This window comes from Sphingomonas radiodurans (assembly GCF_020866845.1).
In the GTDB taxonomy this organism is placed as follows: Bacteria; Pseudomonadota; Alphaproteobacteria; order Sphingomonadales; family Sphingomonadaceae; genus Sphingomonas; species Sphingomonas radiodurans.
The window spans coordinates 3,442,277-3,553,731 of sequence record NZ_CP086594.1; the positions used below are offsets into that span (position 1 = coordinate 3,442,277).

Annotated in this window: 117 protein-coding genes, 3 tRNA genes and 1 pseudogene; 62 read left to right on the forward strand and 59 right to left on the reverse strand. The window is 65.2% G+C overall.

All coding sequences use genetic code 11. The annotated features are described in order from the left end of the window. Positions 1-119 precede the first annotated feature (119 nt). From LLW23_RS16255 to aroQ, 4 genes are read right to left on the reverse strand one after another with little or no spacing between them, the layout of a single operon-like run. On the reverse strand, positions 120-809 hold the full coding sequence (locus LLW23_RS16255) for a hypothetical protein (RefSeq protein WP_228946527.1): 690 nt from the start codon (positions 807-809) through the stop codon (positions 120-122). A gap of 49 nt (positions 810-858) precedes the next feature. Further along, entirely contained in the window at positions 859-2,208 is a 1,350-nt protein-coding gene (accC, locus tag LLW23_RS16260) for an acetyl-CoA carboxylase biotin carboxylase subunit (protein ID WP_228946528.1), read from the reverse strand. A 4-nt stretch (positions 2,209-2,212) separates the two neighbouring features. Beyond that, a complete protein-coding gene (gene accB, locus LLW23_RS16265; protein ID WP_228946529.1) occupies positions 2,213-2,707 on the reverse strand; it encodes an acetyl-CoA carboxylase biotin carboxyl carrier protein in 495 nt (164 codons plus the stop codon). A 37-nt stretch (positions 2,708-2,744) separates the two neighbouring features. Beyond that, complete coding sequence (gene aroQ / locus LLW23_RS16270) at positions 2,745-3,203, reverse strand: type II 3-dehydroquinate dehydratase (protein WP_228946530.1); 459 nt, start codon at positions 3,201-3,203, stop codon at positions 2,745-2,747. A gap of 91 nt (positions 3,204-3,294) precedes the next feature. Between aroQ and thiS the strand changes: the two genes are divergently transcribed. Further along, positions 3,295-4,302 carry a sulfur carrier protein ThiS gene (gene thiS / locus LLW23_RS16280; RefSeq protein ID WP_270049242.1) on the forward strand — a complete coding sequence of 336 codons (1,008 nt, stop codon included), beginning with the start codon at positions 3,295-3,297 and terminating at the stop codon, positions 4,300-4,302. A gap of 4 nt (positions 4,303-4,306) precedes the next feature. Here the strand turns inward: thiS and LLW23_RS16285 are convergent, their stop codons facing one another. Genes LLW23_RS16285 through rsmI form a run of 4 tightly spaced genes read right to left on the reverse strand, consistent with a single transcriptional unit; the run spans position 4,307 to position 7,138 of the window. Continuing rightward, on the reverse strand, positions 4,307-4,915 hold the full coding sequence (locus LLW23_RS16285) for a DedA family protein (RefSeq protein ID WP_228946531.1): 609 nt from the start codon (positions 4,913-4,915) through the stop codon (positions 4,307-4,309). Between the two features lie 19 nt (positions 4,916-4,934). Then, positions 4,935-5,894, reverse strand: coding sequence for a glutathione synthase (gene gshB / locus LLW23_RS16290; protein ID WP_228946532.1), 960 nt, complete (start codon positions 5,892-5,894; stop codon positions 4,935-4,937). 52 nt (positions 5,895-5,946) lie between these two features. Further along, positions 5,947-6,300 carry a YraN family protein gene (locus tag LLW23_RS16295; protein WP_228946533.1) on the reverse strand — a complete coding sequence of 118 codons (354 nt, stop codon included), beginning with the start codon at positions 6,298-6,300 and terminating at the stop codon, positions 5,947-5,949. Next, positions 6,293-7,138 carry a 16S rRNA (cytidine(1402)-2'-O)-methyltransferase gene (gene rsmI / locus LLW23_RS16300; RefSeq protein ID WP_228946534.1) on the reverse strand — a complete coding sequence of 282 codons (846 nt, stop codon included), beginning with the start codon at positions 7,136-7,138 and terminating at the stop codon, positions 6,293-6,295. Before rsmI ends, LLW23_RS16295 begins: the two co-directional genes overlap by 8 nt. Between rsmI and LLW23_RS16305 the strand changes: the two genes are divergently transcribed. From LLW23_RS16305 to LLW23_RS16325, 5 genes are all read left to right on the forward strand, one after another. Continuing rightward, positions 7,137-8,366, forward strand: a complete 1,230-nt coding sequence (locus LLW23_RS16305; protein ID WP_228946535.1) for a penicillin-binding protein activator — start codon at positions 7,137-7,139, stop codon at positions 8,364-8,366. The two genes, rsmI and LLW23_RS16305, sit on opposite strands and share 2 nt — an antisense overlap. A gap of 31 nt (positions 8,367-8,397) precedes the next feature. Then, the gene (locus tag LLW23_RS16310; protein WP_228946536.1) at positions 8,398-9,048 is read left to right on the forward strand and encodes a DUF47 domain-containing protein; all 651 of its coding nucleotides are present in this window, start codon (positions 8,398-8,400) and stop codon (positions 9,046-9,048) included. Positions 9,049-9,062: 14 nt separating this feature from the next. After that, positions 9,063-10,076, forward strand: a complete 1,014-nt coding sequence (locus tag LLW23_RS16315) for an inorganic phosphate transporter (RefSeq protein WP_228946537.1) — start codon at positions 9,063-9,065, stop codon at positions 10,074-10,076. A gap of 173 nt (positions 10,077-10,249) precedes the next feature. Further along, a complete protein-coding gene (locus LLW23_RS16320; RefSeq protein WP_228946538.1) occupies positions 10,250-10,522 on the forward strand; it encodes a winged helix-turn-helix domain-containing protein in 273 nt (90 codons plus the stop codon). A 295-nt stretch (positions 10,523-10,817) separates the two neighbouring features. Next, positions 10,818-11,078, forward strand: coding sequence for a hypothetical protein (locus tag LLW23_RS16325; RefSeq protein ID WP_228946539.1), 261 nt, complete (start codon positions 10,818-10,820; stop codon positions 11,076-11,078). Between the two features lie 67 nt (positions 11,079-11,145). Here the strand turns inward: LLW23_RS16325 and LLW23_RS16330 are convergent, their stop codons facing one another. After that, the gene (locus tag LLW23_RS16330) at positions 11,146-11,448 is read right to left on the reverse strand and encodes a polyhydroxyalkanoic acid system family protein (RefSeq protein WP_228946540.1); all 303 of its coding nucleotides are present in this window, start codon (positions 11,446-11,448) and stop codon (positions 11,146-11,148) included. Continuing rightward, positions 11,445-11,876 carry a VOC family protein gene (locus LLW23_RS16335; RefSeq protein ID WP_228946542.1) on the reverse strand — a complete coding sequence of 144 codons (432 nt, stop codon included), beginning with the start codon at positions 11,874-11,876 and terminating at the stop codon, positions 11,445-11,447. Before LLW23_RS16335 ends, LLW23_RS16330 begins: the two co-directional genes overlap by 4 nt. 379 nt (positions 11,877-12,255) lie before the next feature. On the opposite strand from LLW23_RS16335, the gene lnt reads away from it, so the two are divergent. Both lnt and metK read left to right on the forward strand, forming a co-directional pair. Next, the gene (lnt, locus tag LLW23_RS16340; RefSeq protein WP_228948615.1) at positions 12,256-13,800 is read left to right on the forward strand and encodes an apolipoprotein N-acyltransferase; all 1,545 of its coding nucleotides are present in this window, start codon (positions 12,256-12,258) and stop codon (positions 13,798-13,800) included. Positions 13,801-13,851: 51 nt separating this feature from the next. Further along, the gene (gene metK / locus LLW23_RS16345; RefSeq protein ID WP_228946544.1) at positions 13,852-15,060 is read left to right on the forward strand and encodes a methionine adenosyltransferase; all 1,209 of its coding nucleotides are present in this window, start codon (positions 13,852-13,854) and stop codon (positions 15,058-15,060) included. A 55-nt stretch (positions 15,061-15,115) separates the two neighbouring features. Here the strand turns inward: metK and LLW23_RS16350 are convergent, their stop codons facing one another. Next, on the reverse strand, positions 15,116-15,652 hold the full coding sequence (locus LLW23_RS16350) for a phosphatase PAP2 family protein (RefSeq protein WP_228946546.1): 537 nt from the start codon (positions 15,650-15,652) through the stop codon (positions 15,116-15,118). A 167-nt stretch (positions 15,653-15,819) separates the two neighbouring features. Between LLW23_RS16350 and trmB the strand changes: the two genes are divergently transcribed. From trmB to LLW23_RS16390, 9 genes and pseudogenes are all read left to right on the forward strand, one after another. Then, entirely contained in the window at positions 15,820-16,500 is a 681-nt protein-coding gene (gene trmB / locus LLW23_RS16355; protein ID WP_228946547.1) for a tRNA (guanine(46)-N(7))-methyltransferase TrmB, read from the forward strand. A 168-nt stretch (positions 16,501-16,668) separates the two neighbouring features. Further along, entirely contained in the window at positions 16,669-17,247 is a 579-nt protein-coding gene (locus LLW23_RS16360; protein ID WP_228946548.1) for a polysaccharide biosynthesis/export family protein, read from the forward strand. Between the two features lie 90 nt (positions 17,248-17,337). Further along, the gene (locus LLW23_RS17565) at positions 17,338-17,853 is read left to right on the forward strand and encodes an outer membrane beta-barrel protein (protein WP_270049243.1); all 516 of its coding nucleotides are present in this window, start codon (positions 17,338-17,340) and stop codon (positions 17,851-17,853) included. A 59-nt stretch (positions 17,854-17,912) separates the two neighbouring features. After that, positions 17,913-18,638 carry an outer membrane beta-barrel protein gene (locus tag LLW23_RS17570; protein ID WP_270049258.1) on the forward strand — a complete coding sequence of 242 codons (726 nt, stop codon included), beginning with the start codon at positions 17,913-17,915 and terminating at the stop codon, positions 18,636-18,638. A gap of 48 nt (positions 18,639-18,686) precedes the next feature. Continuing rightward, positions 18,687-19,466, forward strand: a complete 780-nt coding sequence (locus tag LLW23_RS16370; protein ID WP_228946549.1) for a Wzz/FepE/Etk N-terminal domain-containing protein — start codon at positions 18,687-18,689, stop codon at positions 19,464-19,466. Positions 19,467-19,512: 46 nt separating this feature from the next. Beyond that, positions 19,513-20,820, forward strand: a complete 1,308-nt coding sequence (locus LLW23_RS16375; RefSeq protein ID WP_228946550.1) for an AAA family ATPase — start codon at positions 19,513-19,515, stop codon at positions 20,818-20,820. Positions 20,821-21,114: 294 nt separating this feature from the next. Next, positions 21,115-21,282 (forward strand): annotated as a pseudogene (locus LLW23_RS16380) (transposase); the annotation flags it as partial. A 251-nt stretch (positions 21,283-21,533) separates the two neighbouring features. Beyond that, positions 21,534-21,863 (forward strand): hypothetical protein, encoded by a 330-nt coding sequence (locus tag LLW23_RS16385; protein WP_228946551.1) that lies wholly within the window; start codon positions 21,534-21,536, stop codon positions 21,861-21,863. A gap of 32 nt (positions 21,864-21,895) precedes the next feature. Then, positions 21,896-22,891, forward strand: coding sequence for a class I SAM-dependent methyltransferase (locus tag LLW23_RS16390; protein WP_228946552.1), 996 nt, complete (start codon positions 21,896-21,898; stop codon positions 22,889-22,891). Between the two features lie 15 nt (positions 22,892-22,906). Here the strand turns inward: LLW23_RS16390 and LLW23_RS16395 are convergent, their stop codons facing one another. The 10 genes from LLW23_RS16395 to LLW23_RS16440 all read right to left on the reverse strand — a co-directional run bounded on the left by LLW23_RS16395 (position 22,907) and on the right by LLW23_RS16440 (position 26,439). After that, on the reverse strand, positions 22,907-23,323 hold the full coding sequence (locus LLW23_RS16395) for a SufE family protein (protein WP_228946553.1): 417 nt from the start codon (positions 23,321-23,323) through the stop codon (positions 22,907-22,909). 47 nt (positions 23,324-23,370) lie between these two features. After that, positions 23,371-23,610 (reverse strand): hypothetical protein, encoded by a 240-nt coding sequence (locus LLW23_RS16400; RefSeq protein ID WP_228946554.1) that lies wholly within the window; start codon positions 23,608-23,610, stop codon positions 23,371-23,373. Between the two features lie 14 nt (positions 23,611-23,624). Then, positions 23,625-23,852 carry a hypothetical protein gene (locus LLW23_RS16405; protein ID WP_228946555.1) on the reverse strand — a complete coding sequence of 76 codons (228 nt, stop codon included), beginning with the start codon at positions 23,850-23,852 and terminating at the stop codon, positions 23,625-23,627. 45 nt (positions 23,853-23,897) lie between these two features. Then, complete coding sequence (locus LLW23_RS16410; protein ID WP_228946557.1) at positions 23,898-24,185, reverse strand: hypothetical protein; 288 nt, start codon at positions 24,183-24,185, stop codon at positions 23,898-23,900. Between the two features lie 13 nt (positions 24,186-24,198). Continuing rightward, positions 24,199-24,528, reverse strand: coding sequence for a hypothetical protein (locus LLW23_RS16415; protein WP_228946559.1), 330 nt, complete (start codon positions 24,526-24,528; stop codon positions 24,199-24,201). A 14-nt stretch (positions 24,529-24,542) separates the two neighbouring features. Further along, positions 24,543-24,839, reverse strand: a complete 297-nt coding sequence (locus LLW23_RS16420; RefSeq protein ID WP_228948616.1) for a hypothetical protein — start codon at positions 24,837-24,839, stop codon at positions 24,543-24,545. A gap of 26 nt (positions 24,840-24,865) precedes the next feature. Further along, complete coding sequence (pspC, locus tag LLW23_RS16425; protein WP_228946560.1) at positions 24,866-25,249, reverse strand: envelope stress response membrane protein PspC; 384 nt, start codon at positions 25,247-25,249, stop codon at positions 24,866-24,868. Next, the gene (gene pspB / locus LLW23_RS16430) at positions 25,249-25,536 is read right to left on the reverse strand and encodes an envelope stress response membrane protein PspB (protein ID WP_228946561.1); all 288 of its coding nucleotides are present in this window, start codon (positions 25,534-25,536) and stop codon (positions 25,249-25,251) included. The genes pspC and pspB overlap by 1 nt, the downstream gene beginning before the upstream one ends. Before the next feature lies 1 nt (position 25,537). Beyond that, positions 25,538-26,218 carry a phage shock protein PspA gene (gene pspA / locus LLW23_RS16435; protein ID WP_228946563.1) on the reverse strand — a complete coding sequence of 227 codons (681 nt, stop codon included), beginning with the start codon at positions 26,216-26,218 and terminating at the stop codon, positions 25,538-25,540. 83 nt (positions 26,219-26,301) lie between these two features. Then, positions 26,302-26,439, reverse strand: coding sequence for a hypothetical protein (locus LLW23_RS16440; RefSeq protein ID WP_228946565.1), 138 nt, complete (start codon positions 26,437-26,439; stop codon positions 26,302-26,304). Between the two features lie 262 nt (positions 26,440-26,701). Between LLW23_RS16440 and pspF the strand changes: the two genes are divergently transcribed. The 3 genes from pspF to LLW23_RS16455 all read left to right on the forward strand — a co-directional run bounded on the left by pspF (position 26,702) and on the right by LLW23_RS16455 (position 28,608). Next, positions 26,702-27,754 (forward strand): phage shock protein operon transcriptional activator, encoded by a 1,053-nt coding sequence (pspF, locus tag LLW23_RS16445; RefSeq protein WP_228946566.1) that lies wholly within the window; start codon positions 26,702-26,704, stop codon positions 27,752-27,754. 64 nt (positions 27,755-27,818) lie between these two features. Further along, positions 27,819-28,424: a superoxide dismutase gene (locus LLW23_RS16450; RefSeq protein WP_228946567.1), complete on the forward strand. Its 606-nt coding sequence runs from the start codon at positions 27,819-27,821 to the stop codon at positions 28,422-28,424. 109 nt (positions 28,425-28,533) lie between these two features. Continuing rightward, positions 28,534-28,608 (forward strand) — tRNA-Asn (locus LLW23_RS16455). A 53-nt stretch (positions 28,609-28,661) separates the two neighbouring features. On the opposite strand, the gene LLW23_RS16460 is transcribed toward LLW23_RS16455, so the two are convergent. Both LLW23_RS16460 and moaA read right to left on the reverse strand, forming a co-directional pair. After that, entirely contained in the window at positions 28,662-29,441 is a 780-nt protein-coding gene (locus tag LLW23_RS16460) for an NAD kinase (protein ID WP_228946568.1), read from the reverse strand. Further along, on the reverse strand, positions 29,438-30,448 hold the full coding sequence (gene moaA / locus LLW23_RS16465) for a GTP 3',8-cyclase MoaA (protein ID WP_408641984.1): 1,011 nt from the start codon (positions 30,446-30,448) through the stop codon (positions 29,438-29,440). Before moaA ends, LLW23_RS16460 begins: the two co-directional genes overlap by 4 nt. Positions 30,449-30,532: 84 nt before the next feature. Between moaA and LLW23_RS16470 the strand changes: the two genes are divergently transcribed. The 3 genes from LLW23_RS16470 to LLW23_RS16480 are packed head-to-tail and all read left to right on the forward strand — an operon-like array spanning position 30,533 to position 32,960. Further along, positions 30,533-32,116 (forward strand): putative bifunctional diguanylate cyclase/phosphodiesterase, encoded by a 1,584-nt coding sequence (locus LLW23_RS16470; RefSeq protein ID WP_228946570.1) that lies wholly within the window; start codon positions 30,533-30,535, stop codon positions 32,114-32,116. Further along, on the forward strand, positions 32,113-32,526 hold the full coding sequence (locus tag LLW23_RS16475) for a YybH family protein (RefSeq protein ID WP_228946572.1): 414 nt from the start codon (positions 32,113-32,115) through the stop codon (positions 32,524-32,526). Before LLW23_RS16470 ends, LLW23_RS16475 begins: the two co-directional genes overlap by 4 nt. 38 nt (positions 32,527-32,564) lie before the next feature. Next, a complete protein-coding gene (locus tag LLW23_RS16480) occupies positions 32,565-32,960 on the forward strand; it encodes a DUF488 domain-containing protein (protein WP_228948617.1) in 396 nt (131 codons plus the stop codon). A 19-nt stretch (positions 32,961-32,979) separates the two neighbouring features. Here LLW23_RS16480 and LLW23_RS16485 read toward each other — a convergent pair whose 3' ends face one another. Further along, the gene (locus LLW23_RS16485; RefSeq protein ID WP_228948618.1) at positions 32,980-33,285 is read right to left on the reverse strand and encodes a DUF952 domain-containing protein; all 306 of its coding nucleotides are present in this window, start codon (positions 33,283-33,285) and stop codon (positions 32,980-32,982) included. A gap of 41 nt (positions 33,286-33,326) precedes the next feature. Continuing rightward, entirely contained in the window at positions 33,327-36,095 is a 2,769-nt protein-coding gene (gene gyrA / locus LLW23_RS16490) for a DNA gyrase subunit A (RefSeq protein WP_228946573.1), read from the reverse strand. Positions 36,096-36,711: 616 nt separating this feature from the next. Between gyrA and LLW23_RS16495 the strand changes: the two genes are divergently transcribed. Then, the gene (locus LLW23_RS16495; protein WP_228946574.1) at positions 36,712-37,491 is read left to right on the forward strand and encodes a hypothetical protein; all 780 of its coding nucleotides are present in this window, start codon (positions 36,712-36,714) and stop codon (positions 37,489-37,491) included. 13 nt (positions 37,492-37,504) lie between these two features. Here the strand turns inward: LLW23_RS16495 and LLW23_RS16500 are convergent, their stop codons facing one another. Further along, entirely contained in the window at positions 37,505-38,161 is a 657-nt protein-coding gene (locus tag LLW23_RS16500) for an SDR family NAD(P)-dependent oxidoreductase (RefSeq protein WP_228946576.1), read from the reverse strand. Positions 38,162-38,284: 123 nt separating this feature from the next. Here LLW23_RS16500 and LLW23_RS16505 point away from each other — a divergent pair, with 123 nt between their 5' ends. Further along, positions 38,285-39,580: a hypothetical protein gene (locus LLW23_RS16505; protein WP_228946577.1), complete on the forward strand. Its 1,296-nt coding sequence runs from the start codon at positions 38,285-38,287 to the stop codon at positions 39,578-39,580. Between the two features lie 58 nt (positions 39,581-39,638). On the opposite strand, the gene LLW23_RS16510 is transcribed toward LLW23_RS16505, so the two are convergent. Next, entirely contained in the window at positions 39,639-40,112 is a 474-nt protein-coding gene (locus tag LLW23_RS16510; protein WP_228946579.1) for an Lrp/AsnC family transcriptional regulator, read from the reverse strand. A 181-nt stretch (positions 40,113-40,293) separates the two neighbouring features. Between LLW23_RS16510 and LLW23_RS16515 the strand changes: the two genes are divergently transcribed. Both LLW23_RS16515 and LLW23_RS16520 read left to right on the forward strand, forming a co-directional pair. Then, a complete protein-coding gene (locus LLW23_RS16515) occupies positions 40,294-41,985 on the forward strand; it encodes a histidine kinase (RefSeq protein ID WP_228946580.1) in 1,692 nt (563 codons plus the stop codon). A 2-nt stretch (positions 41,986-41,987) separates the two neighbouring features. Then, on the forward strand, positions 41,988-43,004 hold the full coding sequence (locus LLW23_RS16520; RefSeq protein WP_228946581.1) for a polysaccharide deacetylase family protein: 1,017 nt from the start codon (positions 41,988-41,990) through the stop codon (positions 43,002-43,004). 16 nt (positions 43,005-43,020) lie between these two features. Here LLW23_RS16520 and LLW23_RS16525 read toward each other — a convergent pair. The 4 genes from LLW23_RS16525 to LLW23_RS16540 form a co-directional block, all read right to left on the reverse strand. Beyond that, positions 43,021-43,097: transfer RNA gene (locus LLW23_RS16525), tRNA-Pro, on the reverse strand. Between the two features lie 55 nt (positions 43,098-43,152). Then, positions 43,153-43,226, reverse strand: a tRNA-Ile gene (locus LLW23_RS16530). 152 nt (positions 43,227-43,378) lie between these two features. Then, positions 43,379-43,645: a hypothetical protein gene (locus tag LLW23_RS16535; protein ID WP_228946583.1), complete on the reverse strand. Its 267-nt coding sequence runs from the start codon at positions 43,643-43,645 to the stop codon at positions 43,379-43,381. Between the two features lie 127 nt (positions 43,646-43,772). Further along, complete coding sequence (locus LLW23_RS16540; RefSeq protein ID WP_228946585.1) at positions 43,773-45,170, reverse strand: M20/M25/M40 family metallo-hydrolase; 1,398 nt, start codon at positions 45,168-45,170, stop codon at positions 43,773-43,775. A 104-nt stretch (positions 45,171-45,274) separates the two neighbouring features. Between LLW23_RS16540 and ettA the strand changes: the two genes are divergently transcribed. Next, entirely contained in the window at positions 45,275-46,954 is a 1,680-nt protein-coding gene (ettA, locus tag LLW23_RS16545; protein WP_228946586.1) for an energy-dependent translational throttle protein EttA, read from the forward strand. Positions 46,955-47,033: 79 nt separating this feature from the next. Here the strand turns inward: ettA and LLW23_RS16550 are convergent, their stop codons facing one another. The 4 genes from LLW23_RS16550 to LLW23_RS16565 all read right to left on the reverse strand — a co-directional run bounded on the left by LLW23_RS16550 (position 47,034) and on the right by LLW23_RS16565 (position 52,026). Then, positions 47,034-48,662, reverse strand: coding sequence for a M20/M25/M40 family metallo-hydrolase (locus LLW23_RS16550; RefSeq protein ID WP_228946588.1), 1,629 nt, complete (start codon positions 48,660-48,662; stop codon positions 47,034-47,036). A 1-nt stretch (position 48,663) separates the two neighbouring features. Beyond that, positions 48,664-49,446 (reverse strand): NYN domain-containing protein, encoded by a 783-nt coding sequence (locus LLW23_RS16555; protein ID WP_228946589.1) that lies wholly within the window; start codon positions 49,444-49,446, stop codon positions 48,664-48,666. A gap of 35 nt (positions 49,447-49,481) precedes the next feature. Further along, a complete protein-coding gene (greB, locus tag LLW23_RS16560; RefSeq protein WP_228946590.1) occupies positions 49,482-49,964 on the reverse strand; it encodes a transcription elongation factor GreB in 483 nt (160 codons plus the stop codon). A 79-nt stretch (positions 49,965-50,043) separates the two neighbouring features. Further along, complete coding sequence (locus LLW23_RS16565; RefSeq protein WP_228946591.1) at positions 50,044-52,026, reverse strand: lytic transglycosylase domain-containing protein; 1,983 nt, start codon at positions 52,024-52,026, stop codon at positions 50,044-50,046. A gap of 112 nt (positions 52,027-52,138) precedes the next feature. On the opposite strand from LLW23_RS16565, the gene dapA reads away from it, so the two are divergent. The 7 genes from dapA (at position 52,139) to LLW23_RS16600 (ending at position 59,487) form a co-directional block, all read left to right on the forward strand. After that, positions 52,139-53,011, forward strand: coding sequence for a 4-hydroxy-tetrahydrodipicolinate synthase (gene dapA, locus LLW23_RS16570; RefSeq protein ID WP_228946592.1), 873 nt, complete (start codon positions 52,139-52,141; stop codon positions 53,009-53,011). Positions 53,012-53,066: 55 nt separating this feature from the next. After that, the gene (locus LLW23_RS16575; protein WP_228946593.1) at positions 53,067-53,381 is read left to right on the forward strand and encodes a hypothetical protein; all 315 of its coding nucleotides are present in this window, start codon (positions 53,067-53,069) and stop codon (positions 53,379-53,381) included. 48 nt (positions 53,382-53,429) lie between these two features. Then, complete coding sequence (gene smpB / locus LLW23_RS16580) at positions 53,430-53,912, forward strand: SsrA-binding protein SmpB (RefSeq protein ID WP_228946594.1); 483 nt, start codon at positions 53,430-53,432, stop codon at positions 53,910-53,912. After that, complete coding sequence (locus tag LLW23_RS16585; protein ID WP_228946596.1) at positions 53,912-54,496, forward strand: DUF2062 domain-containing protein; 585 nt, start codon at positions 53,912-53,914, stop codon at positions 54,494-54,496. The genes smpB and LLW23_RS16585 overlap by 1 nt, the downstream gene beginning before the upstream one ends. A 43-nt stretch (positions 54,497-54,539) precedes the next feature. Then, entirely contained in the window at positions 54,540-56,621 is a 2,082-nt protein-coding gene (locus LLW23_RS16590) for a M13 family metallopeptidase (protein WP_228946597.1), read from the forward strand. Positions 56,622-56,679: 58 nt separating this feature from the next. Continuing rightward, a complete protein-coding gene (locus tag LLW23_RS16595) occupies positions 56,680-59,073 on the forward strand; it encodes a hybrid sensor histidine kinase/response regulator (RefSeq protein WP_228946598.1) in 2,394 nt (797 codons plus the stop codon). Between the two features lie 69 nt (positions 59,074-59,142). Then, positions 59,143-59,487, forward strand: coding sequence for a response regulator (locus tag LLW23_RS16600; protein ID WP_228946600.1), 345 nt, complete (start codon positions 59,143-59,145; stop codon positions 59,485-59,487). A gap of 9 nt (positions 59,488-59,496) precedes the next feature. Here the strand turns inward: LLW23_RS16600 and LLW23_RS16605 are convergent, their stop codons facing one another. Together LLW23_RS16605 and LLW23_RS16610 are read right to left on the reverse strand one after the other, a co-directional pair. Next, positions 59,497-60,537, reverse strand: coding sequence for a GSCFA domain-containing protein (locus LLW23_RS16605; RefSeq protein ID WP_228946601.1), 1,041 nt, complete (start codon positions 60,535-60,537; stop codon positions 59,497-59,499). Further along, positions 60,534-61,307, reverse strand: a complete 774-nt coding sequence (locus LLW23_RS16610; RefSeq protein WP_228946602.1) for an SGNH/GDSL hydrolase family protein — start codon at positions 61,305-61,307, stop codon at positions 60,534-60,536. Before LLW23_RS16610 ends, LLW23_RS16605 begins: the two co-directional genes overlap by 4 nt. Positions 61,308-61,401: 94 nt before the next feature. Between LLW23_RS16610 and ilvD the strand changes: the two genes are divergently transcribed. From ilvD to LLW23_RS16630, 4 genes are read left to right on the forward strand one after another with little or no spacing between them, the layout of a single operon-like run. After that, a complete protein-coding gene (gene ilvD / locus LLW23_RS16615; RefSeq protein WP_228946604.1) occupies positions 61,402-63,123 on the forward strand; it encodes a dihydroxy-acid dehydratase in 1,722 nt (573 codons plus the stop codon). Between the two features lie 7 nt (positions 63,124-63,130). Continuing rightward, positions 63,131-63,496 (forward strand): hypothetical protein, encoded by a 366-nt coding sequence (locus LLW23_RS16620; RefSeq protein ID WP_228946605.1) that lies wholly within the window; start codon positions 63,131-63,133, stop codon positions 63,494-63,496. Next, positions 63,493-64,863 carry an NAD(P)H-hydrate dehydratase gene (locus tag LLW23_RS16625; RefSeq protein WP_228946606.1) on the forward strand — a complete coding sequence of 457 codons (1,371 nt, stop codon included), beginning with the start codon at positions 63,493-63,495 and terminating at the stop codon, positions 64,861-64,863. The genes LLW23_RS16620 and LLW23_RS16625 overlap by 4 nt, the downstream gene beginning before the upstream one ends. Before the next feature lie 11 nt (positions 64,864-64,874). Continuing rightward, positions 64,875-66,038, forward strand: a complete 1,164-nt coding sequence (locus LLW23_RS16630) for a class I SAM-dependent RNA methyltransferase (RefSeq protein WP_228946607.1) — start codon at positions 64,875-64,877, stop codon at positions 66,036-66,038. 7 nt (positions 66,039-66,045) lie between these two features. On the opposite strand, the gene truA is transcribed toward LLW23_RS16630, so the two are convergent. Together truA and fmt are read right to left on the reverse strand one after the other, a co-directional pair. After that, positions 66,046-66,789 (reverse strand): tRNA pseudouridine(38-40) synthase TruA, encoded by a 744-nt coding sequence (gene truA, locus LLW23_RS16635; protein ID WP_228946608.1) that lies wholly within the window; start codon positions 66,787-66,789, stop codon positions 66,046-66,048. Then, a complete protein-coding gene (fmt, locus tag LLW23_RS16640; RefSeq protein WP_228946609.1) occupies positions 66,786-67,688 on the reverse strand; it encodes a methionyl-tRNA formyltransferase in 903 nt (300 codons plus the stop codon). The genes truA and fmt overlap by 4 nt, the downstream gene beginning before the upstream one ends. Positions 67,689-67,744: 56 nt before the next feature. Here fmt and recR point away from each other — a divergent pair, with 56 nt between their 5' ends. The 3 genes from recR to rmuC all read left to right on the forward strand — a co-directional run bounded on the left by recR (position 67,745) and on the right by rmuC (position 70,355). Continuing rightward, positions 67,745-68,341: a recombination mediator RecR gene (gene recR / locus LLW23_RS16645; RefSeq protein ID WP_228946610.1), complete on the forward strand. Its 597-nt coding sequence runs from the start codon at positions 67,745-67,747 to the stop codon at positions 68,339-68,341. A 31-nt stretch (positions 68,342-68,372) separates the two neighbouring features. After that, positions 68,373-68,918, forward strand: a complete 546-nt coding sequence (gene def, locus LLW23_RS16650) for a peptide deformylase (protein ID WP_228946611.1) — start codon at positions 68,373-68,375, stop codon at positions 68,916-68,918. Positions 68,919-68,981: 63 nt separating this feature from the next. Further along, positions 68,982-70,355, forward strand: a complete 1,374-nt coding sequence (gene rmuC / locus LLW23_RS16655) for a DNA recombination protein RmuC (RefSeq protein WP_228946613.1) — start codon at positions 68,982-68,984, stop codon at positions 70,353-70,355. A 4-nt stretch (positions 70,356-70,359) separates the two neighbouring features. Here the strand turns inward: rmuC and eda are convergent, their stop codons facing one another. The 9 genes from eda to LLW23_RS16700 form a co-directional block, all read right to left on the reverse strand. Beyond that, complete coding sequence (gene eda / locus LLW23_RS16660; protein WP_228946614.1) at positions 70,360-70,965, reverse strand: bifunctional 4-hydroxy-2-oxoglutarate aldolase/2-dehydro-3-deoxy-phosphogluconate aldolase; 606 nt, start codon at positions 70,963-70,965, stop codon at positions 70,360-70,362. Next, positions 70,962-71,930, reverse strand: coding sequence for a glucokinase (glk, locus tag LLW23_RS16665; protein WP_228946616.1), 969 nt, complete (start codon positions 71,928-71,930; stop codon positions 70,962-70,964). Before glk ends, eda begins: the two co-directional genes overlap by 4 nt. Positions 71,931-72,046: 116 nt before the next feature. Then, positions 72,047-73,882, reverse strand: coding sequence for a phosphogluconate dehydratase (edd, locus tag LLW23_RS16670; protein WP_228946617.1), 1,836 nt, complete (start codon positions 73,880-73,882; stop codon positions 72,047-72,049). A gap of 129 nt (positions 73,883-74,011) precedes the next feature. Continuing rightward, positions 74,012-74,719: a 6-phosphogluconolactonase gene (gene pgl, locus LLW23_RS16675; RefSeq protein ID WP_228946618.1), complete on the reverse strand. Its 708-nt coding sequence runs from the start codon at positions 74,717-74,719 to the stop codon at positions 74,012-74,014. 141 nt (positions 74,720-74,860) lie between these two features. Continuing rightward, positions 74,861-76,324 (reverse strand): glucose-6-phosphate dehydrogenase, encoded by a 1,464-nt coding sequence (zwf, locus tag LLW23_RS16680; RefSeq protein ID WP_228946620.1) that lies wholly within the window; start codon positions 76,322-76,324, stop codon positions 74,861-74,863. Between the two features lie 84 nt (positions 76,325-76,408). Then, positions 76,409-77,014, reverse strand: a complete 606-nt coding sequence (locus tag LLW23_RS16685; RefSeq protein ID WP_228946622.1) for a hypothetical protein — start codon at positions 77,012-77,014, stop codon at positions 76,409-76,411. A 69-nt stretch (positions 77,015-77,083) separates the two neighbouring features. Beyond that, positions 77,084-77,998 carry an N-acetyl-gamma-glutamyl-phosphate reductase gene (gene argC / locus LLW23_RS16690; RefSeq protein ID WP_228946623.1) on the reverse strand — a complete coding sequence of 305 codons (915 nt, stop codon included), beginning with the start codon at positions 77,996-77,998 and terminating at the stop codon, positions 77,084-77,086. Continuing rightward, positions 77,995-78,345 (reverse strand): SH3 domain-containing protein, encoded by a 351-nt coding sequence (locus tag LLW23_RS16695; RefSeq protein WP_228946624.1) that lies wholly within the window; start codon positions 78,343-78,345, stop codon positions 77,995-77,997. Before LLW23_RS16695 ends, argC begins: the two co-directional genes overlap by 4 nt. After that, positions 78,305-78,625 carry a MarR family transcriptional regulator gene (locus LLW23_RS16700; RefSeq protein WP_228946626.1) on the reverse strand — a complete coding sequence of 107 codons (321 nt, stop codon included), beginning with the start codon at positions 78,623-78,625 and terminating at the stop codon, positions 78,305-78,307. The genes LLW23_RS16695 and LLW23_RS16700 overlap by 41 nt, the downstream gene beginning before the upstream one ends. 208 nt (positions 78,626-78,833) lie before the next feature. Here LLW23_RS16700 and secG point away from each other — a divergent pair, with 208 nt between their 5' ends. The 3 genes from secG to LLW23_RS16715 all read left to right on the forward strand — a co-directional run bounded on the left by secG (position 78,834) and on the right by LLW23_RS16715 (position 81,505). Then, the gene (gene secG, locus LLW23_RS16705; RefSeq protein WP_228946628.1) at positions 78,834-79,223 is read left to right on the forward strand and encodes a preprotein translocase subunit SecG; all 390 of its coding nucleotides are present in this window, start codon (positions 78,834-78,836) and stop codon (positions 79,221-79,223) included. Between the two features lie 85 nt (positions 79,224-79,308). Then, positions 79,309-80,943, forward strand: a complete 1,635-nt coding sequence (locus LLW23_RS16710) for a CTP synthase (RefSeq protein ID WP_228946629.1) — start codon at positions 79,309-79,311, stop codon at positions 80,941-80,943. Beyond that, positions 80,936-81,505 carry an NUDIX hydrolase gene (locus tag LLW23_RS16715; RefSeq protein WP_228946630.1) on the forward strand — a complete coding sequence of 190 codons (570 nt, stop codon included), beginning with the start codon at positions 80,936-80,938 and terminating at the stop codon, positions 81,503-81,505. The genes LLW23_RS16710 and LLW23_RS16715 overlap by 8 nt, the downstream gene beginning before the upstream one ends. Before the next feature lie 85 nt (positions 81,506-81,590). Here the strand turns inward: LLW23_RS16715 and LLW23_RS16720 are convergent, their stop codons facing one another. Beyond that, positions 81,591-82,061: an Hsp20 family protein gene (locus LLW23_RS16720; protein ID WP_228946631.1), complete on the reverse strand. Its 471-nt coding sequence runs from the start codon at positions 82,059-82,061 to the stop codon at positions 81,591-81,593. Positions 82,062-82,273: 212 nt separating this feature from the next. Here LLW23_RS16720 and LLW23_RS16725 point away from each other — a divergent pair, with 212 nt between their 5' ends. From LLW23_RS16725 to LLW23_RS16755, 7 genes are all read left to right on the forward strand, one after another. Next, complete coding sequence (locus LLW23_RS16725; protein ID WP_228948619.1) at positions 82,274-84,760, forward strand: TonB-dependent receptor; 2,487 nt, start codon at positions 82,274-82,276, stop codon at positions 84,758-84,760. A gap of 416 nt (positions 84,761-85,176) precedes the next feature. After that, entirely contained in the window at positions 85,177-86,427 is a 1,251-nt protein-coding gene (locus LLW23_RS16730) for a lipoprotein-releasing ABC transporter permease subunit (protein WP_228946632.1), read from the forward strand. A gap of 153 nt (positions 86,428-86,580) precedes the next feature. Then, positions 86,581-87,252: an ABC transporter ATP-binding protein gene (locus LLW23_RS16735; RefSeq protein ID WP_228946633.1), complete on the forward strand. Its 672-nt coding sequence runs from the start codon at positions 86,581-86,583 to the stop codon at positions 87,250-87,252. Further along, a complete protein-coding gene (locus LLW23_RS16740) occupies positions 87,249-87,845 on the forward strand; it encodes a GNAT family N-acetyltransferase (RefSeq protein ID WP_228946634.1) in 597 nt (198 codons plus the stop codon). The genes LLW23_RS16735 and LLW23_RS16740 overlap by 4 nt, the downstream gene beginning before the upstream one ends. After that, on the forward strand, positions 87,842-88,321 hold the full coding sequence (locus tag LLW23_RS16745; protein ID WP_228946635.1) for a glutathione peroxidase: 480 nt from the start codon (positions 87,842-87,844) through the stop codon (positions 88,319-88,321). The genes LLW23_RS16740 and LLW23_RS16745 overlap by 4 nt, the downstream gene beginning before the upstream one ends. Before the next feature lie 70 nt (positions 88,322-88,391). Further along, positions 88,392-91,886 carry a DNA polymerase III subunit alpha gene (gene dnaE / locus LLW23_RS16750; RefSeq protein WP_228946636.1) on the forward strand — a complete coding sequence of 1,165 codons (3,495 nt, stop codon included), beginning with the start codon at positions 88,392-88,394 and terminating at the stop codon, positions 91,884-91,886. Between the two features lie 43 nt (positions 91,887-91,929). After that, entirely contained in the window at positions 91,930-92,757 is an 828-nt protein-coding gene (locus LLW23_RS16755; protein WP_228946637.1) for a transporter, read from the forward strand. A gap of 35 nt (positions 92,758-92,792) precedes the next feature. On the opposite strand, the gene LLW23_RS16760 is transcribed toward LLW23_RS16755, so the two are convergent. From LLW23_RS16760 to LLW23_RS16785, 6 genes are all read right to left on the reverse strand, one after another. Further along, positions 92,793-93,104, reverse strand: a complete 312-nt coding sequence (locus LLW23_RS16760; RefSeq protein WP_228946638.1) for a DUF1905 domain-containing protein — start codon at positions 93,102-93,104, stop codon at positions 92,793-92,795. Beyond that, positions 93,104-94,186, reverse strand: coding sequence for a PA0069 family radical SAM protein (locus tag LLW23_RS16765; RefSeq protein ID WP_228946639.1), 1,083 nt, complete (start codon positions 94,184-94,186; stop codon positions 93,104-93,106). The genes LLW23_RS16760 and LLW23_RS16765 overlap by 1 nt, the downstream gene beginning before the upstream one ends. 33 nt (positions 94,187-94,219) lie before the next feature. Beyond that, positions 94,220-94,426: a DUF2842 domain-containing protein gene (locus LLW23_RS16770; RefSeq protein WP_228946640.1), complete on the reverse strand. Its 207-nt coding sequence runs from the start codon at positions 94,424-94,426 to the stop codon at positions 94,220-94,222. Next, positions 94,423-94,959: a 5-formyltetrahydrofolate cyclo-ligase gene (locus LLW23_RS16775; protein WP_228946641.1), complete on the reverse strand. Its 537-nt coding sequence runs from the start codon at positions 94,957-94,959 to the stop codon at positions 94,423-94,425. Before LLW23_RS16775 ends, LLW23_RS16770 begins: the two co-directional genes overlap by 4 nt. A 185-nt stretch (positions 94,960-95,144) precedes the next feature. Beyond that, positions 95,145-95,447 carry a cell division protein ZapA gene (locus LLW23_RS16780; protein ID WP_228946642.1) on the reverse strand — a complete coding sequence of 101 codons (303 nt, stop codon included), beginning with the start codon at positions 95,445-95,447 and terminating at the stop codon, positions 95,145-95,147. Then, a complete protein-coding gene (locus LLW23_RS16785; RefSeq protein ID WP_228946643.1) occupies positions 95,447-95,641 on the reverse strand; it encodes an FtsB/FtsL family cell division protein in 195 nt (64 codons plus the stop codon). Before LLW23_RS16785 ends, LLW23_RS16780 begins: the two co-directional genes overlap by 1 nt. Before the next feature lie 123 nt (positions 95,642-95,764). On the opposite strand from LLW23_RS16785, the gene gap reads away from it, so the two are divergent. Genes gap through LLW23_RS16800 form a run of 3 tightly spaced genes read left to right on the forward strand, consistent with a single transcriptional unit; the run spans position 95,765 to position 98,423 of the window. Continuing rightward, positions 95,765-96,766 (forward strand): type I glyceraldehyde-3-phosphate dehydrogenase, encoded by a 1,002-nt coding sequence (gene gap / locus LLW23_RS16790; protein WP_228946644.1) that lies wholly within the window; start codon positions 95,765-95,767, stop codon positions 96,764-96,766. Continuing rightward, positions 96,763-97,308 (forward strand): MOSC domain-containing protein, encoded by a 546-nt coding sequence (locus LLW23_RS16795; RefSeq protein ID WP_228946645.1) that lies wholly within the window; start codon positions 96,763-96,765, stop codon positions 97,306-97,308. The genes gap and LLW23_RS16795 overlap by 4 nt, the downstream gene beginning before the upstream one ends. After that, positions 97,221-98,423 carry a phosphoglycerate kinase gene (locus LLW23_RS16800; protein WP_228946646.1) on the forward strand — a complete coding sequence of 401 codons (1,203 nt, stop codon included), beginning with the start codon at positions 97,221-97,223 and terminating at the stop codon, positions 98,421-98,423. Before LLW23_RS16795 ends, LLW23_RS16800 begins: the two co-directional genes overlap by 88 nt. A 103-nt stretch (positions 98,424-98,526) precedes the next feature. Here LLW23_RS16800 and LLW23_RS16805 read toward each other — a convergent pair whose 3' ends face one another. From LLW23_RS16805 to LLW23_RS16815, 3 genes are read right to left on the reverse strand one after another with little or no spacing between them, the layout of a single operon-like run. Beyond that, positions 98,527-100,143 (reverse strand): choline dehydrogenase, encoded by a 1,617-nt coding sequence (locus LLW23_RS16805; protein WP_228946647.1) that lies wholly within the window; start codon positions 100,141-100,143, stop codon positions 98,527-98,529. 37 nt (positions 100,144-100,180) lie between these two features. Continuing rightward, positions 100,181-101,140 carry an NADPH:quinone oxidoreductase family protein gene (locus tag LLW23_RS16810; protein ID WP_228946648.1) on the reverse strand — a complete coding sequence of 320 codons (960 nt, stop codon included), beginning with the start codon at positions 101,138-101,140 and terminating at the stop codon, positions 100,181-100,183. Further along, a complete protein-coding gene (locus tag LLW23_RS16815) occupies positions 101,137-101,727 on the reverse strand; it encodes a TetR/AcrR family transcriptional regulator (protein ID WP_228946649.1) in 591 nt (196 codons plus the stop codon). The genes LLW23_RS16810 and LLW23_RS16815 overlap by 4 nt, the downstream gene beginning before the upstream one ends. Positions 101,728-101,813: 86 nt before the next feature. Here LLW23_RS16815 and LLW23_RS16820 point away from each other — a divergent pair, with 86 nt between their 5' ends. The 4 genes from LLW23_RS16820 to LLW23_RS16835 all read left to right on the forward strand — a co-directional run bounded on the left by LLW23_RS16820 (position 101,814) and on the right by LLW23_RS16835 (position 107,417). Next, on the forward strand, positions 101,814-103,073 hold the full coding sequence (locus LLW23_RS16820) for an acetyl-CoA C-acetyltransferase (RefSeq protein WP_228946650.1): 1,260 nt from the start codon (positions 101,814-101,816) through the stop codon (positions 103,071-103,073). 54 nt (positions 103,074-103,127) lie between these two features. Continuing rightward, positions 103,128-104,717, forward strand: coding sequence for an acyl-CoA synthetase (locus LLW23_RS16825; RefSeq protein ID WP_228946651.1), 1,590 nt, complete (start codon positions 103,128-103,130; stop codon positions 104,715-104,717). Next, positions 104,714-106,306: an AMP-binding protein gene (locus LLW23_RS16830; RefSeq protein WP_228946652.1), complete on the forward strand. Its 1,593-nt coding sequence runs from the start codon at positions 104,714-104,716 to the stop codon at positions 106,304-106,306. The genes LLW23_RS16825 and LLW23_RS16830 overlap by 4 nt, the downstream gene beginning before the upstream one ends. 136 nt (positions 106,307-106,442) lie before the next feature. Then, positions 106,443-107,417, forward strand: coding sequence for an RcnB family protein (locus tag LLW23_RS16835; RefSeq protein ID WP_228946653.1), 975 nt, complete (start codon positions 106,443-106,445; stop codon positions 107,415-107,417). A gap of 49 nt (positions 107,418-107,466) precedes the next feature. Here the strand turns inward: LLW23_RS16835 and LLW23_RS16840 are convergent, their stop codons facing one another. Next, positions 107,467-108,255: an SDR family oxidoreductase gene (locus tag LLW23_RS16840; RefSeq protein WP_228948620.1), complete on the reverse strand. Its 789-nt coding sequence runs from the start codon at positions 108,253-108,255 to the stop codon at positions 107,467-107,469. A 143-nt stretch (positions 108,256-108,398) separates the two neighbouring features. On the opposite strand from LLW23_RS16840, the gene LLW23_RS16845 reads away from it, so the two are divergent. The 3 genes from LLW23_RS16845 to LLW23_RS16855 all read left to right on the forward strand — a co-directional run bounded on the left by LLW23_RS16845 (position 108,399) and on the right by LLW23_RS16855 (position 111,445). After that, entirely contained in the window at positions 108,399-109,226 is an 828-nt protein-coding gene (locus LLW23_RS16845) for an SDR family NAD(P)-dependent oxidoreductase (RefSeq protein ID WP_228946654.1), read from the forward strand. Next, a complete protein-coding gene (locus LLW23_RS16850) occupies positions 109,223-110,731 on the forward strand; it encodes an MFS transporter (RefSeq protein ID WP_333473779.1) in 1,509 nt (502 codons plus the stop codon). Before LLW23_RS16845 ends, LLW23_RS16850 begins: the two co-directional genes overlap by 4 nt. 147 nt (positions 110,732-110,878) lie before the next feature. Beyond that, entirely contained in the window at positions 110,879-111,445 is a 567-nt protein-coding gene (locus tag LLW23_RS16855; protein ID WP_228946655.1) for a CHAP domain-containing protein, read from the forward strand. The last annotated feature ends 10 nt before the right edge of the window (positions 111,446-111,455 follow it).

Genomic DNA, 111,455 nt, shown 5'->3' on the forward strand with positions numbered 1-111,455 from the left:
CTGGTTCGAATAGTCGATCGCGGTCACGCACGTCCCCGAATGTTCGAGCGATGCAAGCGCCTGGCGCGGCTTGGAGCAGCGTTGTTGTGCCAGGTCGTCCGCAATCATCGGCGCGCTGTCTAGAGCGTCCGCACGCGTGGTCCAACCCTCGGCGTTCGCGTTCTTGCGACCCATGTCGCCAGTAAGGCGAGCACTACATACGCCGTCAGTGCCGTCAGCGGCTGCGACATCGGAACCGGGTCGACGGTCGTCGCCGGTTGCGGTTCCAGCCAATTGATCGCTTGTACAGCGGCCAGAGCCAGCGCGAGTGTGAGTGGTGAGACCCGGCCAGCCATCGTGCGCGAGGAGGTACGCGTCAGATAATAGGCGAAGGCGCCCGCAGTGATCGCTGTCTCGAGCGGCATCTCGATCACCGGATGATTCCATAGCCCCAAGCCATACCGCTCGCCGTCGCCCGCCAGCGTCAGATCAGGCGCGTGGACCAGAAGATCGAGGAACCAGTGCGATAACACGACGCCAGCGCCGATCGCCGCCGCCGGCCAGCCATGCCGCGTCACTCGGGCGACGAACGCCCATGCCGCGGCGAACGCGATGCTGCCGAGCAGACTGTGCGTGTAGGGCATGTCATAAAGGTCCATCGCGTTCATCACCGTTGTGCCCGGAACGGCGCGAAGATGCTCGATGTCGAGCAGAACGAAACCGAAAAACGCGAGATCGACCAGTTGCGCTGCCACGAACAGCACGCCGAGACGCGGCGCTTGCTGATAGGCGGCGGCGATCAGCGCTGGCGCGTAATGGCCGATGAACATCGCTCGTCCATTCGCTATCGGGAAGAGCAGGATCGACGCGCCACGAGCCTCAATCCTGCCGCGCGAGCCACTCCTCAAGCCACTTGATCGTATATTGCCCCTCCTGAAACTCGGGCTCGTCAAGCAGCGCCTGATGCAGCGGAATCGTGGTCGTCACCCCCTCGATCACGAACTCCTCCAGCGCGCGACGCAACCGGCGAAGCGCGCCTTGGCGCGTCGTGCCGTAGACGATCAGCTTCGCGATCATGCTGTCGTAGTATGGCGGCACCCTGTAGCCGGCATACAGCCCCGAATCGACACGCACATTCATGCCGCCCGGCGCGTGATACAGCTTCACCAGGCCTGGCGAGGGCGCGAAAGTGCGGGGATCCTCGGCGTTAATGCGACACTCGATGGCATGGCCGCGGAACGTCACGTCCTCCTGCCGAAGCGTCAGCGGATGCCCCTCGGCGATCCGGATCTGCTCGCGGACAAGGTCGAGCCCGGTAATCGCTTCGGTCACCGGATGTTCTACCTGCAGGCGGGTGTTCATTTCGATGAAAAAGAACTCGCCATTCTCCCACAGGAACTCGATCGTGCCCGCGCCGCGATAGCCCATGTCGGCCATCGCGCGCGCGACGATCCCGCCCATGCGCTCGCGCTCTTCGTCGGTGATGACGGGCGAAGGGGCTTCCTCGAGCACCTTCTGGTGGCGGCGCTGCAGCGAGCAATCGCGCTCGCCGAGGTGGATCGCATTGCCCTCGCCGTCGCCGAAGATCTGGAATTCGATGTGCCGCGGATTGCCGAGGTATTTTTCCATGTAGACCGTGGCATCGCCGAACGCGGCCTTCGCCTCGCTGCCGGCCTGCGACATCAGCGTGTCCATCTGGTCCTCGGACTGGACCACCTTCATGCCGCGCCCGCCGCCGCCCGAGGCTGCCTTGATCAGCACTGGGTAACCGATGTCGCGCGCCAGTCGCTTCGCCTCGGTCGAATCGGACAAAGCGCCATCCGAGCCCGGCACCAGCGGCAGGCCGAGCGCGCCGGCGGTGCGCTTGGCCTCCACCTTGTCGCCCATGATGCGGATATGCTCTGGCTTCGGCCCGACGAAGATCAGTTCGTGCGCCTCGACGATCTCGGCGAATTTGGCATTTTCGCTGAGGAAGCCGTAGCCGGGATGGATAGCGTCCGCGCCGGAGATTTCTGCCGCCGAGATGATGTTGGCGATGTTGAGATAGCTCTCGCTCGCCGCCGGCGGCCCGATGCAAATTGCCTGATCAGCCAGCCGCACGTGCATCGCGTCGGTATCGGCGGTCGAATGAACCGCGACCGTCTTGATGCCCATTTCATGGCACGCGCGATGGATGCGCAGCGCGATTTCGCCACGGTTGGCGATCAGCAGCTTCTTGATTTCGGGCACTGACTTACTCGACGACGACGAGTGGCTGGTCGAATTCGACCGGCTGGCCGTTCTCGACCATGATCGCCTTGACCGTCCCGGCGTTCGGCGCAGTGATCGGGTTCATCACCTTCATCGCCTCGACGATCAGCAACGTGTCGCCGGCCTGAACTTGCTTACCGACAGAAACAAACGGCGGCGCGCTTGGCTCAGCGGACAGATAGGCCGTGCCGACCATCGGCGAGCGCACGGCATTCGCCAGCGTCGGTGCAGCGGCCGGCTCGATCGTCGGCAGGGCCGCGACCGCGGTTGCTGCGGCAGGTGCGGGCGGCGGTGCCGGTGTATAATGGACATTGGCGGGGTTGCTGGCAGCCTTGCGCGCGACGCGGATCCGGCGATCACCGTCCTCGACTTCGATTTCGGTGAGCTGCGTCGTGTCGAGCAATTCGGCAAGCTGCCGGACCAGGCCAACATCGACCTTCATCGGGCCATTCCCGGCGCCTTTTTCGTTATCGGCCATGCGACCTTCCCCCCCGTTTAATAGGGCACGCGCTGTGTCAGATGCGCGCCGCCGCTTCAAGCGCCAGCCTATACGACAGCGCGCCGAACCCGGCAATCGTTCCACGTGCGGCACGGCCAACGAACGATGTGTGGCGAAATTTCTCACGCGCGTGCGGATTGGACAGGTGGACTTCGATCACTGGCGTGCGGATAGACTTGATCGCGTCATGCACCGCAATCGACGTGTGCGTGAAGGCGCCCGCGTTGATGATCACCGCCTTCGCATCCTGCGCCTGCGCCTCGTGAAGCCAGTCGACCAGATGCCCTTCGTGGTTCGACTGGCGCATGTCGATCTCCAGCCCAAGCTCACGCGCACGATCCTCCAGCTGTCCGGCGATATCGTCGAGCGTGTCATGGCCGTAGATCTCCGGCTCGCGCGTGCCGAGCAAATTCAAATTCGGGCCGTTGAGGACGTAGACGATCGGTGCGGCGGGTGGTGCGGCGGGCGAGGGCATGGGCGGCTCCTTCCTTGAACGGGGTCTGCGCCAGCCCTAGGTGGAACGCCAGCCTGAACCAAGCGGGGTGAACGCCCCTGCAAAGGACAAGATGCCCCATACCGACGGAACCGTATCGATCACCGTGAACGGCGAGCACCGCCGTGTCGTCGCCGGGATGACGCTCGCCCAATTGGCGAGCGAGCTCGGCCTTATTCCCGAGAAGGTCGCGGTCGAGCGTAACCTGGAAGTCGTGCCGCGCTCGACGCTGGCGCAGGTGCAGGTCGAGGACGGGGACGATCTCGAGATCGTGCATTTCGTTGGCGGCGGCGATCATGCGGCGGCGGTCGACACCGATAGCTGGTCGGTCGCAGGCCACACCTTCCGCTCGCGACTGATCGTGGGCACGGGCAAGTACAAGGACTTTGCTCAGAATGCCGCCGCGCTAGAGGCGTCGGGTGCGGAGATCGTCACGGTAGCAGTGCGCCGCGTCAACGTCAGTGACCGCAACGCGCCGATGCTGACCGACTTCATCGATCCCAAGCGCTTCACCTATCTTCCCAATACTGCCGGCTGTTTCACCGCCGACGATGCGATCCGTACGCTCCGGCTGGCGCGCGAAGCGGGCGGCTGGGATCTGGTGAAGCTCGAAGTGCTCGGCGAGGCGCGCACGCTCTATCCCGACATGCGCGAGACGCTGAAGGCGACCGACGTGCTGGTGCGCGAGGGCTTCAAGCCGATGGTCTATTGTGTGGACGATCCAATCGCCGCGAAGCAGCTAGAAGAGGCCGGTGCGGTCGCGATCATGCCGCTCGGCGCCCCGATCGGCTCGGGCCTGGGTATCCAGAACCGTGTGACGATCCGGTTGATCGTTGAGGGCGCCAAGGTGCCCGTGCTGGTCGACGCCGGCGTCGGCACCGCCTCAGACGCGGCGGTGGCGATGGAGCTTGGCTGCGACGGCGTGCTGATGAACACGGCCATCGCCGAGGCGAAAGACCCGATCATGATGGCCGCCGCAATGAAATCCGCGGTAGAGGCGGGGCGCCTGTCGTATCGCGCCGGTCGCATGGGCATCCGCCGCTACGCCGATCCATCCTCGCCGCTCGCGGGGTTAATCTGAAGCGTCAGGCGCGCTTCGCTCGTGGCTTCCACGTCAATACGCGATAGCCGTACGCCAATAGGATCAACGCGGTTGAGCCGATCGCCACCGGTCCGACGTACTTGTCGAGTTCCGCAAAGCGCGACCCGAGATACAATCCGGCGCCCGCGAGGATCGTGTTCCAAATCGCGCTGCCGACGAAGGTAAATGTGAGAAACTTCCACATCGGCATCTTCGCCATGCCGGCGGGCAGCGAGATGATCGTCCGGAACGTCGGCATGAAACGGAACACGAAGATCACCCAGTGACCATGTTTGTGGAAGAAGCCGTCGAGCCGCTCGACGTCTTCCCACTCCATCGTCAGCCACCGGCCATGCCGCTCGACGAACGGGCGAAAGCGCGCGACGCCCATGCGGCGCCCGATCTCGTACCAGAACAGATTACCGATCGTCGTCCCCGCCGTACCCCACAGGATCAGCGGCACCAGCGCCATATGCCCGCGCGCCACAGACATCCCGCCGAGCCCCATGATCACCTCGGACGGAATCGGTGGAATGACGTTCTCGAGCGCCATCAGCAGGAAAATGCCGAAATAGCCGCCCCAGGCGATCCAATCGATGATGAACTCGGTCATGTCCGCGCCAACGGCGGGATCAGCCTGCGCGTTCCGTGAGGCGGCGCTCGATCGCGTCCCAGATCAGGCCGGCGACATCCGTCCCGTCGAATCGCGCGATCGCAACGATCCCGGTCGGGGAGGTGACGTTGATCTCCGTGAGCCACTCGCCGCCGATCACGTCGATGCCGACGAAGATCAGGCCGCGCGCCTTCAACTCCGGCCCCAGCACTGCGCAGATCTCGCGCTCCTTTTCCGTCAGCTCGGTCTTTTCGGCCGAGCCACCGACCGCGAGGTTGCTGCGAAATTCGCCCTCGCCGGGCAACCGGTTGATCGCACCCGCCACCTCGCCGTCAACCAGCACGATGCGCTTGTCGCCCTTCGCCACGTCGGGAAGAAACGCCTGCACCATGTGCGGCTCCCGCCACGTCTGGTTAAACACCTCGATCAGCGCGGAAAGGTTCTCGCCGTCGGGCCCGACGCGAAAGATCGCCTTGCCGCCGTTGCCGTGCAGCGGCTTGACCACGATCGCACCATGCTGCTTCAGGAACGCCCGCGCCTCGTCGAGCGAACGGGTGACCAGCGTCGGCGGCATAAACCGCGCGTAATCGAGCACGAACACCTTCTCGGGCGCGTTACGAACGCTCACTGGATCGTTCACGACAAGCGCCTTGTCGGCGATCCGCTCGAGCAAATGCGTCGCCGTGATATATCCGAGGTCGAACGGCGGATCCTGCCGCATCAGCACGACATCGGCCTCGTCGCCAAGGTCGAGGCGCACCGCATCGCCGGCATGGAAATGGCCGCCGACGACATCCTGCACCGTCACCGGCCGCGCCTTCGTCCACAGGTGGCCGTCAGACCAGTTGAGGTCTTCCGCATCGTAGTGGAACAGTTTGTGCCCGCGCTTCTGCGCCGCGAGCATCAGCGCAAAGCTCGAATCGCCCGCGATATTGATCGTTTCGAGCGGGTCCATCTGGACGGCAACGGTGAGGGGCAATTCTTCCTCCAGGCATGGTGCGAGCGGGAGGTAGGCGCGGGGAGGGGGATTGTCACCCGATCCAGGCATTCTCGATATGCCGCGGCCGCACGCCCGGCGCGAGGAGGATCACGTCGACGCGGATATCCTCGCCGTTGGTGGCGTACCGCGGCATCAGATATTCCGCCGCCGCCGCCACCCGCACCAGCCGCCGCTCGTCGATCGCGAAATCGAGTTCCGCCGCACTCGATCGCGTCTTGACCTCGACGAATGCGATCAGCGCACCGCGCTTCGCCACCAGATCGACCTCACCCGCCGGCGTCCGCACCCGCCGGTCGAGGATTTGCCATCCCTTCAGCCGCAACCACCACCCCGCCAGTCGTTCGCCTCGCCGGCCTGCGGCCTCGGCCACACGGCGATCACGCATCCTTCAGTGCCAGCGCGCGCGCATACAGCGCCTTCCGGTCGAGCCCGAGCCGCTTCGCGACCTCACCGGCAGCCTTCGCGGCGGGGAGGCGGGTGAGCGCTTCCGCAAGCGCCGTATCGCCATCTTCCTCGCTCGCCGGTGGCGCGTCCCCCGGCGGCGCGACTACGATGACGATCTCGCCCTTCGGCGGCGCATCGGCGTACCGCGCCGCTAGTGTCGGCAGCGTGCCCGTCACCGCTTCCTCGAAGCGCTTGGAAATCTCGCGCGTCACCGCCGCCTCCCGCTCTCCTAACGCATCAGCTAATGCCGCCAGCGTCGCGCCCAACCGCGGCCCACTCTCGTACAGCACCAGCGTTGCTCGGATCGCGCCAAGCTCCGCAATCGCCTCACCGCGCGCCTTCACCTTCGAGGGCAGGAAGCCGGCGAACAGGAAGCGGTCGGTCGGCAGACCGGCCAGCGTCAGCGCGGCAATCGCCGCACACGGCCCGGGGATCGTGACGACCAGATGGCCCGCCGCATGCGCATCACGCACCAGTTTGTAGCCGGGATCGGAGATCAACGGCGTGCCCGCATCCGATACCAGCGCCACCGCTTCGGTCGCCATCCGCGCGATCAGCTGCGGTCGGACATGGTCGGCATTGTGATCGTGATACGGCGTCATCGGCCGCTTGGTGCCGATGTGCCTCAGTAATTTGGCTGTAACACGCGTGTCTTCTGCCGCGATTACCGCCGCTCGCGAAAGGACGTCCGCAGCGCGCGGGGACAGGTCACCGAGATTGCCGATCGGTGTAGCGACGATGTAGAGGCCGGGGCTTAGTATTTCCACGAGGGGTGTCATGGCAGAGGCCGCAACCGTACCGCAACGGGCGAAGACGATCGTCCGGCGTTTTGGCGTCCGCCGATTGGGTGTCCGCGCAATTTTCACCGCCGCGACCTTGCTCGTGTCGGCGTGCTCCACCGTCGTGCCGCGTGGCCCGGCGCCGCCGCCGCGCCCGGTGCAAGCCCCGCCGCCGGTGGCGCGACCAGATGTAGGTGTCGAGAACGGCATCCCGCGCGACGCCGCGCGCAATCGCGTCGCCCTGCTGGTGCCGCTCTCGGGCGCAAATGCCGGCGTCGGCAAGAGCCTCGCCAACGCGACGCAGCTCGCGCTGCTCGACACGGGCAGCGAGAAGGTCCGCATTACCAATTACGATACGGCCTATGGCGCCGCGGCCGCCGCCCAGCGCGCGGTCGCCGAGGGCGCGCAGCTGATCCTCGGCCCGCTGCTGGCCGAAGACGTCCGCGCGGTCGGCCCGATCGCGCGCCGTGCCGGCGTACCCGTGATTGCCTTCTCCAACGATGCCAGCGTGGCAGGCGACGGCGTTTATTTGATGGGATATTCCCCGACGCAATCGATCGAGCGCGTCGTCGATTACGCCCGCAGCCGCGGCGTCAGCAACTTCGGCGGGCTCGTGCCCAACGCGCTCTACGGCACCCGCGCGTCCACCGTCTTCCTTCGCGCGGTCGAATCCGCAGGCGGACGGGTCGTCGCGCTGCAGACCTATGATCGGTCCGCCGGCGCGATCGGCGCGGCGGTGACGCGGATGGCGAAGGACGCGCCGTTCGATGGCGTACTGATCGCCGATTCGGGCGCGGCAGCCGCCAGCGCGGTGCCGCTGCTGCGCCGGTCGAGCCCCGGCACGCGCATCATCGGCACCGAATTGTGGAACAGCGACAACGGCATCGCTGCCCGCCCGGCACTGAACGGCGCATGGTTCGCGAGCGTGTCGAACAGCCTGTACCGGCAGTACGGCGCCAAATATCGCTCGCGCTTCGGCACGTCGCCCTATCGCCTGTCGAGCCTCGGCTATGACGCGGTGTTGTTGACCGCCCGCATCTCGCGCGACTGGCGCATCGGCTCGCCCTTCCCCGAAGCACGTCTCCGCTCGGGCGAAGGCTATGCCGGGATCGATGGCGCGTTCCGCTTCGGTCGTGACGGCGTCGCCGAGCGCGCGCTCGAGGTTCAGGAAATCCGCAGCGGGACGACGACCGTCGTCTCGCCTGCACCGGCCAGCTTTGGTCGCTGACGTCACATGAAACGCATCTAAGGATCATCCGATGTTCGCCTGGTTCCAGCGCCTCCTCCCGAAGCGCGGCAATTTCTTCGAGCTCTTCGATGCACACGCGGCGATCACGCTACGCGCCGCCGAAGCGACCACGCGTCTGTTCGCCGGCGAGGCGGACGCCGCGGCGCTGGTCGCCGAAGTCAAGGATCTGGAGCATCAGGCCGACGACGTCACCCGAACCGTGCTGCAGACGGTGCGCGTAACGTTCCTCACCCCGTTCGATCGCAGCGCCATCAGCGGCCTCATTAATCGGATGGACGATGCGATCGACGCGATGGACGCTGCGATCACCGCCGTCAGCCTGTATGACGTACGCACCTTCGCCCCCGACATGCACGAGATGGCCAAGCTGATGCTCGAAGCGGCGCGCATCACCGCCGAGGCAGTGCCCTTGCTTGCCGACGTCGCGCGCAATGCCCCGCGCCTCCACGGCATGACCGAACGCCTCGTCCACCTGGAAGGGGAAGTCGACGACCTGCACGAGCAAGGGCTCAAGCGGCTGTTCCAGAAACATCATCATGAGGGCGGAGACCCGATGCGCTTCGTGGTCGATCGCGAAATCTACAAGCATCTTGAGCATATCTCCGACGCGTTCGAGGATGTCGCGAACGAAATTGACGGCATCGTCATCGATCACGCCTGAGCGATCGACAGACCATGTATGAGCTCGCGCTTCCGCTGCTGATCGGCCTCATCGCCCTCGCGCTCGCGTTCGATTTCCTCAACGGCCTGCACGATGCGGCCAACTCCATCGCAACGGTCGTTGCAACGCGGTTGCTGTCACCGGTTCAGGCGGTGCTGTTCGCCGCCTTCTTCAACTTCGCCGCCTATTTCCTGACGCTCGCCTTCCCGAGCCTGCACGCGGTGGCGGAAACGATCGGCAAGGGGCTGATCGATCAGGAAGTCGTGACGCCCGCAGTGATCTTCGGCGCGCTCGGCGGCGCGATGTTTTGGAACATCGTCACTTGGCAGAAGGGCATTCCGTCATCGTCGAGCCACGCGCTGGTCGGCGGGCTGGTTGGCGCCGGCATCACCCATGCGGGCGTCAACAGCGTGCAGATCGGCGGACTGACCAAGACCTTGCTCGCAATCGTCATCTCGCCGACGCTCGGCATGATCCTCGCCATGCTCGTCATGCTGGCAAGCAGCTGGGCGCTCAACCGCGCCACCGCAAACCAGGCCGAACGCAGCTTTCGGTCGCTACACCTCGTCTCGTCCGCGGCCTATTCGCTCAGCCATGGGTTGAACGACGCGCAGAAGACGATGGGGATCATCACCGTCCTGCTCTATTCGACCGGCTATCTCAGCGGCGAATTCGAAGTGCCGCACTGGGTGGCGATCAGCTGCTATGTGGCGATCTCGCTCGGCACGCTGTCGGGCGGGTGGAAGATCATCGAGACGATGGGCTCGAAGATCACCAGATTGTCGCAGCACCAAGGCTTTGCGGCCTCGAGCGGCGGATCGATCGTGCTGTTCACGGCCTCGGCGCTCGGCATCCCGGTGTCGACGACGCACACGATCACCGGCGCGATCATCGGCGCCGGCGTCGCGCGCCGCACCTCAGCGGTACGATGGACCACAGCGAGTGGTGTCGTGATCGCGTGGATCATCACGATCCCATGCTCGGCCGCTGTGGGCGCAATGTTCTACGCGCTCACGTTGCTGTTTTAGATCGCGGAAATCATAGGCGGATGACTGCTAACGCCCAATAGCGGAATCAAGCTGGTCATTAGGGCCTTGGGTTTCGCCAGTAGAAACGTCGCCAATTTTCACCAGTAGAACGAGGTCTCTGTCGAGTCAGGCGGGAAGGTTCTTTAGTCGCCATTCCAACAAGGAGACGACTAATGGTTGAGTTGCCGGGATATAATGCGGTGAAGGAAGCGCTTCACGCTCACCTGATTGATATTGGTAGTGCCACCGTCCCCGTCGAAGCCTATTGGTCGTTGGCCGAAACGCTCAAGCTGACCGCTGAGCAACTGGCGCTAAAGCGCCGAGACGCCCGAGGGTCAGCATGGGAGAATCGGGTTCAGTGGGCCAAGCGGAAGCTCGTCGAAGAAGGCATTATGGATCAGGGCTGGCATGGTGTCTGGTGCCTGAGGCCTAACCACGCTGGGTAGTTGCTCCGGCACTGCAAAGTTGCCGGAAACACGTCCCAATAGGGAAGGAATGGCTGCCGCGTCCCGCGCGGCGCGGCAGCTTTCCGCCACCTTCAGACATTTGCGGCCGGGCGGGAAGTAAGTCGGCAGCGCACAGCGATCATCACGCAGCCCTTCGCTAACTCTATTCCGTAGCCAGCCCCCACCTCCACCTCGACCGGCCGGTCCAAAAGCGGTCCCCGCGCAGCCGATGATTTCTGCTTCGTTAGCCACGCAGCAGGAGCAATCTCTCACCGGGTATGCTTAGGGCGCTCGGATGGGTGAAATCGAACGCAGCGTGCCGGCGGGTACGATCGAGCAGTGGGTGATGCATTTGCGTCGGCAACGGTCGCGCGCGTCCGATCAAATTTGGCTGATCGAGCAGGGCTATACGGTGCACGACGGGCGCAACGGTATTCCGACCCGCGATGCCACGCTCCGCGTGCTGGGCGAGCAGAAGGCCGTCGTAGAGGAGGTCACTGCACTTTTGCGGCTGTACGACGATCTCAACTTGCCGGGCGTCAACGTCGAGTTCTGAGCCGCATGGCGCGCACGGGGGCGCTGACGCGCGATGACGCCCGGCCTTCCCACGGTCCAGCGAACCACTACTCCAGCAGCTTCGGCGCCTCGCGTTGCAGCTTCGCCCGGATCGTGTCGGCGAACATCGCCAGGAACGCCGGCAGCTCGAACGTGGCGTGGACATTCGCCTCCGCCACATCGAGCCGCACCCCGACGCGCTGCCCCATGCCCTCGACGGTGAAGTGCAGCGTGTCGCCGGCCCAGCGGTGCTCCGTCACCACCCCGCCGGGCACGAAATCGGCAAGCTTCCCGAAGCTGCTGCCGATCCGCTCCTTGGCCTGCACCGTGCCGAGCTTGTGCGGGATATCGACCTCGATCGGGGCGGTCATGCGGCAAACTCCGTGGCGAATAATTGGGCGTCGTCGGCAAACGCCTTGAACTCCAGCGCGTTGCCCGAGGGGTCACGGAAGAACATCGTCGCCTGCTCGCCCGGCTGGTCCTTGAAGCGGATGTGCGGCGCGATCCCGAACGTCACCCCGGCGGCCTCGACCCGCGCCGCAAGCGCCTGCCAGTCGGCCATGGTCAGTACGACGCCGAAATGCGGCACCGGCACGTCATGGCCGTCGACGGGGTTGCTGGTCTCTACAGGTCGCGCCGCCTCGTCGAGATGCGCGACGAGCTGGTGCCCGCCAAGATCGAAGTCGATCCAGCGCTCGCTCGAGCGTCCTTCGCGACAGCCGAGCACGCCGCCGTAGAAGGCCCGCGCGGCGGCAAGGTCGTGAACGGGAAATGCGAGGTGAAAGGGTCGAAGTGTCATATGGCGATGATACACAGTTCTCGTCGTTACGGGAGAGGCTAGCACGTTCGGAAATCGATTGAGTGCCTTGCTGGGCGTTGCAGGGCTCGTCGCGAACCCGCCGAACCATCGGGTCCCGAACCGGCCACGCCACAAGGCGTCCGCTCGGCCGTCTGTCCTACGACCCCGTCAAAGAGGTAAGCTCCCGATCATGCTCGCTCCCGGCTCATCCGCGAATGTTGAGGAATGTTGGAGAAATATGCGCGATCGCCTCAACTTCCTCAACATTCGCGGCGGTGCAACATGGGCGCCGGCGCTTGTGACGATGTCGTCGCACCCCTTATCGCCGGCAAACGGCCCCTCTCCCCGCGCGCGGGAGGAACTGATACGGCGCGCGGCGATGGTCTCCGCTTTCCTCGAAAAACGCTCTGTCGTGCTCGCGCTCCTGCTCGGGGTCGCCGCCGCATGCGGTTTCGCGCCGCTGGATCTATGGCCGCTCACGATCGCGGCGATCGCCGGCTGGATGCTGCTGGTCCATCGCGCGCCGACCATGAAGGCCGCGTTGTGGCGTGGCTGGGCGTTCGGTGTCGGCCACTTCACGATCAACAATAACTGGTTCCAGCACGCGTTCGATTTTCAGGACAAGATGCCGCCGGTGCTCGGCTATGCCGCGCCGCTGCTGCTGGCGCTGTACCTTGCGGTTTACCCGGCGCTCGCCGCGGGCGCGGCATGGCGCGTGCGGCGCGAGCGCATCGATGCCGGCTATGTCCTGAGCTTCGCCGCGGCCTGGATCGTCACCGAATGGCTGCGCAGCGTGATGTTCACCGGCTATGCTTGGGATCCGCTCGGCGTGATCTGGGTGCCGGTCCAGCCAGTCGCGACGCTTGCCGCTTGGGTCGGCACCTATGCGCTGTCCGGGCTGACCGTGCTGCTCGCCGGCACACTGCTCCTCCTGCCGCGACGACCGGCGCCGATTGCGGCTGCGGTTGCCGTGCTTGCCGGCCTCATCGGCGCGCAGTTTTTGAGCTATCGAACGGTGGATGCTCCAGCCCGAGCGGGCGTAACCCGCATCCGCGTCGTCCAGCCGAATGTCCCGCAGGATGCGCGCGGCGAAAGCGATGGCGAGATGATGCTGGCCAAGCTCTCGGCGCTGTCCGGCAAGCCAGGCGCCGCACCTCGGCTGATCGTCTGGCCCGAAGGCGTGGTGCGCGACTATTTCGAGGATGGTTACCCCGATTACGCCTACACCGCCGATCCGTTCTGGATTCGCTGGCGCATGGCGCGGCTGCTCGGCCCGCGCGACATGCTGTTGACGGGGGGAACGGCGCTGCAATTCGATCGCGCGGGCAACGCGATCTCCGCGACGAACTCGGTGTTCGCCGTTGATCCGCGTGCCCGCATCAAGGCGCGATACGACAAGGCGCATCTGGTGCCCTACGGCGAATATCTGCCGATGCCCTGGCTGCTGAAGCCGTTCGGCCTTGCCCGTTTGGTGCCGGGATCGATGGATTTCGTAGAAGGCCCGGGGCCGCGCGCGCTCGACGTGCCGGGGATCGGCGCGGTCGGAATCCAGCTATGCTACGAAATCATCTTCTCAGGCGAAGTGATCGATCCGGCACGTCGTCCGCGCGTGCTGTTCAACCCCTCGAACGATGCGTGGTTCGGCACCTGGGGCCCGCCGCAGCATCTGGCGCAAGCCAGAATGCGCGCGATCGAAGAGGGGCTTCCGATCATCCGCGCGACTCCGAACGGCATCTCAGCGGTGATCGCCGCCGACGGTCGGCTGCTCGCCACTGTTCCTCACGAGCAGGCAGGCGCGATCGAGGTTCCGCTGCCCGAGGCACTGCCGCCGACCTTCTTTTCGCGCGTCGGAAACTGGCTTGCCGGCGCGGTCGCCTTGCTGCTGGCGGCCGCAGCCATTGCAATCCGCCGGCGCCGCGGATAAGCGATATAAAGTTATCTTTATATCGTTATCTCACCATTGGGCGGAGTGAATATGCGCCAGTCTTACCTCTTCACCAGCGAATCGGTCAGCGAAGGCCATCCTGACAAGGTCGCGGATCAGATCTCCGACGCGATCGTCGATCTGTTCCTGTCGAAGGATCCCGAAGCGCGAATCGCGTGCGAGACGATGACGACTACTCAGCTCGTCGTTCTCGCCGGCGAGATCCGCTGCAAGGGCGTCTACGAGGATGGCGCCTGGGCTGCTGGTGCGCAGGAAGAGATCGAGGCGACCGTCCGCAACACGGTGAAGCGCATCGGCTACGAGCAGGAGGGCTTCCATTGGGAGACCTTCCGCTTCGAAAATAATCTGCACGCCCAGTCGGCGCACATTGCGCAAGGCGTCGACGCCAGCGGCAACAAGGACGAGGGTGCCGGCGATCAGGGCATCATGTTCGGTTTCGCTTGCGACGAGACCCCCGACTTGATGCCGGCAACGCTGTATTACAGCCACCGCATCCTGCATCGTATGGCGCAGGACCGTCACTCAGGTGCGGCCCCGTTCCTTGAGCCCGACGCGAAGAGCCAGGTAACGCTCCGCTTCGACTATGGCGTGCCGGTAGCTTGCACCGCGATCGTCGTGTCGACGCAGCACGCGAAAGGCTACGATGCGGGCGAAAAGGAAGCCGAACTTCACGCTTACGTGAAGTCGGTCGTAGCGGATTTGCTGCCCGCCGAGCTGCTTTCCGACGACACCGTCTACCACATCAACCCGACCGGCAGCTTCGAGATTGGTGGGCCTGACGGTGACGCCGGCCTGACGGGACGCAAGATCATCGTCGATACGTACGGCGGCGCGAGCCCGCACGGTGGTGGCGCATTCAGCGGCAAGGATCCGACCAAGGTCGATCGCTCCGCAGCCTACATCACGCGCTATCTGGCGAAGAATATCGTCGCGGCGGGTCTCGCCAAGCGCTGCACGATCCAGCTCGCCTATGCGATCGGCGTCGCTAAGCCATTGTCGCTCTACGTCGACACCCACGGCACCGGAACAGTCGGCGACGACAAGATCGAAGCGGCGATCGGTGAGATCGCAAAGCTCGGCGAGCTGACGCCGCGCGGGATCCGTACCCATCTCGGATTGAACAAGCCGATCTACGAACAGACGGCCGCATACGGCCACTTCGGCCGCAACCCAGATGGCGACGCTTTCCCCTGGGAAAAGCTCGATCTGGTTGACGATCTCAAGGCTGCATTATTTTGACTTGGTCTCGCCACCTCGGCTTGAACTCCGGGGTGGCGACCGCCTTCACAGCATCTCAGCTCGGGTGAGCTTCGGCCTCCGCAAGTGCCAATCGGTCAGCGCGCCGCGCGACGAACCGACCGATCTTTCGATCCCCAGCATCAACCAGCGCTCCAGCAACTTTGTCGGCTCCCCAGCCGAGCAAAGCGCCGACGGCGATGTCGCTTGGATAATGCTTGCCGCTCGGCAACAACATCGCCGCAATGGCCGCCGCACCGGCCCGAGCAGGGACTGCTAGTTCCGGCTTCGTGGCGGCGACTGCCTGCGCCACACTGACGATTCCTGCGGTGTGCCCCGACGGAAACGAGCTCAAGTCGCCGTCTTTGTCGCCCGATCCCGGTCCGGCGCGATGCTGACCATCCTTCAACGCCTGTGCCGGTCTCGTTCGGTCGATCGATCGTTTGATGACCGTCTTGGCGGCCGTCGCAAGTGCGTGCGCAATCAGCATGCGCATGCCAGTCCGCGCAAGATCGCGACGGCGGCGCAACGCCCCCACGGCGATCGTCGCCAGCGACAACGCGACGAGCGGCGGCTGATCTGCGACATCGCTCATGAAACCGAGTGCCGCCACGGGCGCGCGATCACGGTTCTTCGCTACTTTCCCAACCAAGCGATGTTCGGCATCGGCGGCACGCGCGACATGTTTTGCTTTTCCCATCGTTTCAGAACGATGCCACGATGGCTTTGCTCCCATGCAAAGCCCCGCTATCGCCCGCGCCGATGAACGATCCAGCCACCATTCGCCGCCTCTACGGTCGCCGTCAGGGTCACAAGCTGCGGGAAGGGCAGGCGGCCCTTGTCGAGGAATTGCTTCCGAAAGTCGAGGTGCCGGCCGACGGTGCGCTCGATGCGCATCGACTGTTTGGAGATGATCGGCCGCTACGGCTTGAGATCGGCTTTGGTGCTGGCGAGCACCTCGCTGCCCAAGCCACTACCGCGCCCGAGGTGGGGTTCATCGGCTGCGAGCCTTTCCTTAACGGGGTCGTCGGCGCACTGGGCCACGTGCGCGAGAAAGCGTTGGCTAACGTTCGCCTGCATATGGGGGATGCGCTGACTGTGATCGAGCGCTTACCCGATGCAGCGCTAGATGCCGTGTATCTGCTCCATCCCGATCCCTGGCGGAAGGCGCGGCACGCCAAGCGCCGGATGGTCAACCACGGTCCGCTGGACCTGATCGCCGCCAAGCTGAAGCCCGGCGCCGAATTCCGGCTCGGCACGGACGACCCGACCTACTGCCGCTGGGCGATGATGGTGATGGCTCGGCGCCACGACTTTACATGGATCGCTCGTCATCCTGGCGACTTCCTCGGCCGCCCGGCAGATTGGCCGGAGACCCGCTACGAACGTAAGGCGCGGCGACACGGACATGAGGTGTGGTACTTCCGATATCTACGCGGCTGATTCCTTATCGTCGCCGCCTTTAGTTGATTTCAAGAAACGGGAACGGCAAGCCCACTTTTCTTTGTCATGCCGCATCATCAACCTAGGTTACGCGCGTTGCCTCACCCGCGTCGCTATGCGAGACACGCCGGGCAATAATCTGAACTCATCTTAGCATTTCGAGGCTCCATGCTCCACCGGTTGGCGATCATTTTGGGCATCTTCCTGATGTTATCAGCTTGTGCGGAAAAGGGTGATGGGCCTGTCCTCTCATCTGGCGATCGTTACGTAGCCTCGACTGACGTGGTCAGCGACTATCGACTTGGCGTTGGCGATCGGGTGAAGCTCACCGTGTTCAACGAGCCCAATCTGGCCGGTGAGTTTTGGGTCAATCCGGACGGCTTCGTCTCGCTACCGCTGATCGGAAACGTGCAGGCCAGCGGCAAGGCCGTCTCGCAGATCGCGGCAGACGCAAAGATGCGATTCGCCGACGGGTATTTGCGAGATCCGAGGGTCTCGATGGAAGTGACAGTATTTCGGCCGTTCTACATTCTCGGGGAGGTATCGCAGCCTGGGCAGTATCCCTATGCGATCGGCCTTACGGCCTTGAATGCTGTTGCGACCGCGAAGGGCTTTACGCCCCGCGCAAACCGCGACGTCGTTCGTATCCGGCGTCAGGGTGAGCCTGGCGAGGTAAATTACCGGCTTAGCCCGGAGCTGATGATCTACCCGGGTGATACGATTCGCGTCGGCGAGCGGTTCTTCTGATCGGCGTGCTTCGTCGATATCGCAGAATCGCGCCTCGCACGCGCCCTTAAAAGGCGACAGAACCGGCTTGTCTATGGGGGGCAACCTGCATTGAAGCTGCGGTCTGCAGCATTTGCTACTGCTGCGTTGGTTGTCGGCGTGGCGGCATCGCCGATCGCAGCGGCGCAGGACGGACTGATTTTTCAGTCCGTGATACCGCAGGGCTTCGACCGGGACCGTAACATCAGCGTACTCGGTCGCTCGCGCCCTTCTTACAATCCGATCGGCGTCAGCGTGGGCGGCCTGCTTTTCTTTCCACGGGTTGAAACCGGCGCGGGTGTGACGAGCAACGCGTACCTCACCGAGCAGAACGAAACAGCGGCTGCGTACGCTTCGATCGAGCCATCTCTACGCGTGGCCTCGATCTGGTCGCGTCATTCGTTGGAGGTGAATGGCGCGACGTTGCTACGTAACTACATCGGCCAATCTCGGCGTAACGAGCGCACATGGAATTTGGGCGCCCGAAGCGAGATTGAACTTGGCCGTGCGTTTACGATTTCTGCCGAGGCCAATGCATCGCAAAACATTGAAAACCTGTTCTCGGCGAGGTCGCAACCGCCATTGTAGCACTGTCTCGTTTTCGCCGAGACTTCACGGCACTTCGGGGTGAGTATACGTCGGGACGAATACGAGCCTTCGCAGTTGTCGACTATACGGACTTTCGCTTCGGGCGCGTTCGCCTTGCCGACGGCACGGATCGGAACCAGGAGATCCGAAATCGAAACATTTCGCGAGTCACCGGGCAGTTTGAATACGCCCGCACGCCGAGCGCGTCGGTGTTTGCGCAGTTCGGCTATGTCGACACCAAGTTTGATGGACAAGTCGCTGGAGCATCTCGTCTGAGCTCTAAGGCCGCTCGTCTTCTCGCTGGCGCGAACATTGACCTCGCCGGGCGCGCACGCGGTTCGCTTGGGGTAGGTTACAACATTCGCGATTATCAAGCCGAAGGCTTCAGAACGGTTCGCGGTTTTGTTGCCGAGGGGCGGATCGAGTTGTTTCCGACTGAGCTACTAACCATCACGACGGGCGCACGCCGGAGTATCGAGGATGCGACCTTTGGCAATACAGAACCCCAGCCGTTCTACGACAATCGCTTCACGCTTCGCGGCGACTATGAGCTACTAAGCAATCTCATCGTTTCCGGAGGTGGCGAGTATGGCGTGCAAACCTTTGTCGGCCAGGAACGACGAAATTCAACATATCGCGTATCTACCGATGCTCGCTTCCTTGTGTCGCGACGGCTCACGCTGGAAGGTTCGATGAGCTATACGCAACGTCGATCGATTGGCGCGCAATCGGGCAATGAACCTGGGGAGGGTCGCATCGAAGCGGGCCTCTCCTTCCATTTATAACTCAAGCATCCGAGCCGGTCTCCGGCTCTAGATCGAGGCCAGGCGAGCATGGAAGTCAGACACGAAGCCGACGAATACGAAGCGCGTCTGGCCGACGTCATCAGCATCGTTCGTGATACGATCCGGCGGCGCTGGAAAATTATGGCGGCTGTAATTGCAGGCGTGTTCATTGCCGGCGTGGTCTTGGTGTCACTAATGACGCCGCTTTATTCGTCGACTGCGAAAATCCGGCTCGATCCCTCGCGCAATCCGCTTGCAACCAACGCGAACGCGACGCGGGCGGAATTGACTCCGGAAGCGATTGAAACGGAAGTCACGGCGATTCGCTCGCTCGATCTCGCGCGGTCTATCGTGCGCGCCTATGGCTTGGCCGCCGACCCAGAATTTACGAGCAAGCTTAGCAGCGAGCAGAGCGCGAACGTAACGACCAGTGAAGCACGGGAAATTGCGCTCGCCGCTGCAGTACTTTCGGGCCTCTCGGTTGATCGGGAAAAACTGACGTATGTTCTCAACGTCAGGTTCGCGTCGAAAGATTCGCTGAAGGCCGCGAAGCTCGCAAACGCTTTTGCGGACGGGTATATCGAGACGCGTACGACCAACAAGCTCGGTACGGCAGAGCGACAGAGCGAGTGGTTTCAGCAGCGCCTGGAGGAACTCGGCAAGGAGGCGCAGCAAGCTGAAGGGCGCGTCGCGGATTACCGCGCGCGCTGGGATCGTTCAAAGCAGCGCGGCGAACAGCGCGATGGGGACGATCGCGGATCAGCAGGTTGCCCCACTTGCGGGCAGCCTAGCAGCCGCGGAGTCGGACGCCGCCGCTGCTCGGTCTAACCTCGCTGCTGCACGCGCCCAGGTCGCCCGGGGGGGGCTGGATGCAGTGTCCGAAGTGCTCGGCTCCACCGTGATCGCCGAATTGCGCCGTCAGCGAGCCGATGCGCTCCGCATTCGTGGCGAAGTCGAAGCCCGTTACGGTGAACGTCACCCAGAAAGCCTTCGCGTTCGTGACCAGATCGCTTCGCTAGACGGCCAAATTCAGGCCGAAGCGCGGCGCGTGGTCGGGTCGCTCCAGGCAACTGCCGCCTCGGCAGAAGCTCGTGCGGACAGCTTACGTACTTCGCTTGCCGGGCTCGAAAGCAAGCGCGAGCGCACGACGCGCGATTCCGTCGCTGCCGAGGGCCTCGAGCGCGAGGCGGCCGCTAAGCGCGCGCTGTATGAAAAGATGTCGCAGATGTCGCTTGAAAGCATGCAAGCGGCCCGCCTTTCGATCGCACAGGCGGAAGTGGTCGACCGCGCCGAGCCGCAGCCGCGTCCGTCGTCACCCAACAAGCCGCTGCTCTATGTCCTATCCATGTTGGCGGCGATTGCAGCGGGTGCGGGCACGATCGCAGTGATGGAGATGACGAGCGGTGGCTTCCGTTCGGTTGAGGATGTGCAGGAGCAACTCGGGATTGCGGTACTTGCGATCGTTCCCAAGGTGCCAAAGACGCAGAACCCGGCCGATCTGATGCTGGAACGACCAACGTCGATGTTTGCCGAGTCCTTCCGCATTGCGCGGGCCGCAATCCTTGGCGTGAAAGGGACGCGGGCGCGAAAGGTTATTGCGATCACTTCGTCGCTGCCGGCCGAGGGCAAAACCACGTCCGCCGTTGCATTCGCTCGGACGCTCGCCACGGCCAATGCCAAGACGCTTCTGTTGGAATGTGACATCCGTCGCGCGGCCGTGCGCCAGATTGTCCGTACGCCTGCGCCGACTGTCGGGCTCATTGAGGTGCTACATGGCGAGGCAAGCCTCGACGAAGCGATCCATCCGGGTGACGTGCCAAACCTTGATCAGTTGCTTGTCTTGAGTCCTTACTTCTCAGCGGAGAACCTTTTCGGCGAAGGCCGAATGGAACAGCTCCTCTCTACGCTGCGCGAGCGATACGATCACATCGTCCTGGATCTACCGCCGCTGATGGGCCTTGCTGACGGTCGATACCTTGCGGTGCTTGCGGATGCGACGGCAGTTGTCGTGAAATGGGGAAGCACGCCCGTTTCCGCCGCGACCTCGGCGATCAACTGGTTACGCAGTGACGGCAGCAATCCGGTCGGCGTGATCTACACGCAGGTCGATCCGTCGGCGCACTCTGTCGGTGGCCTCTATTACTACTCGAAGCAATATTCGGATTATTATCAAGCGAACTGATTGCCTTAGCGACGTTGCCGGAGCCAGCGGCCCGGCCACGCTGCCAGTGCGCTGACGGAAAGTCGGCTTTGCTTCACATCGATGAGAGTAACGGGCCCTGCTGCCGACAGGGTATGACAACCTGCTGTGAACGGCGCAGCGGAACGCGGCGCGACGATGTCGCCAACGAACGAGCATGTTGCCTGGGTGGGAGAGAGTTTGTCGAACCGAGAGGTGGCTCGGGGGATCTGAACATCGGGGATAAGTGGATTGCCGATCTGACAGCGGCCGTGCTGGCCGCGAGAAGGAGGCAAGATGAGCAAACGACCCCGCTGGAACCACAGCCCGGCATTCAAGGCCAAGGTGGCGTTGGCTGCCGTGAAAGGCGAGAAGACGCTGGCCGAACTGGCGCAGCAGTATGATGTGCATCCGAACCTCATCAACCAGTGGCGGTCGCGGCTGCTGGAGGGCGCGGCGGACGTGTCCAGACAAACCGAGCAACCTCTATAGTGGCTGGTGCGGCAGCAGTCGCACCGCTCGCGGCCACCGCACTGCTGTTTCGACCAATCAACGTCGTTCAGAATGCGCTTGGAGATTTCGAGCGATCGCAGATCGCACGGTTGATCGCTGATGGGGCGTTTCCAGAGATACAGCGCACCAAACGATTATTCTTGGCTGTCTTGCTGGCTGCGTGGGCGGCTTCGGTTGCAGTAGCGACAAGCATCGTTCTGTTCATGCCGTCCTTCGTATTCTCGCAGGACTATGATCTCACCGTCATCGAGATCGCCACCTTCTCATGGGTGCTGGTGACGCTGCTAATCCTGCTGCAGATGCCGGCGAATGTCATGCTTCAGGCGACGGGCGATTTCGAACGACTGGCACGCGCGACGATCTGGTCATCGCTGGTCAACGTGATTGCAGTGGTCGTAGTGCTCCTGTTGTTCGAGCCGGTATGGACGATCGCTGTGATGGCGGTTGGGTGGCTTGTCGATCTGCTACTGGTGCGGCGGGCGGCAGCCCATCGTTGGCGTTTGCTTGACACGGGAGCAGCGTCGCGGCTGTAGCGAAGCGTCGTTGCAAGGAGCCTGCGCCAGAGATGCCACCTTCGTTGCAAGCGCCCGGCTTTTATCCGCGCACGTCGTGTCCCGTATGCGAAAGCACGGCGACGGCTCGTATCTATACCGCACGCTACGACGAGGATCCGGTCCGCGCGCTCGTCGATTCCAACTTCTCGCGCCAAGGCGTCATCGATTGGGATCTACTCGAAGGTATCGCGTTCGAAGTCGATAAATGCGCGACGTGCGACCTGATCTTCCAGGTGCAAACGCCGAACGAGGCGATGCTGGAGGTGATCTACACCCGGATGATCACCGCCCGCTTCCTTGATGAGTATGAGCGCGGCCTGCTAACTCTCGACCAGTTTCATCGCATCGCCGGCGAATTCACCGTGCTGTTCGAGGCAATCGGAAAGCATCCCGCTGACATCACCGTACTCGACTTCGGCGTGGGGCAGGGGCGTTGGGCGCGGGTTGCGCGCGGCATGGGTGCGACCGTCTACGTCACAGAGATCGGCGACGACAAGAAGCGGCTCGCGCGCACGCTCGGGCTGGAGGTGATCGAGGATGACGATATCGACACGATGACGTTCGATCTCGTCCATACCGAGCAGGTGCTCGAACATTTGGTGCATCCTGGCCGCGATTTCGCCCGGCTTGCCCGTGCCGTTGCGCCGGGTGGCTTGTTCAAAGCGGCGATTCCCTATCGCGGCAAGCTGGAGCAATTGCTGACGACGAAGGGGTTGCCCACGACCGCCATGTTCGCTTCGGGCGGCGCCAAAGCAATCCCGGGCGAGGTGGAGGCATTTGCCTCGATCCAGCCACTCGAGCATCTCAACGCTTTTTCGGATACGACAATGGAATGGCTGTCGGCGAAGAACGGCCTAAAACCGGTTAGCCAGGTGCGCCGGCGTAGCGTCTCGTTCGATACGGGCGGTCCGCGCGCCCTGATCGGTGGAGCAAAAAAGGTGGGCGTCGAACTCGCCAAGGCAGTGATGCGTCCGAAGATCGGTTATCACCTGCTGCGTCGGTCGTAACGAGCACGGTCGCAGTTATCGATAGCGTCCAGCAGTTGCCCGTATCAGCGCGATCATGTTCGGAATGCCTTGGGTGCGGTTCGAACTGAGCTGGTTCTTGAGATCGAACGGCTCCAGCGCGCCCTCGATATCGGTTTCAGCGATATCAGCCGGCAGACGATCCTGAACCGTCTTCAGTACCAGGGCGATGATCCCCTTGGTGATAGCCGCGTTGCTGTCGGCGAGAAAATGCAGCGTGCCGCCCTCAGCGTTCGTCGGATATACCCACACCGAGGCCGAACAGCCACGCACCAGCGTCGCATCGGTTTTCAGCGCGTCGGGCATCGGCTCCAGCGCACGCCCAAGGTCGATCAATAGGCGGTAGCGATCATCCGGATCGAGAAACTCATATTCGTCGCGGATGTCGGCCAGATCTGAAGGAAGGTCAGCCATCGCGGCGGCGCGTACGCGTTCGCGCCAAATGCGGCAACTGTGCAGGGCTAAAGGTCGACGCCCGCGGCAATTGCCTCCAGCCGACGAATTCGCTCTTTGAGATCGGCGATCTCAATCCGTGCCGTGGCGTTGCCTGGGGCAGGCGCCCTTGCGTCGGCATCCTGGCGCAGTTCCTGCTGCTTCAACTGAAGCCACCCACGCCAGCCCGTGAGTGCCGCGAAGATCAGCATGGCCAGCCCGGCAAGCGCCGCCGACGCCATCGTTACGTAGAAGCCGGGGTCGGTCATGGTTTTGTGCTCCCTTAGCGGTCGCGCAGCTCGTCGATCTGACGGCTCAGATCGGCGCTGCCATGATTGTCGGTGATGAGCCGTTCGAGAACCGCGATGCGCTCCTTGAGCTGGCGGACTTCTTCACGGCTCGCGATCGCCTCGGCCGGCATCGCGTGGTCGTTGCCGGTGCGGCCGATCGCGCGATATTTCTCCTTCTGGATGCGGGCGATGGTGGTGATCAGCACGATCGCGATGACCATGAAGGCAATGGACCAAGGCATGGTTGAATTCCTCTCGTTAATCGCTCAGTTCGGGCGTTCGGCGTGGTCCGGCAGGCTGCGCAGTTGCTCGATCTCCGCGGCGACTGCGGTCCCCCTGTCGGTCGCGATCCGCTCCAGCACGCGGACCCGCTGCTCCAGCCGCTCGGTGTGCGCGGCATATTGCGCCGCCTTTTCCGCCGTCTGGGCGTTTAGCGCCTCTGCCATCTTCTCCTTGTGTTTCAGCCACCGCTTGAACGCATCTCCGCCCACGCCGAAGATGACGGGCAAGCCAACCACGATCATGAAGAAGGTAAGAAAAACCCAAGGTTGCATGACGTGACGCTCCTCAGTTCGCGCGGTCGCGAAGTTGCTCGATCTCTTGGCTCAGCAGATGGCCGCTGTCGGTGACGATGCGTTCGACGTTCTGCAGCCGGTCCTTCATCGCGCCGAGCTCGGCGCGCAGTTGGCCGTTTTCCTGCGTCAGCAGCTTCACGCGCTCGATCGTCTCGTCGTCTCGCTTGGGATAAAGCGCCTGGCCCCACTGGCCGTCGAGCGGGTAGCCATTGCGGATACGCATCCAGGTCGTGACAACCCAGCCCACCGTCCCGGCGATCCCAATGAGGGCGACGACCGGAGCAAGGGCAGAAAACAGCTGGATCTTTTCGGCGGCGGTCATGGCGTCATTCCCCCTTAGCGGTTGCGAAGCTGCTCGATTTCTTGCGCCGTGCGGACGGCGGGGTCGGTGGCGATGCGTTCGAGCACCGCGATCCGCTCTTCCAGCCGGGTCACCATGCCGGTCAGCCGGGCATTTTCGTTGGTGAGCAGATCGACCTTCCGGCCCGCCTCGGGCATTTCCTTGCCGATGTTGCGGCCCCAATCGTCACTGATCGAATAACCGTGCTTGGCGCGGATCCAGTTGTTGATCAGCCAAGCGCCGCAGGAGATCGCGACGATCGCAATCACGAAAAACGGTCCACCGAAATGCATCATCGGTCTCCTTGTCGCCGCCGCGCTCAGCGCAGGCGTTCGATCTCGTCGGCGAGCTGCGTGTTGCGGCTCGTATAGTGAGTCTCGATGTCGGCGAGGCGCCGGTCGAGCTCGCGGAATTTGGAGCGGACCTCGGCTGTGGTGCGCTTAGGGTTCGAGCGCACGCCCTGCCAGAACTTGGCGTCCTCGGGCGATCCGTAGAGGCCGGCGGGTTTGTCCTCGGCCATCCAGTTGATCAGTAGATAGGCGACCAACGTCCACGGAAAGCCCCCGGCAAGCGTCAGCAGGATCATCGCGATGCGAACCCAGAGCACTTCGATCCCGGTATAGTCCGCGATCCCGGCACACACGCCCTTCCACTTGCGGTCCTGCCGATTGAGGTAGAATTTGGTACGGCGATTGTCGGCCATCAGTTCCTCCTCTGGTGCCGGTCTTCGAGCCGGTAGTCGGGATCAGATCGGTAATCGGAGACGCCCGGGCGGAAATCGGGATTGTCGGCGGCAACGATCCGCTCGACGGTGTTCACCCGGTCTTCGAGCCGGCGTGCCAGCGAGTGCAACTCGTCGAGCAGCGCTTCGTCCTCGCCGGTCATCGAACCGGGCGTCTGCTTCCACTTCGTGACGTAATGCAGGATCAGCCACGGCATCCCGATAAAGATCGACGGAATGACGATCAGCGGGACCAATACATCGTCCATGTCAGTTCCCCTGGTTCGAACGGTTGTTCAGACGAGCCTTGAGTTCGGCGAGCTCCGCATCGACGCGGTCGGACGCCTTCAGCTCGGCGATCTCGTCGTCGAGACTCCTGGGCAGCGCGCCTAGGCCCATCGCATCGGCGCGGCCCTCGGCTTCGTCCACCTTGCGCTCGAGCATATCGAAACGACTGAACGCCTCGTGCGTCCGCGGGCCGTTCCACATCTCACGCAGCTTGCCGCGGTTGTTGGCGCTCTCCAGCCGAGTCGCGATGCTGTTCTGCTTCGTCCGCGCTTCGCGCAGCTTGTTCTGCAGCTTGGCGATGTCTTCTTCCGATCCGCGAAGGCTGTCGTCGAGCACGCCGATCTCGGCGCGCAGCTGCACGATCATGTCGCTCGCCTTCTGGCGCTCCATCAGCGCTGCCTTGGCAAGATCCTCGCGGTTCTTCGACAGCGCCAGCTCGGCCTTCTCGGTCCAGTTCGCCTCAATGTCGGAGAGCTTGACCACATGGCGCCGCATCTCCTTGATATCGGCGATCGTCCGGGCGGCGGAGGCGCGCACTTCGACGAGCGTTTCCTCCATCTCGAGGATGATCATGCGGATCATCTTGGCGGGATCTTCTGCCTTTTCGAGCAGCTCCGCCATATTGGCGGCTACGATGTCGCGGGTACGGGAAAAGATGCCCATCAACGAAACTCCTGGGTGGTGCCCTTTTATAGGCTTGCCGCCGGGGCGGGGCGAGGGATCAATGCCCGCCCCGGCGGCATCGTTCACGCGATGGCGCGAACGATTGGGTTGGCCGATCCCGTCTGCGCCGGGCCGACCGCGCCGAGCACCATCGCGGTGCTGAGAACGATGGCGCAGGCTGCTGCTGCGAGCGTGCGGCCGATATTTGCGAACTGGGTCATGGCGAAGTCTCCTCTTGAGCCTGGTGTGTTTCCCCGTTTGCCGGGGTTGCCCAGTGCTTTGCAGGGGCTGTGCCAATTTGCAGATGCAACGATGTAAGAACCGCCTGGACGAGGGAGAGCGAGGAAAAGTCGCTAGTAAACAACGCTCTAATTGGATGGCGTCCGCGCGCTCTGCATCATTTCTCTGTTTTACTTTTGTCGCACACGGCTTGCCAAGCATTGGTGTGATGCGCCAAGGCTTGGTCGAAGAGGGCGGGGCGAGATGGCGGAGCGCGCAAGTCAGGTAATCGGCGAAGCAGGAGCGTTCCTCGACGCGCTCGAACGCGCAAGTCGCGCCGCCGCGCTCGACCGTCCGGTGCTGGTCATTGGCGAGCGCGGCACGGGTAAGGAGCTGGTTGCCGAGCGCCTGCATCGCCTCAGCCCACGGTGGGATCAACCACTCGTCGTGATGAACTGCGCCGCCTTGCCCGAGACGCTGATTGAGGCCGAGCTGTTCGGTCACGAAGCGGGCGCGTTCACTGGCGCCACCAAGGCGCGCGTCGGCCGCTTCGAGGAGGCCAATCACGGCACTCTGTTCCTCGACGAACTCGGCACGCTGTCGATGGGCGCGCAGGAGCGTTTGTTGCGTGCGGTGGAATATGGCGAGGTGACGCGGATCGGCTCGTCACGTCCGATGCGCGTGGACGTGCGGATCGTCGCCGCGACCAACGAACATTTGCCCGACAAGGTCGACCGGCACGAATTTCGCGCCGATCTGCTCGATCGTCTGTCGTTCGAGGTCGTGACGCTTCCGCCGCTGCGCGCGCGTAAGAGCGACATCATCATCCTGGCCGACCATTTCGGGCGCCGCATGGCGGCCGAGATGCAGTGGGACCGCTGGCACGGCTTTACACCCGAAGCGCAGGAGGCGCTGCGTGACTATCGCTGGCCGGGCAACGTGCGCGAGCTTCGCAACGTCGTTGAGCGCGCAGTCTACCGTTGGGATCGCGAAGGGCCGATCGAAGCGATCGAGTTTGACCCCTTTCAATCCCCATATCGCCCCGGCAGCAGCGGCGCGCCGGTGTCGCTACAGCCACCAATGCCTCCGCCACGCGCGCCATCTACCCCGCCCAGCGCCGGCGACGAGGTCGCCGCGTGCGATGTCGGGCCGTCGGACTTTAAGAGCCGCGTGGCGTTGTTCGAGAAGGATTTGCTGTCGCGTGCGCTCGCCGAAAATCGCTTCAATCAACGCGCAACCGCCGATTCGCTAGGGCTCAGCTACGATCAGCTGCGCCACGCACTGCGCCGCCACGACATGATCGGAGCGGTTGCGTAACGAGCGGACCGGAGCCATTTGGACGGCGTCGCGTTCCCAATCGCGAACCCCAAAGGAGGATCCCATGGCATTCGAACTCCCCCCGCTCCCATATGACTACGACGCGCTGGAGCCGGTCATCTCGAAGGAGACGATGACCTTCCACCACGACAAGCACCACGCCGCGTACACCGCGAAGCTGAACGAGGGCGTCGCCGCCGATCCGAAGCTGGAAGGCAAGTCGATCGAAGACATTCTCGGCATGATCTCAACCCTCCCCCCCCTCGTCCGCAACAATGGCGGTGGATTTTGGAACCATGACTTTTTTTGGAGGATCATGGGGCCAAAGGGCGCGACCCAGCCTTCCGGAGCGCTAGCCGAGGCGATCGAGGCTTACGGTGGGCTCGACAAGCTCAAGGAAGATTTCAACGGCAAGGGCGCGGGCCAGTTCGGCTCGGGCTGGGCTTGGGTGATCAAGGATTCCTCGGGCGCTCTGAAGGTCACTTCGACGCCCAATCAGGATAATCCCCTGATGGACGATGCCAAGGAGCCGGGCACGCCGATCCTGGGCAATGACGTGTGGGAACACGCCTATTATCTCACCTACATGAACGACCGGCCGGGATATCTGAAGGCGTGGTGGGACGTGGTGAACTGGGACAAGGCAGGCGAGCTGTTCGACGCCGCCTGAACCGCGACGGCAACCTGACAGGAGAGGGGGCGGCTGCGGCGGCCCCCTTTTCGCTTCGGGGGCTTGCTCCCGGAAAAATGCCAGCTATAGACGCGCCTCCGCACGATGTTCCCTGATAGCTCAGCGGTAGAGCTCTCGACTGTTAATCGAGTGGCCGTAGGTTCGAATCCTACTCAGGGAGCCAGCGGTTCCGACCTTCTCGGCACTTAGCCCCACTCAAGCTAAGGGGAGGAGCCGCTAAGAAACGAACTGCTCCATCGTGATGCGGTCGTCCAGGGCATGCTCCGGGTCGAATAGCAGCGTCAGCTCGCGTGCCCGATCGATCGCAATCGTAACCTCAGCCACTTCACGGATCTCTCGCTGATCGGCCACTGCAGAAACCGGCCTTTTGTCTGGATCGAGAACCCGCAGCTTCACGCGCGCCTTGTCTGGCAAGATAGCGCCGCGCCAACGGCGAGGTCGGAAGGCGCTGATCGGGGTAAGTGCGATCATCGCAGAGCCGAGTGGCAGGATGGGGCCGTGCGCTGAGAGGTTATAGGCAGTGGACCCGGCCGGCGTAGCCGCGAGGATACCGTCGCAGGCAAGTTCCTCAAGCACCACGCGATCGTTGACACTTACTTCGAGCTTCGCGGTTTGCCGCGTTTCGCGCAATAGCGACACTTCGTTGATTGCGGGTATTGTATGGACCCGGCCATCGATACCAGTCGCGGTCATCAGCAACGGGGTCACCTTGAAGGCGCGCGCCTTTGACAAGCGCTCGTCAAGGTCGTGCTGCCGCCATTCATTCATCAGAAAGCCGACCGTGCCGAGGTTCATGCCGAACACCGGTACCGCCGATCGACGCGCATCAAGCAAGGTGTGGAGCGTTTGCAGCATGAAGCCATCGCCACCCAACGCAATGACAACATCGGCGTCGTCGACGCTGCACCAATCCCACGCGTCGGACAGCGCGGCGCGCGCGGCCTGCGCAGGAGCGGTCGGCGAGGCGACCAGCGCCCGCCGCAGATACTCCGTCATCCGCCAGTGACGCTCATATGCCGCGCTACTGCCGGCGCGGAGCCGCGTTCAATGCGAAAGTCGTGGCGCGCAGGCTTGCCAGCAATCGCGAGCCGAATCGCGTCATCCAGCGCAGCGACCCCGCCCTCGCGCAGCGCCATTTTCAGATCGACCTGATCATCATGCCCCAGGCAGCTATAAAGCTTGCCCTCCGTCGTGAGCCGGACGCGATTGCACCCGTCACAGAAATTAACGGTGAGCGGTGAGATGAGCCCAAGTCGGGTCGCGCTTTCATCCACGCGCCAATAGCGCGCTGGCCCGCCCGTACCTGCTACGTCGCGCTGAAGATCGAACTGATCGCCCAGCCGCTCGAAAACAGCGGTGAGCGGGACGAACCTGTCGGTACGATCCTCGTCGATCGCCCCCATCGGCATCGTTTCGATCAGGGTGAGATCATGACCCTCGGCGACGCACCAATCGAGCATTGGCGCTATCTCGGCCTCGTTTAGATCCTTTAGCGCGACCATGTTGATCTTTACCGCGAGCCCCGCCGTCTTGGCTGCCGTGATCCCACCCAGCACCTGCGTCAGATCGCCATGCCGCGTAATGTAACGGAAATTGACGGGATCAAGGCTGTCGAGACTGACGTTCACACGTCGCATGCCTGCGTCGAACAGCGCTTCGGCGTGTTCGGCCAGTCGCGTGCCGTTGGTGGTCATTGTAAGCTCGTCGAGCGTGTCGCCGACGTGCCCGCCAAGCCTCCGCGTCAACTCAATGACGTCGCGCCGCACAAGCGGCTCTCCGCCCGACAGTCGGATCTTGCGCACGCCAAGCCCGATGAAACGCTCGGCGATAATCGCGATTTCCTCAAGCGCGAGAAGCCGATTGCGCGGCAGGAAGGTCATCTTCTCCGCCATGCAATATCGGCAGCGCAGGTCGCAGCGATCCGTAACTGAGATGCGCAAATAGCGGATCGTCCGGCCGAACCCATCGATCAGGTCCGGCGACATGGCTTGCGCAACTCCCATAACGAAACAGCTAGGGGCTGCGAGGCGGGGCGACAAGGGCAAGCCCCCGTTGCTGTGCCCCGACACGCGGCCTACGGATCAGGCGTGGGCAATCAAGAACATGACAGGGGTCAGGTGGTGCTGGGCGCCGGAGCGGATGCGTTCGCTCCCCTCGTCGTGGCTGCCGGGTGGAGCATCGGTGGGGGAGCGGCCGAGATCCGGCTGGTCGATGCGCGTGACGGCGTCAGTGGGGTGTCACGGGAAGACGCATCTGCCGTCACGAACCACGCTGCCTTATTGGCAATCGTGCGCGATGCTGATGGTGCAGCCCGCGCATACGACGCCGGGGCAACCCACGTGTTGGTCGAACCGATCGACGCCGCGTCGCTGACGTTGGCATTGCGGTTCGCCGGCCGCCATGCGCGCCGTCTGCATAGCAAGGCTAGGGCACGGCGGGCAGGCGAAGCGGGCGAGGGCGCTGTCCAGCGTTTCCTTGCGGCGCGCGGCAGTGACACGGCATCAACGGTGGCAATGATCGCGATGACTCGCTTCGACACCGTCAATGCGGCGTTTGGGCGCGACGCCGGGGACCTGCTGTTAAACGAGGCCGGCGCGCGGATTGCTGCCGCACTGCCACCGGCGGCCGTGATCGAACGTGACGAAGGTGCGCAATTCGTCATAGCAATCGACGAATGTGGCGAAGCGGCCAGCGCGCGAATTGCCTTAATCGAGGCGGCGCTGGCGCGACGCTTTACGCTGGACGCTAGCGAGGCGAGCCTTGGCGTGCGCATTGGCGTGGCGCATCGCGCGCCTGGCGAAGCGTGGGAGGCGCTCGTGGGGCGCGCAAAAGAGGCGCTTGATCATGCGCTCACTAGCGATGGCGCGAGCGTTCGTGTCGCTCCGTTGACCCATGCCGCGCACGGCATCCGCCTCGCTGCCGACCTGCACCGCGCGATCGAGCGCGACGAAATCGACATCCTCTTCCAGCCGCAGGTCGTTTTAGCGGACGGCGCGATCGTCGGTGTCGAGGCACTGGCGCGGTGGGAGCATCCCGAACATGGCGTGCTCGGCGCAGAAACGCTGTTCGCCGCGGCGGAGCGCGCTGGCCTGGGTCTTGCATTGTCCGAACATATCCAGGCGCTTGCGATGACGATGGCGAGCCGCTGGACTGCACCGCTCGCCGGTTTGCGTGTCGCGATCAACGTCACCGCGGCGGATCTCGCGCGGAGCGATTTCGTGGACAGCTTCCTCGCCATCGTACGCCGCAGTACGATCGATCCGGGACGGGTGACGGTGGAAGTGACCGAGAGTGGCTTTGTCACCGATCTCGCCGAAGCCTCTGCCAGGCTCGAACGGCTGCGCGAGGTGGGTCTGCGCGTGGCAATCGACGATTTCGGCACCGGCTATTCCAGCCTCGCCTACCTTAAAGCTCTTCCGCTCGATTATCTCAAGATCGATCGCAGCCTGACGCAGGATATTGCCGGCGGGCATCGCGGACGCGTGGTGGTGCGTGGGATCATCGCGATCGCCAATGGCCTCGGCCTGACGACGATCGCCGAGGGAGTCGAGGACGACGAGCAACACGATCTGCTGGCAGCGGAAGGCTGCGATCTGTACCAGGGTTTCCTCTGCGCCGGGCCGCTCGACGAAGTGGCGCTGGCGGCGCTGATCGGGAGGGCGGAGGCATGATGCTGACATTGCTGGCGCCGGTGGTGCTCGTGGCGACGGCAGCGGCAAGTCCGCAGGCGGAGATCGAAAGCGCGCTGACGACCAGCGCTGCGGGATGGGACGATGGCAACCTCGAGCGCTTCGTCGCGATCTATGCCGACGATGCCGTTTTTGTGTCTGGCGGGAAGATCGCACGCGGACGAGCCGAGATCGCGAAGAACTACGCCAAGAGCTTCACCGGCGCCGCGAACGTACGCGACCGCCTGTCGATCCAGCCCGTCGCCTGGCGCACCCTAAGCAAGGTCCACGTGCTTTTCGTCGGGCGGTGGACGTTGGCGCCGGCGGGTGCGGCGCCGCAGACCGGGTTGACGACATTGCTGTTCGAACGGCGCAAAGCAGGTTGGCAGATCATCTCGGACCATAGTTCTTGACCTCGACGATCTACACCATCGGCTATGAAGCGACGACGATGGCTGACTTTCTGGCGGCGCTGACGGCGGTGAAGGTTGAGCTCGTCATTGACGTGCGCGCTTTGCCGCTGTCGCGTCGGCCCGGGTTCTCGAAGTCGAGCCTTGCCGCTTCGCTGCGGGAAGCCGGCATCGACTATGTTCACCTCAAGGCGCTCGGCACGCCCAAGCGCGGGCGGGACGCGGCTAAGAAGGGCGACGTCGTGACGTTGCGTGCGGTGTACGACGATCAGCTCGCACTCCCCGAAGCGCAGGCTGCTGCTGCGCGGATGCGGGAGCTTGCGGCCGAGAAGCGGTCAGCCTTGCTCTGCTACGAGCGCGATCCGTGCCACTGCCACCGCACTTTGTTGCTGCAAGCGGAAGGCGAGGGGGCGGAGGTGGTGGATCTGTTCACATAGTTGTGCACCGGAGCAAACTTCAGCCCGCCACCGGCAACCGCACGGCGCCGTCTTTCCCCCGCTTCAGCGGTCCGTAAGCGAAGACCGCATCGAGCGTCAGTACACCATAAAGATGCGGGAACGCTTGCCCGCCGCGGCTTTCCTCCCAGCGGATCTGCTCGCCCAGCGCTTCCAGATCCACCGCCGCGACGTGCAGATCGTCCTGCCCGGCGAAATGTTTGTCGACCGTTTCGGTCAGTTGGGTGGCGGTCGACAAATGGATGTAGCCATCCGCCACGTCGACCGGTGCCCCGGCGAACGTGCCGTCACGTTCCAGCGCCGCCATCTGTTCGCCGGTCAACACCTTGTACGCCGTCGTCGGGCGGCTCACTGGCCGTCCTCCGGCCCTGCGGCGGCATCATCGCCGATCGTGCCGCCGTCATCGGGTGCGATCTCCGGCGGCGTCAGTGCGGCCGCGACGGCTTCCTCGGCGGCGTTCTCCGGCTCGGGTTCCTCGTCGATGCGTGCACAGCCGACGACATGCTCAGCGTCGCCAACATTGAACAGCCGCACGCCGGCCGAATTCCGGCCGATCACGCGCAGCGAATCGAGCGGCATGCGGATCAGCTTCGCCTGATCGGTCACCAACATCAGATGATCGTTGCGGCTTGCCGCGAAGCTCGCGACGACCGGACCGTTACGGGCGATGTTGTCGATGTTGGTGATGCCTTGGCCGCCACGACCCGTGCGGCGATACTCATACGCGGACGACAATTTGCCGTAGCCGTTGGCGCAGATCGTCAGGATGAACTGCTCGTTGGCGCGGAGATGCTCGAACCGCTGGAGATCGATCGAGCGCTCACCCTCGCGCTCCGCCTTCCATGGCGCGAAGCGGACATAATCCTCGCGCTCCTCAGGCGTCGCCCCGACCCGGTGCAGGATCGACAGCGAGATCACCTCGTCGCCCGCCGCCAGCCGCATCCCGCGAACACCGGTCGAGTTGCGGCTCTGGAACGCCCGCACCTCATCGCCGGCGAAGCGAATCGCCTTGCCCTGCCGTGTTGCGAGCAGGACGTCGTCCTCTTCCTCCAGCAGCGCGACGCCGATCAGCCGATCGTCGGCATCCTCGCCTTCGAACTTCATCGCGATCTTGCCGTTCGACGGCACGTTGGTGAACGCGTCCATCGAATTGCGCCGGACATTGCCCTTCACGGTCGCGAACATGACGTGGAGCTTGCCCCACTCCGCCTCATCCTCCGGCAGCGGGAGCACGGTCGAGATCGTCTCGCCCGCCTGCAACGGCAGCAGATTGACCATCGGCCGCCCGCGGGTGTTGGCGCCGCCCTCGGGCAGGCGCCACACCTTCATGCGATAGACTTTGCCGAGTGTGGAGAAGAACAGCACCGGCGTGTGCGTCGAGGTGACGAACAGGCTGGTGACGGCATCCTCGTCCTTCGTCGCCATCCCGCTGCGGCCCTTGCCGCCGCGCGCCTGCGCACGAAACGTCTCGAGCGGGGTGCGTTTGATGTAGCCCTGCATGGTGACGGTGACGACCATGTCCTCACGCTCGATCAGATCCTCATCCTCGATCCCGTCGGCGGCGGCGGCGATCTCGGTGCGGCGCGGCGTGGCGAAGAGCGCGCGGATCTCGGTGAACTCGTCGCGCATCACCGCGTAGAGCTTCACCCGGTCGGCGAGGATCGCGAGCAGTTCGGCGATCGAATCGGCGAGGGTCTTGAGCTCGCCGCCGATTTCGTCGCGGCCAAGCGCGGTGAGGCGGTGAAGGCGCAGATCGAGGATCGCGCGGACCTGGATTTCGGACAGGCGGTAGGTGTCGCCAGTGATCTCGGCCTCGACCGCCTCAACGAGCGCGATGTACGCGGCGATCTCCGCGATCGGCCATTCGCGCGCCATCAACTTGGCGCGGGCTTCTGCGGGCGAAGACGAACCGCGGATGATCTTCACCACCTCGTCGAGGTTCGTCACCGCGATGACGAGGCCGAGCAAGATGTGCGCCCGGTCGCGCGCCTTGGCGAGCTCGAACTTCGCGCGCCGCGTGATGACGATCTCGCGGAACTGGACGAAGGCGGCAATGATATCACGCAGCGGCAGCAACTCGGGCCGGCCGCCGCGGATCGCGAGCATGTTGGCGGGGAAGCTGCCCTGCGCCGGGGTGTGCCGCCAGAGCTGGTTGAGCACTACCTCGGTCGTGGCGTCGCGCTTCAGCTCGATGACCACGCGCACGCCGTCGCGGTTCGATTCGTCGCGGACATCGCCGATGCCCTCGATCCGCTTGTCCTTCGCGGCCTCAGCGATCTTCTCGACCAGCGCGTTCTTGCCCTGCTGGAACGGAATTTCGGTGAGCACGATCGAACGACGCTCGCCGCGACCTTCCTCGATCTTGTAGCGCGAGCGAACGATGATCGAGCCGCGCCCGGTTTCGTACGCGGACCGGGCGCCGGAGCGGCCGAGGATGATCGCGCCGGTCGGGAAATCCGGCCCCGGCACGATCGCCATCAGCTCTTCGGTCGTGATCGCGCCATTATCGAGGTACGCGAGGCAAGCGTCGATCACTTCGCCGAGGTTATGCGGCGGGATATTGGTCGCCATGCCGACTGCGATGCCGCCGGCGCCGTTGACGAGCAGGTTGGGGAAGCGCGCCGGGAGAACCTGCGGCTCGCTTTCGGAGCCGTCGTAGTTCGGCTGGAAATCGACCGTGTCCTTGTCGAGATCGTCGAGCAGGTAATCGGCAATCCGCGCCAGCCGCGCTTCGGTATAACGCATCGCGGCGGGCGGATCGGGATCCATCGAGCCGAAGTTGCCCTGGCCGTCGATCAGCGGCGCGCGCATCGCCCAATCCTGCGTCATGCGCGCCAAGGCGTCGTAGATCGAGGTGTCGCCGTGCGGATGGTACTTACCGATCACGTCGCCGACGATGCGGGCGGACTTGCGATACGGCCGGTTGTACGTGAAGCCGCTCTCGTTCGCCGAATACAGGATGCGGCGATGCACCGGCTTCAGCCCGTCGCGAACATCGGGCAACGCACGCGCGACGATCACGCTCATCGCGTAATCGAGGTAGCTGGTCTTCATCTCCTCGACGATCGAGATCGGGGCAATGTCCGATGGGTCGGCGAGGATGGTCTCGTCGGTCAAAACGTCACTTTCGGTTCAGGGATTGCTGCCGTCACGGTTTAGAAGACCGCAACGGAATTGTCACGCATGCGTACGCGGGCGCGCGGGTCACGCGGCTTGCTAAGCGCGCTATTGGCGGCGTGCGCGATCATGCTGCATCGCCGCGAATGTTGAGGAAGTTGAGGCGATCGCGCGTATTTCTCCAACGAGCCTCAACATTCGCGAATGGGCTGGGTGTGGGCATGATCTGGAGTGTACCGCACGAGGCGGGGCGTAGGACAGGCGGCGATGGCGGTGTCTCGTGGCGCTGCGACTAACGCCCTCCGACAGAGCTTTCATACGCGCGCAACAAAAGTGTCGTTCCGTCGTGCTGGGCGACGCTCGCGCAGGGGGATGGCGGATGAACCGGCAGGTGATAGCGCTTGCGTCAATGTTGGCCATCGGCGGATGCGGCGACGATTCTTCCGGTTCTTCGCCACCGAACGCTGTCGCGCCCGCACCAGCCCCTAGTCCGGCGCCGAGCCCTACGCCCACGCCAAGCCCGTCCCCGACACCCAGTCCGACCCCGTCGCCGACGCCAACCCCCACGCCGACATCCGCCGGTTACCTGACGTTTTCGGACATTTACATCTTGCGGATGGGCACCGGCATCACCTTGCCCAGCGCCTGCAGCGGCTTTGCCCTGCAAGGCCAGCCACCCGCTGTTTTGCCGGCGACGCCATTTGGCCAAGGGCTCTCGTTCCGCTTCGTACTGACGCCGCAGGTATGGGCGATCGGCGGCGCGCTGGCCGTGGGCTTCGACGGTCGTGATGCGCAGCCGCTGGCCGATCCGGTGGAGGTGGCGCTGGCAAAGACGCTCGGCACGGACGCTTACAGCTTCTCGATCACGCGACCGACGTTCGGCGACAAGGGACTGGAATATGTTCGGCTCGGGCGGGTGTCCGGGCCAGTCCAGGGCGTCACCCGGCAATATCAATGTGCCCTCGGCATACCGACGCTCGTCGATGACCTTGCCACCGCGACCGCGGTGGACTTCCGCCGAAGCGTTCTGCTTGCGACGGCGCAGGTGCGCGAGGGGGCGGGCGTGCGCGCCTATTCGCTTGGTCGCAGCGAGATTACGATCGCCGGTGACCCGCCAGCGCGACGCGTGACCCTGTCGATCCGGCTGATCGGCACCCCGAGCACAGGCGCGGATGTGTACCTCGGCACGATCGCGGCCTCGGCGCCGATCGATCCCGCTACCGGCAATTTCGTCGCGGCTCTAACCAGCCCCGACCGCACCGTGACCGGATCGATCAGCGGCCGCTTCTTCGGTCCACAGGCGGTGGAGATCGGCGTCGCGTTCGGCGCGTCGGTGGCGGAGACTGCGACGGCGCCGGCCTATTCTGTGGCTGGCGGAGTGTTCGCCGTTCGGTGATCGACCCGTGCCGCTACGGCGCGATTTCCGTCCCGTCCCACGCGAACAATTTGCCGCTATCCTGCGGTTTTAGCTCGTCGATCACGTCGAGCAATTGCACGGCCGCCCGATCAGGCTTGAACAGGTCGCGGCCCGATTGCTGGAACGGCTGGCTCAGCTTCGTGTCGACCGTGCCGGGGTGGAGCGCGACGACGATGCCGCGTTCGTTGCGGCGCTTGTCTTCGATCGCAAGGCTGCGGACGAACTGGTTGAGCGCGGCCTTCGACGCGCGATAGCCGTACCAGCCACCCAGGCGATTGTCCGAGATGCTGCCGACGCGCGCCGATAGAACCGCGAACACTGATCGGCCGGAGCGCGGCATCAGCGGTAGGAAGTGCTTTGCGACAAGCGCCGGGCCGATCGCGTTGACGGCATATTGTCGGGCAAGCCACGCCGGATCGAGATCGCGCAGCGCCTTTTCCGGGCCGCGTTCGCCGTCGTGCAGCAGTCCGGTTGCGACGATTACCAGTTCAGGCGCGTCGATGCTGCTTGCCGCGGCGGCGATCGAGGCTTCGTCGGCCAGATCGAGCTCGGGCCGCGACAGGCGCCGCACGCTGCCGCCTTCCTCCTCCAGCGCGTCCGCCAACGCTTTGCCGATGCCGCCCGACGCCCCAATGATCACTGCCTTCATGCCCACCGGCTACCCCGGCCGCGACGCTCGTTCAATGTCCGTTCAGCGCGCTTCCTTGATGGCGGCGGACAAGGGCACTAAGCGTTACATCAAGTGTTAATGCCTTTAAGGAGAGCAAATTCGATGAAGAGTTTATCCCGCGTCGCGATCGCGGCGTCTTTGATGGCCGGTGTTGCAGGCGTCGCCGTGTCGGCTCCTGCGGTCGCGCAGAAGAAGAAGGAAGCGGCGACGGGCGCAGCAGCGCTCAAGCTCAGCAAGGAAGTTCAGGGGCCGGCCTCTGCCGCGCAGACCGCCATCGGCGCCAAGGACTTTGCGACCGCCACCACGCAGCTTGCGACCGCGCAAGCCGCCGCCAAGAGCGATGACGACCGCTACATTGTCGCCGCGCTGCAGCTGCAGATGGAAGCAACCAAGATTTCGGACGCGCGCGCCGCGAACCAGCCGATCAACGAGGACGGACTGAAGGCGCCGCTCGATGCGCTGATCGCCAATCCGAAGACGCCGGCGGTCGATATCGCGAAATATAATTACCAGCGCGGGATCATGGCCGCGAACGTCAAGGACTCGGCGGGCGCGATCGCGTTTTTCCAGCGCGCGCAGCAGCTTGGTTACAATGATCCGAACCTGCCGCTGCAGCTGGTCAAGCTGAAGATGGACTCGGGTGATGTCGCCGGCGGCGCCGCCGAGCTCGAGAAGTCGATCGACGCGCAGACTGCGGCCGGACAGAAGCCCTCGGAGGATCTGTACCGCTACGTCATCGCCAAGACGAACCAGAAGAAGATGGGGCCGCAGACGACGGCCTGGATCAAGCGCTACATGGCGGCTTATCCGAACGCCAAGAGCTGGCGCGACGGGATCGTGACGTATGGCATGCTGCCGTCGAGCGCAGTGGCATTGGACAAGGCGCAGAAGGTCGATCTCTATCGTCTGATGCGCGCAAGCAAGTCGCTTGCCGACCAGTATGACTATGAAAATTATGCGCAGTGGACCTATGACATGGGTCTGCCGTACGAGACGAAGGCTGTGCTTACCGAAGGCAAGGCCAACGGCAAGATCCCGGCGAGCAGCGCATCGGCGAACGATCTGTTGCGGGTTGCCAACCAGGGCATCGCAACCGAAGGTTCGCTGACGCCGGTTGAGGCGAAGGCAAAGGCGGGCGCCAACGGCCGCATTGCCGCCAATACCGGTGATGCGTATCTCGGGATGGACAATTACGCCAAGGCGATCGAGCTGTATCGCGTGGCGCTCGAGAAGGGCGGGGTCGATGCCGATACCGTCAACACGCGGATGGGCATTGCCTTGGCGAAGTCGGGCGACAAGGCCGGTGCCAAGGCGGCGTTCGCGCTGGTGAAGACCGCACCGCGCACTGATATCGCGTCGATGTGGACGCTGTATCTGGATAGCCCGCCAACCGCCTGAGCGCGTTCGGTGATCAACGGGAAGGGGCGGCTAGTGCCGCCCCTTTTCTTTTGTGCGGCTATTCCGCCCCGGCTTCGATCGGCACGCCGGGAGAAGACTTGGCCGTGCGGATTGTCAGTGACGATTTGACGCTCGCCACGTTGGGCGCGGCGGTCAGGTGAGTCGTCAGGATGCGCTGGAAGCTTTCCAGGTCGGCGGCGACGATCTTCAGGATGAAGTCGATCTCGCCGTTCAGCATGTGGCATTCGCGCACTTCGGGTATTTCGGCGACGTGGCGCTCGAACGTGGCGAGATCATGCTCGGCCTGGCTGCGTAGGCTGACCATCGCGAACACCGTGATCGGATAGCCGAGCGACGCCGCGTCACATTCGGCGTGGTAGCCACGGATCACCCCCGCCTGCTCCAGCGAGCGCACCCGCCGCAGGCACGGCGGCGCGGTGAGCCCGACCCGCTCGGCGAGATCGACGTTCGTCATCCGCCCATCGTCCTGCAGCAATGCCAGGATCCGACGATCGATCCGATCAAGCCCCATTCAACCCCGCTCGCACGCATCTTCGTGATCAACAATGTGCGCATGATCATAGGATAGTTGCGCACGAACGCAATTGTCCCACTATGCGACCGGGCGCCAAAAGCGCTGTTTCCGATGGCCGCTCCGCCGGTTAAGGACGGATATGCAGCGAGCGGTTCGCCGCGGGTGAGTGGGGCGATACGTGCGGTTCGACGATAGCCTCAAGACCGTATTGGCTGCAGATTCTTCGACGGTTTTCGGCGCGCAAGCGATGTTCCGCCAATTGACCGACTTGCTGACGCGCGGCCGCGCGGTCGCCGATGACGAAACGCTGACGCGGTTGCGCGATCTGCGCGATCAGGTGCCGGCGGAAGTGCGCGCAACCGTCGCGCGTGGGTTGGCGCTCGGCCGGCCGCCGGGTGCCCTGATCGAGCTGTTCGCGCAGGACGAGCCGGCGATCGCGTCGGCCGCTTTGCGCGGGGCGCGCTTGGCTGCGGAGGAGTGGGTTGCGCTGCTGCCGCGACTGTCGCCCGTCGGGCGGGCAACGCTGCGCCGGCGTGACGATCTCGACCCTGTCGTGGTGCGCGCGCTCGAGAGCTTCGGGTCGACCGATTTCACGCTCGGTTATGATGCGCCGCCGTTGGTCGACCGCCCGGTGCCGCCGCCCGTCGGGCCAAGCCCCTTCACCGCGGTCGGCGTGATTACGGACGCGCTGCCTGTCGTGGCCGCCGCGCGCCGGGCTGCGGCCGCTGCGCCGCCGCCGCGCGGACCTGCCGGGTTCGAGATTGCAGCGCTGGTCGACCGGATCGCAACCTTCCAGCGCGACCGCGGAACGCCATCGGCCAGCACAGCGCCCGCGCGTCCGATCGACAGCTTCCGTTTCGAGACCGCCGCCGATGGCATGATCCGCTGGTCGGATGCGGCGCCGCGCGGCGCGCTCGTCGGGTTGAGCCTCGCGAAGGCGACCGACACCTCGGCGGCGCACGTGGACGGCGTGGTCACAGGTGCGTTCACGCGGCGCTCGGGCTTCGACGATGCGCGGCTCACCGTCGGCGGCAATTCCGCGGTGGCGGGCGAATGGCGCATTTCGGCCGTCCCGCTCTTCGATCCGACGACCGGCCGCTTCATCGGCTATCGCGGCGGGGCACGCCGGCCGCGGTCCGACGAGAGCGCGGTGCGCGGGATCGGGAAGGGCGGCTCGGAGGGGCTACGGCGGCTGGTCCATGAGTTGCGCACCCCAACCAACGCCATTTCCGGCTTCTCGGAACTGATCGAGGCGCAGCTGCTCGGTCCTGTCGCACCGGCCTATCGCGAGCGGGCCGCGGCGATCCGCGCGATCGCGGCGGATCTCGTGGCGGCGATCGAGGATCTCGACCTTGCCGCGCGGATCGAGGGTGACGCGCTTGAGCTGCGGCCCGGGATCGTGCCGGTCACACCGCTGCTCGATCGTGTCGTCGCCGAACTTCAGACGCTTGCCGGCATCCGCCGTAGCACAATCGCCGCACCCAATATCGACCCGTCGCTTGGCTTCGCCTGCGATGATCGTGCGGCCGAGCGACTGTTCGCGCGGTTGCTGGCGACGATCGTGTCGGCCAGCCAGCCGGATGAGGCGATCGTCGTTTCCGCCTTGCGCGACATGCGCCGCAACGTGCTCGTCACCGTCACGCGGCCGCGCGCGCTGGCTGGTGTTAGCGAGACGGCGTTGCTCAACCTGGATGCCGAGCGCGAGGCCGATCTGCCGGGCGCGCCGCTGCTCGGCACCGGCTTTGCGTTGCGCCTGGTCGGCAATCTGGCCACGGAGCTTGGCGGCGAGTTGGCGATCGGCCCGGATCGCTTGACACTCGCGCTGCCCGCCGCTTCGGTCGCGCAGATGGGACAGGCGTCGACCAACTGACCGTGGCGCCGAGCGGCTCGCATCGCTGGCGCGTGCCGCCGCCATCATCGGCTGACCTGATCCGATGGCCGGCGGATTTCGGCCGGCGCTTCATCGTCTTCGTTGATACTGAGGAAGAGTTCGACTGGTCGGCGCCTTTCTCGCGTGAGGAACGGTCGGTCGGCGCGATCGCCGCGCTGCCTGAGATGCACCAGCGGTTCGCCGAGCGCGGCATCGGACCGTGTTATCTTTGCGACTACCCGGTCGTCAGCGAGCAAGCCGCGGTCGATGTGTTGCGCGAGCTGATGGCGGATGGCCGGTCGTCGATCGGCGCGCAGCTCCATCCCTGGGTGAACCCGCCGTATGACGAACAGCCGTCGCCGCTGCTTTCCTTCGCGGGCAATTTGCCGCCGGCGCTGGAGGCCGCGAAGCTCGATCAGCTGACCAGCGCGATCACCTCCGCGTTCGGCGCAGCCCCGCGCGCCTTCCGCGCCGGGCGCTATGGCCTCGGCCCGTCGACGCTCGGTCACCTCGCAGCGCGGGGGTATCGCCTCGACACCTCGATGCGCGCGCACCACGACTATGGCGTGCAGGGCGGCCCTGATTTCCGACTAATCGACCCCGCGGCTTTCCGAATCGCAGGGAGCGATCTGATCGAACTACCGCTGACGACGGTCTTCACTGGCCTGATGCGGGCACGGGGGCCACGGCTGCACCGTCTCGTTGCACGCGTGCCGCATGGAGCTGGCCTGCTGGCGCGAAGCGGGTTGCTATCGCGCGTGCCGCTGACGCCCGAGGGCGTGCCGATCGAGGAAGCATGCGAAGCGGTGCGCGTCGCGATCGGGGAGGGGAGCCGCCTGCTCAGCTTTTCCTTCCACTCCCCCAGCCTGGTGCCCGGCCACACCCCCTATGTCCGCAACGCAGCCGATCGCGCGCGCTTCGATCGCTGGTGGGATGTGATGCTCGACCTGCTGGACCGGCTCGGCCTCGCGCCAGCGACGCTGGGCGAAGTGCTCGACGCTGCGGATCGCGCGCGCTGACCTGATCTGAAGAAGGTGGTCGGGGAGACAGGATTCGAACCTGCGACATCCTGCTCCCAAAGCAGGCGCGCTACCGGGCTGCGCCACTCCCCGACGCTGAGGTCCGCCTAGGCGTTTGCGAGGCTACGTGCAAGCGATCAACACGCGGTGGGCCCGGCAGGACTTGAACCCGCAACCTAGCCGTTATGAGCGGCCAGCTCTAACCAGTTGAGCTACAGGCCCCCCGCGTGCCGAAGCTGACTAAGCGGTGCGCCGGGATGCGGCAATGCCCATCATGAGCATACTCCGACAGCACCAAATGAAAAAGGCGCCCCCGCGATGCGGGAGCGCCCTGATCATGACAATAAGCAACGGGCCGCACGGCCCGTAGCCTATTACTGCATGTTGTCTGCAGCTTCCTCGCCCGCGTCACGCACGTTCGAGGCAGCATCTTCCATGTTGTCGGAAGCATTCTCGAGAGCCTCAGCCGCCATCGAGTTGGTCGTGGTGTCGGCCATGTCCTCGAGGTTGTCGGACATCATTTCCATGTTGTCCGCCATCATGTCGGCGTTGTTCTCAACCGCGGCGGCCTCTGGCGACTTCGAGCAAGCAGCCACAGACATCAGGCCAGCGGCAGCAGCGATCAGAACGATCTTCTTCATTCGAATGCTCCCAAGCATTATTCATCCGCGGCCGACCCTGTTGCCGTCGCGAGCCACGGCAATACCGCACCATTCTGGTGGGTCAATCGCCAAATTCATCTGGCAGCAAGGTTCGCGACGAGCCGATCTAGCGCGCCGGGCGCACGACTGGCCCGATTTCTTCCGGCGCGTCGGCCACGATCGCCAGCATCGCCGTCCAGGCGGCGACATTCTGGCGCAGCTTTTCGGGGTCGACGCGGTCGAGCGTGTCGTCGGGCGTGTGATGCGTATCAAAATAATCGAGGCCGGACTGGTTGAGGTCGACACCGGCCACACCCAGCGCAATCGTCGGCGCGATATCCGACCCGTCGCCGGCATTGCCCGCGCCGCGCACGATGCCGAGCGGAGCAAGCGCCGAGGCGAGCCGGTCGCTCACCGCCTTGGCCGTATCGGGCAGCGTCGTCTCGAAGCGCCACACGCGATCGGCGCCGAAATCGCTCTCCGCCGCGATCGCGTGGCGTTCGCTGCCATGGCGCGCGGCATAGTCCCGTCCGCCAAAGCCGCCGACTTCCTCGGCGCCGAACCAGACGACGCGGATCGTGCGGCGCGGGCGCTTGCCGCTATCGAGGATGCGCTTGGCTGCCGCGGCGGTGATCGCGACGCCGCTCGCGTCGTCGATAGCGCCGGTCGCGAGATCCCAGCTATCGAGGTGACCACCGATCAGCACCACGCCGGCATCGGGATCAGTGCCCGGCACTTCGGCGATGACGTTGCCCGATTCCTGTTCGCCGACTTGCCGCGGCGTCAGCAGCAGCTTCATGCGGATCGGTTTGCCGCGCGTCGCCATGGCTTCGACCAGCTTGCCATCGGGCACGGAAAGCGCGGCGGCCGGGATCGGCGCGGCACCTGCCGGAAAGTTCGTGCTGCCGGTGTGGGGCAAGCGATGCGTGTCGGTGCCGATCGAGCGGATCACGATGGCGACCGCTCCCTTGCCAGCGGCGACGGCTGGCCCGGCGCGCCGCGCGATGCCTTCCTGACCGTAGCTCGAGCCGTCCTGCGTCTTCATCATCGCATTGCCGACATAGGCGATCTTGCCCGCGAGGCTGCCCGCGGGCGCCGCCACCAGATCGCCGTACGTCGGGAAGACCACGACCTCGGCTTCGATCCCGGCGGCGGGTGTCGCGCCGGAGTTGCCGAGCGCGGTCAACTGCAGCTTCTGCGGGAAGGGGGCTACGATCTCGCCGCGTTCCTCACCGCGGACCCAGACGGGCATGCGGTACGTCTCGATCCGCACGTTCTTGAAGCCGAGCGCCTTCAGCTTGGCGGCGCTCCAGGTGCGGGCGCGCGCCTCCGCCTCAGTGCCGGCGAGGCGCTGGCCGACTTCGGTCGTCATGCCTTCGACGATGTCATAGGCGACATCGTCGCGCAGCGCCGCGTCGCGCAGCGTGGCGACGCGGGGATCAACAGGGGCGGGGGCGGCCGGCTGCGCGAGCGCTGGCGCGGTGCTGGTGAGGAGGAGGGCGGCGAGGGTGAGGCGATGGATCATGGCGGGGGGCGTAAGTCCACGCGGGCGGTTTGCCAACGGCTCACCGCGCCATTACATGCGCCGACGTAATCCCCAGTCATTCCAGTTACGGAACGCAACGACCCATGGCCGTCCAGTATACCTACGTCATGAAGGGTCTGACCAAGACCTTCCCGGGCGCCAACAAGCCAGTGCTCAACAACATCCACCTGCAGTTCGTGCCGGGCGCGAAGATCGCGATCATCGGCCCGAACGGATCGGGCAAGTCGACGCTCATGAAGATCATGGGCGGGATCGATACCGAGTTTCAGGGAGAGGCCTGGGCCGCGGAGGGCATCAAGGTCGGCTATCTGCCGCAGGAGCCACAGCTCGACCCCGACAAGACGGTGATCGAGAACGTGCGCCTGGGTGCCGGGCCAATCGCGGCGATGGTCGAGCGATTCAATGCGATCTCGGCCGAGATGGGTGATCCGCAGGATGATACCGATTTCGACGCGTTGATGGAGGAGATGGGCGTCCTTCAGGAGAAGATCGACGCGGCGGACGGCTGGAGCCTCGATTCGCAGCTCGAACAGGCAATGGAAGCGATGCGCTGCCCGCCGTCGGACAGCGCGGTCACGAACCTGTCGGGCGGCGAGAAGCGTCGCGTGGCGCTCGTCCGGTTGCTGCTCGAGAAGCCCGATATCCTGCTGCTCGACGAGCCGACCAACCACCTCGACGCCGAAAGCGTCGCGTGGCTCGAGAACTTCCTGAAGGAATATGCCGGCAACGTGATCCTCGTCACGCATGACCGCTACTTTCTCGACAATGTCGTGAACTGGGTGCTCGAGCTCGATCGCGGGCGCTATTACACCTACGAATCCAACTATTCGGGCTATCTGGAGAAGAAGGCGCAGCGCCTGAGCCAGGAAGAGCGCGAAGAGGCCGGCAAGCAGAAGGCGATCGCCGATGAGTTGGCCTGGATGCGGCAGACCCCCAAGGGCCGCCAGACGAAGTCGAAGGCGCGTATCCGCGCGTTCGACGAGCTGATGGAAAAGCAGGAGAACCGCGTCGCCGGCAAGGCCGCGATCCTGATCCAGCTGCCGACGCGTCTTGGCGGCAAGGTAATCGAGGCGAAGGGCCTGACCAAGTCGTACGGCGACAAATTGCTGTTCGAAAACCTGGATTTCATGCTGCCACCGGGCGGCATCGTCGGCGTGATCGGGCCGAACGGCGCGGGCAAGTCGACGCTGTTCAAGCTGATCACGGGGCAGGAAGTGCCGGACGCTGGCACGATCGAGGTCGGCTCGACGGTGAAGCTCGGCTATGTCGATCAAAGCCGCGACGATCTCGATCCGAACAAGAACGTCTGGCAGGAAATCTCCGACGAGCTGGAGGTGTTCCGCTTCGGTAAGCAGGAGATGGGGACGCGCGCCTATGTCGGCGCGTTCAACTTCCGTGGTCCAGACCAGCAGAAGAAGGTCGGCCAGCTATCGGGCGGTGAGCGCAATCGCGTCCACATGGCCAAGATGCTGAAGGAGGGCGGCAACGTCCTGCTGCTCGACGAGCCGACGAACGATCTCGACGTCGAGACGCTGCGCGCGCTGGAAGAGGCGCTGGAGACGTTCGCAGGCTGCGCGGTGGTGATCAGCCATGACCGCTTCTTTCTCGATCGGCTGTGCACACATATTCTGGCGTTCGAGGGCGATAGTCATGTCGAGTGGTTCGAGGGGAACTTCGACTCGTATGAAGAGGACAAGCGGCGTCGTCTGGGAGATGCGGCCGACCGTCCGACGCGCCTTGCCTACAAGAAGCTGACGCGCTGATCTGGTTAGCGACGGGCGGTTAGAGGCCGTCCGTCGCCAAGCGGACCGCCTTCACCGTATGGCTCATGCGCGAGAAGGTCTAGTTGCGCGCCGCCGCAGACTTGGCGCGAATCGCGAGAAACTCCGACGCCGGTCGCCATGTCGGCCAGACACCCGACTTCGCCAGCCGCTGCCCCATCGAATGGAACAGGTCGACATCTTGCGCGACGCCGGTGAAGTTCCATCTCGCATCCCATGCGTCGCAGGTCTTGTGGTAGCAGGCCATGTAGGCATCCAGCCACTTCTGCCCGGCCTCGCGGCCGCCCGTACGCATGTCGCTTGCGCCGCCAAGCGCCATAAGTTGCAGCGACGGGACGCCACGGCGGACGACCGAGAAGTGATCCGCGCGATAGAAGAGCCCGCGCTCGCTGGCAGTTTCGGGGGTGATCGCCCGGCTTTGTGCGCGCACTGCGTCGCCCAGCAGATCCTCGAGCGAGGATTGGCCGGCGCCGACCAGGATGACGTCCTTGGCCTCACCGGCCGTCTGCAGGATATCGAGCGTCAGGTTCGCGGCGGTTTTTTCAAGCGGATCGACGGGATGCGTCGCATACCATTCGGAGCCGAGCAGGCCGCGCTCTTCCGCGGTCCACAGCGCGAAGACGAGAGTGCGATCGGGCTGTGGCGCGGCCTTGAACAGGCGGGCGAGTTCCAGCACGCCGGCAACGCCGAGTGCGTCGTCGTTCGCGCCGGGCCGGATCGTCTTGCCCTGCGCGTCGGGTGGGCCTTCGCCATACGCGTCCCAATGCGCGGCGAACTGCACCGTCTCGTCGGGCTTGGTCCGGCCGGGGATCTTGGCGAGCACGTTGGCGCTCTCGATCCGCTCGACCGTAACCGGCAGCTTCGCCGAGAACCGTGCCTTGAGCGCGACGGGGGCGAAAGCTGCGGAGCGTGCCTTGATGCGCAGCGCGGCGAGATCGAGGCCTTCTGCGGCGAACAGTCGCGTCGCCGCTTCGCCTGACAGCCAGCCCTGCAAGGCAATGCGGGGATCGCTCGCATCGCGAACGATGTCGTAATTCTCGCCATTCGAAGCGTTGGCGGTCGACCAGGGATAACCCGCGCCATCGGTATCGTGGACGATCAACGCGCCGATCGCGCCGCGTCGTGCGGCTTCCTCGTACTTGTACGTCCAGCGGCCGTAATAGGTCATCCGCCGGTCGCCGAAGCGGCCCTTGGCGTCATCGCCGGCTGCAGCCTCGAAGTCGGGATCATTGACGAGGAAGACCGCGACCTTGCCCTCGAGATCCAGCCCTTTGAAATCGTCCCACTTCGCTTCCGGCGCGCTGACGCCATAGCCGACGAATACCAACGGCGCGTCCGCGATCGCCACCTGAGGCGCAGCGCGCACTGTCGTCATCGACACGTCGGTGCCTTGCCGGAGCGGCGTCGCCCCGAACGTTACCGGACCATCCCCAAGCCGGGTGTGGATCAGCGGGACGGCTTGCGTCCATTGGCCATCGGGGCCGCCGGGCTGAAGCCCAAGCGCCTTGAAGCGTTCGATCGCCCAGGCAATCGTCTTCTTCTCGCCCTCGGTGCCCGGCGAGCGGCCGCCGAATTCGTCCGATGCCAGCACCTTCGTCATCTCGGACAATCTGGCAGGGTCAGTCTTCTGCGCCAGCGCGGGCGCCGCGACCAACGCCAACAGCGGCAATGCGAATGACAGATGCTTCATTTCAGTCCTTCCAGCGGACGAACACTTGGTTCTCACGCCGATCGATATCGATTGCCGGGATCGCGTTGACCAAGTCGGACAGCCGCTTGTAGCCATAATTGCGTACGTCGAAGCTGGACCGGTTTGCCGCGCGCTGCCCCAGGGCGGAAAGGCTGACGAAGCCCTTCACGTCGGGCTTCAACGATTCATACGCATCAAACAGCAGATCGAGCAGTTCCGGGTCATCGACCTTGTTGGTACTCGCTTTCGAAGCGACGACCACCTGCCCGATCGGGGGCGGGACCGACTGATCGATCGGGACTTCGACGCTCTTCACCCGCTTCGGCTTCGTCGTCGTTTCGATCAAGGCGTTGACGTCGATGAAGCGCGTGCAGGCGGTGCGAAACCCCTCGGGCGTATTGCCGTTGCCGAAGCCGTACACAGGCAGGCCATCCTGCCGGATGCGCGTCGCGAGCGGCATGAAATCGCTGTCCGACGACATGATCCCGAAGCCCTGGACGCGGCCGCGGAACAGCAGGTCCATCGCGTCGATCGTCATCTTCATGTCGGTTGCGTTCTTGCCCTTCGTCAGGTCGAACTGCTGCTGTGGCTCTATGCCGTGCTTTATCGTCATGTCCTGCCAGCCCTTGAGGCCGGGCTTGGTCCAGTTGCCGTAGACCCGGCGAACGTTGACGCTGCCGAGCTCGGCGAGGACGGTCAGCACCGGATCGATCGCGTGCCAGCTGGCATTGTCCGCGTCGATCAGCAGCGCGACGTTGAGGGTGGGGGTGTCGTCACTTGCCATGTCGAAGCCATCGCCGCTCGACTGTCACACGTCAATCAGTGGTCCGGATAAGCGATCGCGATCACTTCATATTCCTTCTCGCCTGCGGGCAGCGTGACGCGGCGGACATCGCCGACCGTGGCGCCGCGCAAGGCGCGGGCGAGCGGCGCATTCCAGCCGATGCGGCCGCCGCCCGCGTCGGTCTCGTCGTCGCCGACGAGCGTCAGGTGGCGCTGGTTATCGTCCTCGTCGGCGATGGTGACGATCGCGCCGAAGTAGACCCGGCTGCGATCGGGCGCCTGTGCCGGATCGACGACCTTGGCGGCCTTCATGCGTTTCGAGAGGAAACCGAGCCGGCGGTCGATCTCGCGCAGGCGCTTTCGGCCGTAGATATAGTCGCCGTTCTCCGACCGATCGCCGTTGCCCGCCGCCCACGCGATCGTTTCGACGAGCGCGGGGCGTTCGGTGGCGAAGAGCTGTTCGTATTCGGCGCGTAACGCGGCATAGCCGGCGGGGGTGATGTAATTTGGGCGGTCCATTTCTCCATGTACCCCTGCGAAGGCCGGGGTCCAGCATCGGACCAGTGGCTACTGGGCCCCGGCCTTCGCCGGGGAACGATCAGCCCGCGCGGTTACGCCCCAGATACCAGCTCAGATTTGCCGGACCGCGGCTCTTGGCGCGCTGCGGGTTCATCAGGTCGTAGACCACCGCATTTTCCAATACGCGCTGCACATAGTTGCGGGTCTCGGTAAACGGGATCGCCTCGACCCAATCGACCATGTCGATGGCGCCCGTGCGCGGATCGCCGTTGACGCGAAGCCATTTGTTCACGTTGCCCGGCCCCGCATTATAGGCCGCAATCGCCAGCGGATAGCTGCCGTAGCTGCCGAACACGCGCTGGAAATAGCTTGAACCAAGCTGCGCATTGTAGCTCGTATCGCTGATCAGCCGTCCGGTGTCGTACGGCAACCCGATCTTGCCCGCCTGCTCACGCGCGGTGCCCGGCATCAGCTGCATCAGCCCGCGCGCGCCAGCGGACGAGATCGCAGCGCGGTCGAACTGGCTTTCCTGCCGCGAGATCGCATGGATCATCGTCCATTGGTCCGTATAGCCCGACGGCACTGGAACCGTTGGGAAGGCGATCGCGCTGTAGTCGGTCAGCCCATTCTGCATCGCCATTCGCCCGACCATCACGGCAAGGTCGGGTCGATTGATCGACCGTGACAGCTCGTCGGCAAGGAAGTGATCGGCGTCGCTCGAAACCGTCGCGGAGATCTGCTTCACGAAAGCAGACTGATCCTGATACTGCCCGATCGAGCCGAGGAACTGCGCCGCGCGGACGATCTCGCGCGCGTAGAACGCCTGGCGCGTCGCCGGATCAATCGTCCGCTGGCCGAGCGCGGGCGGAGCAACCAACGGGCGACGTAGGTGCTCGAGCGCGAGATGGCCGTAGAACTGATCGCGATAACCCGCCGCGGTGTTCAAGAAAGCGGTGGCATCCGCCGACCGGCCCGCGGCCTCGGCGGCGCGACCGGCCCAATAGAAGCCCTTCGCCCGCGTCTGCGGCGATTGGCTGCCGCGACCGTAGCGATCGAACATCGTCATCGCATCCGCGGGGCGGCCGAGCTGCTTCATCGCGGTCTGCCCCGCGAGCCACACGAGGCTCGTGTAATCGTCGCGCTCGCCATACGGCTTCTTCGATACGTCGGTGCCTGGCGGATAGGCATCGTCGACCTGCCGCGCGATGTCGTAGGCGATCTGATGTTGCCCGTCCGCCGACGCGCCGCGCGCGTTCGTCAGCAGGACCTCGTAGAACTCCTCGACGTTGCCCGGCCGCGCCATGCCTGATGAGCGGGTGCGCGCGAGCCACGACCGTGCGCTGGGGGATGCGCCGCTGTTGCGCAGCCACGTCGCCTTATCGGCGACATAGCCGGCGTCCGACGCACCGGCGCCATCGTTCGCCGCTGCGAGTGCCGAAGCGGTCTGCGCGCCGCTGCGAAACGCCAGCCGCGCCTCGAAGAGTATACGGCGCGACGGCGAAACATAGGCGATCTGCCGCGCGGCAATGCTGGTCGAACCCTGCCACAGCAGCGCGTCCATGCGTGCGTCGTGATCGTCAGGGCGCAGCGCGCCGGCAAAGCCGCCGAGCAATGCCGCCTCGTCGGTGGACGACAAGGCGCCGCGCCGCCAAGCAGTCCGTGCGGCTTCGTTCGCCTCACCCGTAGCGCCGCTCGCCTGCAGCGCGCGCGCGAAGGCGATGCCGCCGGTCGCGGTCTGCGGCGGAAAGCGGCGGAAATAGGCGACGACGTTTCCGGGCGCCGCATAGCCGTTTCCGGCCTGCTTTTCGGCCGCACGACGGTTCGCGGCTTCGTTCGGCCAGCCGGGATGCGCCAGCAGAAAGCTGGCGTAGCTGTCGAACGGCATCGCATCAGTCTGTTGCACCGCCCGCCATTGCGCGAGCGCCGACGCGATCGATCCGCTGTCGTTATAGGTCGGCGCATTTGCCGGTCGTTGCTGCCCCATCAGATTGGCCGCGCGCGTGCGCGCCGCCTCGTCCTGATCCTGTGCGACGAGCAGCGCGCCGCCCAGTCCCAATGCCATTCCGATCAATGCGCCTGATTTCAAACCTGTCACCATGTGGACAGAGTAGCCGGCCAACCCGTATCTGTCCTGAACAGATCAACGCATTCTATCCGATTTCAGGAGCATCGCCATGTTTTCCGGTTCGATCCCGGCGCTCGTCACGCCGTTCGACACCGATGGCCGGTTCGTCGAACAAGCCTATCGCGACCTTATCGAGTGGCAGATCGCCGAAGGTTCTTCGGCGCTGGTGCCGTGCGGCACGACCGGTGAGGCCGCCACACTGAGCAAGGACGAGCATTTCGCGATCGTGAAAGTGTGCGTCGATCAGGCGCGTGGGCGCGTGCCGGTGATCGCGGGGGCTGGATCGAACGATACGCGTGTCGCGGCGGAGAACATTGCTGCGGCGAAGGAGGCGGGGGCCGATGCTGCGCTGATGGTGCCGCCCTATTACAATCGTCCGTCTCAGGACGGGATCTATCAGCATTTCGCCGCGCTCGCCCCGACTGCCGCGCTGCCGATCGTGCTCTATAACGTGCCGGGCCGCACGGTGACCGACATCCAGCCCGAGACGCTGATCCGCATCGTCGCGGCCTTCCCCAAGGTGTTCGTCGCGGTGAAGGATGCCTCGGGCGTGTTGCAGCGCGTGTCGCAGCACCGCGCCGCGCTGGGCGAGGGGTTCTGCCAGCTGTCGGGCAATGACGATTTGGCCCTATCCTACAACGCGGTGGGCGGCGTCGGCTGCATCTCGGTGACCGCGAATGTTGCGCCGAAGCTGTGCGCCGCATTTCAGGCGGCCGGGACCGGCCCCGAGGCGCTCGCACTTCATGATCAGCTGTTCGCGCTGCACACCGCGCTGTTCACCGACGCGTCGCCCGGGCCGGTGAAGTACGCGATGACGAAGGTGCGGTCGGGCTTCCCCGCTGGTCTGCGGCTGCCAATGACATGGCCGAGCGAGGCCAGCCGTGCGGCGGTCGATGCAGGGCTCGCGCAGGCAGGATTGTAGGACGCGAAGTCGCCGCAATCTCGCTTCAGGGTCTGCGTATGCCTTGGAGGGTCCGATGTGGTTGATGTTCGCGCTGCAAGTCGCCGGCCCGCCGGCGCCCGTGCCGCCAAATCGTTCCTCCGACCGCCCGTGCCCGGTCGCGCAGCCGGGCGAGGAGATCGTCGTGTGCGCACGGCGAGACGATGAGTACCGCCTCAAGCCGCTGACCGGCCGCTATGATTTCGACCGCGAGCCGCCCAAGGCCGAGATGGCGATTGCCGGTGTCGGAAAGGTCGCCGCCGAGGTGGAGCAGGGCCGCGATGCGCAGGGCGCGCCGATCAATCGTGCGATGATTCGGCTCCGCATCCCGCTGGGCGGCGACAAGCGCTGAACGCTGCGGCTTCCCACGAACGGCGCGACGCCCTACATCGCGCGTCCCATGTCGCGTCCCAAACCAGCCACCTTCGACAAGCAGAAGATCGTCGCGGAGAATCGCCGCGCGCGCTTCGATTACGAGATCGACACCAAGTATGAGGCCGGGATCGTCCTGACCGGCACCGAGGTGAAGAGCTTGCGCTTCGGCGAGGGCTCGATCGCCGAGAGCTATGCCGAGGTCAGCGAGGCCGGCGTGTGGCTGATCAACTCGAACATTCCCGAGTTCAGTCACGGCAACCGCTTCAACCACGAGCCCAAGCGTCCGCGTAAACTGCTGCTTCACGAGCGTGAGGTAAACAAGCTTCACGGCGCCGTGGCGCGTGACGGCATGACGCTCGTTCCGCTGATGGTTTATTTCAATGGTCAAGGACGGGCCAAGGTGGAGCTCGCATTGGCGAAGGGCAGGAAAGCGCACGACAAGCGCGAGCACATCAAGGAACGCGAGTGGAAGCGTGACGCGGCGCGAATCATGCGCGACCGCAGCTGATGGCGACACGCCCGCCGACTTTCTGGCAGCGCGTCGCCGGCTGGTGCCATCGCAACCTGCCGACGCGCGAATCGATGCAGGAGAGCCGGATGCTCCGCCCGGTGGCGCACCGGGTGCTCGCGCCGGCCTTGTGGCGCTTTACGCGCCGTTCGGTGCCTCGCGGGGTTGCTCTGGGCATGGTCACGGGGATCTTGTTTCCGGTCGCGCAGATCCCTTTCTCGGCGCTGCTCGCCTTGCCGGTGCGGGCGAATATCCCGGCGGCGGCGCTGACCACGTTCATCACCAATCCGCTGACGACCCCGCCCTTGTGGGTGGCAGCCTATTACATCGGCAAGTGGATGCTCCGGCTCGATCAGGCCTTGCCCGGCGATCCGGTGAGCCAGGCTGCGAATGGAGCTGCGCAGTCGAACTGGATGCAGTGGCTGATGTCCGATGCAGCCCCAGCGACCGCGCTTGGCCTGCTGATCGTGACGGCGGTGCTATCGAGCGCCGGCTATGGCTTGTCGGTACTCGGCTGGCGGCTGTGGATCGCGCGAAAGTGGCGGCATCGTCACAATCGCAACCACGTTGACGATGCGTCTTAAGCGGATAAAACACGCGGCCTAATCTATCAGAGGTCGCTGTTCCATGCGTACGTCGCTCGTCTTCGCTGCCATTCTTTCCACGACCGCCGTTGCCGCCATTGCCCAGACTGCCGGCCAACGCGCGGAGCAGACCGCCACAGTCGCAAAGGCCGCGCAAGGCCCGGTCACGCCGGCATCGGCGGACAAGCCGCAGATCGGCGATTTCGGCTTCGACATGGCCGGCCGCGACACCAAGGTCGCGCCGGGCGACGACTTCTACGATTACGCCAGCGGCACCTGGAACCGGACCACTGAGATCCCGGCGGATCGCTCGAACTACGGCATGTTCCACGTCCTGCAGGATCTGTCGCGCGAACAGACGCGGACGATCCTGGAGGAGCAGGCGAAGCGCCCCGGCAGCAAATCGGGCGATTTCTACGCGAGCTTCCTCGACGAAGCCGGGGTGAACGCCAAGGGCATCGCCCCCGTGCAGCCATGGATCCAAGCGATCAAGGCCGCGCCCAGCAAGGCTGCGCTCGCGACCGAAGCCGGCCGGATGCAGCGCCGCGGCGTCGGCACCTTGTTCAACGTGTACGTCAATCAGGACGACAAGAACCCCGATCGCTACATCCTGCAGCTGTCGCAGGCGGGTCTCGGGCTTCCGGATCGCGATTACTACCTAAAGGACGATCCCAAGCTCGCGGCGAACCGAACCGCATATCAAGCGTATCTGGCGCAGATGCTCACGCTGGCAGGCGAGAAGGATGCCGCCGCGCGCGCCGCCGCGGTGTTCAACTTCGAGAAGGATCTCGCCGGCATTCACTGGACGCGGGTCGAGAGCCGCGACGCTGATCGCACGTACAACAGCCTGACGTTTGACGAACTCCGCACGCGTGGCACCGGCTATCCGTGGGACGAGTATCTCGGCGCGCTAGGGGTGAAGGCGACGGGCTCGCTGCTCGTCGCGCAGCCGTCGGCGCTGACCGGCGAGGCGCGCGTCTGGTCTGGTACGCCGCTGCCGGTGCTGCGCGATCACCTGCTGCTCCGCACGCTTTCGAGCTATGCGCGCTATCTGCCCAAGGCGTTCGACGATGCGCGCTTCGCTTTCTACGGCACGGTGCTCGCCGGCACGCCCGAGCAGCAGGCGCGGTGGAAGCGCGGCGTCGATCTCGTCGATGCACAAATCGGCGAGGATCTCGGCCAGGCCTATGTGGCGAAATACTTCCCGCCCGAATCCAAGGCGGCGGCCGATGCGCTCGTCCGCAACGTCATCGCCTCGATGGGCGATCGGCTGAAGAAGCTTGAATGGATGGCGCCCGAGACCAAGCAGAAGGCGTTGGTTAAGCTTGCCGCCTTCACGCCCAAGATCGGCTATCCCGACACGTGGCGCGATTATTCGGCGCTGACGATCAAGCGCGACGATCTGGTCGGCAACGTTGCGCGTGCCAACGAGTTCGAGTTCCAGCGCAACCTGGACAAGATCGGCGCACCGATCGATCGCGGCGAATGGTTCATGACGCCGATGACGATCAACGCCTACGCCAATCCGACGATGAACGAAATCGTCTTTCCGGCGGCGATTCTCCAGCCGCCGTTCTTCGATCCGAAGGCTGACCCGGCGGTCAACTATGGCGGCATCGGCGCGGTGATCGGGCACGAGATCAGCCATCACTTCGACGATCAGGGTCGCAAATACGATCCCAGCGGCAAGCTCGCCGCCTGGTGGACGCCGCAGGACGTGTCGCGCTTCAAGGTGTTCACCGACCGGCTGGTTGCGCAGTACGATGCGTACGAGCCGCTCCCCGGCCAGCACGTCCAGGGCGCGCTGACGCTTGGCGAGAATATCGCCGATCTGGCCGGCCTGACGGTGGCGATCGACGCCTATCACCGTTCGCTCGGCGGCAAGCCAGCGCCAGTGATCGACGGCACGACCGGTGACCAGCGCTTCTATCTTGGCTGGGCGCAGGTGTGGCGCACCAAGTATCGCGAGCCGATCCTGCGCCAGATGCTGCTGTCCGATCCGCACTCGCCGGGAATGCAGCGCGCCAATGTCGTGCGGAACCTCGACCCTTGGTATGCCGCTTTCGGGGCCAAGCCGGGGCAGAAGCTGTTCCTCGACGATCAGCAGCGCGTCCGCATCTGGTGATCGCACCCCGCCGTGCCGCTTGACGGCGGCGCGGCGCGGATCGAAGGCTGGTGGGACGATGGCGACGCTTCCCCCTCTGGATGTACAGCGGCTTACCCCAGGTGGCGCGTGGGCGGTCGCAACTGCCGCGGGCCTCGTGGCGGCGCTGCTGGTGTTGTGGGTGGTCGGCAACGTAGCCGTGGCGGCCGGGTTCGTGGCAGCGGCCATCGTGGTCGGCGGCGGCGTGGTGGCGTGGCGCGCGCTGGCACCGGTCGCCGCACCGACGCAGCCTGAGGTCGACTGGCACCTTGTTCGCGCACTGACGCAGGACAGCCCCGATGCGATCGCGATCACAGATCGTGCCGGGCGGCTGGTGTGTGCCAACGATCATTACGAAGCGATGTTCGCCGGGTTGCCGACCCCACCCGGCCTGCCGATCGGCGAGGCCGGCGTCGGCGCCCTCTCCAGCGTCGGCCGCGCCGCTTGGCGTGACGGGCGCGCGCGGCTCGAGCGGGCCGAGGCGGGGGGGCGGACGATCGTGATCGACGTGCTGCGCACCGGCCAGCAGCAGGATCTGCTCGTCTGGCGGGCCGCGTCAGCGACCGAGACCGACGGCAGCGGCGCGCTCGCGGCGGCGCTGGCGGGCGCACTTGGACGGCGATTGGCGGAATCGGGCATCATGGCCGCGCTGCTGTCTGCCGATGGCCGCGTGCTGGCGGCCGATCCAGTACTGCGTTCCCGTGCGCTCGGCCCTGGCTCGGCGTCCGCGCAGGGCGCCGACTTTGCGCGCTTCCTAATCACCGATGGCCGCGGCCTGATCCGGTTCGAGCGCGAAGGGCTAGACGGCAATCCGCTGCGGCTGGTGCAGGTGCCGTTCGCGGAAGGTGAAGACGCGCCGATCCTGGTCGCGCTGCTCGACGAGGAGGATGCGCCGGTCACCGCCGCGACGGGTGCGACCGGGCATATCCGCACGCTCGTCCAGTTGATGCCGCTCGGCATTGCGCTGGTCGATCGCGACGGGCGCTTCGTCGAGATGAACGATGCCTTTCTGCGCGCCGCCTCGGTCGATCGCGCTGCGCCGCCGCTGTATCCCGGCGATCTCGTGGTGCGCGAGGATAAGGCGGCGGTGGCCGACGCGGTGCGGCGCTTCGCCGGCGGCGGCGCGGCGCATGCTGCCGACATGGCGGTGCGGTTGCGCGACCATCCCGACGAGCCGGTGATCCTGTCGATCGCTGGCGCACGCGGGCTCGGCGATGCTGCGGTGGTGTTGAGCCTCAAGGACAATACCGAGGAATCGCGGCTCAAGCGCGAGGTCGCGCAGGCGACCAAGATGCAGGCGGTCGGCCAGCTTGCGGGCGGCGTCGCGCACGACTTCAACAACATCCTCACTGCCATCATCGGCCATTGCGATCTGATGCTGATGCGCCACTCGCCGGGCGACAGCGATTATGACGACATCCAGCAGGTGCGGAACAATTCGAATCGCGCTGCGGCGCTGACGCGGCAACTGCTCGCCTTCTCCCGCCAGCAGACGCTGCGCCCGCAAGTGCTGCAACTGCCCGACGTCGTCTCCGAAGTGTCGAACCTGCTCAAGCGACTGCTCGGCGAGACGGTGTCGCTCGAGGTGCGCCACGGGCGCGATCTCGGCCCCGTGCGTGCCGATCCGGGGCAGCTCGAACAGGTCGTCGTCAATCTCGCGGTCAATGCGCGCGACGCGATGCAGGCGAAGCATCCGCACGGCGGCGGCAAGCTGACGATCCAGACCCGCTCGGCAACCGTCGGCGAAATCAGCCGGCGTGGGCCGGACATCATGCCGGTCGGCGACTATACCGCGCTCGAGATATCGGACACCGGCTCAGGCATACCGCCCGAGATCCTGCCGAAGATCTTCGAGCCATTCTTCACCACCAAGGAAATCGGCAAGGGCACGGGCCTCGGCCTCTCCACCGTCTATGGCATCGTCAAACAATCGGGAGGGTACATCTTCGCCGATTCGCGGCCGGGGCAGGGGGCCACCTTCACCATCTACCTCCCCGTCCACGCCACGGGCGAGCCGGTTACGCCACGCAAGGCGGTTGCCAAGCCGCGGCCGGTCGAAGTGTGGGGCACCGGTACCGTGCTTCTGGTGGAGGACGAGGACATGGTCCGCGCCGTCGCCGAGCGCGCGCTGACACGGCAGGGTTATACCGTGCTGACCGCCGAGAATGGCGAGGCGGCGCTCGAGATCATCGAACGGCACCCGCGGCCTGATCTTTTGGTGTCCGACGTAGTCATGCCTGTCATGGACGGTCCGACGATGGCGCGCCGCGCCCGTGCGCGCTATCCCGATCTGCCGATCTTGTTCATGTCGGGCTATGCCGAGGAACAGCTGCGGCGCTCGATAGATCTCGAGAATGTCGCGTTCATTCCCAAGCCGTTCTCGGTCCAGCAACTCGCCGAAGCCGCGCGCGAGGCACTCAGCCAGCAAGGCTGATCTGTATCAGATCGTTTCAGGTGTGACGGAACCGTTGCGGAAACGTTCCGCTCCAACTAAGGCTCGAGAATGTTCACCCGCGTCCTGCTTGTCGAAGACGAGCCGCTTATTGCCATGATGCTCGAAGACTTCCTCGACGCACTCGATCGTCAATGCGCCGGCACCGCCGATTGCGTCGCCGCGGCCATGCCATTGGTCGAGGCGGGCGGGTTCGATTGCGCGATCCTCGACGTCAATCTGCGCGGTGGCGAAAAGAGCTGGCCGATCGCCAAGGAGCTTGCGCAGCGCGGCATCCCGTTCATTTTCGCGACCGGCGGCGGAGACGACATGCTGGCAGACGAGTTTCGCGGGCGCCCGGTCCTGCAAAAGCCGTTCACGATGGACGGGGTTGAAAAGGTGCTGTCCGCGCTCTGACGACGGCGATCAGCCGGCGTCCTGCGCGGCTTCCTCGCACTCATACTCGGCGATCCGCGCGGATAAGGAAGTCGTATCGGGGGCGACCGCAACCGCGGGGCGGATCGCATTGGTGGTCTGGCAGCGCGACAGAAAGGCCTCCATCACCGTGTCCACCGCTGCCTTCGACACGTTTCGGCGGTCGGGCTCGAAAAAGGATTCGGGCGCCGCGGACGAGGTGACGATTTCGTACGCGGGAAAGTAGACGACGTTCGGGTGCCGTGTCGCATGCTCTGCTGCCACCCGCAGCACCGCTTTGCTGTAGGTCGTAGCCGCCACGACGTGGCGATTGGTGGCGGTCGCAACGAGCGGTACGGGCGAGACCGTCAGGATGATCCGCGCATTCGGGTTGATCTCCCGAAACTCTGCGACGAGCGCGTCGAGATCATCGCGCACTTCGTCGATCGTGAAATTGTGGAACGCGTGGCGCTCGGGATCGAACGTCCCCGCGATCGTTCCGGGGCACGCCGGGAACACTGCGCCGTCCGCCTTCGACACCCAGGCTTCGGTCAGCCCGAGCGTGAAGATGAACACGGTGCATTGCTTCAAGGCCACCTTCACCGCGCGCAGGTGCCGGCGGGTTAGCACCGTGAATTCGCGATTGCTCCGCGCGGCGTAGCGTAGCCCAGGCCGAACCGGATCGACGACTTTGCCATCGATGTGCCAGCGATCTTCCTGCGGCGCGAATGTACCGCGCGCACGGCGGACAAGCTGCAGCATCTGGCGTACGGTATAGACATTGCCATATCCGGCGCTGAATTTGTCGTAGCTGTAGTTTTCGGGCGGCAGGTGCGAGAACATCGCATGGCGGCGTTCGGTGTAGAGGTACGTCAGGCCCGCCGCTTCCAAATAAGGGACCAGGTTCGCGGCGAAGCAACTGCCCGCGCTGATCACTTTATCGTCCGGCTTGATCAGCGGTTCGGGCGCGTCGGCAATATCACGCGGCTGGTAATCGCGAGACACGGCGCGTGACCAGAAGTGGCGCGGCGGCAGGCCAGAATACGGGCTCATGCGCTCGCCCGCGGTTTGGTCGTAACGCCAAGCTCCGCCTGACGAAGAACTGCCGCGAGCATCTTACTGCCGTACGCGCGGTTGGCATGAGTCGCGTCGGATGCCCAGAACTCGTCGTGGAGCACCCCTTCGCCTGTGATTAATTGTTGCGGAACGGGCACGAATACCGCGCCCGTTTCACGCGCGATTTCGGCCAGTATTGTTTGGATCAGGCGCCACAGCTTCACGATCAGATTGAGATCGGCCAGCGAGCTGGGTGCGATCGGCACGCCCAGTTTGGTTGCGATATCGTGGAGAACCGACTCGCGGCGGATGTTGGCGCATAGCCGTTCGAGATCGCCTTTGGGCGGGGGCGTACCGATCACGATCGGTGGAAAAGGGGATCGTTTCGCAAGCCGGCCAAGCAACCGTGACAGCGGCGTTAGCGACGTATCCAGGAAGGTGCGGATCATTTCTTCCGGCACGATTTGCGCCGCCCGATTGAGCGGCAGCCGTGGCTCGGCCGAAAGGATGAAGTCGAGCGGGACGGCGGGTCGGAACAGGAAATGGGCATAGTGCTGGTTGCCGGCCCAGATGACTGCTGGCACCCGGTTGCTCGCACTCTCAACGAAGAGATCCCAATAGGCCGCGTCACGGTTGCCGACGATCGCTACTACGTCCGCGGTTGAGTGCTTGATCGGGACCAGGCCCGGCTTTTCGCCAGCCGGCCAGCCGGGCACGCCAAGCGCGTGGACGTGCGAATGACCGGCAAGTACGACCTTCGCCTTCATCGCCACTTGCCTCCCTCCTTGGCCTATGCTGGCACTCCTGTCGCTGCAAGAGCACGCTTGCACCGCGAGCCGCGCAGATTTAGCGACCTCTGCCATGACCCATCAGTTCGATAAGGCGCGGCTGCCGAGCCGCCATGTGTCGGTCGGCCCCGAGCGCGCCCCGCACCGCAGCTATTATTATGCGATGGGGCTGACCGAGGAAGAGATCGCTCGGCCGTTCGTCGGGCTCGCGAGCGCTGGAAACGACAGCGCGCCGTGCAACACCACGCTCGACGCGCAGGCGGATGCCGCGCGGCGCGGGGTGGAGCAGGGTGGCGGGATGCCGCGGCGGTTCAACACGATCACCGTGACGGACGGGATCGCAATGGGCCATCAGGGGATGAAGGCCAGCCTCGTCAGCCGCGAGGTTATCGCCGATTCGGTCGAGCTTTCGGTGCGCGGGCATTGCTATGACGCGCTCGTCGGCTTCGCGGGGTGCGACAAGTCATTGCCGGGCATGATGATGGCGATGCTGCGGCTGAACGTGCCGTCGATCTTCGTCTATGGTGGATCGATTCTGCCGGGCCGTTTCCAGGATCGTGACGTGACGGTCGTCGACGTGTTCGAGGTCGTCGGGCGCTATGCCGCCGGCACCTGCCCGATCGAGGAAGTCCATGCGCTCGAGAAGGTCGCGTGCCCCGGCCACGGTGCATGCGGCGGGCAATACACCGCCAATACGATGGCATGCGTTGGCGAGGCGATCGGATTGTCGTTGCCGAACAGCAACATGGTCCCCGCACCTTACACGACGCGTGAACAGATCGCGGTCGCGGCCGGCGCTCAGGTGATGGAGTTGCTCGCGCAAAACATTCGGCCGCGCGACGTTTGCACGCGTGAGGCATTCGAAAATGCCGCGCGGATCGTCGCGGCCACCGGTGGCTCGACCAACGGGGCGTTGCATTTGCCGGCGATGGCGCACGAGGCTGGGATCGAGTTCGACCTGTTCGACGTCGCCGAGATCTTCAAGACCACGCCCTATTGCGCCGATCTGAAGCCGGGCGGGCAATATGTCGCCAAGGACATGTATGAGGCGGGCGGCGCCTATATGCTGATGAAGTCGCTGCTGGCCGAGGGACTGCTGCATGGCAATTGCATGACGGTGACAGGCAAGACGCTTGGCGAAAACCTCGACGAAGTGACGTGGAACCCCGACCAGAAGGTGATCTACGACGCCAAGACCCCGATCACGCCGACTGGTGGCGTCGTCGGGTTGCGCGGATCGCTGGCGCCCGATGGGGCGATCGTGAAGGTCGCCGGGATGCACCGGCTGCAGTTCGAAGGGCCGGCGCGGTGCTTCGACTGCGAGGAAGAGGCGTTCGCTGCGGTCGAACAGCGGCTGATCCGCGAGGGCGAAGTCATCGTCATCCGCTACGAAGGCCCCAAGGGCGGCCCGGGGATGCGCGAGATGCTGTCCACCACCGCGGCGTTGTACGGGCTCGGCATGGGCGAGAAGGTCGCGCTGATCACCGACGGGCGCTTCTCGGGAGCTACGCGTGGGTTCTGTATCGGCCATGTCGGCCCCGAGGCGGCGGACGGCGGCCCGATCGCGTTGGTCGAGGACGGCGACACAATCCGCATCGATGCCGAGGCGGGATCGATCGACCTGCTCGTCGCGGACGATGTGCTCGCCGCGCGAAAGGCGGCGTGGCAACCGCGCGTGTCCGATTATGGGTCGGGCGCGTTGTGGCGCTATGCGCGCAATGTCGGGCCGGCGTACAAGGGTGCGGTCACCCATCCGGGAGCTGCAGCCGAAACCCATGTATACGCGGATATCTAGCGCGATCTTGCTGAGCATCTCAGCCGCCTGCAGCCCGGCCAAGACCGATACGCAAGTGCTCGCCCAGGTCGAGGCGAACCAGGCCGTCGAGGCTGCCGATGATGGGCGCGTGCAATGTGCGCCGGGCGGCGCGGAGAAATTCGCGCGTGTGTGCGAGATCGAGCGCGCGGAAACGGAGCGCGGCGTGGTCCTGACTTTGCGTCACCCCGACGGCGGTTTCCGTCGGATGCTGGTGACAAGCGATGGTCGCGGCGTGGTTGCGGCCGATGGTGCGGAGCCGGCGGCGGTGACACTGGTCGGGACCGACGAGATCGAGGTTGCGATCGGCGACGATCATTATCGGCTGCCCGCGACGCTCAAGGCAAAGAAATGATCCCGCTCGCGGGCCTCCCGATCCTGACTGCGCAGGAGATGCGCGCCGCCGAGACGCGCGCGATCACCGCCGGCACGAATGTCGACGCGCTGATGGCGCGTGCCGGCGAGGCGGTGGCCGAGCAGGTGCGCCGGCTCGCCGCCGGTGCCGAGGCGCTGGTAGTGTGCGGTCCCGGCAACAATGGCGGCGACGGTTATGTTGCGGCGGCTGCGCTGCGGCGCGCGGGACATGCGGTTCGCGTCGCGGCGTCTGGCGAAGCACGAACCGCCGTCGCCGCCGCTGCGCGCGCGCGGTGGGACGGCCCGGTCGAGACCCTCGATGCGCACGAAGCGCCGGTGGTTGTCGATGCGTTGTTCGGGATCGGCCTTACCCGTGCACTCGAAGACGATGTGGGCGGCGCGGTCCGGCGGCTGGTGCGTGCGGCGCGGCTATCGGTCGCGGTCGATGTGCCGAGCGGCGTGTCGAGTGACGACGGAGCTTGCCTCGGCGACGTGCCGCGCTTCGACCTGACGCTGGCGCTCGGCGCGGCGAAGCCGGCGCATGTTCTGCAGCCTGCAGCTTCCTTGTGCGGGATGGTGCGCGTGCTCGACATCGGCATCGCAATCGATGGCGCGGTGCGTGTCGCCGAACCGCCGAGGCTCACCGGACCAGGGCCGGCAGCACACAAATATTCGCGCGGCCTCGTGGCGGTGGTTGCTGGGTCGATGCCCGGGGCCAGCGCGCTGAGCGCGACGGCCGCGGCGCAGGGCGGGGCGGGCTATGTTCTGCTGCTCGGTAGCGCGACCGATCGACTACCGCATGCGATCGTGCGGCGACGCCTCGATGCTGCGGCGCTGGCCGATCCGCGACTTGGCGCCGTGGTGATCGGCCCGGGGCTCGGGCGCGACGATAAGGCGCGCGAACGGCGGGATATGGCGCTGTCATGCGGCCGACCGCTGGTGATCGATGGCGATGCGCTGCATTTGCTCGTGGGCCACGCAATCCCTCCCCGTTCGATCCTGACCCCGCACGCCGGTGAGTTCGCCGCGCTGTTCGGCGGTTGCGGCGGGAGCAAGATCGCGCGTGCGCTTGCCGCCGCGCAGGCCTCTGGCGCGATCGTCGTGTTCAAGGGCGCCGATACCGTCATCGCCGCGCCGGACGGCCGGGCGATCGTTCACCCCCATGGCTCTGCCTGGCTTGCGACGGCGGGGACGGGGGACGTACTCGCCGGGATCATTGCGGCGCAACGCGCGGGCGGCGCGGATCCGTTCGAGGCGGCCGCAACCGGCGTGTGGTTGCACGCCGAAGCGGCACGGCGCGCTGGACCTGCCTTTCTCGCTGACAACCTTGCCGCGCATCTGCCCGGCGCAATCGGTGCTTGCCTGTGAACGATCCGGACATGATCACACGCCTCGCGGCGCGCGGCGACGGGATCACGGAGGATGGCCGCACCGTCGCCTTCGCCGCACCGGGTGACATACTGCGAGCCGATGGCTCGATCGAGCGCGGAACGCACTACCAAGTGCCGCCGTGCCGCCATTTCCCCGAATGCGGTGGCTGCCAGCTTCAGCACCTCGACGACGTCGCGTGGAGCGGCTTCATCGTCGACCGGATTGCCGGCGCGTTGACGGCGCATGGCCTGTCCACCGAGATCCGCACGCCCGCGTTGTCACCGCCGCGCACCCGCCGCCGGGCGACGCTGCACGCCGAGTCGTCCGGGCGGATCGGGTTCGCGGTCGAGAAGAGCCACGCGATCGTCGACATGACCGAATGCCATGTGCTGGCGCCCGAATTGTTCGCGCTCGTCGCGCCGCTGCGCCGGCTGATCCACGTGCTGCGGCCGCGGCGGCGGCTCGACCTGCACCTGACGCTCGCCGATCAGGGCGTCGACTTGCTGGTCAACGGCATCATGCCCGACGGCCTCGCCGCCGCCGAGGCCATCACCGCCTTCGCCGAGGAGAATGGCCTCGCGCGTATCGCCTTCGACGAAGGCTATGGCCCCGAAGTGCGCTGGGAGCCCGAGGCGGTCACCATCACGCTCGGCGGCGTGCCCGTGCCGCTGCCGCCAGCCTCGTTCCTGCAGGCGACGCGCGAGGGTGAGGCGGCGCTGGTTTCGGCGGTGCGCGAAGTGGTCGGCGATGCGACGATCGTGGCGGATCTGTTTGCTGGGCTCGGCACCTTTGCGCTCGCGCTGCCGGGGCGCGTTTATGCTGCGGAGGGTGGCCGCGAGCCGGTCTCCGCGCTCAAGGCCGCCGCTCAGCGATCGCAGCGGCTGGTGTTCACCGAGCACCGCGACTTGTTCCGCCGTCCGCTCGCCCCGCCCGAGCTGGATCGCTTCGGCGCGATTGTTATCGATCCGCCGCGCGCCGGCGCCCGCGAACAGGCGCAGGCGCTGGCGGGAGCGAAGGTGCCGATGCTAGCCTATGTCTCGTGCAATCCCAGCAGCTTCGCGCGCGATGTGAAGACGATGTGTGACAGCGGATGGCGGCTCGACTGGATTCAGCCGGTCGGGCAATTCCGCTGGTCGACCCATGTCGAGCTGACGGCGCAATTGAGCCGATAGCGCCGCGTTAGTCGGGGTATGTCGCACTCATGAAGTAGAGCCCGTCCGGCGGCGCATTCAGCCCCAGCCGCGTGCGATCTGCCGCCTCCAGCGCATCACGCATATCCGCAGTCGACCACCGCCCCATGCCAACCAGCGCGAGACACCCCACCATCGATCGCACCTGATGGTGGAGGAACGAGCGCGCCGCCGCGACCACGGTCAGCCGATCGCCATCGCGTGACACATCGAGCCGATCGATCGATTTGATTGGACTTGCCGCCTGGCAATGCGCGGAGCGAAAGGTGGTGAAGTCATGCCGCCCCACCAGCAACTGCGCCGCCGCGTGCATCGCATCCTCGCCGAGCGGTTGCGGCACTTGCCATACCAGCCCCTTTTCCCACGTCGCCGGGGCACGGCGATTGACGATGCGATATTCGTACGACCGCCCGAGGCACGAGAAGCGCGCGTGCCAGTCGTCCGGCACGATCTCGCACGCGAGGATCGCGACCGGCGCCGGCCGTAACCGCGCGTTGAGCGCCTCGCCTAGGCGGAACGGCGCAATGTCCTTCGCCAGATCGAGGTGCGCGCGCATTGCGACGCCGTGGACGCCCGCATCGGTGCGCCCCGCCGCGTGGACCGCGACGCGCTCGCCCGTCACGGCGAAGGCGGCGTCCTCGATCGCCTGCTGGACAGTTGCGCCGTGATCCTGTCGCTGCCAGCCCATGAACGGCCGACCATCATATTCGACCGTCAGCGCAAATCGCGTCACAGCCGCGTGCCGGGCGGTATCGAGAAGCCTCGCAACAGCTCGTCGACGGTCATGACACCGCGCCCGGCACGCTGCACCAGAGTAGGTCGGATCGCGCCGGTGCCACACACGATTGTGAGTTGGTCGTCGAGCACGTCGCCCGCCTCGGCAGTCGCCGCAACCACATCCGCTGCCAACACCCGAACTCGTTCGCCATTCGCCTCGAACCAAGCACCCGGCGGATGAAACGCGCGCACTTGCCGTTCGACCGCCGCAGCGTCCTTCGCGAAACCCAGCTTCAGCTCCTCCTTCGCGATCTTTGCCGCATAGGTCACGCCGTGCTCGATCTGAGCCACTGGGGGATACGCCGCGAGATCGCTGACCACCGTCACCATCAGCCGCGCGCCCAAGGCCGCCAGCTCTGCTGTGAGTTCTCCCGCGGTCTTTCCCGCGATCGGCGTCCGACCCTCGAGCCGCACCGGGCCCGTGTCGAGCCCGGCCTCCATCTGCATGATCCCGACCCCGGTTTCGGCATCGCCGGCCTCGATCGCCCGCTGGATCGGCGCCGCACCTCGCCATCGCGGCAACAGCGAGCCGTGAATGTTGAGGCAGCCTTGACGCGGCGCATCGAGGATCGCGCGCGGCAGGATCAGGCCATACGCCGCCACCACCGCCACATCGGCATCGAGCCCGGCAAACGCCGCTTGCTCGTCCGCCCGCTTCAACGAAACCGGCGTACGTACCGCAATCCCGAGCGCCTCTGCCCGTTGTTGCACCGGCGACGGCACGAGCGCGCGCCCACGCCGCCCGCCGGGGCGCGGCGGCTGGCTGTACGCCGCAAGGATGTCGTGCCCCGCTTCGATCAGCGCGTCGAGCGCCGGCACCGCGAACTCGGGTGTTCCCATGAAAACGATCCGCATGGCGCGCGCTTCAACGCGCTGGCGCCGGTCCGCGCAACCCCCTATCTGTTCTCCCGATGGCATCGCAGGAAATCGAGGCGCTGACGGGCGCGCTGGCGCGTTTGCCTGGCCTCGGGCCCCGATCGGCGCGACGCGCAGTGCTCCATTTGGTCAAGAAGCGTGAAGGTGCGCTTGTGCCGCTGCTCGCTGCACTGCAGGCGGTCGAGGCGCGGCTCGCGACATGCTCGACATGTGGGAATGTAGACACCACCGATCCATGCGCCATTTGCGCCGATCAGCGCCGCGATGCCCGCGCCTTATGCGTTGTCGAGGAAGTAGCTGACTTGTGGGCGCTTGATCGTTCGCGACTGTTCCCCGGACGCTTCCACGTTCTCGGCGGGCGGCTGTCGGCGCTCGAAGGCGTTCGACCGGAAGATCTGTCGATTGACCAGCTCGTGCGCCGCGTCGAGGCGGGCGGGGTGGACGAAGTGGTGCTTGCGATGAACGCCACGCTCGAGGGGCAGACGACCGCGCACTATATCGCCGAGCGGCTCGAACGCTTCCCGATCCGCCTGACCCAACTAGCGCATGGGCTGCCAGTCGGCGGCGAGCTCGACTATCTCGACGAGGGCACGCTGGCGCAGGCGTTGCGGGCGCGCCGACCCGTCGCTTGATTCGCCGGGCCTGCGCGAATATCTCGCGGCCATGTCCGTTCTTCCAATCGTCGAAATTCCCGATCCCCGCCTCCGGCTCGTCTGCGCGCCGGTCGAAACCATCGACGCGCAGGTGCGTCAGCTCGTCACTGACATGACCGATACGATGTATGCCGCGCACGGCATCGGGCTCGCCGCGATCCAGGTCGGCGTGGCGCAGCGCGTCGTGGTGATCGACCTCCAGGAGCGGGCGGACGAGGGCGAGGAAGCCGATGAAAAGGCGGAGCCGGTCCGCAACCCGCGCGCGTTCATCAACCCCGAGATCCTGTCGGTCTCCGAGGAAACCTCGCGCTACAGCGAGGGCTGCCTCTCGATCCCCGAGCAATATGCCGATGTCGAGCGCCCGATGCGCTGCCGTGTCACTTGGCTGGACGTCGACGGCGCGCGGCACGAGGAGGACATGGACGGGCTCCTGTCGACGTGCATGCAGCATGAGATCGACCATCTGAACGGCGTGCTCTTCATCGATCACATCACGCGGCTGAAGCGCGACATGCTGCTGAAGAAGCTGGCAAAGGCACGCAAGAGCGCCGCCTGAACACTGCTTGCCTCGCCCGGAGGGTGGGGCTAAGTTCGTGCTTCGTTCTTCACCGGGGGAAGCGTGGATCCGATCGTCCTTCTGTTCGTCATCGTGGCGTTGCTCATTGGCCTGGCTGTAGGCTGGTGGATTGCGAACCGCGGCGTCGCGACGCTGCGCGCCGAGCGCGACGCGCGCACCGATGAATTCAAGAAGGCGATCGTCGATCTCGCCGGCGCCGAGGAGCGCGCCAAGGCGGCGGACGCGTTGCGCACCGAACTGGCGACGATCCGCAACGATCGCGACGCCAGTCGCGCTGTTATTGCGCGGCTCGAGGCAGAAGCGCGCGGCTTCGACGCACGGCTGACCGAGCTGCGAGAGGCGAAGGAAGCGCTAACCGCGCAATTCGGCGAGGTCGGGCAGAAACTGCTCGCCGATGCACAGGATCGCTTCCTCCAGCGGGCCAATGAGCGTTTCCGCGAATCGGAAGAAACGGCAGGGCAGAACCTGCGCGCGATGCTTCAGCCGGTCAGCGATCGGCTGCAGCGCTATGAAGAAGGCGTTCACAAGATCGAGGCCGAGCGGCGCGACGCATTCGGCGAGCTGCGCGGGCAGATGGAGCAGATGCGCGTCGGCCAAGAATCGGTCCGCAGCGAGGCGGCGAAGCTGGTCAATGCGCTGCGTAATGCGCCCAAGGCGCGCGGCCGCTGGGGCGAGCAGCAGTTGCGCAATGTGCTGGAAAGCTGCGGGCTATCGGAGCACGCCGATTTCGCCACTGAAGTGTCGGTGACCGATGCCAATGGCGCGCGGTTCCGGCCCGATGTGATCGTCAAGATACCCGGCGGCAAGTCGCTGATCATTGACGCAAAGGTGTCGCTCAATGCCTATCAGGACGCCTTCAATTCGATCGACGAAGTCGAACGAGCCGCCGGGTTGACCGCTCACGCTGCTTCGATGCGTGCACATGTAACTGGACTTGGTACGAAAGCGTATCAAAACCAGTTCAAAGACACCCCCGAATATGTCGTGATGTTCGTGCCGGGGGAGCATTTCCTGTCCGCGGCACTCGAGTACGATCCGACCTTGTGGGACTATGCTTTCGAGCGAAACGTCCTGCTCGCGACCCCAACGAACCTGATCGCCATTGCGCGCACGGTTGCTGCGATTTGGCGGCAGGAAGTGATGCAGAAAGAGGCGCGCGAGATCGCGCAGCTCGGCAAGGATCTTTATGCGCGGCTCGCGGTGATGGGCGGGCATGTCGCGAAGCTCGGCAAGAACCTCGATACGGCAATGACGGCGTACAACCAGTTCGTCGGCAGCCTTGAATCGCAGGTGCTCACGCAGGCGCGGCGATTCGAGACGCTCAAGATCGATACCGCGGGCAAGAGCATCGAGGCACCGCCAGTGATTGAGCAGAGTGCTCGCCCCCTGGCGAAGCTGATCGAGGCGGCGGAGTAGGGTCTTATCTCCGCAACCCTGCCGCCGCGCGCGCTTTCGCCTCGATCTCCGCAGATGTTCCACTCGTCACCCAGCTTCCGCCGACGCACAACACCGGATCGAAACCGAGCCACTCGGGGGCGCTTGCCTCGGTGATCCCGCCCGTCGGGCAGAAGTGGCACTGGTAGAACGGCGCGGCGAGCGCCTTGAGCGCCTTCAGCCCGCCCGAGGTTTCCGCCGGAAAGAACTTGAAGTGCGTGAGGCCCAGATCGAGCCCGCGCATGATGTCGCCGGCAGTCGCGATGCCGGGCAAATAAGGCACACCACTGGCGATGATCGGCTCGGCGAGCCGTTCGGTGAGGCCGGGCGAAACGACGAACTCGGCGCCGGCCTCTTTCACCTGTTCGAACTGTTTGAGCGACACGACAGTGCCGGCGCCGACGATCGCGCCAGGCACTTGCTTCATCTCGCGAATCGCATCGAGCGCGGCGGGGGTGCGCAGCGTCACTTCGAGCACGCGCAGTCCGCCGGCGACGAGCGCCTCGGCCAATGGCCGCGCGGTCGCGGCGTTGTCGATCACGAGCACAGGGATCACCGCGCTCGTCCGCATGATGTCACAGATGTCGTTCATGCCGTATGCTCCTGCGCGAAGGCAGCCGCGGCGCCAAACAGGCCCGGCTGCGGATGGGCGATGAGCTTGACCGGGATTCCGGCCATCATCGACTGGAAACGCCCCTTGGCAACAAAACGCTGGTCGAAACCCGAGCGGATCAACTTGTCCTTGATCCGTAGTCCAAGCCCACCGGCGATCACGACGCCGTTTGCGCCATGCGCCAGCGCCAGATCGCCCGCGACCGCGCCGAGCGCGAGGCAGAAGCGATCGAGCGCCGCGAGCGCGATCGAATCGGTCCCATCCAGCGCTTCGCTCCAGATCGCCTTGTCGTCACGGCTAGGGACCGAGCGGCCCTCCATCTCGGCGAGCGTCTCGTAAATCGCGACGATCCCCGGCCCGGCGCAGATCCGCTCGGTGGAAACGCGGGTGAAGGTGCGACGCAAACGCTTGAGTAGAGCATCCTCGATCGCGTCGAGCGGCGCGTAATCGACATGGCCGCCTTCGGTGGGCAGCACGTGATAGCTGCCGTTGGTCTTGAACACCTGCGCCACGCCGAGCCCAGTGCCCGGGCCGCAGACGGTCGTCACGCCCTTTGCGGGGATCGGAATCTCGGGTCCGCACAGGTGATCGAAATCTTCGGGTGGCAGCTGCGCCACTGCATGGCCGATCGCGCCGAAATCGTTGATGATCGTCCAGGTGTCCGCGCCGAGGCGCTCGGGGATGAGCGAGGGCCGGATCACCCAGGGGTTGTTGGTCAAGCGGATGACATCGCCGGTGATCGGCGAGGCGACCGCGATTGCGGCGCTCGTCGGCACCGGGCGATCAAGCTTCTTCTCGAACGCCTGCCATGCGGTCTGCAAGCTGGCGTGTTCGGCGGTCTTGAGCGTGACCGGCTCGCCAAGGGAGACAACGCGGCCGGCCTTGACTTCGGCAATGGCGAAGCGTGCGTGTGTGCCGCCGATATCGACTGAAACTACTTCCACCAACTAAACTCCCTCTCCCCTTCAGGGGAGAGGGCAGGGGAGAGGGGCAGGGTGCCACGCTCTCGTACTGCCCCTCTCCCAACCCTCTCCCCTGAAGGGGAGAGGGCTTTTTGATCCTACAGGCCGGCGCCCGCTAACACCGCCGATGCACCCTTCTCCGCTTCGTCGGAGAGCCCGCGGAACATGCCGAACAATTCGCGCCCGAACCCGTCGGCGGCGGGCGGGGCAGGGGCGGGGACTCGCGCCGCCCACTCCGCCGGATCGACCAGCGCCTCGAGCGTACCCGCGATCGCATCGACGCGGATCAGGTCACCGTCGCGGATCAGGCCGATCGCGCCGCCGACGCCGTTCAGTCCCGGCAGTGCCTCGGGCGAGACGTGGATCGCCGCCGGCACCTTGCCCGACGCCCCCGACATCCGCCCGTCGGTGACCAGCGCGACGCGATAGCCCTTGTTCTGCAGCACGCCGAGCGGCGGAGTCAGCTTGTGCAATTCGGGCATGCCATTGGCGCGCGGCCCCTGGAAGCGCACGACGACGACGACATCGCGATCGAGGTCGCCGCGTTGGAAGGCAGCGAGCACGCCGGCTTGGTCCTCAAAGACCGCGGCGGGTGCCTCGACCATCCAGTGACTCGGATCGACGGCGGAAATCTTGATGCACGCGCGGCCGATATTACCCGCCAAGATGCGCATGCCGCCGTCGGCGGAGAAGGGATCGGCCGGCGTGCGCAGGATCGTGTCGTCGCCACTCGGCCCCGGATCGCGCCACGCGAGCGCATCACCGTCGAGCACTGGCTTGCTCGCAGATGTGGCCAGCGTCTCGCTGCCGGCGGTGAGGATATCGCTGTGGAGGTGGCCGCTGGCGATTAGTTCGCGGATTACGAAAGCCATGCCGCCCGCAGCCTCGAAGCCGTTCACATCGGCTGCGCCATTGGGATAGACTCGCGCGATCAGCGGCACGGCGCGCGATAGGCGATCGAGATCCTCCCAATCGATTACGATTCCGGCGGCGCGCGCGATTGCCGGCAAGTGCAGCAGATGGTTGGTCGACCCGCCCGTAGCAAGCAGACCGACCGCGGCGTTCACGATCGCGCGCTCGTCAACGCAATGGCCGATCGGGCGATAATTCTCGCCGCGCCAGCCGAGCTGCGCAACGCGATGCACCGCAGCACGCGTGAGGGCTTGGCGCAGCTTCGTGCCGGGATTGACGAAGGCGGCATTGGGGATGTGCAGCCCCATCACTTCCATCATCATCTGGTTGGTGTTGGCGGTGCCAAAGAAGGTGCAGGTGCCCTGCGTGTGATACGCTGCGATTTCGCTGTCGAGCAGCTCCTCGCGTTCGGCCTCGCCTGTTGCATAGCGCTCGCGGACGGTGGCCTTGGCCTTGTTCGAAATGCCCGTCGGCATCGGCCCGCCTGGCACCATCAGCATCGGCAGATGGCCGAAGCGCAGCGCGCCCATCAGCAAACCGGGCACGATTTTGTCGCAAATGCCGAGCAGCAGCGCGCCCTCGAACGTGCCGTGGCTGAGCGCGATGGCGGTGGAAAGCGCGATGGTATCGCGGCTGAACAGCGACAGCTCCATGCCGGCATAGCCCTGCGTGACACCATCGCACATCGCCGGCACGCCGCCAGCGACCTGCGCCGTCGCGCCGATTTCGCGCGCCCAGACCTTCATTTGTTCGGGGTAGCGATAATAGACGGCGTGTGCCGACAACATGTCGTTGTAGGCGGTGACGATGCCGATGTTCATGCCCTGGCCGGCCTTCATCGCGTCGCGATCTTCCTCGGTGCCAGCATAAGCGTGCGCGAGATTGGCGCAGCCTAGCGACGAGCGACCGATCCACTGGTCGCGCTCACGCGTGAGCAGGTCGAGGTAGCGCGCGCGGCCGTCACGCGAACGCGCGATGATGCGATCGGTGACGGCGGAGACGGTGGGGTTAAGGTGCGGCATTCGATCTCTCATTCCCCTCCCGCTTGCGGGAGGGGGTAGGGGAGGGTTTGTCTATTCTACGCGTGGTTCTGCCTCTGGGACAGGCCCTCCCCCCAGGCCCTCCCGCGAAGCGGGAGGGGAGCAAGCAGGTCATTCCGCCCAGTGAATGTCCACCGGCAGCTCCGCATCCGCCAACACCCGCCCGATCGGATACGGCGATCCGGCGCCCTCGGAGATCGCCTCTTCGATTACCTTGCGCTTGCCCGCCCCGGTCACCGCGATCATCAGCGCTTTCGCCGAGATGATCCCGGCACGCGACAGCGTCACGCGCGCCACCGGCGCTTCGGCCGGGAGCGGCTCCGGCATCACCCCGACCGCGCGGCGTTCGCGCGGACCGTTCAGCGCCTCGTCGTAATCAGGGCCCGGGAAGATCGAGGCGGTATGCCCGTCAGCACCTACGCCGAGCAGGCACAGGTCGAGAGGCCAGTGCAGATCCTGCATCAACGCATCGGCCGAGCGGCCCGCGGCCTTATAGTCGGCCGTCGCCTGCGGCACGATCGGCATCACGCGAGCGCCCTTGGGGAGGAATGCCTTGGCGATCATCGTGACATTGCTGAGCGGATCGCCCAGCGGCACGATCCGTTCGTCGGTCGGCACGATCGTAACGCGTTTCCAGTCGAGCTTTGCGGTGGCAAGCTTCTGGTAGATCGGGATCGGCGTCTTGCCGCCCGACAGCGCGATCACCGCACCGCCGCGCGCCTCGATCGCGCTCTCGATAATGAACTGCACATCGCCCGCGACCGCCGCTGCCATCTCGGCTGCGTCGTCATATTCCCACCACTCGATTTCGTCGCTCATTCTACTTCCTTTCTCCCTCTCCCCTTCAGGGGAGAGGGTCGGGGAGAGGGGCAGCTCGGCACGGAATCGCTCGAAACTGCCCCTCTCCCGACCTCGCTACGCTCGGCCACCCTCTCCCCTGAAGGGGCGAGGGCAACCTGTTCAGTCGTCCTGCCAGCTTACGCCATCACGCTCGGTGAGCGCGATCGAGGCGGCTGGGCCCCAGGTGCCCGCAGTATAATGTTTGGGCTTCAGATCGTTTGCTTTCCAACCCTCGCGGATCGCATCGATCCACGTCCATTGCGCCTCCACCTCGTCTCGGCGCACGAACAGGGTCTGGTCGCCCTCGATCAGGTCGAGCAGCAAGCGCTCGTAGGCGATGCGGCGCCGCTTGCCGGCAAATTCGGCGTCGAGGCTCAGGTTCAGCGGCACTTCGCGCAGGCGGATGCCGTCTCGATCGAGGCCGGGCTCCTTCGCCATCACGAGCAGTTGGATATATTCCTCGGGCTGCAGCCGGATGACGAGCATGTTGGGCTGCAGCAGCCCGCCGCGACCCTGGAACATCGAATGCGGCACCGGCTTGAATTGGATCGCGATCTCGCTGCGCCGCGTCGGCATGCGCTTGCCGGTGCGCAGGTAGAAAGGCACGCCCTGCCAGCGCCAATTATCGATATGCGCCTTGATCGCGACGAACGTCTCGGTGTTCGAATCCTTGCCGAGCTCCTCGTCGTAGCCCCTGACGATCTCACCCTTGATCGCGCCGCCCATGTATTGACCAATCACGCTGCCCTGGCGAACGTCCTCGGGCTTCATCTGCCGCAGCGAGCGGAACACCTTGGCCTTTTCGTCGCGGATTTCTGTGACGCCGTAGCGCGCCGGCGGCTCCATTGCGATCAGCGCGACGAGCTGCAGCATGTGATTCGCCACCATGTCGCGCAGCGCCCCGGCGCCGTCGTAGTAGCTCGCGCGATCCTCCAGCCCGACTGTCTCGCTGATCGTGATCTGGACGTTGTCGATCCCTTGCGCATTCCACACCGGCTCGAAGAACGAATTGCCGAAGCGCAGCGCGAGGATGTTCTGCACCGTCTCCTTGCCGAGATAGTGATCGATGCGGAAAATCCGCTCCTCGGGAAAGGCCTTGGCGACGGTGTCGTTGATTTCGCGGCTGGAGGCGAGGTCGTAGCCGAGCGGCTTTTCGAGCCCGATCCGGACGGTGTCGCCGGCCAGCCCCGCCTTCACCAGCCCGCCGATCACCTGTTCGAACAGCGACGGCGCGGTCGAGAGGAAGATCGCGAGCCCGCCCGCCACGTCGCCGACTTTGTCGGACAGCAGATGGTATTGCTCGAGGTCGGTCGCATCGAGCGCCTGATACTGGAGCCGCGCGAGAAAACTCTCGATCGTGGCGTCGTCCTTGCGGTCCTTCGGCAGATATTCCTCGAGCGCTTCGCGCGCGAAGGCGCGGTAGCTCGCGTCGTCATGCTCGGAGCGCGCCGTGCCGGTGATCGTCAGCGTCTCGGGCAGCAAATGATCGGCGTCGAGGCCGTAGAGCGACGGCAGCAGCATCCGCTGCGCCAGATCGCCCGTCGCACCGAACAGCAGCAGCTTTCCGACCGGTGTGCGCTTCATGATGGCTCCCGCAAGCGTGTTGGCGGCGCCCGCCTAGACCAAGCGCGGGCCGCCTGCCACCCGAATACGGCGCGGTGCGGCCGATCAGCGAAGCGCAGGCGCGGGCAGCGGATTGCGCTGCGGTTCGATCTTGTCGAACACGAGTGGGCCGCACTGCTGGTTGTGGTCGATTGCCAGGTTGGTGATCGTGGTAACCGTCTCGTACATTTCGTACGTGCCCACCGCCAGCGCGCCGCCTCCCATCGCCACCATGCCGATCCCTGCGCCGGGCAACGTACCGGCCGGCCCCGCCACGACCGATCCGGTAATCCCGCCGGACACCGCCCCAACCTTGAGACCCGCAAGCGTCGCAGCATAGGTCGCCGCGCCGATCATGCCGAGCTTGGCCGCGTTTACCGCCATCTCGGCCTTCAATGCTGAACAATAAAGCTGCTGGCTCTTGGTCAGCTTGCTCATGTTCGCGCCGTTGGTCAGCAAGTGCATGCCGACCTCGCTGACGCTGACGCTTCGCTCCGTCGCGATGCCTGCCACGAACGTCAGCGATTCGCAGAGCAGCCCCTTCACGCCCTGCTTTTCCTGCTCGGTGAGCTTGGTCGCGCCGGTCATTTTCGCCGAGGCGCCGTCGCACGCGCTCTCAACCATTTTCACGAACCCGACCTTTACCGCCTTCGTCACCGGATTATCTGCCATGTGCATTGCTCCCCGCCTCGCAGAGGTCAGCGTAGAGTGCGGGCAGGGCGCGCGCGTCCCCCGTTCGGGTTAGATCGTCAGCCCGGTCAGCGGGTCTGCGCCCGCCATCAGGTTCAGGCTCTGCACCGCCGCGCCTGCCGCGCCCTTGCCGAGATTGTCGAGCGTCGCGATCAGGCGGAACTGCGCGGCCGTCGGATCGGCGAAGACGTGGAGCGTCATGCGATCGGTGCCGGCATCATCCTCGACCCGGATCAGCGACGGGTCGCCATGCGACACGCGGATCAGCGGCGTCTCCGGGAAGGCGCCAGCGAGGACGGCGCGAATATCGCTCGCGCTAGTGTCGCGGGTCAGTTGTGCCGCGTGCAGCGGCACCTCGATCACCATGCCGCGATGCGTGTTCGCCACCGCCGGCAGGAAGATCGGCGCCGTCGTTAGCCCGGCATGGCGCGTCATTTCCGGGACATGCTTGTGCGCAAGCTCAAGCGCATACGCACGGTGTGCGGACCCGTCGCCCGCCTCGAATTCAGCGATCATGCTCTTGCCGCCGCCCGAATAGCCCGATGTGCCATGCACGACGAGCGCAGCGTCGGCCGGCAACAGGCCGGCGCGAACGAGCGGCGTGACGAGCGCGAGGAAGCCGGTCGGGTAGCAGCCGGGGTTCGATACCCGGGACGCCGCGGCGACGTCGAAGCCAAGCTCGGGAAAGCCATAGGTCCAGCCATCGGCGACGCGATGTGCGCTCGACGCATCGATCACGCGGGTGCGCGGATTGTCGATCAGCGCCACCGCCTCGATCGCCGCAGCGTCGGGCAGGCAAAGGATCACCACGTCAGCTTCGTTCAGCGCGGCTTGCCGGGCGGCGGGGTCCTTGCGCCGATCATCGGCCAGGGTAACGAGCACAAGATCGTCGCGCCCGGCGAGCCGCTCGCGGATTTCGAGACCTGTCGTGCCTGCCGCGCCGTCTATGAAGATGCGCGTGCTCATGTCGCTGGTCCCAGCGCAGCAGCATCCAGATAGCCGACACGGCCGCTGCCGGGCGCGACGCCCCATGCCGTCTCGCCGGTGAGATCGAGCAATTCAAACGGCTCGCCCGTGACCAAGCTCACAAGCTCCGCCGAATCAACCGCGCGCGTCGCTCGCAGCGAAGTATCCGCGATCACCCGGCGCAATAGCGGCGCTGCATAGTGCGGAGCGAACACATGTTCGGCGAGGCGAACGTCGGCAATATCACCGCGGACCGCGTCGCGTGTCGGATCGAGCACGCGTGACCGTCCGGTCAGCGCGAATGACTTACGCGCTGGCTCGGCGGGGTTCCGGCTCTTCGCCGTCACCAATGAACTGCCCGAACTCCTCAAGAAAACCTGCCCCTTCGGTCGTGCGCGCGACAAAGATATTGCGCTTGTCGCTGTCGTCGCGCTGGCGGCGCAGATAGCCGAGCGCGCCGAGCCTGTTCAAGGCGCGAGTGACGACCGGCTTCGAGACGTTGAGAATACGCGCCAAGCCACGCACCGTGTGCGGCCCCGGTTTGAGGTACACGACCAGCAGCAGCGCCATCTGGCGGTTCGTCAGGTCAGGTTCGCCCGACCGAACATAGTCGACGAGCGTGTTCATCCAGGAACTGAGTTCGGGTTGCACGAAACTTGCCACGATGTGTCATCCGAATTCGACAGCCGGGGTCTTCCGACCGATCGCGTAATGAACGTCCCCCGACGCCGCTGGTTTCAGACGTGTTACGAAATCGACGAGCGGTTGATCGTATGACGGTCGGCGCCTATGTGCCCGCATCCGCTCGCGCGGCCAGCTTCAGCTCGGGATTGCCATGTTCACCTTCCTTCTCGTCGTCCAGGCGATCATCGCCGCGTCCCTCGTGACGGTGATCCTGATGCAGCGCTCGGAAGGTGGCGGGCTCACCAGCGGCGGCAGCCCGTCGGGCCTGATGTCGGCGCGCGGCGCGGCCGACTTTCTGACCCGCGCGACCTCGGTGTTGGCGACGCTGTTCGTGGTCCTATCGATCGTTCTTGCGGTTCTTGCGGCGACTCGCGGTGGCACCAGCGTCGATACTTCGCTTGAGCGCTCGGCGCCCGTCGTACCGCCGGCGCCCGCACCGCAAGCCGAAGGCGCGCCGTTCGAGGGCGCGCAGGATGCGGCTGCTGCTGCTGCGGCTAACGTAATCGCCCCCGCCGACAACGGCGTTCCGCTCGCCCGCTGATCCCCCCGGTTCGCCGGTTAAGTAACGTCCGCGTCCACGTGGGCGCTTGTCCACCATGCTCGTTCGAGGCTAGTCCGATATTCCCATGGCGCGGTTCATTTTCATCACCGGCGGCGTGGTCTCCTCGCTTGGCAAGGGTCTCATGGCAGCGAGCCTCGCGGCGCTCCTGCAGGCGCGCGGCTATCGCGTCCGGATCCGCAAGTTCGATCCATATCTGAACGTCGATCCGGGCACGATGAGCCCGTATCAACACGGCGAAGTGTACGTCACCGACGATGGCGCCGAGACCGATCTCGATCTGGGCCATTACGAGCGCTTCACCGGCGTCGCGGCGCGGCAGAGCGATAATGTCACGTCGGGGCGGATCTATCAGCAGATCATCCAGCGCGAGCGGCGTGGCGACTATCTCGGCGCGACGGTTCAGGTGATCCCGCACGTCACCGACGCGATCAAGACGTTCGCCAAGGACCAGACCGACGATCTCGATTTCATGCTGTGCGAGATCGGCGGCACCGTCGGCGATATCGAATCGCTGCCGTTCATCGAGGCGATCCGCCAGCTCAAGAACGAGGTCGGCCGCGGCAACGCGATCAGCATCCACGTCACACTGGTGCCGTACATCGCCGCCGCGGGCGAGCTCAAAACCAAGCCGACGCAGCATTCGGTGCGCGAGCTTGCTGCGCTCGGCGTGCAGCCCGACGTGCTCGTCTGCCGCTGCGAACACCCGCTGCCCGCGTCGGATCGCGCCAAGATCGCGTTGTTCTGCAACGTTCCAGAGAGCGCGGTCATCCCGGCGCTCGACGCGAAGAGCATCTATGCCGTGCCGCTGCAATATCACGGCGAGGGGCTTGATACCGAAGTGCTGCGCGCGTTCGGCATCACGCCGTCGTCGCCGCCCGATCTGACCCGCTGGGTCGAGATCGTCGATCGGCTGACCAACCCCGAGGGCGAAGTGACCGTTGGCGTCGTCGGCAAATATGTCGGGCTGCAGGACGCGTACAAGTCGCTCAACGAGGCGCTGGTGCACGGCGGCATCGCCAACAAGGTGAAGGTCAACGTCCGCTGGATCGACGCCGAGCTGTTCGAGGCTGATGACGAACAGATCGCCGCTCATCTCGAGCCGTGCGATGCGATCCTCGTCCCGGGCGCGTTCGGCGAGCGCGGTGCGGAAGGCAAGATCGCCAGTGTGCGTTTCGCCCGCCAGCGCGAGATCCCGTATTTCGGCATCTGTTTCGGCATGCAGATGGCCTGCGTAGAAGGCGCGCGCGACCTTGCGGGGATCAAGGACGCTTCGTCGACCGAGTTCGGTCCGACATCAGAGCCGGTGGTCGGTTTGATCACCGAATGGATGGGTCGCGACGGGCTGGAGAAGCGTGAGGCGGAGGGCGACCTGGGCGGCACGATGCGGCTCGGTGCCTATGAGGCGAAGCTCGACGGCAACAGTGTCGTCGGATCGATCTATGGCGACACCACGATCTTCGAGCGGCATCGTCACCGTTACGAAGTGAACACCGGCTACAAGGAAGCGCTGGAGAAGGGCGGTCTCGTGTTCTCCGGCATGTCGCCCGACGGCACCTTGCCCGAGATCGTCGAGCGCCCGGATCACCCGTGGTTCGTCGGTGTCCAGTTCCACCCCGAACTGAAGTCGAAGCCGTTCGATCCGCACCCCTTGTTCGCGAGCTTCATCGGCGCCGCCGTGAAGCAGAGCCGGCTTGTCTGACGATCCCGACCTGCCGCCGTGGCGGGTCGAGGCGTCGCGCTACGCGATCGACGATCGCTGGCTGCGCGTGCGCGCGGACGATTGCGTCACGGCGGACGGTGTTCGGATCGCGCCGTTCTTCGTCACCGAGCACCCCGATTGGGTGATCGTCGTCGCAATCGATGCCGCGGATCGCATGCTGCTGGTCGATCAATATCGCCACGGCTGGGGCATCGTTTCGCGCGAGCTCCCGACCGGCGCGATCGACCCTGATGACGCGGACATACTCTCTGCAGCGAAACGTGAACTACTGGAGGAGACCGGATATGGCGGCGGCGATTGGAGCCTGATCGCCACGCTGGCACCGAACCCCGCCAACCAGTCGAACCGCTGCCACGCGATCCTAGCGACGGGTGTCGAAAAGCTCGCCGACCCGCATGACGAGCCGACCGAACGGCTCCGGCTTGTCCTGTTGCCGATCCCCGAAGCGATCACGCTCGCCCGCAGCGGCGGCATCGTTCAGGCGATGCACGTAGCAACGCTGGCGTTGGCGCTTGGGGATCGATGGAGCGGAAAAGACTAAGGCGCCCGAGCCATGCGGCCCGGACGCCCCACGGCGCCTCGAAAAGGGAGCAAAGAGGCGCCGAACGCTCGTAAGTGGCGGGTTGTTATGCGGCTTGCGCCGTATCCTCGCCGCTCTTGTCCTCGACCACCGTCGGCCGCTGCCCGGTCTTGATCGAGATGTTCTTGGGCTTCATCGCCTCGGGCACTTCACGCACCAGATCGACGATCAGCAGCCCGTCGTTCAGCCGTGCGTCCTCGACGAAGACGAAGTCAGCGAGCTCGAAGCGACGCTCGAAGCTGCGCGTGGCGATGCCGACATGTAGGAAATTCGGGCCGGTCGCCTTGTCGTCCTTCTTGCCGGCGACGAGCAGCAGATTCTGCTGTGCCGTGATCTCAATCTCGTCGCGGGCGAAACCGGCCACCGCGAGCGTGATGCGATAGCGATCCTCGGCGAGACGCTCGAGATTGAAGGGCGGGTAATTTTCGGTCGCCGAGCGCGCATTCGCTTCGATCAGGTCGAACAGACGATCAAAACCGATGGTCGAGCGGCGATAGGGGGTAAGATCCAGACGCATTTTCAAGTCCTCCTATGAGCGAGTTGAACCAGCGACGCGCGAATCGCCACGCCACTGTTCGTGCGGCCCGAGAGCGGCGCCGCACGAACAAAATCTGGGGCGGTCAACACAGTTTTCAAGAGGTCGTCGAGAACATCCCCTAATTGCGTCGGGTATTGCAATTCCTACTTTGTTGATCGACGATTGACCCAAGGATTTTTGGGGGAATTATGATGTCGATGACGCTCGCTTTGCTTCTCGCCACGCAGGCTGCGGCACCGGCGCAGTCCGCCGACGAGCCACCAACGGCGCCGTCAGAAACGCTAGCCGAGCCGCCGGAAGATGCCGGCCGCCTCGGTACCGCGCAGCAGGGCGGCGGGGATATTGTCGTTACCGCGCGCCGCCGCGCCGAAACGGTTCAAAGCGTGCCAATCGCGATGTCGGTGATCGGTGGCACGGCGCTGGCGGAAACCGGCGCGTACAACGTCAGCCGGCTGACCCAGCTTCAGCCGACGCTGCAATTCTATTCGACCAACCCGCGCAACTCCGCCGCGAACATTCGCGGCCTCGGCGCACCGTTCGGCCTCACCAACGACGGCATCGAGCAGGGCGTCGGCATCTATGTCGACCAGGTCTATTACAGCCGCATCGCCTCGGCGACGTTCGACTTCACCGATACCGAACGGATCGAGATCCTGCGCGGCCCGCAGGGCACGCTCTACGGCAAGAACACCACCGCCGGCGCGATCAACATCAGCACGCGCAAGCCCAGCTTCGATACGGAAGCGCGGGCCGAGCTGACCGGCGGCAACTACGATTTCTTCCAGGGTAAGTTCTCGCTCTCTGGTGGGCTGGTGGATGACGTGGTCGCCGCGCGCGTATCGGGCTCGATCACCACGCGGCGCGGAACGATCTGGAACACGCGTCAGCAGGAATGGCAAAACAGTCAGGACAATATCGGTCTGCGCGGGCAGATGCTGTTCCAGGCGTCGCCCAACCTCGATGTGACGCTTTACGCCGATTACGCGCGGCAGGATCCGAACTGCTGCGTGCAATATTACGTCCGCACCGGCGCGACTCAGCGCGCGACCAACCGCCAATATGCCGCGCTCGCCGCTGCGTTCGGCTACACGGTGCCATCTACCAACGCTTTCGACCGCGTGACCGATGTCGATTCGGATCTTCAGGCGCTGCAGGAACTCGGCGGCGCGTCGGCGCTCGCCAACTGGAATCTTGGGGCGGGTACGCTCACGTCGGTTACCGCCTGGCGCTTCTGGCACTGGACGCCATCGAACGACCGCGACTTCATTGGTCTTCCGATCACCACAGTCTCTGCCAATCCATCGCAGCAGAGCCAGTTCAGTCAGGAACTACGCTTCGCGTCCGACACCAAGGGGCCAATCGATTACACGTTGGGTGCGTTTTACTTCTATCAGACGATCGATACGCAAGGGCTGCAGATGCAAGGCCCAGCCGCGAGCCGCTTCCTGCTCAATCCCGGTAACTCGCCGTTCGGCGCCAATGGCTGCGCAACTGCGACCACTGCGGCTTGCAGCCCGGCGGTGCTCAACGGGCTTACGTCGCGCAATACGATCGGTTTCAAGAATACGTCCGCTGCGCTGTTCGGAAAGCTGACGTGGCGAGCGGCCGAGAACCTCGAAATCGCGCCCGGCCTTCGCGTCAACTACGACAAGAAGGAAGGCGATTATGTCGCCACCGTTACGACCGGGGCCGGCAGCATGACGCTTAACAACGACCAGCGCGGCGTGCTTGCCCCGCAAAGCTATCAGCCGCAGTTTGACAATTGGAACGTCTCGGGCGACATCACTGTGTCGTACGATTTTACCCCCGACGTGCATTATTACGCGACCTATGCGCGCAGCTACAAATCTGGCGGCATCAACCTTTCCGGCCTGCCGCTCGACGCCGCGAACAACCCGATCCTGCAGGTCCAGACGATCGACCCCGAAACGGTCAACCACTTCGAGCTCGGCCTGAAGACGCAATTCTGGGATCGCAAGGCGACCGTCAACATCGCCGCCTTCTGGACCGAGATCGACGATTACCAGGCGACGGTGAACAACCAACAGGTCGGCGTGCTGCGCGGTTATCTAGCCAACGCTGGCAAGGTCCGCACCCGCGGCGTCGAGGTCGACAGCGCGTTCCGCCCCACGTCGGGCCTGAACATCTACGTCAACGGCGCGTACACCGACGCCAAATACGTCCGCTTCACCGACGCGCCATGCCCACCCGAATTGGCAGGCGGCACGACGGTGACCGGCACGCAACGGCCGAGCCCGGCCGGGACGAACGGTCCGAACCGGACCGCAGGGCTAAGCCCCGAATCGTGCGACATCTCGGGCCAGGTGCTGCCCGGCGTGTCGAAATGGGCGTTCAGTTATGGCGCCGAATACGGCATTCCGACGGTGATCGCCGGGCGGGAAGGGCAGGTCTACATCGGCTATGACGGCAGCTACCGCTCGCGCTTCTCGGCCAATCCGTCGCCATCGGCGTACACGAATGTCAGCGGCTACTCGCTTTCGAACTTCCGCGCCGGCTTCAAGACCGACGAAGGCATCAACGTCTTCGCCTGGCTGCGTAACGCGTTCGACGAGAATTACTACGAAGTGCTTGCCACGCAGTCCGGATCGACTGGCCTGATCGTCGGGCAGCCGGGCGACCCGCGGACGTACGGCGTGACGCTGTCGACGAGCTTCTGACGCGAAGGGCCGTGCAGTAGCAACGCAGCGCTGGCAGCAAAGCCGCCGTCGGGCGGGTTCGGCATCGGCCGACCCGCCGGCCGGTTTGGCCACTGCGCCTTGCGCACCCGCGTCGCTGATCGCGCCTTCGGCCAAACGCAAACGCCCGGATCGTTTCCGACCCGAGCGCCTGCGTGACGATCACTCGTCAGCCCCCTTGTTGCCTCTCGTCCACACGCCCGGTGAAGGGCGGGACTGATCGGCTGTTTCCCCGAACCACGGCCGTTGCTGCCTGTGTGCCAGTAAGATCATCTGCTAGGTAGGAAGCGGGCGGTCGTCCACGAAAATGAACCTAAGATAAACGATTGCGCGGGCGCTGTGACGATTCCGCAACAGAGCAATTGCCAGCCCCCCGACCCGCCGGTAGAGCCAGCCGCATGATCCTGTCGCGTTACGAACGAATGATCGCGCGGCGCTATCTTCTCCCCGGCCAGGGCGAGCGCTTCATCGTCCTTGTCGCCGGCTTCAGCCTCGGCGCAGTCATGCTCGGCGTTGCCGCGCTCGTCATCGTGATGAGCGTCATGAATGGCTTTCGCGCCGAGCTGTTCGACAAGATCGTCGGGCTCAACGGCCATGCCGTGGTGCAGGGAATGGGTGGCCGCCTCACCGACTGGCGCGATGTGGTGCGCGAGGCGCGCGCGACCCCCGGCGTCACCAGCGCGGTGCCGCTGGTCGAACAGCCGCTAATGTCGACCTACAACGGCCGCGTCGAAGCCGTCCTCGTCCGCGGCATGCGGGTGCAGGACATCCGCAGCAATTCGGCAATCGGGCGCAATGTCATCACTGGCACCGTCGCAATGTTGACGCCCGGCTCGAACCGCGTCGCGCTCGGCTCGCGGCTCGCGGAATCGCTCGGCGCCACGGTCGGGTCGGAGATCACGCTGATCAATCCGGCGGGCCAGTCCACCCCGTTCGGCACCGTGCCGCGCTACGTCAATTACACCGTCGCCGCGGTGTTCGAGATCGGCGTGTACGATTACGACAAGGCCTATGTGATCATGCCGATGGAGGATGCGCAAACGCTGCTCCTGCTCGGCGATTCGGTCGGAATGATCGAGCTCGACACGGTAGATGCCGATCGCGTCGGAGAGATCCTCGCGCCGCTGGCTGAAAAGGTCGGGCGCGTCGCGGTCATCAGCGATTGGCGGCAGATGAACGCACAATTGTTTGAGGCGCTGGCGGTCGAGCGCGTCGCGATGTTCGTCGTGCTGTGCATCATCATCCTGGTCGCCGCGTTCAACATCGCCTCGTCGCTGATCATGCTGGTCCGCGCCAAAACCCGTGACATCGCGATCCTGCGCACGATGGGCGCGACGCGCGGCGCGATGATGCGCATCTTCATGTCGGTGGGGGTCGCGATCGGGCTGCTCGGCATCCTTGCCGGGCTGCTGCTCGGCGCCGTGTTCCTTTTCTATCGGCAGGCGGTGGTGAACTTCGTCCAGTTCGTCACTGGGCAGAACCTCTGGGATCCCTCGATCCGCTACCTCACCGAACTGCCGTCGCAGCCCGATCCGGTCGAGATCGTGGCGATCGTCCTGATCACCGCGCTGATGACGCTGCTCGCGACGGTTTATCCGGCGTACAAGGCTGCCAGCACCGATCCTGTCCAGGTGTTGCGCTATGAGTAAGCCGATCTCAATCCTCCCCGCAAAGCGGGGAGGGGGACCATTCCGCAGCAATGGTGGAGGGGAATTGCCACGGGCGATGCGCGTGAGGCGTTTCCCCTTCACCACTTGCCTTCAGCAAGCGGTCCCCTTCCCCATCTTCGATGGGGAGGATCGATGACTGCCGTTCTCCAGACCCGCGGACTCTCGCGCAGCTTCACGCAGGGCGACGAGACTATCGAGGTGCTGCGCGGCGTTGACCTGTCGGTCGGCGCGGGTGAGATCGTGGCGCTGCTCGGCCCCTCGGGCTCGGGCAAGTCGACGTTGCTCCAGGCGGTCGGGCTGTTGGAGGGCGGGTTCGATGGCTCGATCCGCATCGCCGGTGAGGAAGCCGCCAAGCTCGACGCGCACGGCCGCACCATCGTGCGCCGCGACAAACTCGGCTTCGTCTATCAGTTCCACCATCTATTGCCCGATTTCAACGCGCTGGAGAACGTTGTTCTCCCGCAGTTGATCCTCGGCACAGTGCGCGAGACGGCCGATGCGCGCGCCGCCACGCTCCTCACCGCACTCGGCCTCGGCCACCGCCTCACGCACCGCCCGAGCCAGCTCTCCGGGGGCGAGCAACAACGCGTTGCGGTCGCCCGCGCGCTCGCCAACCGCCCCGCGCTGGTGCTTGCCGACGAGCCGACGGGCAACCTCGACGAAGGTACCGCCGATCGCGTGCTCGGCGAATTCCTTCGTCTGGTGCGCGAGGAAGGCTCCGCCGCGCTGGTCGCGACGCACAATGAGCGGTTGGCGGCGAAGATGGACCGCGTCGTTCGCCTTCACGAAGGCGTGCTGCAGTGAACCCTTGGCGTGATCCGCCGGTGCTCACCGGCCGGCATGTCACACTCCGCCCGCTCGTTGCCGAGGATCGCGACGCGCTCGCCGCGGCCGCCGAGGGCCTGATCGATCTGTTCCACGCCAATGTCTCTGGGTTGCGCGATCCCGAGGCGTTCATGGCGGCGGTGTTCAAGGAGCGGGATTTCGGCCGCTCGATGCCGTTCGCGGTGGTAACGCCTGACGATCGGATCGTCGGGCTCACGCGCTACATGCGGATGAACGAGGCGCACCGCCGGGTCGAAGCTGGCGGCACCTTCTATTCCTCCTCGGTGCAGCGCACCGGCGTCAACACCGAGGCCAAGCTGCTACTGCTGGGCCACGCCTTTGAGGTGCTCGGCTGCAACGCCGTCCAGATCCGCACCGACTGGTTCAATCGCGCCTCGCAACGCGCGATCGAGCGGCTCGGCGCCAAGCGTGATGGCGTGCTCCGCTCGCACCAGGTGATGGATGGCCGCGTGCGCGATATCGTTGTCTATTCGATCATCGCTTGCGAATGGCCGGGAGTCAGGCAGAACCTCCAGCATCTGCTCGCAAGGCATGAGGGGGAGGGGCGATGACTGCGATCACTCAGTTCGAGGTAAAGGCCGCCGACGGCAGCACCGCGTCGCTTGATGCGCATGCCGGCAAGGTGCTGCTGATCGTCAACACTGCCTCCAAATGCGGCTTCACCCCGCAATATACCGGGCTCGAGGCGCTGCACCGCGGTTATAGCGAGCGCGGCTTCGAAGTGCTTGGTTTCCCGTGCAACCAGTTCGGCGCGCAGGAGCCCGGCGATGCGGCCGAGATCGCGAACTTCTGTTCGCTGACCTATGATGTCACCTTCCCCGTCTTCGCCAAGATCGACGTCAACGGCCCGACCGCCGATCCGCTGTTCGAACGCCTGAAGAGCGAAGCGCCGGGCTTGCTCGGCTCGAAGGCGATCAAGTGGAATTTCACCAAATTCCTCATCGATCGCGAGGGCAATGTCGTCGCGCGCTACGCTCCGACGACGAAGCCCGAGGAAATTCGCAAGGACATCGAGAAGCTTCTCTAGCCGCATTTCGTCCACAACGATCCGCCGCACGCCGCTGGCGGAATCGGCGCCGAGTCCCTAGCGTGGGGTGATGCCGCATTCCGGGTTCGTTCCACTTCGTATCTTCTCGTCCTACACGATGCTCGACGGGGCGATCGAGCCCAAGGCGATCGCCAAGCGTGCGTGGCAGCTAGGGTTTCCCGCCGCCGCGCTGACCGATCGCAACGGCCTCTATGCGGCGATGGCCTTTTCGGACGCGGCACAGGATGCCGGTGTGCAACCGATCATCGGGACGATGCTGGGCGTTGCCCGACCTGACATGCCCGATGGTGTCGCGCCGATCGTCGACTGGCTCGCGCTCTACGCGCAGGACGCGCGCGGCTACGATAATCTGTGTGAGCTGGTCAGCCGCGCGCACCTTGATCGCCCGATCGACCTGCCGCCGCACGTCTGTTTCACTTCGCTCGCCGAATGCACAGCAGGGCTGATCGCGCTGACCGCCGGCGGGGAGGGCGCGCTCGCCCGGCTATACGCCGAGGATCAGCCCGCCCGCGCCGCCGCATATGTCGATCGCCTGGCGGCGCTATTCCCCGACCGACTCTACGTCGAGATCGCCCGACGCGGCGACGACGTCGAAGAGCGTGCCGAAGCGGCATTGCTCGATGTCGCCTACGATCGCGGCCTGCCGATCGTCGCGACCAACCCTTGCTGCTTTGCCGAAGCTACCTTCGGCGCCGCGCACGACGCGCTGCTGTGCATCGCCAATTCCACCTACGTCGAAAGCGATGATCGCCCGCGCAGTTCGCCCGACGCGTGGATGAAGCCCGCCGATGCGATGCGCGCCTTGTTCGACGATCTGCCCGAAGCGATCGCTAATACGCTTGTCGTCGCGCAGCGGTGCGCCATCGCCGCGCCGAAACGTGCCCCGATTCTCCCCAGCCTCGCAGGCGACCGCGAGGGCGAGGCCGCGATGCTCCGCACCGAAGCGCATGCCGGCCTCGAAGCACGGTTGAAGCGGATCGAGGAGCTCGCGAGCGAGCCGCAAGCCGATGGCTGGCAGGACGCTTACCGCACTCGCCTCGACTTCGAACTCGATGTCATCATCCAGATGGGGTTCCCGGGCTATTTCCTGATCGTCGCGGACTTCATCAAATGGGCGAAGTCGCACGACATCCCGGTCGGGCCGGGCCGCGGCTCGGGTGCGGGCTCCGTAGTCGCCTGGTCGCTGACGATCACCGATCTCGATCCGCTCCAGCTCGGTCTGCTGTTCGAACGCTTCCTCAATCCGGAACGCGTGTCGATGCCCGATTTCGACATCGATTTCTGCGAAACGCGCCGCGGCGAAGTGATCCGCTACGTCCAGGAGAAATACGGCCGCGATCAGGTCGCGCAGATCATCACCTTCGGTAAGCTGAAGGCGCGCGCGGTGCTCAAGGACACCGGGCGTGTGATGCAGATGAGCTATGGCCAGATCGATCGACTCGCCAAGCTGGTGCCCAACCACCCGACCGATCCGTGGACGCTGAAACGCGCGATCGACGGTGTCGCCGAACTGCACCGCGAATACGCCAACGACAATCAGGTCCGTCACCTGCTCGATCTCGCGATGCAGCTCGAAGGACTGCCGCGCCACGCGTCGACGCACGCCGCCGGCGTGGTGATCGGCGATCGCCCGCTGTCGCAGCTCGTCCCGCTCTACCGCGACCCGCGCTCGGACATGCCGGTCACGCAGTTCGACATGAAATATGTCGAGGGCGCCGGCCTCGTGAAGTTCGACTTTCTCGGCCTCAAGACGCTGTCGGTTCTCAAGCGCGCGCTGCAACTGCTTGATAAACGCGGCATCCATGTCGATCTCGACGCGCTGACATGGGACGACGAGGCGGTCTACGCCTTGCTGCAGAAGGGCGACACGGTCGGCGTGTTCCAGCTCGAATCCGAAGGAATGCGCCGCACGCTCTCGGCCGTCCGCCCGTCGAACTTCGGCGATATTATCGCGCTCGTCTCGCTCTACCGCCCTGGCCCGATGGACAATATCCCGTCATTCGGCCGCCGCAAGCAGGGCACCGAGGCGATCGACTATCCGCATCCGCTGCTCGAACCGATCCTCGCCGAAACCTACGGGATCTTCGTCTACCAGGAGCAGGTCATGCAGGCGGCGCAGGTGCTCGCCGGCTATTCGCTCGGCGGCGCCGATCTGCTGCGCCGCGCAATGGGCAAGAAGATCAAGGCCGAGATGGATGCGCAGCGCGCGACCTTCGTCGAGGGCTGCGCCGCGCACAACCAGATCCCCGCCGCGCGCGCCAATGCATTGTTCGATTTGATCGACAAGTTCGCCGGCTACGGCTTCAACAAGAGCCACGCCGCCGCCTATGCCCTGCTCGCCTACCAGACCGCCTGGCTGAAGGCGCACCAACCGGAGGAGTTCTTCGCCGCCTCGATGGCGTACGACATCCATCAGACCGACAAGCTCGCGATCTTCTGCGACGACATGCGAAGAATGCAGGTCAAGTGCTTGCCACCAGACATCAACCATAGCCGCGCCGACTTCGATGTCGAGATCACCGATGATGGTCCGGCGGTGCGCTATGCGCTCGCCGCGCTCAAGTCGGTGGGCGAGGGGGCGATGGAGAAGGTCGTCGCCGAGCGCGACGAAGGTGGCGTATTCGAGCGGCTCGACGATCTCGCGCGGCGCGTCGATCCGCGGCTGTTCAACAAGCGCCAGCTCGAAACGCTCGCCGCCGCAGGCGCCTTCGATGCGATCGAGCCGAACCGCGCCGGGGTTTACGCGGTGGCCGAAACGATGCTCGCGGTCGCCGCGCGGCAGCACGACGCGCGCACCAGCGGGCAGGGCGGTCTCTTCGGCGATGCCGAGCCCGCCGGCGACGCGATCAAGCTTCCCGCCTCCGCGCGCTGGGGCATGGCCGAGCGGATGGAGCAGGAGAAGGAAGCGTTCGGCTTCTACTTTTCCGCGCATCCGGTCGATCGCCACGCGCATCTCGCTCGCGCCCACGGTGCGCGGCAATATGCCGCCCTAGGCGAGCTATCGATCCCCGACGATGGCACGCGCGCCGGCGCCACGATGGCAGTACTCGTCGAGGAAGCGCGCTGGCGTACCTCGGCGCGCGGCAAGCGCTACCTGATGGCGACGCTGAGCGACCAGAGCGGCCAGTTCATCGCGACCTGCTTCGACGATGCGGTAGCCGCCGACCTCGAGGAAGCCGCGCGCGCCGGCGGCTGCGGCCTCGCCACGGTGGAACTCGATCGCCGCCCCGGGGAGGAAACCCCGCGCGTCACCGTCAAGCGCATGCAGCCGTTCGAGGCGTTGGCCTCGCTCGCGCGCTTCGTGGTCGAGATCGCCGTCGCCGAACCCGCCGCGCTGCCCGCCCTTGCACGCCTGCTCGAGCACCACCGCGGCGCGCGCGGTGAGGTGCTCGTCCGAGCGACCGTGCCGGGTGGCGAAGCGCTGCTGTTGCTCGGTCGCGATTTCCTGCTTGATGGCGAACTGGTGGATCGCATCGAGGATTTGCCCGGGGTTCGCGAGGTGACGCTACGGCAATCGGAAACGCGGCTAGCGTTGGTCGGCTGATCGTGCGAGCGGGCGCTCGCAGGTTGAAGAGGGCGGACGGACGATGATCATCTTGCTCGCCCTCTCCGCCGCCGCCGCCGAACCTGCGCCCCAGTCGGAAGCGCCTCCGCCCGAGCGCTATACGCTGTTCGATCCCGTCCCGCGCGATCGGTTGCGCGGTTTCAATACCGATCGTCCTGACACCACCGAGAGCCCTTACACCCTCAATGCCGGGCACTTGCAGATCGAGCTGAGCGCCGCCGAATACACGCTCGGCCGCGATCGCAGCCGGACGCTCGACGTGCTGCCGGTGAACCTGAAGCTCGGCCTGCTCGACAACGTCGATCTGCAGCTGCTCTTCACCCCGTATCAGCGCGTCGTCGGCGACGATGGCGTCGACCAGGGGTTCGGCGACGACACGCTCGTCCGCCTCAAGATCAACCTGCAGGGCAACGATGGGGAAGGCGTCGCACTCGGCGTCATGCCGTTCATAAAGCTGCCGACCGGCACTAGCGGGCTCTCCAACGGTCACGTCGAAGCGGGGTTGATCCTGCCGATGGCGATCGACCTGTTCGGCGACTGGTCGCTCGGCGCGATGCTCGAAGCGGATCTCGTCTACCGCGACGAGGCGCAAGCCTACGGCCTCGATCTGGTTCACAGCGTCACGCTCGGCCATCTGGTCGCGGGGCCAGTGAGCGCGTACGTCGAATACGTCGGCATCCTGCCGCGCGGCGCCGCATCCGGCATCGAGCGCCGCTATCAGGCGATCGCGTCGGCCGGGCTGACGCTCGCAGTGGGCGAGAATTTGCTGCTCGATGCCGGCACACGGATCGGGTTCAGCGGCAATTCGGATCGATCCACGATCTTCCTGGGCGCCTCGACGCGATTTTGACCGACAGGCCATTCCCTCAGGAAGCGGACTAGAGACTAAGTCGCGTCGACCCGCATCACCACCACCGCCACATCGCCAAGCACCAACCCCGCAGCCCGCCGCACCTTGTCCTTTAGCGGCAGCAGATACCCGCCCGCGCGCGGGAGCAGCGATGTCGTGAACCGCGTCGCGCCAATCGTCGCGGTCACCGGCACTACGCCCCAGCCGTAGCTCGCCGCCCGCGCCGCCGCGCGCACCGCTTCCGCATGATCGTCGGGCAGCGCGACGAAGAAGAACGGCGCCGGCCCGCGCCATTCGATCACTGGCCCTGCGAACACTATCTCGAGCAGCGGCGGCGCATCGCTCATCAGAACAGCTCCCCCTGCGGCCCCCGCGGCGGCCGAAACAGGTCGCAGCGCAACTGCATCTTTTCGCGGTTCTGATCGATCCCGTGCTTGCGCCGCGCAATCAGGAAGCGCGTGCGCAACAGCTCCGCCCATGGCCCTTCCCCACGCATCCGCGAGAAGAAACCGGGATCATTGTCCTTGCCCCCGCGCAGCGACTGGATCGTCGCCATCACCTTGCCTGCACGCTCGGGAAAATGCTCGTCGAGCCACGCGCGGAACAGCGGCGCCACTTCCCACGGCAGCCGTACCGGGATGAACGACACGCCGCGCGCGCCTGCTGCCGCTGCCCGCTCGACGATCGCCTCCACCTCGTTGTCGGTGATCGCGGGGATCACCGGCGCCATGTTGACGTAGACGGGGACGCCCGCATCGGCGAACCGCCGCACCGCCGCCAGCCGCTTCTCGGGATGCGGCGCGCGCGGCTCGATCGTCATCGCTATCTTCGGGTCGAGCGATGTGATCGAGATCGCGACCCCCACCAGGCCCTTTGCCGCCATCGGCGCGATCAGGTCGAGATCACGCACCACGCGGTCGGATTTTGTCGTGATCACAAGTGGATGATCGCACGCCGCCAGCACCTCGATCACGCCCCGCGTTATGCGCCATTTGCCCTCGATCGGCTGGTAAGGATCGGTGTTGGTGCCCAGCGCCATTGGCGCGCAGCGATAGCTGGGCTTCGCCAACTCACCCCGCAGCAAGTCAGCCGCATCAGGCTTGGCGAACAGCTTGGTCTCGAAGTCGAGCCCCGGCGAAAGATCATGGAACGCATGGCTCGGCCGCGCGAAGCAGTAGATGCAGCCATGCTCGCACCCGCGATACGGGTTGATCGAGCGATCGAACGGCACGTCGGGCGAGGTGTTGCGGCTGATGATCGTCTTGGGCCGCTCGATCGTCACCGTCGTGCGTACCGGCGCCGGACGCCCGTCTATCTCGTCACGCATGTCGAGCCAGTCGCCATCCGCCTCGGTCTGCGGCAAGCCGAAGCGCTTGCTCTCGCCGTTCAGCGTCACACCGCGCACGACTCGCTTGCTCACCTGCGCCATCAACGAGAACGTATCAGGAACACGGCGCGGCGGTCAACGCCAGCGGGCGGTCTCCATCCAGCGCAGGAGCGGCTTCAGCGGCGTGATCCAGATGATCCCGGTGACCAGATAGAACATCAGTTGAGCCGCCCAGTGCCAGCCACTGATGACCTCGGAAAAGCTGATAATGACCACGCACCACACCGCAATCAGCAACAGGATCGCCAGCATGCCGACCGGCTTGCGCCACGATGGGTTCATGATGTGATCCATTCCTGTTCGGTGATGATGGCGTGCAGCGGCACGTCCCACGGGTCGGCCGGCACGTGCGCCACCTCCTGTACCGAAAACGCGACCCCGATGCGATGTGCGTTGGGCAAGCGTGCAAAGGCGCGATCGTAATACCCCGCACCCTGGCCGATGCGGCCAAGTACGCGATCGAACGCCACCAGCGGCGTCAGGACGAGATCGGGCATGACCTCGGCGGAGTCGTCCGGCGGCTGATGCAACCCCAGCGGCCCGATCACCAGCGCCGTCTCTCGCTGCCACGCAAGGAACCGCAGCGGCGTCGCGCGATCGACCACATGTGGCAGCGCGATCGTGCAGCCCGCCGCCTCGGCCGCAGCCATGAGCGGCGCCGGATCGGCCTCGCTGCCGAGCGGAACATAGCTTGCGACGATCATCCCAGGCGACATCAGCGCGCGCAATGGGTCCGGCACCTCGAGCGTCGGGAGAGATGCACCCAGCGCGTCGCGTGCCGCGCGGGCGGCAGCGCGAAGGGTGCGCTTGTCCATCTTATCGAAGGGGGAGGGTGACGGGCCCGCCATGGCCGTTTGCCGAGATATCCTCTGACGCGCGGTACGTCAGGTGGGGACCATGTACGTCAGGCCAGGGCCTGGGCAGGGACAGTCCCCTAGGATGAAGAATAGCCTCAGGGATATTTGTAGGCTCGCACCGGGCAGTTCCCGTCGCGACTAATCTAGTCATTCGCGCGCTCGCGCTCAAGGGCCGATGCAAGCTTCTCGAGGCGCTCGGCGACGCTTTCCAGGGCCGCATCGCCGCCCGACGCGCTCGCCTGTTCCTGCGCATCGACCAGCTCGTCCGCGAGCATGAGCGCGATTAGCAGCAGCACGCGTGCCGTGCCCGCGTCGCCGGCGGCGCGTTCGGCCTGTGCCCACCGCGCATCCAGCATCGCGCCCAGCGCCGTGACCTGCGCTTCCTCGCCGTCGCGGCAGTTCACCGGCCAGCGACTACCGCCGATTTCGAGCATTACGCGCGCCATCAGTTCGGCTCCTGCGCGATGTCGGGATCCTGCGAGATGATCGCATCGATCGACGCGATGGCATCGGTCACTTCGCTGCGCAGCGCGTCATGCCGCTGGCGCAGGCCGGTATTCTCCCGTTCGCGGCGTTCGATCGCCGCCTCGATGCGCCTGATCGCGGCGTCTATCCGCGTCACAGCGTCACTATTCGTCATGCGTCCGAATTAGGACCGCTCCGGGACATCGGCAAGTCCCACCTGTCCCACGCGGTTGACGCGCGGCGCATCCGTCGCGCAAAGGCGCGCGAGATATTCGAGACGAGCGGAGAATCGGGCGGCATGACGAAAGTTGCGATCAACGGTTTCGGGCGCATCGGCCGCCTCGTGGCACGTGCGATGCTGGAGCGCGGCAGCGATCTCGAGCTGGTGACGATCAACGATCTCGCCGATGCCAAGTCAAACGCCTGGCTGTTCAGCCGCGACAGCGTCCACGGCAAATATCCCGGCACCGTCTCCGCCGACGGCAATGATCTCGTCATCGACGGCAAGCGCGTCCGCGTGACGGCCGAGCGCGATCCCGCGAACCTGCCGCACGCCGAGATGGGCGTCGACATCGTGCTCGAATGCACCGGCTTCTTCACCGACCGCCCGAGCGCACAAAAGCACATCGATGCCGGTGCCAAGAAGGTGCTGATCTCGGCGCCGGCCAAGGGCGTTGACCTCACCGTCGTCTATGGCGTGAACCACGACAAGCTCGAAGCCGGCCACACCATCGTCTCGAACGCATCGTGCACCACCAATTGCCTCGCGCCGGTCGCCAAAGTGCTGAACGATGCGATCGGCATCGAGCGCGGCCTGATGACGACGATCCACGCCTATACCAACGATCAGAAGATCCTCGATCAGATCCATCCCGATATGCGCCGTGCCCGCGCGGCGGCGATGAACATCATCCCGACAACCACTGGCGCTGCGCGCGCCGTCGGCGAAGTGCTGCCCGAGCTCAAGGGCAAGCTCGATGGCTCCGCGATCCGCGTGCCCGTGCCCGACGGCAGCCTCGTCGACCTGACGTTCACGCCCAAGCGCGACACCAGCGTCGAGGAAGTAAACGCGCTGCTCAAGGCCGCGGCGGAAGGCCCGATGGAAGGCGTACTGTTCTTCTCCGACGAGCCGCTCGTCTCGATCGACATCGTCCACACGCCCTATTCGTCGACCGTCGACAGCCTCGAAACCGCCGTGATCGACGGCAAGCTTGTCCGCGTCGTCAGCTGGTACGACAATGAATGGGGCTTCTCGAACCGCATGGTCGATACCGCCGCGCTGATGGCGAAGCTGGGGTGACTGAGCCCGGCCGCCTCCTCGGGATCGCGCGGCACGTGCGTCCCAAGGCACCGATTGAGGTGATCGAGGCGGCCGAGGTGACGCTCGAAGGCGGCATCGCTGGCGATTATCGCGGCGGCATGCGCCGCAAGCCGTACAAGCGCCAGGTCACGCTGATCGAGCGCACCGACTGGGAGGCCGCGATGGCCGACATCGGCGCGACGCTCGCATGGCACGAGCGTCGCGCGAACCTGCTGGTCGATATCGATCTGCCGCAAGTGCCCGGTGCGCGCATTCGGATCGGCAGCGACGTCGTGCTCGAAGTCACAGGCAAGGACGATCCGTGCACGCGCATGGAGGCGATCGCCCCCGGCCTCGAAGCGGCGCTCACGCCCGACTGGCGCGGCGGCGTGTGTACGAAAGTGATGCAGGGCGGCCAGATTGCCGTCGGCGACCCGATCAGGATCGAAGAACCATGGCCAAGTCATTCCGCACGCTCGACGACATCGCTGACGGATTCCCCGATCTTCGCGGCAAGCGAGTCCTCGTCCGCGAGGACCTGAACGTCCCCTTCGCCGATGGTGCGGTGACCGACGATACGCGGCTCCGCGCGACGGTCGCCACCGTCTCCGAACTCGCCGACAAGGGCGCGATCGTCCTGGTGTTGGCGCATTTCGGTCGCCCCAAGGGCGTGCCGAGCCCGGATCTGTCGCTCGCGCAGATCATTCGACCCTATTCGGCCGTGCTCGGCCGCTCGGTGCGCTACGTCGATTGGGAAGGCGATGCGGCGAACGTCGCAATGCTCCAGCCCGGCGACATTGCGGTGCTCGAGAACACGCGTTTCTTCAGCGGTGAGGAAAAGAACGATCCCGCCGTCGTCGCACGCTTCGCCGCTTTGGGGGATCTCTACGTCAACGACGCTTTCTCCGCCGCACACCGCGCGCACGCCTCGACCGAGGGGCTCGCGCGCGCGCTTCCGGCCTTTGCTGGCCGCGCGATGGAAGCCGAACTCGTCGCGCTCGAAAAGGCGCTCGGCGCACCCGAACATCCGGTCGCCGCGGTCGTCGGCGGCGCGAAGGTCTCGACAAAGCTCGATGTGCTCAAGCACCTCGTCGGCAAGGTCGATCACCTGATCATCGGCGGCGGCATGGCGAACACCTTCCTCGCCGCGCGCGGCGTGAACGTCGGCAAGAGCCTGTGCGAGCATGACCTGACCGGCACTGCCGACGAGATCCTCGAAGCCGCCGACCGTGCCGGCTGCACCGTCCATTTGCCGTACGACGTGGTGGTGGCGAAGGAATTCCGCGCCAACCCGCCGATCCGCACCGTCAACGTCCACGAGGTCGCGGCCGATGAGATGATCCTCGACGTCGGCCCCGCCGCGGTCGAGGCGCTCGGCGATGTCCTGAAGAACTGCCGCACGCTCGTATGGAACGGCCCGATGGGCGCCTTCGAAACCGCGCCATTCGACGCTGCCACCGTGGCACTTGCGAAGACCGCCGCGGCGCTGACGGTCGACGGCAGCCTCGTCTCGGTCGCTGGCGGCGGCGATACTGTGTCGGCGCTCAACCACGCCGGCGTGGCGGACGACTTCACCTTTGTCTCGACTGCGGGCGGCGCCTTCCTGGAATGGATGGAAGGCCGCGACCTCCCCGGCGTCGCCGCGCTCAAGCGGTAAGCTTCCCCACAGGCGTCATCCCAGCGAAAGCTGGGATCGCCCGCGGCTCGCGCACCGGTCCATGACTGAGCGACCCCAGCTTTCGCGGGGTGACGAATGTCGCCTAAGCCGCCAGCGCCGCCTTCACCTTCACCCCGCGGATCATATCCGCGGCCTTCTCCGCGATCATGATCGTCGGCGCATTCGTGTTCGATCCCACCAGCGTCGGCATCACCGATGCATCGACGACGCGCAGCCCGTCGAGCCCACGCACGCGCAACTGCGCATCGACCACCGCCATCTTGTCGCCGTCCGCGCCCATCTTGCACGTGCCCACTGGGTGGTAGATCGTCTCCGAGTTCGCCCGCACCCACGCGTCGATCTCGGCGTCGGTCTGCACGTCGCGCCCCGGGGTGATCTCGTCACCGCGATACGGATCGAGCGCCGCCTGATACGCCACCTCGCGACCGATATGGACGCAGTCGCGCATCACCCGCCGGTCGACCTCGCTCGCCAGGTAATTGGCGAAGATCAGCGGATCGGCATTGGGATCGGCCGAGGCAAGCCCGATGCGCCCGCGGCTCTCGGGCCGCAGCTGGCAGAGGTGGAACGAGAAGCCGTCCGCCTTTACCCGCGTCCTGCCGTGATCCTTCATGATCGCCAGCACGCCGTGGATCTGCACGTCCGGCCGCGACAGCCCCTCGCGCGAGGAGATGAACGCGCCCGATTCGAGGAACTGCTGCCGCCCGAGCCCGGTGCCGCGCGTCAGATACTCCAGCCCCACGCGCAGCTGGCGCAGCCCCTTCGTCTGCGAAAACGCCGTCATCAGCCCGCGGCTGTGCCAGCTCATGATGATGTCGAGATGGTCCTGCAGATTCTCGCCGACGCCCGGCAGATCATGCACCGGCTGCACCCCGGCGTCCTTCAGCGCAGCGGCGTTCCCGATGCCGGACAGCTGCAGGATGTGCGGGCTTTGCACCGCACCGGCGCACAGGATCGCCTCGCCGTGCACCTCGACGCGCTGGGCGCGCTTGTCCTTGATGTAATCGACCGCGACCGCGCGCCCTCCCGCAACCACGATGCCCGCCGTCCGCGCATCGGTGATCACCGTCAGGTTCGTGCGCGATTCGATCGGCCGCAGATACGCCGCCGCGGTCGACCAGCGCTGGCCGTTGGCGATCGTCAGGTCGTAACGCCCGAAGCCCTCCTGGCTCGCGCCGTTGAAGTTCTCGGTGACGGGATAGCCAGCCTGCCGCCCGGCCTCGATCAGTGCATCATGGAACGGTGAGTCGCTCTCGCCGCCCGAGATCGTCAGCGGCCCGTCGCTGCCGTGCAGGTCGCCGCCACGATGATGCCCTTCGAGCTTGCGGAAATACGGCAGCACGTCGCCCCACGCCCAGCCGGTCAGCCCCATCTGGCGCCACTCGTCGAAATCCTGCGGGTGGCCGCGGGTATAGACCATGCCGTTGATCGCCGACGATCCGCCGAGCCCGCGACCACGCGGCCACCACAGACGTCGGTTGTCGAGGTGCGGCTCGGGCTGCGTCCAGAAGCCCCAATTATGCTTGTTCTTGGCCTTGATCAGGCTGCCGACGCCGGCCGGCATCCGCACGAGCATCTCCTTGTTCGCGCCGCCCGCCTCGAGCAGGCAGACGCTGACCGCTGGGTCCTCGCTCAGCCGCGCGGCAAGCGTGCAGCCGGCCGAACCGCCGCCGATGATGACGTAATCGAAACCCGACATAACTCTCTCCATTCGTATTTATTGACGGGCCGGGGCCTCAGGGGACCAGCACGATCTTTCCCACCATCTCGCTGCGCTGCATCGCCTCGAAGGCGTCGCGCCACTGGTCGAGCGGATATTCGGCATGCACGCGCGGCCGGATCTTGCCCTCTTCCGCCAGCCGCCAGATCGCCGCCTGATTCTCGCGCCCCTTGTCGGGGAACTGCCGGCCGTATTCGCCCGCGCGCACGCCGATCACCGAAAAGCCCTTGATCAGCGGCATGTTGGTCGAAACGGTCGCGATCCGCCCCGAGGTGAAGCCGATCACGCACAGTCGCCCGCCGAACGCGATCGCGCGCACCGATTCGTCGAACACGTCGCCACCGACCGGATCGTAGATCACGTCAGCGCCGCCGCCGGTGATCTCCTTCACCGCCTCGCGGAAGCCCGGCGCCGGCAGCACCGCCTCGACGCCGTATTCGGCCTCGACCACCCGCAGCTTGTCCGCCGATCGCGACGTCGCGATCACCTTCGCGCCGAGCGCCTTGGCGAGATCCACCGCAGCCAGTCCCACGCCACCGGTCGCGCCATGCACCAGCACCCATTCGCCGGGCTCGACCTTCGCCAGCCGTACCAGCGCGACATATGCCGTCAGATACGCCGCGCCGACCCCCGCCGCCTCGCCGAACGACAGATGCGCCGGCTTGCGCCGCACCACCGCCGCGTCGACCAGCGCGTATTCCGCAAAGCCGCCCAACCGCGTGCCCGCTATTACCGCGTCGCCCGTCGCGAACCCGTCGCCGGCAATCACTTCGCCCGCCACTTCCATCCCAGGCGAGAAGGGCAGCGGCGGCTTCATCTGATATTCGCCGCGCGTCATCAGCAGGTCGGGAAAGTTCAACGCCGCCGCCTTCACACGGATCAATACCTTGCCGGGGGCAGGGGCCAAGTCCGGCACGTCGACCAGCGCAGTCCCCGACAGATCGGGCGAGAGGGTCGCAACCACCAGCGCCTTCATGACCGCGCGGGCACCGCGACCATGATGTCGAGCAGCGAATCGAACAGCGATGCCATGTCGAGATGCGGCGCATGCACCTTGCTCAGCCCCAGCGTGATGAGGCCGTAAGCGCGCACTTCCGCCTCGGCGCGCGAAAAGCCCGTCTGCATCAGGCTGCGCGCGAGGAAATCGAGCATCAGCTCGTCGTGTCGCTCCACCGCGCTTCGAGCACGCGGATCACTTTCCGCCCAGGCGCGCATCGCCACTGCGATCCGAGAGGCGCCGCGCCGCCGTACCGTCTGGCCGAGCAGCCGGATACGCCCGATCGGATCGGCGGTTGCGCGCTCCAGCGCCGCGATCAGGTCACTCACCTGATCCTCGGCGAAATACGTCGCGAGCTTCCCCTGATAATCGTCGAAGTCGCGGAAATGGTGATAGAAACTTCCGGTCGAAACGCGCAGCTCCTCGGCCAGCGGCCGCAGCTTGAGCGCCCGCAATCCGCCGCGCCGCAGCAGCGATTGTCCCGCCTCCAGCCAGTCGCGCGGCGTCAGATCGGGGGTGCGTACGGGCAACGCGATTGGTCCCGAAACTGGCAGCACGCTTGACATCCCTTGTACCATAACGAAGGTTATGCCGGAAATCCGCGCCGGTAAAGGGACCGCGGGTTGTAGGTTTTCTGGAGAGGTTCGCAGCAATGGCCGACGCTTACATCATCGACGCCGTCCGCACCCCGCGCGGCATCGGCAAGCAGGGCAAGGGCGCGCTCGCGCACATGCACCCGCAGCATCTTGCCGCCACCGTGCTCAAGGCGATCAAGGAGCGCAACAACCTCAACACCGAGGAAGTCGACGACATCATCTGGTCGACCAGCACGCAGCGCGGCAAGCAGGGTGGCGATCTGGGCCGCATGGCCGCGCTCGACGCCGGCTATGACGTCAAGGCCTCGGGCACCACGCTCGATCGCTTCTGCGGCGGTGGCATCACTGCGGTGAACTTCGCCGCGGCACAGATCATGTCCGGCATGGAAGATCTCGTCATCGCCGGCGGCACCGAGATGATGAGCCTCACTGCGGCGATGGGCGCCGAGGACATGGAGAGCGGCAAGACTCCGCTCGGTATGGGCTCGGGCAACGAGCGACTGAACCTCAATCATCCGCAATCGCACCAGGGCATCTGCGGCGATGCGATCGCCAGCATGGAAGGCATCACGCGCGAGCAGCTCGACAACGCCGGCCTCGAAAGCCAGCAGAAGGCCGCTGTCGCAATCGCCGAGGGCCGGTTCGACAAGTCGATCGTCCCAGTCGTCGACGACGAGGGCAACGTCGTGCTCGCGAAGGACGAATTCCCGCGCCCGCAGACCACGGCAGAAGGCCTCGCCGCGCTCAAGCCGTCGTTCGCTGCGATGGCCGACATGCCGTACAACAAGTCCGGCGACACGTTCCGCACGCAGATCAACCGCAAGTATCCTGACCTCGAGATCCAGCATTTCCACCATGCCGGCAATTCGTCGGGCGTGGTCGATGGCGCGGCCGCGGTGCTGCTCGCCTCGAAGGAATATGCCGACAAGATGGGCTGGAAGCCGCGCGCACGGATCGTGGCGATGGCGAACATCGGCGATGATCCAACGCTCATGCTCAACGCCCCGGTGCCGGCCGCGAAGAAGGTGCTGGCGAAGGCTGGCCTGACGATCGACGACATTGACCTGTTCGAGATCAACGAGGCTTTCGCTGTCGTTTCCGAGAAGTTCATCCGAGATCTCGAAATCCCGCGCGAGAAGGTGAACGTCAACGGCGGTTCGATCGCGCTCGGCCACCCGATCGGCGCAACCGGATCGATCCTGATCGGCACGATCGTCGACGAGCTGGAGCGTCAGAACAAGCGCTATGGCCTCGTCACGATGTGCGCGGCGGGCGGCATGGCCCCCGCGATCATCGTCGAACGCCTCGATAGCTGATCAGCAAAATGTGCCGCGAGCGGGCCGATAGCGCCCGCCGCGGTGGAGAGACACATGACGCATCCGTACAAACACGCCGCCGCCACTCCCGACAAACCGGCCTATATCATGGCCGGCAGCGGTGAGACGATCACCTACGCCCAGCTCGACGCCCGCGCCAATCAGGGCGCGCATCTGATCCGCGCGCTCGGGCTCAAGCGTGGCGACGCGATGGCCATGATGATGGACAATTCGGCGCGCTATTTCGAGGTCGCATGGGCGGCCGAGCGCGCCGGCGTCTATCTTACCTGCCTGTCCTCGAAGCTGCTGCCGGCTGAGGCCGAATATATCATTCGCGACGGCGAGTGCCGCGTGTTCATCGCGTCGAAGGGCACCGCGGCGTGCGCCACCGCGCTGCTGCCGCTGGTCGACGATCTCGATCGCTTCATGGTCGATGGTGTCGTCGATGGCTACCAGGGCTGGGAAGAGGCGACCGCCGCTCAGCCTGAAACGCCGATCGCCGATCCGTCCCCCGGCCAGATCATGCTCTATTCGTCGGGCACCACGGGCAAGCCCAAGGGTGTACGCTTCGCGCTGCCGGAAGATCCCTATGGCGAGAACGTCTCGCCGCTCGTGATGATCGGGCAGGGGCTCTACGGCTTCAATCCCGACATGATCTATCTGTCGCCCGCCCCGCTCTATCACGCCGCGCCGCTGCGCTGGTCGATGGCGGTGCAGCAGATCGGCGGCACGGTGATCGTGATGGAGCGGTTCGACGCCGAGAAGGCGCTCGAATATATCGAGCGTTACAAGGTCACCCATGCGCAATGGGTGCCGACGCACTTCATCCGCATGCTCAAGCTCCCCGAGGCCGACCGAAAGAAATATGACGTCTCGTCGCTCAAGGCGGTGTGGCACGCCGCGGCGCCTTGCCCGGTTCCGGTCAAGCAGGCGATGATCGAATGGTGGGGCCCGATCATCGGCGAATATTACGCCGGCACCGAAGGCAACGGCTTCCACAACATCCTCTCGCCCGAATGGCTGACGCACAAGGGATCGGTCGGCCGCAACCTGACGACGATCACCCACATCTGCGACGACGAAGGCAACGAAGTGCCCCCGCGCACCGAGGGCGCGATCTTCTTCGAGGCACCAGTTACCGATCTAAATCCCACGGGAGCGGCTCCGTTCATCTACCACAATGACCCCGAAAAGACCCGGGAAAGCACGAGCGCGAAGGGCTGGACGACGCTCGGTGATGTGGGCTGGATGGACGAGGAGGGCTACCTTTACCTCACCGACCGCAAGAGCTTCATGATCATCTCGGGTGGGGTGAATATCTACCCGGCAGAGATCGAGAACCTATTGATAACGCACCCGAAAGTCGCCGACGTCGCGGTGATCGGTGCCCCACACGAAGAGATGGGCGAGGAGGTCGTCGCGGTGATCCAGCCCAAGGATCTCTCCGAAGATCGCGCAGCGCTGGCCGACGAACTCGCGCAATATGCCCGCGCAAACCTCAGCCACGTCAAATCGCCGCGCCGCTGGGATTTTCGCGAGGAATTACCGCGCCATGACACCGGCAAGCTCTACAAACGGCTGCTACGCGACGAATATTGGGGCAAGCTGAAGCCCGCGGAGCCATCAGCGGAGCAGGCGGCATGAGCTTCAACTTCGGCGACATGATCGAGGCGGTCGAGGCCGCCATCCCCGGCGATCGCATTGCGCTTGCGCACGGCGATCAGGTCGTCGACTGGGCGACGCTGCGCACCCGCTCGAACAACCTGGCCCGCGCCCTGATTGAGCGCGGGCTCAAGCCGGGCGAGCGGTTCGCCTTTTATGCCTATAATTCCGCGGATTATCTGATCGCGTTGATGGCGTGCTGGAAGGCGCGCGGCACGCACGTCAACGTCAACTATCGCTACGTCGCCGACGAACTCGCTTATATTCTGGCCGACAGCGACGCGACCGTCCTTATCTACGACGCCCGGCTGCGCGATGCAGTGGCAGAGGTGGTCGATCGCTCGCCGCTGGTCCGCACCTGGGTCGAGATCGGCTGCGAGGATGCGCCGCCGGCGTTCGCCGAACGCTTCGACGATCTGGTCGAAGGGGAGGGCGCTCCGGTCGCGATCCCGCGCGATCCGCTCGACCGCTTCTTTATCTACACCGGCGGTACGACGGGTATGCCCAAGGGCGTCGTTTGGACTCATGCCGAACTCAACGCGATCGGCCTCGCCGTCGCCGCCACGCAGGGCTTGCCGGTGCCCACCAGCGTCGCGGAGGCTGCCGCCTTTGCCGCGGCCAACCCCGATTACCCGCGCACCGTTTGCGGCCCGCCGCTGATGCACGGCACCGGGCTGCTCTCGTCCTACGGCGCCTTGCTCGCCGGCGGCTTCGTCGCGACGCTCTCCAGCCGCAGCTTCCGGCCCGAGGAAGCGCTCGACGCAATCGACCGCTGGCAGGCCAACCGCCTGATCGTCGTCGGCGACGCCTTCGCGCGCCCAGTGCTCGAGTCGCTCGAGGCGAACCCGGGCCGCTGGGACGTCTCGAACATCCGTCTCATCAGTTCGTCGGGCGTGATGTGGACGCAGGGCGTGAAGGACGGCCTGATCCGCCATATGCCCGAGGCGACCTGCCAGGATAATTTCAGCTCGTCCGAAGCGATCGGCATGGGTGCGTCGCTCACCACCAGGGACGGCACGGCAGAAACAGCCAAGTTTATGGTCGGCCCGCGCTGCCGTGTGCTCGACGATGATGACAAGGATATCGTCCCTGGCTCCGGCGCCACTGGCAAGGTCGTCCTCGCGCCGCCGAGCCCGGTCGAATATCATAAGGATCCTGAGAAGAGCGCGCGCACGTTCCGCATGATCGACGGGGTGCGCTACACTGTGTCGGGTGATTTCGCGCAGGTTGCCGCGGACGGCACGCTGATCCTGCTCGGCCGCGGCTCGGCATGCATCAACTCGGCCGGCGAGAAGATCTTCCCAGAAGAGGTCGAAGAAGCCCTCAAGCTCTGCCCACAGGTCGACGACGCCTTGGTTTTCGCGATGCCCGATCCGAAATGGGGCCAGGCCGTCGCTGCGGTGGTGCAGGCGACGCCCGGGTTCGATGAGGGAGTCACATGCGATACGCTGCGCCACAAGCTCGCCGGGTACAAGCTTCCCAAGCTGATCGTCACCACCGATCAGTCGCTGCGTGCGCCCAATGGCAAGGCGGATTATGCGCGGGCAAAGCAGCTCGCTGGCGTTGCCTGAAACCTTTCGGCTGGCTGACAGGTCGGTTCAGCCCGCAGTCGCCACGCTTCGTCCATAAGGCTTTCATCGGCAGGGTGGGTCCAACTTCGGGCTACCAGTGCCGGCGGTGGAGTAAAGCAAGATGGGCAGAAAGTTCATGGCCGCACTGTTGGCGGCGGCGTCGATCATCCCGGGTGTGGCAGTCGCACAGGATCGCGGCGAGCGCGGCGAGCGTACCGCGGCCCGCGCCGAACGCATGCAGCAGCGCCAGGCGCAGCAGGCCCCCGCGGGCGACGCACAGCAGCGCAGTGCGCAACGTGTCGAACGGATGCAGCAGCGCCAGGCGCAGATGCAGCAGGCACCGGCAGCCATGTCGCAGCAGCGTGCCGAGCGGATGCAGCAACGTCAGGCGCAACAGATGCAGCAGGCGCCGTCGGCTGTCGCGCAGCAGCGCGCCGAGCGGATGCAGCAGCGCCAAGTCCGGCAAGCCCAGCAGTCACCCGCCTTTGCCGGCCAACCAAGGCTGCGCGACGAGCGGCGAGACGACCGCGCGGCGTTCACCGCCGAGCGTCAGCGAGATCGCCAGGCGCTTCAGGCCGGTCAGGCAACCCGTGACGTGTATCGCGCCGATCGTTCGCGTGACGTTCAGGCCTATCGCCAGGATCGCACGCAAGACCGCCGCGTCCAGGTGCAGCGCGACCTGAACCGCAGCGCTGCCGAGCTGAACAATCAGCGCTGGCGGGATTATGATCGTAACGGTCCCCGGGCAAACAGCGTCTGGTCTGGCGGCCGCAACAATGTCGGCGTCGCGCGCGGTGGCGGCTGGAACCGTGATTGGCGCCGCGACTCGCGCTACGATTGGAACCGCTTCCGCGTCTCCAATCGTAGCGCCTTCCAGTTACCGCGCTATTATGCGCCGTATGGCTGGAACCAAGGCTATCAGCGCTTTGGCATCGGCGCGGTGCTGTCAGCCAGCCTGTTCTCGCAGAACTACTGGATCGATGATCCCTGGTCCTATCGCCTGCCAGACGCCGGCGATGACCTACGCTGGGTCCGTTACTACAACGATGCGATCCTGGTCGATGTCTACACCGGCGAAACCGTCGACGTGATCCACGATATCTTTTGGTAAGCCCTGCGCCCTCCGCCCCGTTCGACAAGAACCGGGCGGAGGAACCGCATCAGGCGCCCACGCTTGTCCCCAGCGAGGCATTCACCAGCCCACCGTCCACCACCAGCGTATCGCCCACGACATAGTCGCTCGCCCGGCTCGCAAGGAAGATCGCCGCGCCCGCCATGTCGTCGGCATTGCCGATCCGGCGCATGGGGATGCCCTTGGCCACTGCGTCGCCATGGTCGCGCGCCGCGCGGTTCATCTCGCTCGCGAACGCGCCTGGGGCCAGGCTGGTGACGATGATCGCATCCTTGATCAGCCGCGCCGCCATCCGCTTCGTCAGGTAGATCAGCGCCGCCTTCGACGCATGATAGCTGTACGTATCCCACGGGTTCAGCCGCAGCCCGTCGATCGAGGTGATGTTGATCACCTTCGACGGCGCGTCATAGCTCGCGCGCGTCTTGAGCATCCCGTGCAGCGCCTGCGTCAGGAAGAACGGCGACTTGACGTTCAGGTCCATCACCTTGTCCCAGCCGGCCTCGGTGAATTCTTCGAACGGCACGCCCCACGCCGCGCCGGCATTGTTGACGAGTATGTCGAGATGCGCCTCGCGCTCGCCCAGCTCCGCCGCCAGCGCACGGCATCCCTCGACGGTCGAGATATCATGCGGCAGCGCGACGCAGTTCGGCCCCAGCTCGGCCACCGTCTCCTCGCACGTTGCCGCTTTGCGCGACGAAATATAGACCTTCGCGCCCTGTTCGATGAAACCGCGCGCGATGATCTTGCCGATCCCGCGGCTGCCGCCGGTGACCAGCGCGACTTTGCCTTCCAGGCTGAAGAGGTTGCTCAGGCTCATCATATCTCTCCCAAAAACACGACGCCGCGTACCGCGCGGCTAAAATGCCCGCAAGCGCCCTACCGGTAATTCGAACCTGCCGCGATTGACCGGGCGACGCCCCATACTATGATGCCGAAAAATCATAAGGATGGGATGAGAGGATGCGCTTTTCGAACAAGCGTGCCGTGGTCACCGGTGGGGCTTCAGGCATTGGACGGGCGACGGCGCTGCGCCTCGCCGAGGAAGGCGCCGAGGTCTTGATCGGCGACATCGACGAGGCTGGCGGCGACGAGGTTGCGAGCACCTCGAACGGCAAGATCCGCTTCCAGCGCTGCGACGTCATGCAGGCCGACGATATCCGCGCGCTGATCGAGGCGGCGGATGCAGCAGGCGGGGTCGATGCGCTGTTCAACAATGCCGGCGCAGGCGGCGCGCGCGAAAAGATCGATGAGATCTCGCCGGAGGATTGGGATCGCACCCAGTCGCTGCTGCTCCGCTCGGTCGCGCTCGGCATCCGCTATGCCGCGCCGCTGATGGCGGCGCGCGGCGGCGGTGCGATCGTCAACACCTCGTCGGTTTCGGCGCTCGGCACCGGCTATGCGCCGACCGCTTATTCCACTGCCAAGGCTGGTGTGCTGCATCTGTCGAAGCTCGCTGCGGCGGATCTCGCCAAGAGCAACATCCGCGTCAACGCGGTGATCCCCGGCTTTATCACCACCAACATTTTTACCCGTCATCTCGACGTGCCCGCCGACAAGCTCGATCTCGCCAACATGGCAATCGCGCAGGCCGCGGCGCACGCCCAGCCGGTCAAGCGCGCCGGCCGCTCGGAGGATATCGCCGCGGCGGTCGCTTTCCTGCTCAGCGACGATGCCGGCTTCATTACTGGCACGCATTTGCTGGTCGATGGCGGCATTACGATCGGCACGCGGCAGAGCTGGGATCCCGATATCCCCGGTATGTTCGCCGCGCTGGGGGCGTTCCAGTGAGTGCGTCGATCGCCAGCGGCGCCGCGATCGGCGCGCCGCCACCCGCCCGCCGGCTACGCTCGGGCACGATGGCGAGCTACGGCTTCGGCGCCGCCGCCTATGGCGTGAAGGATTCGGGCTTCGGCACCTTCCTGCTGCTTTTCTATAATCAGGTGATCGGCGTGCCCGCGGCCACCGTCGGCTTCGTCATCATGCTCGCGCTGGTGATCGACGCCTTCGTCGATCCGACCGTCGGCTTCCTCTCCGATCGCACCCGCACAAAATGGGGCCGCCGCCACCCGTGGCTCTACGGCTCCGCGCTGCCGATCATGCTCGGCTGGGTGCTGCTGTGGAACCCGCCGCAATCGTCGCAAGCGGCGACGCTCGGCTGGCTCTTCGTGATGGCGGTGCTCGTGCGCAGCGCGGTGAGCGCGTATGAAGTGCCAAGTCAGGCGATGGCGGCCGAACTCAGCGCCGATTATGACGAGCGCACGCGGATCATGGCCACTCGCTACCTGTTCGGCTGGCTCGGCGGGCTGATCATGCTGATCGGCGCTTACTGGATCTTCCTGTCGCCGACTCCCGAATACCCCAATGGCCTCCTCAACCCCGCCGGTTACAAGAGCTTCGCAATCGCCGGCGCATTGTTCATGGGTTTCGCGATCCTCACCTCCGCACTCGGCACGCACCGCGAAATCCCAAACCTGCCCAATCCAGTGATCGAGAAACAATCGCTGAAGAAGAATTTCGCGGACCTGCGCGAGACGATGAACAACCGCGCCTTCGTAATCCTGATGATCGCTGGCCTGTTTGTGTATACCAATCAGGGCATCACCTACGCGATCTCGAATTACCTCTACACCTATGTCTGGCAGTTCACGACGATCACGGTCGTTGGCTATACGCTGCCCACTTTCGTGCCGCTCAGCTTCTCGCTATTCGGCGGCGTGCTCGTCGCCTTCGTCGTCGCGCCCAAGCTTGGCAAGACGACCAGCAAGCCCAAGGCCGCCTCCGTCGCTGCGGTCCTCGCGATCATCATCGGCACTGCGCCTTATTGGCTACGGCTGGCGGGTGTGTTCCCGCAGGTCGGCGAGCCGGCGATGCTGCCACTACTCTTCGCCTTCCTCGCCGCCGGCACCGCAGCTGGCGTCACCGCGCACATTCTAGGCGCTTCGATGATGGCTGATGTCGTCGAGGATTCTGAGCAGCGCACTGGGCGCCGTTCGGAAGGCGTATTCTTCGCCGGCGGCTTCTTCATCCAGAAATGCACCAGCGGCGTCGGCATCTTCGCGACTGGCCTTATCCTCGCGGTTGCCGGCTTCCCGGCGAAGGCGGTGCCGGGGCAGGTGCCGGTCGAGGTCGTCGATCGCCTGACGATCATCTACATCGTCACTGCCACCGTTCTCGCGCTGATCGCCGCGGTCGCCTATCGCAAGTTCCCGTTTGGCCGTGCCGAACATACGGCGCGGTTGGAGGCGCTACGGATGCAAGCGCTCGATTCGGATCGCGTCGACCCCGTGCCATAAGCGCCGAATTTCGACGAAACTGCGACGAAACGGCACTTCATCGGCGCGGCAACACCGTTCGTCCGAATAGGTTCCCGCAGCTATTGGTATATCTTCCGACCCCCCGTAGCCCCGCTGCAACGAACATCCGCTGACCGGGGGGTCGCAATGAATTTCAAGAATTTGACAGCGCGTTTCGCGCTGATGGCATCGTGCGCCCTGATGACGGCCACCGAAGCAAGCGCACAATTCTGGCAGTGTGCGCCTTACGCCCGCGAGATCTCGGGCATCCAGATCCGCGGCAACGCGAATACTTGGTGGGGCCAGGCTGCCGGCCGTTACGACCGTGGCGATACGCCGAAGATCGGTGCGGTCCTATCGTTCCAGTCGACCCGCCGCATGCGCGTCGGCCACGTGGCGATGGTTAGCCAGATCGTCAGCGACCGCGAAGTGCTGCTTACCCACGCCAATTGGTCGCGCCGCGGCGGGATCGAACGTGACGTGCGCGCAATCGACGTCTCGCCGGCGGGCGACTGGAGCATGGTGAAGGTTTGGTACGGCCCCCAGGGCGGCCTCGGCACCTCGAGCTACCCGACCAACGGCTTCATTTATTCCGATCAGGCCCCCTCGGCCCCGACGCTCGATCGCGACCTCGACGAGACCCGCCTTGCCAACATCACCATCGCCACTGCCGCAGCCGTGCCGATGAAGGGCGCCGTCACGATAGCGAATTGAGCCGCTCCAC

Coding starts and splice junctions, on each gene's coding strand:
- LLW23_RS16310 (WP_228946536.1), top strand. CDS start 8,398: ATGTTCGCCTGGTTCCAGCGCCTCCTCCCGAAGCGCGGCAATTTCTTC.
- LLW23_RS16700 (WP_228946626.1), bottom strand. CDS start 78,625: ATGAACACGCTCGTCGACTATGTTCGGTCGGGCGAACCTGACCTGACG.
- LLW23_RS16765 (WP_228946639.1), bottom strand. CDS start 94,186: ATGGCGCAGGTGAGCAAGCGAGTCGTGCGCGGTGTGACGCTGAACGGC.
- LLW23_RS16330 (WP_228946540.1), bottom strand. CDS start 11,448: ATGACCGCCCCGATCGAGGTCGATATCCCGCACAAGCTCGGCACGGTG.
- LLW23_RS16840 (WP_228948620.1), bottom strand. CDS start 108,255: ATGAGCCTGAGCAACCTCTTCAGCCTGGAAGGCAAAGTCGCGCTGGTC.
- moaA (WP_408641984.1), bottom strand. CDS start 30,448: ATGGGAGTTGCGCAAGCCATGTCGCCGGACCTGATCGATGGGTTCGGC.
- LLW23_RS16755 (WP_228946637.1), top strand. CDS start 91,930: ATGATCATCTTGCTCGCCCTCTCCGCCGCCGCCGCCGAACCTGCGCCC.
- LLW23_RS16565 (WP_228946591.1), bottom strand. CDS start 52,026: ATGGCATTGGGACTGGGCGGCGCGCTGCTCGTCGCACAGGATCAGGAC.
- LLW23_RS16730 (WP_228946632.1), top strand. CDS start 85,177: ATGATCCTGTCGCGTTACGAACGAATGATCGCGCGGCGCTATCTTCTC.
- LLW23_RS16610 (WP_228946602.1), bottom strand. CDS start 61,307: ATGAAGGCGAAGGTCGTACTTGCCGGTCATTCGCACGTCCACGCGCTT.
- dnaE (WP_228946636.1), top strand. CDS start 88,392: ATGCCGCATTCCGGGTTCGTTCCACTTCGTATCTTCTCGTCCTACACG.
- LLW23_RS16295 (WP_228946533.1), bottom strand. CDS start 6,300: ATGCGTGATCGCCGTGTGGCCGAGGCCGCAGGCCGGCGAGGCGAACGA.
- pgl (WP_228946618.1), bottom strand. CDS start 74,719: ATGAGCGACGAAATCGAGTGGTGGGAATATGACGACGCAGCCGAGATG.
- LLW23_RS16500 (WP_228946576.1), bottom strand. CDS start 38,161: ATGAAGGCAGTGATCATTGGGGCGTCGGGCGGCATCGGCAAAGCGTTG.
- LLW23_RS16485 (WP_228948618.1), bottom strand. CDS start 33,285: ATGGCGGCGCTGGAACGTGACGGCACGTTCGCCGGGGCACCGGTCGAC.
- LLW23_RS16600 (WP_228946600.1), top strand. CDS start 59,143: ATGTTCACCCGCGTCCTGCTTGTCGAAGACGAGCCGCTTATTGCCATG.
- LLW23_RS16745 (WP_228946635.1), top strand. CDS start 87,842: ATGACTGCGATCACTCAGTTCGAGGTAAAGGCCGCCGACGGCAGCACC.
- trmB (WP_228946547.1), top strand. CDS start 15,820: ATGAACGATCCAGCCACCATTCGCCGCCTCTACGGTCGCCGTCAGGGT.
- LLW23_RS16405 (WP_228946555.1), bottom strand. CDS start 23,852: ATGGTCATCGCGATCGTGCTGATCACCACCATCGCCCGCATCCAGAAG.
- LLW23_RS16475 (WP_228946572.1), top strand. CDS start 32,113: ATGATGCTGACATTGCTGGCGCCGGTGGTGCTCGTGGCGACGGCAGCG.
- dapA (WP_228946592.1), top strand. CDS start 52,139: ATGTTTTCCGGTTCGATCCCGGCGCTCGTCACGCCGTTCGACACCGAT.
- accB (WP_228946529.1), bottom strand. CDS start 2,707: ATGGCCGATAACGAAAAAGGCGCCGGGAATGGCCCGATGAAGGTCGAT.
- thiS (WP_270049242.1), top strand. CDS start 3,295: ATGCCCCATACCGACGGAACCGTATCGATCACCGTGAACGGCGAGCAC.
- ettA (WP_228946586.1), top strand. CDS start 45,275: ATGGCCGTCCAGTATACCTACGTCATGAAGGGTCTGACCAAGACCTTC.
- LLW23_RS16830 (WP_228946652.1), top strand. CDS start 104,714: ATGAGCTTCAACTTCGGCGACATGATCGAGGCGGTCGAGGCCGCCATC.
- def (WP_228946611.1), top strand. CDS start 68,373: ATGTCCGTTCTTCCAATCGTCGAAATTCCCGATCCCCGCCTCCGGCTC.
- LLW23_RS16285 (WP_228946531.1), bottom strand. CDS start 4,915: ATGACCGAGTTCATCATCGATTGGATCGCCTGGGGCGGCTATTTCGGC.
- LLW23_RS16720 (WP_228946631.1), bottom strand. CDS start 82,061: ATGCGTCTGGATCTTACCCCCTATCGCCGCTCGACCATCGGTTTTGAT.
- LLW23_RS16775 (WP_228946641.1), bottom strand. CDS start 94,959: ATGGACAAGCGCACCCTTCGCGCTGCCGCCCGCGCGGCACGCGACGCG.
- LLW23_RS16685 (WP_228946622.1), bottom strand. CDS start 77,014: ATGGCAGATAATCCGGTGACGAAGGCGGTAAAGGTCGGGTTCGTGAAA.
- LLW23_RS16400 (WP_228946554.1), bottom strand. CDS start 23,610: ATGACCGACCCCGGCTTCTACGTAACGATGGCGTCGGCGGCGCTTGCC.
- LLW23_RS16460 (WP_228946568.1), bottom strand. CDS start 29,441: ATGACGGAGTATCTGCGGCGGGCGCTGGTCGCCTCGCCGACCGCTCCT.
- smpB (WP_228946594.1), top strand. CDS start 53,430: ATGTCGCGTCCCAAACCAGCCACCTTCGACAAGCAGAAGATCGTCGCG.
- fmt (WP_228946609.1), bottom strand. CDS start 67,688: ATGCGGATCGTTTTCATGGGAACACCCGAGTTCGCGGTGCCGGCGCTC.
- LLW23_RS16595 (WP_228946598.1), top strand. CDS start 56,680: ATGGCGACGCTTCCCCCTCTGGATGTACAGCGGCTTACCCCAGGTGGC.
- greB (WP_228946590.1), bottom strand. CDS start 49,964: ATGGACCGCCCAAATTACATCACCCCCGCCGGCTATGCCGCGTTACGC.
- argC (WP_228946623.1), bottom strand. CDS start 77,998: ATGAGCACGCGCATCTTCATAGACGGCGCGGCAGGCACGACAGGTCTC.
- secG (WP_228946628.1), top strand. CDS start 78,834: ATGTTCACCTTCCTTCTCGTCGTCCAGGCGATCATCGCCGCGTCCCTC.
- LLW23_RS16350 (WP_228946546.1), bottom strand. CDS start 15,652: ATGAGCGATGTCGCAGATCAGCCGCCGCTCGTCGCGTTGTCGCTGGCG.
- eda (WP_228946614.1), bottom strand. CDS start 70,965: ATGAACGACATCTGTGACATCATGCGGACGAGCGCGGTGATCCCTGTG.
- LLW23_RS16510 (WP_228946579.1), bottom strand. CDS start 40,112: ATGGGGCTTGATCGGATCGATCGTCGGATCCTGGCATTGCTGCAGGAC.
- LLW23_RS16505 (WP_228946577.1), top strand. CDS start 38,285: ATGAAGAGTTTATCCCGCGTCGCGATCGCGGCGTCTTTGATGGCCGGT.
- LLW23_RS16575 (WP_228946593.1), top strand. CDS start 53,067: ATGTGGTTGATGTTCGCGCTGCAAGTCGCCGGCCCGCCGGCGCCCGTG.
- LLW23_RS16535 (WP_228946583.1), bottom strand. CDS start 43,645: ATGAAGAAGATCGTTCTGATCGCTGCTGCCGCTGGCCTGATGTCTGTG.
- LLW23_RS16725 (WP_228948619.1), top strand. CDS start 82,274: ATGTCGATGACGCTCGCTTTGCTTCTCGCCACGCAGGCTGCGGCACCG.
- LLW23_RS16410 (WP_228946557.1), bottom strand. CDS start 24,185: ATGCAACCTTGGGTTTTTCTTACCTTCTTCATGATCGTGGTTGGCTTG.
- LLW23_RS16385 (WP_228946551.1), top strand. CDS start 21,534: ATGCCGTCCTTCGTATTCTCGCAGGACTATGATCTCACCGTCATCGAG.
- LLW23_RS16735 (WP_228946633.1), top strand. CDS start 86,581: ATGACTGCCGTTCTCCAGACCCGCGGACTCTCGCGCAGCTTCACGCAG.
- LLW23_RS16325 (WP_228946539.1), top strand. CDS start 10,818: ATGGGTGAAATCGAACGCAGCGTGCCGGCGGGTACGATCGAGCAGTGG.
- LLW23_RS16815 (WP_228946649.1), bottom strand. CDS start 101,727: ATGTCAAGCGTGCTGCCAGTTTCGGGACCAATCGCGTTGCCCGTACGC.
- metK (WP_228946544.1), top strand. CDS start 13,852: ATGCGCCAGTCTTACCTCTTCACCAGCGAATCGGTCAGCGAAGGCCAT.
- pspA (WP_228946563.1), bottom strand. CDS start 26,218: ATGGGCATCTTTTCCCGTACCCGCGACATCGTAGCCGCCAATATGGCG.
- LLW23_RS16605 (WP_228946601.1), bottom strand. CDS start 60,537: ATGAGCCCGTATTCTGGCCTGCCGCCGCGCCACTTCTGGTCACGCGCC.
- LLW23_RS16370 (WP_228946549.1), top strand. CDS start 18,687: ATGGAAGTCAGACACGAAGCCGACGAATACGAAGCGCGTCTGGCCGAC.
- pspF (WP_228946566.1), top strand. CDS start 26,702: ATGGCGGAGCGCGCAAGTCAGGTAATCGGCGAAGCAGGAGCGTTCCTC.
- LLW23_RS16800 (WP_228946646.1), top strand. CDS start 97,221: ATGGCCAAGTCATTCCGCACGCTCGACGACATCGCTGACGGATTCCCC.
- LLW23_RS16390 (WP_228946552.1), top strand. CDS start 21,896: ATGCCACCTTCGTTGCAAGCGCCCGGCTTTTATCCGCGCACGTCGTGT.
- LLW23_RS16855 (WP_228946655.1), top strand. CDS start 110,879: ATGAATTTCAAGAATTTGACAGCGCGTTTCGCGCTGATGGCATCGTGC.
- LLW23_RS16820 (WP_228946650.1), top strand. CDS start 101,814: ATGGCCGACGCTTACATCATCGACGCCGTCCGCACCCCGCGCGGCATC.
- LLW23_RS16540 (WP_228946585.1), bottom strand. CDS start 45,170: ATGATCCATCGCCTCACCCTCGCCGCCCTCCTCCTCACCAGCACCGCG.
- LLW23_RS16590 (WP_228946597.1), top strand. CDS start 54,540: ATGCGTACGTCGCTCGTCTTCGCTGCCATTCTTTCCACGACCGCCGTT.
- LLW23_RS16845 (WP_228946654.1), top strand. CDS start 108,399: ATGCGCTTTTCGAACAAGCGTGCCGTGGTCACCGGTGGGGCTTCAGGC.
- LLW23_RS16825 (WP_228946651.1), top strand. CDS start 103,128: ATGACGCATCCGTACAAACACGCCGCCGCCACTCCCGACAAACCGGCC.
- LLW23_RS16780 (WP_228946642.1), bottom strand. CDS start 95,447: ATGGCGCGCGTAATGCTCGAAATCGGCGGTAGTCGCTGGCCGGTGAAC.
- LLW23_RS16550 (WP_228946588.1), bottom strand. CDS start 48,662: ATGAAGCATCTGTCATTCGCATTGCCGCTGTTGGCGTTGGTCGCGGCG.
- lnt (WP_228948615.1), top strand. CDS start 12,256: ATGGTCTCCGCTTTCCTCGAAAAACGCTCTGTCGTGCTCGCGCTCCTG.
- LLW23_RS16315 (WP_228946537.1), top strand. CDS start 9,063: ATGTATGAGCTCGCGCTTCCGCTGCTGATCGGCCTCATCGCCCTCGCG.
- LLW23_RS16320 (WP_228946538.1), top strand. CDS start 10,250: ATGGTTGAGTTGCCGGGATATAATGCGGTGAAGGAAGCGCTTCACGCT.
- LLW23_RS16360 (WP_228946548.1), top strand. CDS start 16,669: ATGCTCCACCGGTTGGCGATCATTTTGGGCATCTTCCTGATGTTATCA.
- LLW23_RS16395 (WP_228946553.1), bottom strand. CDS start 23,323: ATGGCTGACCTTCCTTCAGATCTGGCCGACATCCGCGACGAATATGAG.
- LLW23_RS16625 (WP_228946606.1), top strand. CDS start 63,493: ATGATCCCGCTCGCGGGCCTCCCGATCCTGACTGCGCAGGAGATGCGC.
- LLW23_RS16585 (WP_228946596.1), top strand. CDS start 53,912: ATGGCGACACGCCCGCCGACTTTCTGGCAGCGCGTCGCCGGCTGGTGC.
- LLW23_RS16420 (WP_228948616.1), bottom strand. CDS start 24,839: ATGCATTTCGGTGGACCGTTTTTCGTGATTGCGATCGTCGCGATCTCC.
- LLW23_RS16450 (WP_228946567.1), top strand. CDS start 27,819: ATGGCATTCGAACTCCCCCCGCTCCCATATGACTACGACGCGCTGGAG.
- LLW23_RS16440 (WP_228946565.1), bottom strand. CDS start 26,439: ATGACCCAGTTCGCAAATATCGGCCGCACGCTCGCAGCAGCAGCCTGC.
- rsmI (WP_228946534.1), bottom strand. CDS start 7,138: ATGACACCCCTCGTGGAAATACTAAGCCCCGGCCTCTACATCGTCGCT.
- LLW23_RS16555 (WP_228946589.1), bottom strand. CDS start 49,446: ATGGCAAGTGACGACACCCCCACCCTCAACGTCGCGCTGCTGATCGAC.
- zwf (WP_228946620.1), bottom strand. CDS start 76,324: ATGAAGCGCACACCGGTCGGAAAGCTGCTGCTGTTCGGTGCGACGGGC.
- LLW23_RS16255 (WP_228946527.1), bottom strand. CDS start 809: ATGTTCATCGGCCATTACGCGCCAGCGCTGATCGCCGCCGCCTATCAG.
- ilvD (WP_228946604.1), top strand. CDS start 61,402: ATGACCCATCAGTTCGATAAGGCGCGGCTGCCGAGCCGCCATGTGTCG.
- gap (WP_228946644.1), top strand. CDS start 95,765: ATGACGAAAGTTGCGATCAACGGTTTCGGGCGCATCGGCCGCCTCGTG.
- LLW23_RS16770 (WP_228946640.1), bottom strand. CDS start 94,426: ATGAACCCATCGTGGCGCAAGCCGGTCGGCATGCTGGCGATCCTGTTG.
- LLW23_RS16305 (WP_228946535.1), top strand. CDS start 7,137: ATGGCAGAGGCCGCAACCGTACCGCAACGGGCGAAGACGATCGTCCGG.
- LLW23_RS16335 (WP_228946542.1), bottom strand. CDS start 11,876: ATGACACTTCGACCCTTTCACCTCGCATTTCCCGTTCACGACCTTGCC.
- LLW23_RS16760 (WP_228946638.1), bottom strand. CDS start 93,104: ATGAGCGATGCGCCGCCGCTGCTCGAGATAGTGTTCGCAGGGCCAGTG.
- pspB (WP_228946561.1), bottom strand. CDS start 25,536: ATGGACGATGTATTGGTCCCGCTGATCGTCATTCCGTCGATCTTTATC.
- recR (WP_228946610.1), top strand. CDS start 67,745: ATGGCATCGCAGGAAATCGAGGCGCTGACGGGCGCGCTGGCGCGTTTG.
- pspC (WP_228946560.1), bottom strand. CDS start 25,249: ATGGCCGACAATCGCCGTACCAAATTCTACCTCAATCGGCAGGACCGC.
- LLW23_RS16495 (WP_228946574.1), top strand. CDS start 36,712: ATGGGCACCGGCATCACCTTGCCCAGCGCCTGCAGCGGCTTTGCCCTG.
- LLW23_RS16480 (WP_228948617.1), top strand. CDS start 32,565: ATGGCTGACTTTCTGGCGGCGCTGACGGCGGTGAAGGTTGAGCTCGTC.
- LLW23_RS16710 (WP_228946629.1), top strand. CDS start 79,309: ATGGCGCGGTTCATTTTCATCACCGGCGGCGTGGTCTCCTCGCTTGGC.
- LLW23_RS16805 (WP_228946647.1), bottom strand. CDS start 100,143: ATGTCGGGTTTCGATTACGTCATCATCGGCGGCGGTTCGGCCGGCTGC.
- LLW23_RS16415 (WP_228946559.1), bottom strand. CDS start 24,528: ATGACCGCCGCCGAAAAGATCCAGCTGTTTTCTGCCCTTGCTCCGGTC.
- LLW23_RS16835 (WP_228946653.1), top strand. CDS start 106,443: ATGGCCGCACTGTTGGCGGCGGCGTCGATCATCCCGGGTGTGGCAGTC.
- LLW23_RS16810 (WP_228946648.1), bottom strand. CDS start 101,140: ATGAAGGCGCTGGTGGTTGCGACCCTCTCGCCCGATCTGTCGGGGACT.
- aroQ (WP_228946530.1), bottom strand. CDS start 3,203: ATGCCCTCGCCCGCCGCACCACCCGCCGCACCGATCGTCTACGTCCTC.
- LLW23_RS16785 (WP_228946643.1), bottom strand. CDS start 95,641: ATGACGAATAGTGACGCTGTGACGCGGATAGACGCCGCGATCAGGCGC.
- LLW23_RS16630 (WP_228946607.1), top strand. CDS start 64,875: ATGATCACACGCCTCGCGGCGCGCGGCGACGGGATCACGGAGGATGGC.
- edd (WP_228946617.1), bottom strand. CDS start 73,882: ATGCCGCACCTTAACCCCACCGTCTCCGCCGTCACCGATCGCATCATC.